Source organism: Xanthomonas floridensis, from assembly GCF_001642575.1.
GTDB classification, from domain to species: Bacteria; Pseudomonadota; Gammaproteobacteria; order Xanthomonadales; family Xanthomonadaceae; genus Xanthomonas; species Xanthomonas floridensis.
Window position 1 is genome coordinate 1 of the sequence record NZ_LXNG01000003.1, and the last position, 114,703, is coordinate 114,703.

Sequence of the window (114,703 nt, forward strand, 5' to 3'; positions counted from 1 at the left end):
GTGCTTGATCAATCCCAGCAGGCGTTGGTCTTCCTTGGCGCGCTCACTGTCAGGCGAGCGTAACCAGGCGTAATAACCCGCCCGGTTGACGCGCAATACCCGACACATCGCGCATACCCTGAATTCCCTGCGATGGTCTTGCATGAACGCGTACTTTGCCTTTACCCCTTGGCAAAGTACGCGGCGGCCTTTTTTAAGATGTCGCGCTCCTCGGTCACGCGACGCAACTCTGCCTTCAGCCGCCGAACCTCGGCGCTCTGGTCCACCTCGGCGCGATGCACCACGCCAGACTTGCCGAACTTGCACAGCCAGGCGTAGAGGCTGTGCGTCGTGACACCCAGCCGCTCTGCGACCTCTGCCACCTTGAAACCACGATCGATCACTTGCCGGACCGCTTCAATCTTGAACTCATCCGTATACCGCTTGCTGCTCATGGACACCTCCGAATCTGCCATTTTCCACGGCCTTGAGATGTCTAGGAAAGCCTGGGCGTATCATCTGCCTGTCGCATGTCTGGTTCACTTGGCGATTCAGCGAAGGCGTTTGAGTGTCACTCGGTCGAACGAGCTCGCATTGCACATCGGGTTATGAGTTTGCCAAGCGCATTTACGCATCGCGCGCCGGCGCTACCGTTACCGCTTCATCATCCCCATCCACATCCGCCTTGACGTCGGCTTCGAACAGGTTCATCAGGTCGGCGCGGGCGTCGCGTGAGGTCTGGATCACCTTGGCCTCGTCGTCGTAGACCAGATGCTGGCGGCGGAGCAGATCTTCGTCGTGCTGGCGGAAGCGCTTGACGTGTTCGCGCGCGTCCGCTTCGCCAAGTCCCAGCGAGGTCAATACCCGCCCGCTCAGTTCCAGGCTGGAGGCAAAGACCTCGCGGAACGGTTCTGCACCCAAGTCCATCAGTTTCCAGGCGTGCTGGCGGTTGCGCGCGCGCGCCAGCACGGTGGCCTGCGGGTACAGGCGGCGGATCAGCCGCACGGTCTTGATGTTGGTGTCCGGGTCGTCCACCGCGATCACGAACACCTTGATGCGGTCGGCGCCAGCAGCGCGCAGCAGTTCCGGGCGGGTGGGGTCGCCGTAATACAACTGGCTGCCGAAGCGACGCAGGTCCTCGACGGTGTCGGGGTTGTGTTCCAGCGCCACGAACGGTACGTGCCGCGCCGTGAGCAGGCGTGCAACCACCTGGCCGAAGCGGCCCATGCCGGCGACCAGCACCTTGGGCGTCTGCGTATCGATGGTGTCGAACGGGCGTTCGGACTTGGGCTCGTGCAAACGCAGTGGTCCGTTGAGGATGCGTTGCATGCCAAGCAGCAACAGCGGCGTCAGTGCCATCGAGACGCCGACAATGGCCACCAGACGGTCGTGATTGGCAGCTTCCAGCAGCCCGACGCGGTCGGCCTCGTTGAACACCACGAACGCGAACTCGCCGCCCAGCCACAACACGCTGCCCAGCATCAGGCTGCTGCGTAGCGGCAGCCTGGCCACGCTGCCGATGCCGACCAGCAGCGAGAATTTCACCACCAGCAGGATCGCCACGCCAGCGGCGATCAATCCCGGCTCGGCAGCCACGCGATTGAGGTCGATGCCCATGCCCACCGAGATGAAGAACAGGCCCAGCAGCAGGCCTTCGAACGGCTCGATCTGCGATTCCAGCTCGTGGCGAAATTCCGAATCGGCCAGCAGCACGCCGGCGATGAAGGCGCCCAGGCTTGCGCTCAGGCCCGCCTCCTGCATGATCCACGCAGTGCCCAGCACCACCAGTAGCGCGCTGGCGGTGAACACCTCGGGCATGCGCGTGCGCGCCACCACGTTGAACAGATGGCGCAGCACGAAGCGCCCGCACAGGATCACCAGTGCCAGGGCAGCGACTGCCTTGGCCACATCCGGCCAGGCCAGGGTGGCGTTCTTGCTGCCGCCCAGCAGCGGAATGGCCGCCAGCAGCGGGATGGCGATCAGGTCCTGAAACAGCAGGATGGCGAAGGCCAGCCGGCCGTAGTCACTGTTCAGTGCCTTGCGTTCGGCCAGCAGCTGCAGGCCCACCGCGGTGGACGACAACGCCAGTGCCACGCCGACGATCAGTGCGCTCTTCCAGCCGAGTTGGCCCAGCATCAACAGGCCACCCAGAATCACCGCGGTCACCAGCACCTGGCTGGCACCGGCACCGAACACCGAATGGCGCATCACCTTCAGCCGGGCTGGCGACAATTCCAGGCCGATCACGAACAGCAGCATCACCACGCCGATCTCGGCTGCACCGCTTATGCGCTCGGCGTCCTGCACCACGCCCACGCCATCCGGGCCCAGCACCACGCCGGCGACCAGATAGGCCAGCACCGCGCCCAGGCCGAAGCGCTTGAACACCGGCACGGCCACGATCGCCGCCAGCATCAGGACCAAGGCCAGTTCGAGGCCGCCGCTATGCATGTTGCACTCTCCGTTGAGGTGCGCATTATGCCGCGCGAGGCGGCCGGCCGGCTTGCACGCCTGTGCCGCCGCCGGCATGCGATGCGCCTGGTATGCAAGGTCGACGCGTTGCGGCGGCAGGCAGTGGCCAGCGCATGTCGATGGCAAGCGCGAGAGTCTGCCGGCGTCGCGCTAGACGCGCCGCGCCCGGGCCGGGCTCAGCGGCTCTTGAGCAGGAAGCGACGGTCCAGTGGCTGCAGCGGACGCGCGTTGAACGGATACACCCGCTCGAATGCGTTGATCTGTTCCCTGGACACCTGCACCGGCTGACTCACTACCACCCAGTCCACCGTTTCGCTGCATGGCGGAGTGGTCAGCGAGCCCTCGTAGCGATAGAAACTGCGTGGAGTGCCAGGCGGCAGAAAATCGCTGGCACGCACGGAGGCATTGGCCACCTTCCGGGGCTGATCCTTGTCGCTCGGCATCGCATCGAGCACGCGCTGGAAGGCCGGATTGGCCTTGCCAGTCTCGAAGAAGATCGCCAGCACGCCGAGCGTTCCATCCGGGCCCTGGTGCACGATATGCGCTTCCATCGGGAAACGCCGGCCGTTCAACAGGTGTTCGCTCGGATGATGGAAGTGCAACTGCAGCGCGTCGTACTGCTTGCCGCCGACCAGCATCTTGCCGCCGCCGTGCAGATCCAGCTGGATGGAGTGGCCGGTATTGCGCACCACCAGCGGCACTGCGGTGTAGTCCAGGCGCAGGCTGCCCAGCGAGGCGTCGATCGCGTCCTTCAGATCGATGGGGCTGTTCTGCTGCCCATTGCCGCACAACGCATTTTCCTTGGCGAGTTCCGCCCAGTGCTCGGCACCTTCCGGCCCGGTATAGCCCCATTCGTGGCCCTGGTTCGGAGCGGTCTCGTGCGCGTGCACCGGCGTGGCATCAGGCAACGCGGTCTGTGCCATCCCCAGCGTGCCCCAGCCAGCGGCCACACACAGGCACAGCGGGCTGACGCGGTGTAACAACACTGACGTGAAAGACGGCATGGCGGATTCCTGGCAAGCGAAGCAGCGGCGGGGACGGATGGCCGATGTCGTCCCGCAACGCTGCGCGAGATCGACCCTGCCGGGAAGCGAACTGTACCGTCTGCGCTGCGCCAAGGCAGCGGTTTGCGACAGCCGGTTGGCTGCAGCCGATCAGCGCGTGCGTCTGCATGCCGGGAGCAGCGGCTGATGGCAAGGCGGCAACCCCGCGCTGCATGCGCTGGATCGGCAGCACGTCGCGGCGCAGCGATGCCCGTGTGCGGCGACGTGTGTCCCGGCCGAACGCCGCCGACAGATCGACAAGCGTGTGGCAATGCCGGCCGTAGGCTACACAGATCTGCGGCCATACGCTCACTGAAGCGGGCCGCACGTGAGGCATTGACCAAGCCAGCTCAGGCGCGCAGACTGCGCCGCGCCGCCACCCGGATCACCGGTCGGTGCGCACCTTTCGGAGCCTTTACCCATGTCCAGCGACAGTCACCCTAGACCCGGGTCGATGACCCGGCTGGCGCGCGCCTGAGGCTCAGGTTCGCCGGCTGTCATCGACGACGGTCGTCACCAGGCGAACCACCATGTACAACGAAACCCTGCGCCTTGCCCAAGGCGTCGATGCACTGACCGCACCCCTGGCCGAGCTCAACACGGCCGATGCGGTGGAATATCTCAACACCCTCGACCGCGAAGACGCCGCGCAGGTCATGGCCGCGTTGCCGCCGCCGCGTGCGGTGAAGTTGCTCGAACAACCCGAGCTGCGCGATGCCAGCGCGCTGGTGGCGTTGCTGCCGGCCGAGCAGGCCGCCTCGCTGCTCGGGCAGATGGCCGACGACCGCGCCACCGACATCTTCCACGGCCTGGATGCCGACCAGCGGCAGCCGCTGCTATGGCTGCTCAGCGCCGAGGCGCGGCTGTCGATCCAGGCGCTGATGCGCTACCCGCCCAATACCGCTGGCGCGTTGATGACCACCGAGTTCGTCGCCGTGCCATCCGACTGGACGGTGGGGCGCACCCTGCAGCACATCCGCGAAGTGGAGCGCAGCCGCGAGACCGTCTACGCGATCTATCTGCTCGACCCGCAGACCCGCGTGCTGCAGCAGGTGGTCACCATGCGCCGGCTGATCACCGGCGCTGCGGATGCGCCGATCCTGGAGGTGGCGCAGGTCAATCCGCCGATCACCGTGGACCCGGCGCTGGACCAGGAAGAAGTGGCGCGCCTGATCCGCCGGCATGACCTGCTCGCGATCCCGGTGGTGGATCGGCACGGCCATGTGCTGGGCATTGTCACCGTGGACGATGTGCTGGATGCCTTGATCGCCGAATCCACCGAAGACGTGCACAAGTTCGGCGGCATGGAAGCGCTGGACAAGCCGTACATGCACATTGGCTTCGGCCAGATGATCAAGAAGCGTGCGGGCTGGTTGAGCGTGCTGTTTTTAGGCGAAATGCTCACCGCCAGCGCGATGCAGCACTTCGAGGACGAGCTGTCCAAGGCCGTGGTGCTCACCTTGTTCATCCCGTTGATCATGAGCTCGGGCGGCAACTCCGGCTCGCAGGCCACCTCGCTACTGATCCGCTCGCTGGCGTTGCGTGAGCTGCGCCTGCGCGACTGGTGGAAGGTGGCGCTCCGCGAGCTGCCCACCGGCATCACCCTGGGCGCGATCCTGGGCGTGCTGGCGATCGTGCGCATCGCGATCTGGCAGACCGCCGGGCTATACGATTACGGCCCGCATTGGCAGATGGTGGCGCTGACCATCGGCGCGGCCCTGGTGGGCATCGTCACCTTCGGCTCGCTGTCCGGCTCGATGCTGCCGTTCGTGCTGCAACGCTTCGGCTTCGACCCGGCCAGCGCTTCGGCGCCATTCGTGGCCACCTTGGTGGACGTCACCGGGCTGGTGATCTATTTCAGCATCGCCGCGCTGATCCTGAGCGGCACGCTGTTGTAGCGTGCATGCGCCATGCCGGAGTGATTGCAGATGGATGCAGTGTGCCTGCATCCATTACCCCATGCCCTCGCACGCCAGTGCGTGTACCGTAGCGTGATGGCAGCGTTCTCCCCCGCACGATGAGTACCTATCACCTGCAGCAGGTGTTTCGCCCCGGCACCGTAGCGGTGGTGGGCGGCAGTCCGCGCGAGCGCTCGGCCGGGCGGGCGGTGGTGCGCAATCTGCGCGCGGCTGGATTTCCCGGGCAGATCGGCTGGGTGAGCCCGCGCTATAGCGAGATCGATGGCGTGCGTACGGTGGCGCGGTTGACCGATCTGCCGTGGGTGCCGGACCTGGTGGTGATCACCGCGCCGGCGCGCATCGTGCCGCGCATCGTCTCCATCGCCGCGCGCCGCGGGGTGGCCGCAGCGATCATCCTCACCGCAGGCTTGGGCCGTGGCCCCGGCTCGCCGGCCGCGCGCATGGAAGCGGCCGCGCGGGCCAAGGGCATGCGCATCCTCGGCCCGCACTGCCTGGGAGTGATCGCTCCGCATGCGCGACTCAATGCCAGCATCGCCGCGCATTGCCCACAGGCCGGCGATCTGGCGCTGATCTCCGAATCCAGCGCCATTGCCGCCGCGCTGGTGGAGTGGGGCGTGGCGCGTTCGGTGGGGTTCTCGGCGGTGGTGTCGCTGGGCGATACGCTGGACGTGGATTTCGGCGATCTGCTGGATTACTTCGCCACCGACTACCGCACCCGCGCGATCCTGCTCTACGTCGAACGCATTGGCGATGCGCGCAAGTTCATGTCGGCCGCGCGTGCCGCCGCGCGCGCCAAGCCGGTGGTGGTGGTCAAGTCCGGGCGCCACTTCCGCATCAACCCCAACGCCGACACCCACGCGCAGGCGCTGGCCGGCTCGGATGCGGTGTATGGCGCCGCCTTCGCGCGTGCCGGGTTGTTGCGGGTGGGCGCGCTGGACGAATTGTTTGCCGCCGCCGAAACGCTGGGCCGGCTGGGCAGTTTTCCGGGCCGGCGGCTGGCCATCCTGAGCAATGGCGGCGGGGTCGGGCAGCTGGCGGTGGATCAACTGGTGCTGCGCGGCGGCACCCTGGCCGAGTTGTCGGCCAAGACCCTGGAGCGGCTGGATCAGTCGCTGCCGGAAGGCTGGTCGCGCAGCAATCCGGTGGACATCATCGTCGACGCCGACGGTGCGCGCTATGCGGCGGCGATCGAAGCCTTGCTGGACGATCCGGAGAACGACGCGCTGCTGGTGGTCAACGTGCCCACCGCGTTCACATCCTCGGCCGATGCGGCCAAGGCGCTGACCCGCGCATTGGACCAACGCAATCGCTATCAGCGCGACAAACCGGTGTTTGCGGTGTGGCTGGGCCAGGACGATGCGGCGATCGCCGCGCTCAATGCCGCGCGCGTGCCTACGTACGCCACCGAATCGGATGCGGTGCGCGGCTTCACCCACCTGGTGCGCTACCGCGAGGCGCAGGCGGCGTTGATGGAAACCCCGCCCAGCCTGCCGGAAGATTTCGTGGTGGATGCCGGCGTGGCACGCACGCTGGTGGAAGAGGCGCTGGCCGCCGGCCGGCGCTGGCTGGATCCGGTGGCCACCAACCGGTTGCTGAGCGCCTACGGCATCCCGGTGGTGCCGCTGCAGGTGGCCGCCACCGCCAACGAGGCCGCGTTGCTGGCTGACCCGTTATTGGCCGTCGGCCGCACGGTCACCTTGAAGGTGTTGTCCAGCGAGATCGCACACAAGTCCGATGTGGACGGTGTGCGCCTGAACCTGTCCAGCGTGGCGGCGGTGCGCGAAGCGGCCACCGGCATCCTGGCGCGCGCGCGCGCAGCGCACCCCACAGCGCTGATCGAAGGGGTGATCGTGCAACCCACCGTGTTGCGGCCCAAGGCGCGCGAACTGATCGCCGGCATCGCCGACGACCCGGTGTTCGGCCCGGCCATCGTGTTCGGGCGCGGCGGCACCGCGGTGGAGGTCATCAACGACCGCGAACTCGCGCTGCCACCGCTGGACCTGCGCCTGGCCCACGAGCTGATCGGCCGCACCCGCGTCTCGCGCATCCTCAAGGCCTACCGCGACGTGCCGGCCGCCGACGAGCGCGCGGTGGCGCTGGTGCTGGTCAAGCTGGCGCAGCTCACGGCTGACATCCCCGAAATCACCGAGCTGGACATCAACCCGCTGCTGGCCGACCGCGACGGCGTGATTGCGCTGGACGCCCGCGTGGCGGTGGCGCCGCTGCGCAGGCTGCACAAGGGCCGCGGTCATCCGCGCTTTGCGATCTTTCCGTACCCCAAGGAATGGGAGCGCCAGATCGGCCTGGGCGATGGCACCCATGCGCTGGTGCGCCCGGTGCGCCCGGAGGACGATGCGCTGTTCCGCGCGTTCTTTGCGCGCATTACCGACGAAGACCTGCGCCTGCGCTTCTTCCAGTCGGTCAAGCATTTCAGCCACGAATTCATCGCCCGCCTGACCCAGCTGGACTACGCCCGCTCGATCGCACTGGTGGCCATCGACCCCAGGACCGGCGACATGCTCGGCGCGGTGCGCCTGCATGCAGACGCGGATTACGAACGCGGCGAATACGGCATCCTGATCCGCTCCGACCTCAAGGGCCACGGCATCGGCTGGCAGCTGATGCGCATCATGATCGAGTACGCGCGCTGGCTGGGCCTGAAAGTGATCGAAGGCCAGGTGCTGCGCGAGAACCGCACCATGCTGGCGATGTGCCAGAGCCTGGGCTTTGGGGTACGTCCGGATCCGGAGGATGCGAGCCTGATGGCGGTGACGCTGCCGGTGGACGGTTAGGACGGCGGCACCGCCGCCAGGCATGGGCACGCCTGGCCGCTTCGGTTGGCGCGCGCCGGGCAAGGCGGCGCGCAGCAGGGTTGTGATGGTTTACCTGCGTCGTTGCGCCTGGTCACCGGCCGCGACCTTGGCGCGGATCTGCTGCTGCACTACCTCGCCGGCTCCGGCGCCGGCGAGGCATGCACCGCGCAGACGCCGTGCATGCGCCAACAAGCGTCGCTGCCACACCTGCGGTCCACCAACCACGCTACACCGGGCGCAAGCGCGCCGGGCCTTGCTGGTGCTGGGCTGGGATTGGCCGTAGACTCTCGGCACAAGGAGCCTGCCCACAGGTGGTTCCGACTTCACGGATGATGTCATGTCGATGGCGATGACCGATCGGTGCCTTGCACCCTTGCAGTTGTGCGACGCCCATGCGGGCGCGAGGTCATCCAATGGTGTATCGCCCCGTCAGATCCGGCCGCTCCACCATGGCATACGATGACGTGGGGACTCCTTCCTCTCTTTCCTGGTCTCGTTTCAGAGCGCGCTCGTGTCGCCTGCGCCGCAGCAACGTGACCGTCTGTTTTCGCCTCAGCACTGTCGGGAGTTTCAATGTTTCGTGATTTCAGAATGTCGTTCGTGGTCACCGCGCTCTGTCTGGGCGCGGCGGCGTGGTGGGGCCACAACTCGAGCATGGGGGTGTGGCAGGCCTTGTGGCTGTGCACGGTCCTGAGCGTGCTCGAAGTTTCGCTGTCCTTCGACAATGCGGTGGTCAACGCCGGTGTGCTCAAGCACATGAACGAATTCTGGCGGAAGCTGTTCCTGACCGTCGGCATCCTGATCGCCGTGTTCGGCATGCGCCTGGTGTTCCCGATCGTGATCGTGTCGGTGGCGACCGGCATGGGCCTGATGCCGGTGATCGATCTGGCGCTGAACGAGCCGGATAAATACAGCCAGGTGCTGACCGACCACTACCCCTCGATTGCGGCCTTCGGCGGCATGTTCCTGCTGCTGGTGTTTCTCAACTTCCTGTTCGATCGCGAGCGCGAGCTGCATTGGTTGGGCCCGGTGGAGCGCCTGGTCGGCAAGCTGGGCAAGGCCGATGCGATGTCGGTCATCGTCGCGGTGGCGGTGTTGCTGGGCACCAAGCTGTTCCTGCCGCAGGACATCTTCCAGAGCGTGCTGTTCGCGGGCCTGGGCGGCATCCTGCTGTACCTGCTGGTCGATAGCGTGGATGCACTGTTCGAGTCGGAAGAGGACGAGGGCGGGGTCAGCGTTGCCAAGCGTTCGGGCGTGGCCGCGTTCCTGTACCTGGAAGTGCTGGATGCCTCCTTCTCGTTCGACGGTGTGATCGGCGCGTTCGCCATCACCCGCGACGTGGTGATCATCATGCTCGGCCTGGCGATCGGCGCGATGTTCGTGCGCTCGATGACGGTCTACCTGGTGCACAAGGGCACGCTGGACGAATTCGTGTTCCTGGAGCACGGCGCGCATTACGCCATCGGCGTGCTGGCGATCATCATGCTCATCGGCACCGTGCACCACGTGCCGGAAGTGCTGACCGGACTGATCGGCGTGGCCTTCATCGCGGCATCGGTGTGGTCCTCGATTCGTTACCGCAAGCAGCACCCGGCCGGCGAAAGCGCCTGAGAGGCGCTGACGGAACCACTGCGTAGCGGCCAGGCGGGTGCGGCCGGTGTTGGGTGCGGCATGGATCACGCGGACATTGCGGTTCCAGGCGCGCCCACCACGCCCACCTGACGGCTGCTCGCGAGGTTGTGTCAGCCGCTCCACGCCGCCGGCCGTTTCCTGTGTTCGGCAGGCGGCGGCGCGGTTGCGACCCGCTGCACGCCGGCCCGCCGCGCCCCGCTTGTTGGCAGGAGCGCGCGTGGCACGTGGGATGGGTCGCGCGCTCGGCGCTGCGGTCGGACGGCTCGAATCGGTCCCTTTCTTTGGCAGTTTTCTTAATCAGGTGAAGTCATGCGTCGTTTGCCCGTCTACCTGCTTCTCGATACTTCCGGTTCCATGCGCGGCGAGCCGATCGCAGCGGTCAACGTGGGCCTGCGCGCCCTGGTGACCTCGTTGCGGCAGGATCCGTCGGCATTGGAGAGTGTGCACATCTGTCTGATGACCTTCGATGCGGACGTGAAGACGATTCTGCCGCTGACCCCGTTGGACCAGCTGCAGCTGCCGGAGATCACCACGCCCGATTCGGGCCCCACCATGCTGGGCAAGGCGTTGCAGCACGTGTGCGAGCGCGTGGATCTGGAAGTGCGTCGTTCCAGCGAAGACGCCAAGGGCGACTGGGCGCCGCTGCTGTTCGTGATGACCGATGGCAGCCCCACCGATCTGCAGGTGTTCGAGGAGCAGATCCCGGAGCTGCGCAAGCGCAACTTCGCCAACATCATCGCCTGCGCGGCCGGCCCCAAGGCCAAGTCGACCTATCTGTCGATGTTCACCGCCAACGTGTTTGCGCTGGATACGCTGGACAGCGCCTCGTTCACCAGTTTCTTCAAGTGGGTGTCGGCGGCCGTCAGCGGCGGCAGCCGTAGCCAGGGCACTCCGGAAGGCACGGCGTTGCCGCCGCCGCCGAGCGAAATCCAGCTGGTGCTGTAACCCGTCGCCACCACCGAGTAAGCCGCTGTCTTCGTCCTGGAGTGTGAGATGCGCCGCCTTCCGATCTATTTCCTGCTCGATGTCTCCGAGTCGATGATCGGGGAAAACCTGTATCGACTGGAGGAAGGGCTGGCCCATATCGTGGCGACGCTGCGGACCGACCCGCACGCGCTGGAAACGGCCTGGATTTCCGTCATCGCCTTTGCCGGAAAAGTGCGGCGGCTGCTGCCGCTGACCGAGCTGACCAGCGTGGTGGTGCCCAGCCTGCCGGCGGGCGGCGGCACCTCGCTTGGTCGGGCAATGAACTACCTGATGGACGAGGTGGATGCCTCGGTGCACCGCAATAGCGCCGAGCGCAAGGGCGACTGGAAACCGATCGCGTTCCTGATCACCGATGGCAAGCCCACCGACGATATCGCCCCGGCGCTGTCGCGCTGGCAGCAGCATTATGCAAAGCGCGTGTCGCTGGTGGCGGTGTCGATCGGGCGCAATGCCGACCTGGGCGTGCTCAACCAGTTCACCGATGCCGACAAGGTGCTGACCCTGGATGACAGCAGCGACGGCGCGTTCCAGCGCTTCATCGCCTGGGTCACGCAGTCGGTGCAGGCGCGCAGCCGCAGCGTGGGCGATGTGTCCAAGGAAGAGCAGCTGCCGGACGCCGATGTATCGATCCTGAAAAAGCTCAACCTGGATAAGCCGCTCGAACGCGTGGACGAGTCCAACGCGTATTTCGTGTCCAAGTGTCAGCGCAGCGAGTTGCCGTACATCTCGCGCTACGAACCGATGCATCAGTCCTTCGATGTCGGCAGCGCGCAACTCAGTGCAACCACCTACCGGCTGGTGGGGTGCTACCCGGTCAGGAACGATTATTTCGAGATGTCGTCGGAAGCGCCGAACTTCGCCACGGTGGAGTCGGACCAGATCTTCGGCACGCCCAGTTGCCCGCACTGCGGCAACCGGGTCGGATTTGCGATGTGTTCCTGCGGCAACACCTTCTGCGTTCCTGGCGAAGGGGAGCAGACCTGCCCGTGGTGCAAGAAGCGCGCCTACTTCGGCTGTTTTGCCGATGGCGAGTCGGTGGAAATTTCGCGTGCGCGAGGCTGATTGATGCCGCCACTGCCCCCACCGGCGCCGCCTGCGCAGGCGCAGGCCCACACCGCCCTGGCCGAGCTGCTCGGCAACTATCTGCGGCAGCACGGCGTCGTACTGGAGCCGGCCCGGCTCCGGCACCTGCTGCAGGAAGCGCCGGTGCTGGAATTGCTGCATTGGCTCGATGCCACCGCATCGCGCCTGGCGCCGGCACTGGGCGAGGCAGCGGCATCCTCGCCGGAGCCGGGTGCTGTGCCAGGCGCGACGGCGGCACCCATTGCACGCGACGCGGCAGCAATGGCGCCAATCGCATCCCGTCCAGCCGACGCAGTGCCCGTAGAGCCCGCGGCATCCAGTCCAGGCGACGCGGTATTGGTGGAGCAAACGACATCCGGTCCAGGCGACGCGGTATTGGTGGAGCAAACGACATCCGGTCCAGGCGACGCGGTATTGGTGGAGCAAACGACATCCGGTCCAGGCGACGCGGTACCGGTAGAACCAACGACATCCGGTCCAGGCGACGCGGTACCGGTGGAACCACCGACATCCGGTCCAGGCGACGCAGTGCCGGAGGAGCCTCCAGCATCCAGCCCAGCCGACACGCTGCCGGCACCGCCCACAGCATCTGGCGCCGCGGTCGAACATGCCGCAATCACAACGTCCTCGGTTGCGACCGATGCCACGCTGTTTGTAGCGCCGGCGTCGAGCGCGCCCGCAACGGCGCTGCGCTGGCGTTTTGCCAATGCCACGGCAGGGAGCGCCTATGTCGGGCAGGCTGCGCCCGTCAGTGATCCGCAACGTCCGGCGCAGCTGTACCGTTTGATGGCCGTGGAAGGGTTGCAGGGAAGCGGCCTGGGTTTCGATGCGGCCAGCGGCGTGCTCTCCGGCGTGCCCAGCGCAGCCACCGCGACCGGCGAGGAAATGCATTTTACCGCACGGTTTTTGCCGCTCGATGCGGTGGCCGGCACCACGTTGCAGGCCGGCGTGGCCAGCCTGCTGGTCAATCCCGACCCACGCGCGCTGTGGAAGCAACGCGAGCCCGATGCCGCGTTGGGCCTGCGTAAACCGCATACCGCAACGGCGCATGCACGGATCGACGGTGCCTACGCGATCGCTGCCAGTGTGCGCGGGCGCTCGCATGCCAATACCGGCAGCTTCCGCGAAGACGACGTTGCCATCGCCACCGATCGTGACGCCCGCTGGCTGGTCTGCGCCGTGGCCGATGGCGCCGGCTCGGCGCCGTTGTCGCGACGCGGCTCGGAGTTGCTGACCCGGCACGTCGTCGCCACGCTGGCAGCGCATCTGGAGGGTGTCGAATTCTGGGCGCGCCAGCAGGGGCTGCAGTGGCAGCATCACGCCGACCTGCTGCCGCGGCTGCAACCGCGGTTGCTGGACGCGATGCATGCCAGCCTGGCATCGGCCAGCCAGGCATTGCTGGGCCACGCCAGCCTGCTTGGCGTCGACGAAGGCGCACTGGCCTCGACCCTGATGCTGACGGCGGTGCGTCCCTGCGGCGCGCAGTCGCTGGTGCTGAGTTACTGGATCGGCGATGGCGCGGCGGCGACCTATGACGCCGACTCCGGCGCCCTGCAGGTGCTGGGGCAGGCCGACGCCGGCGAGTACTCCGGGCAGACCCGGTTCTTTCTTTCCGATGCATTGGCCGGCGATACGCAGGCGGCCGTGCACGCGCGCATGCGCTGTGTATGGCTGCCTGCCGGTGCCAAGGTGATCCTGATGAGCGATGGCGTGTCCGACCCCAAGTTCGGCACCGAGCGCGCCTTGCAGGATCCGGCGCACTGGCAGCAGTGGTGGCAGACCGACATCGCGCCGCCGCTAGCGGCCGTGCAGGACATCGCGGCCCTGCCGGAGGCGCTGGTGGCGTATCTGGGCTTCTGGTACCCGGGCGAGCACGACGATCGCACCTTGCTGATACTCCAGACCGAGCGCGCACCATGACCGCTGCCATCATCCGCACCACTGCCCACGATGGCAGCACGGTGGAGTTCTACGATCAGCTGCGTGGCAGCGGCGGGTTGAAGGACTGCTATTTCAGCGTGGATGGCCGCTATGTGGTGCTGTTCTTTCGCCAGCCCCCCGATGCCAATGTGCGCGAACGCATCGCCAATATCGTCGGCCGCTTCCGCGACGGCATCTTCAACCAGGTCGGCGGCGAGTACTGGAGCGGCATGTTCTGCTGGCCGCAACGCACGCTGGAATGGAACGGCCGCTTTGGCCTGGTCGCGCCGATGTATGCGCGGCACTTCTTTTTCGAACATGGCTCGCGCAATGGCGACGTGCTGCAGATCGCCGGGCGCGAGAAGGAGGGCAAATGGTTCGCCTCTGCCAATAACCGCAGCAAGTACCTGGATCCGCGCGAGCTGGGTAACTGGGCCAGCCATCTGCGCATCTGCCTGTTGATCGCGCGTGCCGTCCGCCGCTTGCATATGGCTGGCCTGGCGCATTCGGACCTGTCCTACAAGAACGTGCTGGTCGACCCGGTCGGCGGCAATGCCTGCATCATCGATATCGATGGACTGGTGGTGCCAGGAAAATATCCGCCGGATGTGGTGGGCACACCGGACTTCATCGCGCCGGAGGTCGTGGCCACCGCCGGCCTGCCCAAGCACGATCCGCAGCGGCGACTGCCGTCGATCCAGACCGACCTGCATGCGCTGGCCACGCTGATCTACATGTATCTGCTGTACCGCCATCCGCTGCGCGGCGGGAAGGTGCACGACGCCGATGCCACGCGCGATGAAGAACTGGCAATGGGCGAGCGCGCGCTGTTCGTGGAAGATCCGCACGATGCATCCAATCGGGTGCGGCTGAGCGATGTGCGCAGCAGCGAGCTGCCCTGGGCCGATGCCGCCACGCGCCCGTATACCCTGACCGGACCCTACCTGGCACCGCTGTTCCTGCGCGCGTTCACCACCGGCCTGCGCGATCCGCAGCAACGCCCGCAGGCCTCGGAATGGGAAGACGCGCTGGTGCGCACCGTCGATCTGCTGCAGCCCTGCAGCAACGCCCGCTGCGAGCAGGGGTGGTACGTCTTCGACAACACCTCGCGGCCGCGCTGCCCGTTCTGCGCAACGCCGTATCCCAATGCGTTGCCGGTGCTGGACCTGTATTTCTCCACGCACACGCCGGGCCAGTTTCGGCCGGAAAATCATCGCCTGGTGGTCTACACCGGGCAGTCGCTGTTTCCCTGGCACGTCAATCGCCATGTCGCACCCAACGAGAAGCTGGCCGTCGAGCAGCGGCGACGGGTGGGCTACTTCGTGTTGCACGAGGGCCATTGGTATCTGGTCAACGAGGCGATGCCCGAGCTCTACGACGCCACCGCCGGCGCACTGGTGCCGATCGGTGAAAAAGTCGAGCTGAGCCAGGGGCGGCAGCTGTTGCTGTCGCGTGCGGAGGGCGGGCGTCTTGTGCATGTGCAGCTGGTGTTGCCCGATGCAGCGAGCGGCGCCGTTGCGGTTGACTAGACCTGCGTGGCAGGTCACTCTTTCGACCTGCTGATCGCAGGCCGGTTGCGCCAATGCTGCCGTGCAGCGCAGATGGGCCGAGCCAGGGACAGGGGCAGTGACGACTTTACAGATCGGACAAAACATAGCCCTGGAGGGCGACCGCCTCGACGCACAGATCACGCTGACGGGTGTGCCTTCCGGCATGGATCTGGATGTCAGTGCCTTCGTGCTGGGCGCCCAGGGCCAGGTCCTGGATGACAGCGCATTCGTGTTCTATGGGCAGCCCAGCTTTCAGGCCGGCGCGGTCACTGTCGATGCCAATGCGCGGCGGGTCGGCATGCAGTTGTCTGCGTTGCCGGCGCAGGTCGAGCGCGTGGCTGTTGCGATCACCATCGATCAGGGCATGCGCCGGGCGCAGCGCTTCGGGCAGCTGCAGCAGCTGACGTTGGCCGTGACCGCCGGCAACCAGACCTGCAGCTTCGCTCCGCCGCTGGTCGGCATGGCGGAGACTGCGTTGATCCTTGCCGAGGTCTACCGGCGCAACGGGCAGTGGAAGCTGCGCGCGGTGGGGCAGGGATTTACCGGCGGGCTCGGCCCGCTGGCCAAGCATTTCGGCGTGGCTGTGGATGACGATCCGGACGCGACCACGGCCGCGCCGCCGGCGCCGCCTGCACTCCCTGCCGTCCCGCCGCCACCAGTTCCTGCACCGCCGCCGCCACTGCCCGCTGCACCGCCACCGGCGCCGTCGGTGAACCTGTCCAAGATCGTCCTGGAAAAGTCCAAGCCGGTCGCGCTGGAGAAGGCCTCCGGCAAGTTCGGCGAGATCGTGGTCAACCTGCGCTGGAGTCGCGGTGGCGGGATGTTCTCGCGCGCCATCGATCTGGACCTGGGCGCCATGGTGGAACTGCAGGACGGCAACAAGACCGTCGTCCAGGCGCTTGGGGGGAACTTCGGCAGCCTGGCGCAGATGCCGTACGTCAGGCTGATGGGCGACGATCGCAGCGGTAGCTCCGGTCAGGGCGAATTCCTGCACCTCAATGGCGACGAGTGGTCACGGATCAAGCGCGTGCTGATCTTCGCCTTCATCTACGAGGGCGTTCCCAACTGGTCTAATGCCAATGGCGTGGTGACCATTCGCACGCCGGGCCAGCCCGAACTGGAGGCCCGCCTGGACAGCCCGAACAATCGCGACGGCATGTGCGCCATCGCCATGCTGGAAAACAGCAACGGCGCCATTCGTGCAACCAAGCAGGTGGACTATTTCACCGGGCACGACACCATGGACATGCGGTTCGGCTTTGGATTCGAGTGGAGAGCCGCCCGCAAATAGCCTGCGTGCCGTGTCCAGCGGGCGCTGCCATGCGCCTGCAGACGATCAATCGCGTTTCCCGGGAACTGCAAGGTTCCGATTCTTACCCCGCAACAATCTAAGGAGTGCAGTATGGGCGTCAGTCTTTCCAAGGGCGGTAATGTCAATCTCAGCAAGGAAGCACCTGGCCTGAGCGAGGTCGTTGTGGGTCTGGGTTGGGATCCGCGTGCCACCGACGGCAGCGAATTCGACCTGGATGCCAGCGCGTTCCTGCTCAAGCCGGACGGCAAGGTGCCGGACGACAGCAGCTTCATCTTCTACAACAACAAGACCTCCGCAGACGGTTCGGTCGTGCACCAGGGCGACAACCGCTCCGGCGCCGGCGAAGGCGACGACGAGCAGATCGCCGTGTCGCTCAATGGCGTGCCTGCCGCGGTCGACAAGCTGTCGTTCGCCGTCACCATCCACGAGGCCGAAGGCCGTCGCCAGTCGTTCGGCATGGTGGGCAACGCGTACATCCGCGTCGTCAACAAGGCCGACAACAAGGAACTGGCGCGCTACGACCTGACCGAAGACGGCTCCACCGAAACGGCGATGATCTTCGGCGAGCTGTACCGCAACGGTGCCGACTGGAAGTTCCGCGCCGTCGGCCAGGGCTTCAAGGGTGGCCTGGGCCCGCTTGCCGCCAACTACGGCGTCAACATCGGCTGATGCCGGCACGGCCGCTGCCTGCGTGCAGCGGCCATGAAGCGTGATCAACAGTGGCCGCCCGAATGCAGATTCGTGCGGCCACCTTCACACCGGGCCCGGCCTGGTGATGACTCAAGGAGAGTGTGGATGAGCGTTAGTTTGAGCAAGGGACAGCGGATCTCGCTGAGCAAGGAAGCCGGCACACAGTTGACCAAGGTGGTCATGGGCCTGGGGTGGGACGCCAAGAAGACCAAGGGCTTCTTCGGATTCGGCCAGCGCGACCAGTCGATCGACCTGGACGCCTCGTGCCTGATGTTCAACGATGCCAATCAGCTGGTGGACCAGATCTGGTTCCAGCAACTGAACTCGCGCGACGGCAGCATTCGGCACACCGGCGACAACCGGACCGGCGACGGCGATGGCGACGACGAGCAGATCGTTGTGCAGCTGGACAAGATTCCCACCGGCATCAAGAGCCTGGTGTTCATCGTCAACAGCTTCACCGGCCAGAGCTTCGCGGAAATTGAAAACGCGTTCTGCCGCCTGGTCGATGCCAACGGCAACAAGGAAGTCGCACGCTACAACCTGTCGTGCCAGGGCAACCACACCGCCCAGCTGATGGCCAAGCTGTATCGCCACGAGAACGACTGGAAGTTGCACGCCATTGGCGAATCCTGCTCCGGCCGTACGTTCCACGACATGCTGCCGGTCATCAACGGCCAGCTGTAATCCCTCAGGACGGCCGCCGCGACTGCGGCGCCGTCCTTCTTGGAGCGGTAGACAAACGTCGCGAGCGGTCATCAGGTGGGTGCGAGTGGCGCGCCCAGATCCGGCATGTACGCCTGGTACATGCCGATTCCGGGAGCCGACCGCGCCCGCCCGGCGGTGAGCGCCGTCGGTTTGTCAGCTGCCTGGTCGGCGCCATGCGTGGGGCCGTGCTTCAACTTCGAGTATCCGTATGTCACTTCCCCACGCGCGCGTCTGGTTCAACCGGCACTACGCGACCATTGCCCGCATCATCGATCATCTGCGTGGCGAAGCCGAGCCGTTGCCAATCTGGACATGCGTCTCGCATCGCCAGGAAAACTTCCGCGGTTTTGCCCGTGCCGACCATGCCCTGCTCGAACCTGCGGGCCTGAGCCCGGAGGCGTACCTGCAGTGGTGCTACCAGGTGGTGCAACAGCTGCAGATCACCCATCTGGTGCCCGGCTACGAGCAGAGCCTGCTTACCAGCCACCGCGCCGAGTTCGCGGCGCTGGGCTGCCAGATCGTGCACGCCGCGCCGGCCGACATCCTTCCCAATCTGCATCACAAGCAATGGGTCTATGCGGCGGTCGATGGACTGGTGCCGCTGCCGGACTATCGCTACGTCACCACGCTGCAACAGGCGGTGGAGGCGATCGCGCAGCTGGGCGTCGACGGCGCGGTCTGCGTCAAGCCCACCGTGTCGGTGTACGGCAAGGGCTTCTATCGGCTGGTGGACGGTATCGAGCCAAGCACCTATGCCTGCAGCCCGCAGGAATGGATCGGCCGGATGGAACGCCTGCCCGAGTTCGAGCCGCATCTGGTCATGCGCTATCTGCCTGGCGTGGAGTACAGCGTAGACATCGCTGCGCGCGATGGCGACGTGCTGGCCTGCGTGGTGCGCCAGAAGGATCCCAACAGCAAGGTGCAGCAGCTGTCCATGCGCGCGGACCTGGTGGGCTATGCCACGGCGATGGTGAAGCGCTTCGGTGCCAACGGGCTGATCAACGTACAGTTCAAGGACGACATCGATGGCGCGCCGATGTTGCTGGAGATCAATCCGCGTGCGGCCGGCGGGATCGGCATGAGCTGCATGTCCGGGATCAATCTTCCGCATGTCGCGTATCGCGCCTGCATCTTTCCCGAGCTGCCGGTGCAGGTTCCGACACCGCGGCTGGGCATTCGCGTCACCGAGATTTCGCTGGCGGTGGAGCTGCCGGACGCGCAGCCCTTGCCTGGCACGGTGCTGCCGCAGGTTGCGGTGGACGCATGAGCACCTTGCAGGTGAGCTTGCCCACCGGCACCTTGCACTGTTCCGGCCAGCCGGGCAATACGCGCGCGCTGACCGATCTTTGCGGTTTCGGCGCGCGGCGCAATCCCAAGCGCGGCTTCGTGTTCGTCTCCAAGGTGCTGGGCAAGCACTGGCCCGCCTCCCCGGCGACGATGGCGCAGCTGCAGGCGGAGCTGGCGGCGCAGATTCCGGTGCCGGCCGGCGAGATGGTCCTGTTCGTGGCATTGGCCGAAACCGCCACCGGGCTGGGCCACGGCGTGTTCGAAGCGTTCCTGCAACGCGCCGGCAGCCAGGCGATGTTGCTGCAGACCACGCGCTATCCGCTCGACGGCGCGCAGGTGCTGCGCTTCGAGGAAGAACACAGCCATGCCACCCAGCAGTTTCTCTATCTGCCCGAGGCCCCCGAGCTCCGCGCAGCGCTGGAGCGGGTGAGCACGGTGGTGATGGTGGATGACGAGGCGACCTCCGGCCGGACTTTTTTGAATCTGGCGATCGCCTTGCGCAGCGTCTGCCCACGCCTGCGTGCGCTGCACCCGGTGGTGCTGACCGATTTTTCCGAAGGCCGGGTACAGGCGCTGCTGTCGGCGCTGCCGGGCATCGACGAGGTTGCGCCGCTGTCGCTGTGGTCGGGCGCACACCGGTTCGAGCGTGACCCGGCTGCGGCGCTGGTGCCTGCCCCGGTGGCCTACGCCCCGGTGGCCTGTCGCCGCCAGCATGTGTCCGCCTTTACCGCGCGGCTGGGGCTTGGCGCTGCCATCGCGCTACCCGATGCGCTGGTGCAGGCCTGCCACGCGGCGCTGGATGGCCGGCCGGTGCTGGTGATCGGTACCGGCGAATGCATGTATCCGGCACAACGGTTGGCGCAGGCGCTGGAGGCGCTGGGTCATGCGGTGGCGGTGCAATCGACCACGCGTTCGCCGCTGATGCAGGCCGGTGCCATCGAAGACATCGCCCTGGTCGAAGACGTCTATGGCGAGGGTATCCCCAATTATCTGTACAACCTGACGCGTTCTGCCGGTGCGGTGCGGGTGGTGGTGCACGAAAGTCGCGAGCGCGCCTGCGTGGACCGGTTGCTGCAGCAGCTGCAGGCGATCGAAGTGGATCTTGCGCAGCAGCGGGTTGCCGCGCCGATGCAGGCGGTGGCCTAGATGTATCAGGTGGCCCTGGTCGATCTGGACGACACCTTGTTCTCGTCGCGGCGCAAGCAGAAACAGGCGCAGGCGCTGCAGCCGGCAGCATTGTCGATCGATGGTGGCGTGGTGAGCTATACCTCGCCGCGTCAGCGTGCGTTCGCGCAGTGGTTGCAGCACGCCGACCTGGTGGTCCCGGTCACCGCGCGCACGCTGGAGACCTTTGCGCGCGTGCTGCTGCCGTTCAACGGGCCGGCGATCGTGGCCCACGGTGCCACCATCGTCGATGCGCAGCGGCAGGTCGATCCGGTGTGGGCGGCCACGGTCCACGCCCGCATGCAGACCGAGTTGCCGGCGTTGCAGCAACTGCAGCAGGCCCTGTCGGCGCAGTTCGGCGCTGCGCTGGACGTCAGCATCGCCGGCGCACCGCAGCAGCCGGCCTATCTGGTGGCGCGCGAGCCATCGCGCGACGAACAGGCGGTACGAAAGATTTCTGATGAGGTCATCGCACCGTGGGTGGCGCAGCATCCCGGGTATACCCATCACGTCAACGGCCGCAATCTGGCGGTGCTGCCGCCATGCGTGGACAAGCGGCTGGCGGTGGCGTACCTGCTGGAATCGCTGCGGCGCCAGCATGGTGAGTTGTTCGTGGTCGGTGCCGGCGACAGCATCACCGATCTGCCGTTCCTGTCGCTATGCGATCTGGCGATCCTGCCCACCGGCTCGCAGGCCTGGGCACAGGTGCATGCACGCGCCCACGAGTCCTGCGCATGACCTCGGCCGGATTCTCGGGCAGTTATGCGCCGGGCGATGTGACCTTTCTGCTGACGCAGATCCAGGTCGCGCCGATGCAGGATCTGCAGGAAAAAGAGCGGCTGATCCAGGCGGGCCAGGCGCATTATTCGGAAATGCTGACGCCGGAGCAGCTGCCGGCCCCGGAATATCTGGCGTTGTTCCGCAGCGCAGTGGCGCGCCACATGCCGACGATGGCGCGCGACCTGCTGCAGTTGGCCAGCGTGGTGCGGCAGCGGCATGCGCGGCCGGTGCTGGTGTCGTTGGCGCGCGCCGGCACGCCGGTCGGGGTGGCGTTGCGGCAGGTCTTGGCCAGCCGCTGGGGCATGCAGGTGCCGCACTACGCGATCTCGATCCTGCGTGGCCGCGGGATCGATACGGTGGCGCTGGCGCATCTTTGCGCGCAATACGATCCGGCATCGCTGGTCTTTGTCGATGGCTGGACCGGCAAGGGCGCGATCACCGCCGAGCTGCGCGCCTCGGTTGCCGCGTTCAACCAGGCGCAGGGCACGCAGGTCTCACCGGATTTGTTCGTGCTGGTGGATCTTGCCGGCTGCAGCGCCGGGCATGGCTCCGTCGAGGACTATCTGATTCCGTCGGCCATCCTCAATGCGACCGTGTCGGGCTTGGTCAGCCGCACCGTGCTCAATGCCAGCATCGCCCCGGACCAGTTCCACGGCTGCGTGTTCTACCAGGACCTGCGCGCGGGCGATATGTCGCAGTGGTTCGTGGCGCAATTGCTGGAGGCGGCCGCCGCGCTGCCCGCGCCCATGCACGCCGACCCGCACACCCAGCGCAGCCAACGCGCTGCCGCCGCACAGCGTTGCAGCGACAGCCTGCAGCAGTTGCGCGACACATTCGCGGTGCGCGACACCCATTGCCTGAAAGTCGGAATCGGCGAGACCACCCGGGCGATGCTGCGCCGCGCGCCGCGCGCGCTCTGCCTGCAGCGGCCCGACGATGCCGATACCGCTCATCTGCGGTGGCTGGCGCAGACCCGCGGTATTGACGTACACATTCTCTCCAGCCTGCCATTGAAGGCAGCCGCGGTCATCAAGGATCTACGACATGTCTGAAGCCTATCGGTTGGGCGCCTCGCTCTACGTGCCTGCGACCAACGACAACCTCTCCGAGGTGCTCTCCGGACGCCAGTTTCCGCAGGCGCGCTCGTTGATTGCCTGCACCGAGGATGCGGTGTCTTCCACCGACCTGCCGCATGCGATGAGCCATATCCGGCGCACCCTGCCGACCCTGCCGCCGCGATCGCACGGCCCGCTGCGCTTCATCCGCCCGCGCAATGCCGAAGTGCTGGGGCAGCTGCTGGCCATGCACGACATCGACCGCGTGCACGGCTTCGTGCTGCCCAAGATCGACACCGACACGCTGGCCGCCTACGAGCGGCAGCTGGCCGACCACGATTTCTGCATCATGCCGACCCTGGAGACCCCGCAGGCGCTGGACCCGCTGGGCCAGCGCGAGATCCGCGCCTGCCTGCAGGGCAGCCCGCTGAGCTCGCGGGTGCTGGCGGTGCGCATCGGCGGCAATGACCTGCTGAGCATGCTGGCGATGAAGCGGGTGCGCGGCACCACGATCTACGACACCCCGGTGGGCCTGGTCATCCAGCAGCTGGTGCTGGCGTTCCGGCCGTACGGGTTTCAGCTCACCGCGCCGGTCTATGACTTCTTCGACGATCCACAGACCTTGCGGCGCGAGCTGGCCATCGACACCGCGATGGGGCTGGTGGGCAAGACCGCCATCCATCCGATGCAGATCCCGGTGATCGAGGAAGGGCTGCGGGTCAGCGACGAAGACCTGCGTGCCGCGCGCGAAGTGCTCGGCGCCACCACGGCGGTGTTCAAGTCCAACGGCGGCATGGTCGAGAAGGCCGTCCACACGCGTTGGGCGCAGGCCATCATCGCGCGCCAGGCGATCGTGGCCCTGTAAGGCTGGCTGGCCGGTGCCGGCCGGCAGGGTGGGCCGATCGCGAACCTAGCCCGGGCCCGGGCAACCGGGTGAATCCCGGCCGGCCACGGCCGGCGCTGGAGTGTGACCGCGCACGAGCAATGCACGTGCGCCAGTCACCCCAACCGAACCCAACTGAGTGGCAGAAATGCCGGTTTGGGCCTTGACTGCGCAGTCCAGTTGGACGGGTTCGCACCCTGGCGACGACCGTTCGTCAGACAGTGCTTTATGCCACAAGGGTTTGCGGGTTTTTCCCACATTTGGTGTTGACCCCTCCCGGGTACCCCACTATCTTGGGGCGGTCGGTGGTTGGTTGCCCAAGGCGGCCGGACCAGTGGGAGCATTGAATGCGGCAGGGCCGTGGTCGAAACCGCCTCCCCGCCGCGGCCGTACGTCTGATTACAGCCATCCAGGCCGGTCCTGGAGCGGGCGCGTGGTCTCGTCGCGCCGCTGTTGCTTCGCCACCGACCACCACGCGACAGCACACCGCGCGGTGGCGGCCGTGGAATCTCCGGTAAGGAGATGGCTGGTGTTGTCGATGCCGCCGCAGACGCCTGTCTTGCGTGCCGCTCGCCTTGCACCGTCATCGCTGTCCAGGGAGTCCGGATCCGGTCGCAGCCCGTCCCCGAGCGGGTTCGTGTGCCTACGCATGGAGGACGCATGACCACCAACGACACCCTTGCCGCGATCGCCACCGGTACCGCAACACCCACCAGCGTTCCTGCCAGTGTCAGCGCGCCCGGTTGCGGCGCGCCGGAATTGACCGACCCGTCAGACATCGTGCCGCCTCCCCGCCAAGCCATTGCAATGCACGCACAGACCATCGAAGAACAAACCGTCTCCACCTGGATCACCAAGGAAGCGGGCAATCGCAGGATTCCGTTCGAGGCGCAGCGCCTGGAGCGCGCCATCGACCAGATCCATGCCGAGTTCCCGCAGCTGGACGTGGCCGACTACAAGCGCTCGGTGTTCGGGTTCGTCGAGCGCAAGGACAGCGTCAACGCCGACGACCTGGTCGACCACCTGATCCGCGAGGCCGAAGCCCGCGTCGATCTGACCACCCCGGAGTGGGAGCACTTTGCCGCGCGCCTGTACCTGCGCCGCCTGTACAAGCGTGCCAGCCGCAACCGCTTTTACGACGCCAGTCAGAAGTACGGCTCGTTCGTCGGCCTGCAGGAAAGCCTGGCCGACCGCAATGTCTATTCCAACGACATCCTGCGCCGCTATTCCAAGGACGAGCTGATCGAAGCCGGCAAGATGATCGAGCCCGAGCGCGACAAGCTGTTCGCCTACAACGGCCTGTACCTGCTGGCCACCCGTTACCTCGCCACCGACAGCTCGCGCGGCGTGTTCGAGCTGCCGCAGGAGCGTTGGCTGACGATTGCGCTGTACCTGATGCAGGACGAGATCGGCACCGGCAAGGGCAGCCGCGAGCGCCGCATGCAGCTGGTGGGCGAGGCCTACTGGGCCCTGTCCAACCTGTACATGACCGTGGCGACCCCGACGCTGGCCAATGCCGGCAAGGTCGGCGGTCAGCTGTCGAGCTGCTTCATCGACACCGTCGACGACAGCCTGCAGGGCATCTACGACTCCAACACCGACGTGGCGCGCGTGTCCAAGCATGGCGGCGGCGTGGGTGCGTACCTGGGCTACGTGCGTTCGTCCGGTTCGGCGATACGCGGCGTGTCCAATTCCTCCGGCGGCGTGGTGCCGTGGATCAAGCAGCTCAACAACACTGCGGTGTCGGTGGATCAGCTGGGCCAGCGCAAGGGCGCCATCGCGGTGTACCTGGACATCTTCCACCGCGACATCGAGTCGTTCCTGGATCTGCGCCTGAACAACGGCGACCAGCGCCTGCGCGCGCACGACGTGTTCACCTCGGTGTGCATCCCCGACCTGTTCATGGAAGCGGTCGAGCGTCGCGGCGACTGGTACCTGTTCGATCCGCATGAAGTGAAGCGGATCAAGGGCTGGTACCTGCAGGATTTCTACGACGAGAAGAAGGGCGACGCCAACAGCAGCTTCCGTCGCAAGTACGAAGAAGTCGTGGCCGACGAGCGCATCACCCGCAAGACGGTCAAGGCGATCGAGATCTTCAAGCGCATCATGGTCAGCCAGCTGGAAACCGGCAACCCGTTCATGTTCTACCGCGATGAAGTCAATCGCAAGAACCCGAACAAGCACGAGGGCATGGTCTATTCGTCCAACCTGTGCACCGAGATCCTGCAGAACATGAGCCCGACGCGGATGATGCAGGAGATCATCAGCGGCAATCAGATCGTCACCACCAAGAAGGCCGGCGACTTCGTCGTGTGCAACCTGTCCTCGATCAACCTGGGCCGCGCGATCATCGCGCAGGACGACCAGGCCGATCTGCTGGGCGCCGACGTGCTGGAGCGGTTGATCCCGATCCAGGTGCGCATGCTCGACAACGTGATCGATCTCAATCAGTTGCCGGTGCCGCAGGCCACCATCACCAACCAGAAGTACCGCGCGATTGGTCTTGGCACCTTCGGTTGGCATCATCTGCTCGCGCAGAAGGCCATCCACTGGAATGCCAAGGAAGCCGAGGACTACAGCGACGAGCTGTATGAGCGCATCAACTACCTGACCATCCAGGCGAGCATGGAGCTGGCCAAGGAAAAGGGCACCTACAGCGTGTTCCGCGGCAGCGACTGGCACAACGGCGAGTACTTCCGTGCGCGCGACTACAACAGCCCGCAGTGGCTGGAGCTGTCGGCGCAGGTGTCGGTCAATGGCGTGCGCAATGCCTGGATGCTGGCCGTGGCGCCGAACATGAGTACCGCGCAGATCGCCGGTTCCACCGCCTCGATCGACCCGATCTACAGCGCGTTCTATTACGAAGAGAAGAAGGACTTCCGTCGTCCGGTCGCCGCTCCCGGTCTGTCGCTGGAAACCTGGCCGTACTACGAAAAGGGCGCCTACAAGGTCGACCAGTTCGCCAGCGTGCGCCAGAACGCGCGTCGTCAGCGCCACGTGGACCAGTCGATCAGCTTCAACTTCTACGTGCCCAGCACCATCCGTGCGAGCACGCTGTTGGACCTGCACATGACCGCCTGGCGCGAAGGCCTGAAGACCACGTACTACGTGCGCTCCAATGACATCGACATCAGTGAGTGCGAGTGGTGTTCGAGCTAAAGCGCATGCGGTAGCTAAGCGCATTCGCGCTTTCGCTTCCACAGTTCGCGTTGCGAACTGTGGACCCTGCTTCATCAGCTCCCACACCCCGCGCCTTCGGCGCGCCCCCTGACTCAGGGGGCTTTTCTCCAGAACGATTGCTGCCGCCGCCCCCGCGTCACACGCGGGCGGCTGCCCGGAACACGAGTAGAGACCCATGTCCGCAACACCGCTTGAACGCATCAAGATCCTGGAACCGCGTCATCCCAATCGCTCCACCGCCATCATCAATGGCGAGACCTCCGGCATCCTCAACTGGAACGACATCCCGTACCCGTCCTTCTATCGGGCGTACAAGGAACTGTCGACCAACTTCTGGATCCCCGACGAAGTGGACATGAAGGGCGATGCGCGCCAGTACAACGAGCTGTCGGCGCGCGAAAAGAACGCCTACGATTCGATCATCGGCTTGCTGGCCACGCTGGATTCGCCGCAGACGCGCTTCATCTACAACGTCGCCGAATACATCACCGACCCGGCCGCGCATGCCAATGCCGCCATCATCGGCCAGCAGGAAGTGATCCATAACGAGAGCTACAGCTACGTGCTGGCCTCGATCACCGGCCTGGCCGACCAGAACCGCGTGTTCGAAATCGCGCGCACCCACCCGACCATCATCAAGCGCAATGCGCCGATCATGGGCGCCTACGAAGATTTCATGCGCGACAAGACGGCCGAAACGCTGATCCGCGCGCTGATCCAGTCTTCGATCCTGGAAGGCATCAACTTCTATTCCGGCTTTGCGTACTTCTACAATCTGGTCCGCCAGAACCGCATGACCGGCACCGGCAAGATCATCAGCTTCATCAACCGCGACGAGCTGGCCCACTCCAAGTTCATCAGCGAGCTGATTCGCGCCATCATCGGCGAGAACCAGGCGCTGCAGGGCGACCAGCTCACCGACTACGTGCACAAGGCCTTCGAGCACGCGATCGACCTGGAAACCGTGTGGACCGCCGAAGTGCTGGACGGCATCGACGGCATCGACGTCGACGAGATGATCCGCTACGTGAAGTACCGCGCCAACAAGATGGCCGGCATGCTCGGCATCGAGAAGCTGTACGAAGGCGCCAACGACAACGTGATGCCGTGGATCAAGGCCTACGCCGACAATTTCACCGAGACCAAGACCGACTTCTTCGAGATGCGGAATGCCTCGTACAAGAAGACCAACTCGGATAACGGCTTCGACGATCTGTGAGGAGCCGGGATTAGGTATTCGGGATTTGGGATTCGTCGCAGCCGCATCGATGCGCTTTACGAATCATCAAGATCCGGGATTGGAGAATGGGTAGGCGGGATTTGCAACAGCAATTTGATGTGCTTTGGCGAATCTCCACTTCGACTCTCCAATCCCTGCTTTAGACGAATCCCTAATCACGACTCCCAAATCCCCGCCCCATGAACATCCTGCTGGCCCTGGCATCGTTGAGCGGCAACACGCGTGATGTGGCGCGCAGTGTCGCGCTGCACTGTGAGGCGGCCGGGCACACGGTGACCTGGCTGGAGACCGATGTGCAGCGGCTGGAACAGGTGCCGCATGCGCCGGGGCAGTACGACCTGTTCCTGTTTGGCAGCTGGACCGACAACGGCGGGCGTACGCCGTCGGAGATGAAACGTTTTATCGTCGAGTTGGTTGAAACGCTGGGCAAGCCACCGCAGGTGGCCGTGTTCGGCACCGGGGAAACCCAGTGGGGCGAGGAGTATTTCTGCGGTGCGGTGCATCGTATGGCGCGCTTCTTCGACAGCCCGTTCCCCCGTTTGACAATCGAACAGATGCCCCACGGCCAGCGCGATGCGCAGGCCATCGCCGCCTGGACCGAGACGGTCCTGGCCCAATGCAAGAACGATCCCAATGCAGACCATTACCGTCACGTCGCCTGAGCACTACACCCAGACCCTGGCTGCGCATCCGCGCGCGCTGGTGGATTTCTACAAGGACAACTGCCCAGGCTGCCGCATGCTCGACATGTCGCTGGACAAGTTCGCCAATAGCGAGGCCGCCAATGGCGTAGCCTTGTTGAAGGTCAAGCTGGAAGTGGTGGGCGAAGACTTTTTCCGCGAGCTGGGCCTGCGGCAGACGCCGACCCTGGCGTTGTTCAAGGATGGCGCCGAAGTGACGCGTCTGCCGGGCTTCCAGTCGCCGGCGCAGGTGGAAGCGGCGGTCCGCAGCGGGCTGTGATGGTGACGGGCGCTCGGTCGATGCTAGGCGCCCGGTGAATACCACGGTCACCATCGTCGCCTGGAGCTTCCTGCTGGCGGGGCTGGGGTTGTTGACCGGTGCGGCGCTGTTGCCGGATCAGGCGCGCTGGATCCTGTTGCTGCTGGGCGTGGCGTTCGGCGGCGTGGGGGGCGGCATCCTCGGCTATCGCGGATGGCATGCGCGGCGTGCTGCGTGGTTGCGCCGGCATGCCACGGTGGTGGAAGCGCGCTTCGTGTGCATCGAACGCAATGCGTCTTTGCAGGTCAACAGTGTGCACCCGTTTCGTATCCTGGCCCAGCGCCACGACCGCACCCACAACACCTTGGCCGAGTATCGCAGCGATAACCTGTGGACCGATCCGCAGCCGTTCCTGGTCGATGGGCAGCAGCTGCGCATCTTTGTCGATCCGCAGCGCCCGGCGCGCTACCACATGGACTTGAGTTTCCTGCCGACACTGCGCAGCTGATCTGGCTGGCTTTCCTTCCATCTTCCGGTGCTGCCCTCATGACCAACTCCACTCCCGTTGCACCGACCGAAGCCCGCATGGCCGAGATCGTGTTTCCCAACCACACCAATCACCTGGGCACCTTGTTCGGTGGACAGGCACTGGCATGGATGGACAAGGCCGCGTTTCTGGCCGCCTCGCGCTATGCGCGCCGGACGGTGGTGACCGCACGTTCGGACCAGGTGGATTTCAAGCTGCCGATCCGCCAGGGCCAGATGGTGGAAACCATCGCGCGGGTGGTGTCGGTGGGGCGCAGCTCGATCAAGGTGGAAGTGGAACTGATCGCCGAAGACCTGCTCAGCGGCGCGCGCGAGCTGTGCACGCGCGGGCAGTTCGTGATGATCGCGCTGGATGCCGATGGCAAGCCCACGGCAGTGCCGGCGTTGCCCGCGCAAGCGTAAGCTGCCGACGCCACACGGCGCGCCGTGCGCGTTGATCGCGGCGCCTGGGTGTCATCGCAGGATCCGGCGTTCACGCTCATGCCCGCGCTGTCTCTGAGGCCTGCACTGTCTGGAGCGGAGCGCAGGCCATATCGTTTGTCGTATCGCCGCGCGTTGGATGTTCGCGCATTGAAAGGGATGTCATGCCATGCCGAACGCTGGTCTGCTGCGTCGAGGCTCGCTAGTGCTGATGCTGTTGATGCCAGGTGCCTGTCGCCTCCCTCCGCTGGATGGCGGCGGGCAGGTTGAAGCGGCGATGGACACCGATCGCGTGCTGATCGCGCGCGTGCAGGGCGACGCCTACACCAGCCCACTGCTCGGACAGGACGTGGTCATCGAGGGGATCGTGACGCGCAGCCTGGCCGGCGACCAGGACGACTTGGTGCAGGAAGTTGGCGAGGCGCTGGGCGAAGGCAATCGCGGCAAGGTCGTGGGATGGTTCGTGCAGGACGAAGGCGATGGCCTGACCGCCACTTCGGACGCGGTCTTCGTATTGGATCAGGGATACGACACCGGATTGGGCATGCCGGGCGAGACCGAATACACCACCCGGCTTGGCGCGCGCGTACGTAGCGGTGATCGGGTCAAGGTTCGCGGCGTGGTGACCGAGCTTGCGCAGGACATCGCGGCCGAGCAGCTGCGTAGCAGTGGGCACCCGGTTGGCCGCGGCGATCCCGCCGGCCATATCACCGCGATCCGCGCCAGCTGGATCACGCTGCTGTCGCAGCGTGAGCGCCGCCCGGCGATCGTGCTGGTCGACACCGTGCCGACGCGCAGCACCGAGGAAGCCACCGAAGCCATGCGTCTGGCGGCGCCGCAACGCGTTGCGGCAGGACAGACGCAGCACTAAGGACGGGGACGTCGGGCTGACAAGCACCTGGCAAGCCGTCGTCAGGTGGATATGGACGGCGGGGTTCAAACCCAGAGTAAAGGTGGTAGATGCCGATTCCGGGCACTGGCTGCACCTGGCTGGCGACTATGCATCAGGGCTGTCAGCCACCGCTGCACGCGTGGGCCCGCGGGCACTTCTGGAGCGCCCGTCAGCAAGAGCGCAGCGCGATTTGTGATTGGCTGCCTGACGATTCCAGATTCCAGATTCCAGATTCCAGATTCCCGATTCCCGATTCCCGATTCCCGATTCCCGATTCCCGATTCGCGTCAGGGCGGCAGGCTGTGTGCGTGCGCGTTGCGCAAACCGTGCCCGGCACAGACAGCCGGCGAGGCGACGTCGATACGCGCGGCTTGCCTTATTCCTCGACCTCGCGGTCCTCGCGCTTGGTTTCCGCCATCGCCTCGGGTTCCAGCTCCTCGGCGCTGCGATTGAGTTTGACGAACACCCCCCAGGCGATCAGCAGCAGCGCTGCGCACAGGCCAACCGCGGCGGCATACGGCAGCTTGGCCGGGTCGTCGTGCATCAGCTCGAAGATCGATACCAGCGTCTCGATCGCCAGCGCGATCACGATCACCACGAAGAACCGCGACAGGTAACGCCGCACGCGGGTGGGGCCACTGACCTTGACGTCGCGCAGGATCTCTTCTTCGAAGATGGTCTGGCCCAGCTCCAGCGTCACCAAGGCCACGGTAAGCAGGCCGATGGCCTCCAGCACCACATTGAAGCGGTCGCGTACCACCATGTCGCCGCCGGGAGTGAATCCGTGCCACAACTCCAGCCCGGCCATCGCGACCAGCCCCGCCGCGCACAGCACGAAGAACGCCAGGATCACGAAGTGACCGGCACGGAACAGGTGGCTGAGCAGCTTCATGATGATGACGGCGATGGAGGGATGCAGAGCATCGTGTGCGTGGCGTCGCGGCGGTGCGAAGGCTACGGCGAGCACACGCGCCCTCATCCTGCGCTTCGCGCCACCTTCTCCCGCACGCGGGAGAAGAGGTCTGCGGGGAGCAAGCGACGGAGTGGCCGGGGGGCTGTGGCGGTGCGCAGGCGACGCCAAGCACACGCGCCCTCATCCGGCGCTTCGCGGCACCTTCTCCCGCACGCGGGAGAAGAGGTCTGCGGGGAGCAAACGGCGGAGTGACGGGGGGCTGTGGCGGTGCGCAGGCAACGCCAAGCACACGCGCCCTCATCCGGCGCTTCGCGCCACCTTCTCCCGCATGCGGGAGAAGACATTTGCGAGGAGCAAACGGCGGAGTGGTCGGAGGTTGCTGTGGTGGTGCGCAGGCGACGCCAAGCAAGTGTGCCCTCATCCGGCGCTTCGCGCCACCTTCTCCCGCATGCGGGAGAAGAGGTCTGCGAGGAGCAAACGGCGGAGTGGTCGGAGGTTGCTGTGGTGGTGCGCAGGCGACGCCAAGCACACGCGCCCTCATCCGGCGCTTCGCGCCACCTTCTCCCGCATGCGGGAGAAGAGGTCTGCGGGGAGCAAGCGGCGGAGTGGCCGGGGGGCTGTGGCGGTGCGCAGGCGACGCCAAGCAAGTGCGCCCTCATCCGGCGCTTCGCGCCACCTTCTCCCGCATGCGGGAGAAGGGGCCTGCCGGAGCTAGGCGGTGGAATGGCAAGAAGCCCGACGCGGCGGCGCGAAGGCTACGGCGAGCACACGCGCCCTCATCCGGTGCTTCGCACCACCTTCTCCCGCACGCGGGAGAAGGATCTGCCGGGGCCAGGCGGCGTAGGAGTACGCAGGCCATTCGGCCAGTCATGCAGCGGTAGCGACCACTCCCTTCTCCCGCTTGCGGGGGAAGGTGCCCGAAGGGCGGATGGGGGCGAGGCATGCGTCGCATGCGCACAGCCGCCCGCCATTCCCATCAGCTATGCCGCAACACCTGATACGCCTGCAGGTGCACGTTGGCGGCCATCAGCAGCGGCGCGTTGCGCCCGGTCTCGCGCACGCGCGCCAGCATGTCGCCGACGATTTGCGCCGCTTCCACGTCCTGCCCGGCTTCCAGGTCGCGCAGCATCGAGGCCTTGAGCGGCGAATCGACCTGTAGCAGCGTTTGCAATGCTTTTGCACGCGCGGGTTCGGGAATCGGCTGGCCGGCCGCATCGGCCGCCCACAGGCATTCGTTGTACAGGCCGTTGATCAGCGCACGGCCGTCGTCGGTAGCCACGATCGCCCCGACCGGTGCGCGCATCAGGCAGGTAGCCGCGGCCAACGCGGTGAGGAAGCTGTACTTGATCCATTGTTCCTGCGCGATCTGCGTGCTGGCCACATGGTCGATGCCCGCCTGCGTGCAGGCGGCGGCAAATGCCTGCACGCGTGACGACTCTGCGCTGCCATCGCGCTCGCCGAAGGTGATCGCCGCCGGCTTGCCCAGATGCAGGATCTCCCCATGCTCGCCCTTGGTCGCGCTGATGAAGCACAGCCCGCCCAGTACCCGTGCTGTACCGAAGCGCTCATCCAGCGCCGCGTAATGGCGCAGCCCGTTGAGGATGGGCAACACCGTGGTGTGCTCGCCGACCGCCGGTGCAATCGCCTCAATGGCGCTGTCCAGGTCGTAGGCCTTGCAGCTGAGCATCACCAGATCGAACGGCTGCTGCGCCACCAGGGCCGGCAAATCCTGCGCGGTGACATGCGCCACCGGCAGATCCGCATCGCCCAGCGGGCTGCGGATGCGCAGGCCGTCGGCCTGCAGCTGCGCCGCACGCACCTCGCGCACCAGGAAGGTGACGTCCACGCCGGCCTGTGCCAGCCGCCCGCCGAAGTAACCGCCGGTGCCACCGGCGCCGAGAATGAGCATGCGCATAAAGTGATCTGTCCTCAGTCAATCTGGTCTCACCCTTCCCCCGCAGGCGAGGGAAGGTGCCCGAAGGGCGGACGGGGGTTAGCGCGTCCGCCAGCCACCGGCGTCCCAATGAAATCCGCGCCTGGCGTCAGCTCCGCAGCCCGACACCGCGCCGCAGCAGCCACAGCGCCAGTGCGCTGAGTACGGCGACAAAGCCCAGCATCAGTGCGTAGGCCACCCAGATCGGCACGTCGGAGCTGCCGAGCAGGCCGTAGCGGAAGGCGTTGACCATGTAGAAGATCGGGTTGGCGTGGGTGGCCGCTTCGGCCCACGGCGGCAACAATTTCACCGAATAGAACACGCCGCCCAGGTAGGTCAGCGGGGTCAGGATGAAGGTCGGCACGATCGCCACGTCGTCGAACTTCTTGGCGTAGACCGCGTTGACGAAGCCGGCCAGCGAAAAGATGGTTGCGCCCAGCAGCACCGTGGTCAGCGTGACGATCGGATGCGGGATGCGCACCGGGGTGAAGAACATCGCGATGATCAGCACGATCGCGCCCACCATCACGCCGCGCAGCACCGCGCCGGACACATAGCCCCACAGGATCACCCAGTTGGGCATCGGGCTGACCAGCAGCTCTTCCACATGACGACCGAACTTGGCGCCGAAGAAGCTGGAGGAGATGTTGCCGTAGCTGTTCTGGATCACGCTCATCATCACCAGGCCCGGCACGATGAACTGCATGTAGCTGTAGCCACCCATGTCGCCCACGCGCGAGCCGATCAGTCCGCCGAAGATCAAAAAGTACAGCGTCATGGTGATGGCCGGCGGCACCAGGGTCTGGCCCCAGATGCGCAGGATGCGCTGCACTTCGCGGCGCACGATGGTGCCCAGCGCAATCCAGTTGCGCTGGCGGGGTGTTGCGGGCGTGGCGGACATCGACGGCTCCGAGGGACTCATGGGTGACCTGCCGGGCGCGCGGGCGCCGCTGCAGCAGGAGCCGGATCAGCGAGGGTCTCGCCGGGCCCGGTCAGGCGAACGAACAATTCTTCCAGCCGGTTGCTCTTGGTGCGCATCGAGCGCACCCGGATGCCGGCATCGCCCAGAGTGGCGAACACGCGGTTGAGGTCCATTGCGCGCGGCATGTCCAGATCCAGCGTGTGGCCGTCGATGGCGGTGAGCGTGGTGCCTTCGATCGCCGGCAGCTGGGCAGGCAGTTCACCGTCGATATCGAACAGGAAGCCTTCCACGTCGAGCTTGGCCAGCAGTTCGCGCATCGGCCCCTGGGTGACGATCTGGCCGTGGTTGATGATGGCCAGGTTGCGGCACAGGTGCTCGGCTTCTTCCAGGTAATGCGTGGTCAGGATGATGGTGGTGCCGGCGGCGTTGATGTCCTTGAGCACGCGCCACATGTCGCGGCGAATCTCGATATCCACGCCGGCGGTGGGTTCGTCCAGGATCAGCAGGCGCGGCTGGGTCATCATGGCGCGGGCGATCATCAACCGCCGCTTCATGCCGCCGGACAGCGTGCGGCTCATCACCTGGGCTTTTTCCCACAGATGCGCGCGGCGCAGCTCCACCTCGGCCAGGGCCTCGGCCTCGCTGCGCGGCATGCCGTAGAAACCGGCGTAGTTGACCAGGATGTCGAAGGGCTTTTCGAACAGGTTGAAGTTGATTTCCTGCGGCACCAGGCCGATCAGGCGCATCGCCTCGCTGCGATGGGCGACCAGGTCGGTGCCGAACACTTCCACCTGCCCGCCGGAGAGGTTCACCAGCGAGCTGATGACGCCGATCAGGGTGGATTTGCCCGCGCCGTTGGGGCCGAGCAGGGCGAAGAAGTCGCCGGGCACCACGTCCAGCGACACGCCCTTGAGCGCCTGGGTGCCGTTGTCGTAGGTCTTGCGCAGGTCGCACACGCGCAGGGCGGGCGTACCGAGAGAGGGTGAATTCAAGATGGTCCTTCGCGCCAGGGTGCCGGCGCAGCGAGTTGCAGCCCGTTATTATAGAAGGCCGTGGGGGCTTGCCCCGATCACAGACTGTCCCAAATACGTTCGTGCCCGTTCAATTCCCCCTCAAGCTTGTCGACCGGCGCATGCTTGCGCCCACCGTGGCCCACTGCCAGTTCGTGCGTGATGACGGACAGCCGCTGGATTTCCAGCCCGGGCAGTTCATCCAGATCCATTTCGCCGCTGCCGATGGCACGCCAACCAAGCGCAGCTATTCGCTGGCGACCATCCACGACCACGCGCTGGGACCGGGCGAGGCGGTGGACATCGCGGTGAGCTTCGTGCCCGGCGGCTCGGCCACGGCCTTGTTCGAAGGCCTGGAGATCGGCGACCAGTTGCAGGCCAGCGGGCCGTATGGCCGCTTCTGCCTGCAGGCGGGCGACCATAACCGGCGCTATCTGCTGATCGCCACCGGCACCGGCGTCACCCCGTACCGCTCGATGCTGCCGTTGCTGGCCGAGGCCATCGCCACCCGCGGTGTGCAGGTGGTGTTGCTGCAGGGCGCGCGTACCCCGGCCGAGCTGCTGTACGGCGAGGATTTCCGCGCGTTTGCCGATGCACACCCGCAGTTCCGCTATGTGCCGTGCTTCTCGCGCGAGTTGCCTGCCCAGCCGCATGCCGATGTGCGCCACGGCTATGTGCAACAGCATCTGGCCGAGTTCGCGCCGGCGGCCGATGGCGATATCGCCTACCTGTGCGGCAACCCTGACATGGTGGATACCTGTGCCGAGGCATTGAAGGCCGCCGGCCTGCCCAATGCGCAGATCCGTCGCGAAAAATACGTCAGTTCGACGGCGCCCAAGGCCTGATCAGGCGGCAGGCGCCGTGCGATGACCTCGGCGCCTCCCGATGGAGGTGCTGCCTGCCAGGCGGTGGCGTCCACGCTGTCGCTGCGCTACACCGGTGCCGCCGGGCGCTGCACTTCCACGGTGATGTGCACCAGCTCTTCGTGGATCTGCAAGGCGGTGCGCACCGCGTCTGCGTCGAGCTGTGCCGGGCTTACCAGGCTCACGACGCAGGCATAACGGTCGCTGCCGACGCGCCAGACATGCAGGTCGGCGATGGCGATGGGGTGCGGAAATTCGGCGATGACCTGCCTGATGTCCGTCACTACCGGCGCATCCATTTCTGCATCCAGCAGCACGCGGCCGGTACTGCGCAGCAGCCCCCAGGCCCACACAGTGACCAACACCGCGCCGACGATGCCCATGAGCGGGTCCAGCCAGGTCACGCCCCAGTGCATGCCGGCAACCAGCGCGACGATGGCCAGCACCGAGGTCGCGGCATCGGCCATCACGTGCAGGTACGCGGCACGCAGATTGAGATCGCTGTGCGCATCGTGGTGATGACCATGACCATGACCATGACCATGAAGTTCGTGGGTGTGCGCATGGCCGTGGCCGTCATGCCCGTGCGCGTGGCCATGCCCATGCGAGTCGCGTAGCCACCATGCGCATACCAGGTTCACCAGCAAGCCGATCACCGCAATGACGGTGGCTTCCTGGTACTGGATTGGCTGCGGCGAGAACAGCCGCTCCACCGACTGGAACGCCATCAGCCCGGCCACGCCCAAGAGCAGCAGCGCGCTGGTGTAGCCGCCCAGTACTTCCACCTTCCAGGTGCCGAAGGTGAAGCGCGCATCGGTGGCATGCCGGCGCGCAAAGCGGTAGGCGAACAAGGCCAGACCCAGTGCCAGCGCGTGCGAGCTCATGTGCCAGCCATCGGCAAGCAGGGCCATGGAGTTGAGGGTCCAGCCGCCGCCGATCTCCACGACCATCATGATCACGGTCAGGATCACCGCCTTGCGGGTGCTGTGCTCGGCGAGCGGGTTGGCGCTGGCAAACGTATGCGACTGCGCGCAGTGGGGCGCGGGGTGCGTGATCGACATCGGAAGAGGCTCTGGGTACGATACCCCCCAAGGGTATCTTAGATACCCCCATGGGGTATATGACGATGGCACATCTCAATCAGGACAAATCCAAACTGCTCGCACGCGTGCGCAGGATTCGCGGGCAGGTCGAAGGGCTGGAAAAAGCCCTGGCCCAGGACGTGGAGTGCACGGCGTTGCTGACTCAGGTGGCGGCGTTTCGTGGCGCTGCGCAGGGCTTGATGGTCGAGCTGCTCAGCGAGCACTTGAAGCACCACGTCGCGGCACCGGAGGCGCTGGGCGAGCGCGAACTGGCGGTCGACGACATCACCGCCATTCTCAAGACCTATCTCAAGTAAGAGCTGTCATCAAAACGACTGCGCTCACTGTCGGATAGGCGCGGCCGCTCCCGGAATCGGCATGTGCCACTCGTGCACTGCGGCTCCTACGCGCCGTTTGCACCCGCTGGTCACTGCGCGCTACGTTTTGTTTGCCGCTTCAAGTCCTGCACATCGGGTCGATGCGACCACGCCGATTCGCTTTTCACCTTGTGCGCTGCGCGGACTGAGCGACAGCCCAGCGCGCCGAACCTTGATGATGTCGTGCCTGCCGTGTCCTGCGGCGATGCGCGCGACGTGCCGCAACGCACGCGTGACGCATCCGATGTCGCGAACGATGCACGGTCGGGACATCGCGCCGAACTGCGCGCATCGTTGCGCGCACGGAATCCACCCACAACGCCTCGCCTGATTGCAGGCGCAACGGCGTGCCGGGCGCTCAGCGCGCCGATGGCTCCAGCGTCACCAGCACCACATCGTTGCTGCGCATCGGCACGCTCACCTCGGCCACGCCATCGGCGCCTACCCGCACGCGCCTGTCCTGCTCGGGCGTGTCGCGCGTGGCCTGCTGCAGCTGCGCCAGCTGCTTCGGGGCTAATGCCTTGGGCATGCCCATATCGATGTACAGCGACAGCGGGTCGTTGCGCCGGTAGCCGGTCTTGCGCACCTGCAGGCGATACTCGCCGGCCGGCACCTGGGTCATGCGCAGCCGCAGTGGTGCGCTGTCGGTGGCTGCCACCAGCTTGGTATAGAACGGCGTATTGCTCACCGTCTGCACCGGCTGCTGCCAATCCCACACCAGCGCGGCAATGCGCTTTCCATCCACTGCGGCCAGTGCATGCGCATCGGACAGCGCAATGGCGCGGCCCTGCAGCGCATTCAAGTACTTGTAGGCAAACCAGGCCGGCTTGCGGATGCCTTCGCGATTCATCAACCCGAACCCGCCATGGAACGGCGTCGGCGGCGGGCCGGGTTCCTCGAACAGATCGGTGTAGGTCCAGTAGCTCATGCCCTGCACCAGGCCTTGCACCTGCTTGAGCTTGGTCAGGATGTAGGGCGCGTTGATGTAACTGTCATGGACATAATCGCGCGGCGTGTAGCTGCTGCTCCACTCGGTGAAGTACAGCGGCAGTTGTGGATACGGCGAGGCCTGGATCTGTGCATGCACGCGGCGCACATCGCCGACGATGGCCTCCGGCGATGCGGACAGTTTGACGTCCTGCTTGCCGTCCTCATCGAGAAAGCCGCCCTCCACGCCATAGGTATGGGTGGTGACGAAATCGATCGGCAGCGTGTGCTTTGCCACGAATGCCAGCAGCTCCGGTACCCAGTCCGCACCGGCGGTGGACGGGCCGCCGACGCGCAGCTGCGGATCGATTGCCTTGATGGTGCGCGCGGTGTTCGCGTACAGATCGAAATAGGCCTGCTGGTCGGCGTTCTCCCAGAAGTCCTTCAGGTTCGGCTCGTTCCACACCTCGAAATACCACTGCCGTACTTCATCGGCACCGTAGCGGTCACGGATGTGCCGGACATACGCATCGATCAGCTGCGTCCACTTGGCCGGATCCGGATGCGAGGTGTTGCCCTTCCAATAGAACAACGTCTGTTCGGAGGTCTTCATCGCATTCGGTGTGAAGCCCAGTTCGACGAACGGGCGAATGCGCTTGGCCAGCAGCGCATCGTAGAGCTGGTCCAGCTTGGTCCAGTCGTAGACGAGCTTGCCATCGACCTCCTTCACCGTGCCGAGCGTGTCGTGAAAGACGTCATGGAAGCGGATGTAGCGAAACCCCAGCTCCTGCACCGCGGGCACCAGATGCGCCTGGGTATCGGGGCGGATCAGCGTGCCTGGGAAATCCGAGCCGACCGACAGATCATAGAAACGATCCACCGGCTTGTCGGCAGTGGAGAGATCCAGATCGATCGTGCGCGGTGAAGCGTCACGTGCCAGGGCCGGCAACGCCATGCCGCAGGCCAGTGTCATCGCAAGCAAGGTGTGCAACCGCATCGTCTCTCCTGGTAGTGGGTGCAGCGACCAGAGCGGTCTGCATGCGCGTCGAGCGCACATACCTGCCGTGTGGTTGCCGCGCGAGGTGGTCAAGAGTAGCGGAATCCGTGTGCGTGCCATCGGGCGCTTACGCGCTTTTCAAGCGCGGCGACCAACGCGGTAGCGCCCGTCGGCAGACGTCTTGCCGGCCTGTGGGGTGAAGTACCGTGCCGTCGATGCGGATGCCATGCACCGCAAGCGCCACTTGGCGTCACACGCTTGCCGCATGTCCTGGGGCCGCAAGGCGTCGGCGTTGCTCCCCACCACTTCGGTACACCCGAAGCAGATGTAAAGGACGCTTGACATGGTCGGCAGCGGCGCGCACTCTGGGTGTCAAGGGGACTTGACACGGGGTGCGGGGTGAACAACGACCGGAACCGATCGTCTGCCTGCGCGCACTATTGCAGCGCAGCGATGCTGCGGCCCCGCGTGGGCGCGGCCGTGCAACAGCTGCCCTCGCAGCGCAGGGCGGCCAGTGTGTTGGGAGATACACGATGAGCGCGAAAACGGTGGCGGTTCGTGCGCTGCAGGTCATCAGTGTCGTGCTGATCCTGCTGGGGTCTATGCGGCGTTGGTTGCCGTGGCAGATCAGCGACTACACCCAGGGTCTGCTGATCGGCTGCGGCATCAGCGGTTTGCTGGTGGCCCTGATGCTGTACGTGGGGCGCGGCAGTCTGCGCGACAGCGCGCCGCCTGCGCTGGTACGCCGCTACCGCAAGGAGTTTGCGCCACCGATGCTGGGCTATGTCGTGGTGATGCTGTGCTGGAGGCACTTGCTGGCCAGCGTGGAGACCAACGCGATGCGAGTGCTGATTGCGTTGCTGCCCGCGCTGCTGTTGATGCTGGTGATCCGCGCGGTGGCGCGCTTCGTGCGCGATTCGGACGAAATGCAACGCCGCATCGAGTTGGAGTCGATTGCCATTGCCGCCGGCCTGGTCAGCATGACCTACATGACCGCCGGTTTCCTGCAATCGGCGCAATTGATCGCGGTGCCTGCAGCGGCCGCGATGATCTGGGTGTTTCCGGCGCTATGCATGACCTATGGGTTTACCAAGGCCATCAATGCGCGCCGTTATCAATGAACAGCCGCGTGCGTGCGTTGCGCGAGTCCAATGGCTGGTCGCAAGGCGAACTGGCCGAACAGCTGGGCGTCTCGCGGCAGACCATCAACGCGCTGGAAACCGGCAAGTACGATCCCAGCCTGCCATTGGCGTTCCGTATCGCGCGCCTGTTTGGCGAGCCGATCGAGCAGGTGTTTCTGTATGAAGAAGGTCAGTAGCTGCAGCGGTCACACGTGGCCGGCAGCACCGTCAGGAAACAGGCACTAGGAGAGGTGGAATGGAAAAACAACTGACGCTGGCCGCAGCGGTGCTGGCCGCGATGCTGGCTGCCGGATGCCAGCGCGCGCAAGCGCCCGCGGGTGGCCATACCGATGCATCCGCACCCGGCACGACGCAACCGCGCAGCGCGACCACGCCGACTGCCAACGGCAATCAGTACGGCAGCCTGCAGTTCGTACCGTGCACGCTCAGCTCCGGCAGCGCTGCGGGCAACATCGAGGCGCAATGCGCGCAATTGCAGGTCGCGGAAAATCCGGCTGCGCCGAAGGGGCGGCAGATCGCGCTGAAGATCGCCTGGCTGGAAAGCGATGCCGGTGGTGGTACGACGCAGGACCCGGTGTTCTTCATTGCCGGTGGGCCAGGGCAATCGGCAACCGAGGTATCGGCGATCGCTGCGGCCGCATTGCGTGAAGTGCGCAAGACGCGCGACATCATTCTGGTCGATCAACGCGGTACCGGCGGCTCGCATCCATTGCGCTGCGACCACCCCGATGGCACGCCGCTGCAGGCGGAGATCTCCTCCAACCCGGAGGCGATGCTGGCCTACGTGCGCCAGTGCGCGCTGGCGCTGAGCGCGTATGCCGATCCACGCTACTACACCACTGCAGAAGCGATCGGCGATCTGGATGCGGTCAGGGCGGCGCTGGGTGTGCCGCAGATCGATCTGGTCGGCGTGTCCTACGGCACGCGCGTTGCGCAGCACTACGCCAGGCGCTATCCCTCGCATACGCGGGCGATCGTGCTCGATGGCGTGGCCCCCAGCGACCTGGTCATCAGTGGCGAGTTCGCACGAACCTTTGAAGACGCACTCACGCTGCAGGCCGAGCAGTGCCGTGCCAATCCGGCATGCCACGCGCGTTTTCCCACCGATGTGCGTGCGCAGCTGCGTAGCATCATGGAGCGGCTGCGCAAGGCGTCGCCGGAAGTGGACTATCGCGATCTGCGGACCAATGCGGTCAAGCGCGATCGGGTGACGGCCGATGCGGTGATCGGCTTGGCGTTCATGTTCTCCTATGCGCCACAAAGCGCGGCGTTGCTGCCGCTGGTGCTGGATGAAGCGGCCGCCGGGCGCTACGCGCCGTTGATGGCGCTGTCGCACATGGACATGCAGATCAACCAGCCGATGCAATGGTCGGTGGTGTGCGCAGAAGACGCGGATCGCTATCGTCCGAGCCCGGCGCACCAGGGGCTGTTGCTGGGCGAGGAAGTGCCGCGCAGCGTGTTTGCCGCCTGCCCGGTGTGGCCTACCGGCAAGCGCGCCGCCGACTTCACCGCGCCCCTGCGCTCGCAGGTGCCGGCGCTGTTGCTGTCCGGCCAACTGGATCCGGTGACGCCGCCACGCTATGCCGAGGTGGTGCTCAAGGGCTTGCCGAACGGTCGGCATCTGGTGGCGCCCGGCCAGGGCCACAGCGTCATGGCACTGGGCTGCATGCCCAAGCTGATGGCCCAGTTCCTGGAAAGCACCGACGCGCGCGCGCTGGACACGCGCTGCGTGGCCGATCTTTCCGCCGTCCCCGCCTTCACCTCGTTCAACGGATGGGAACCATGAGCCGCATCGACCACGCCACGGAGGCGCACGCATGATCGTCGTCGAGAATCTGCACAAGTCGTTCAAGACCAAGACCGGCGTGGTGAAGGCGGTCGACGGGGTCAGTTTCAGCGCCGCCGATGGCCAGATCACCGGCCTGCTCGGGCCTAACGGTGCCGGCAAGACCACCACCTTGCGCATGTTGTACACGCTGATGTCGCCTGACCAGGGGCGCGTCACCGTCGATGGCGTGGATGCCGCGCTCGACCCGGTGACCGTACGCCGCGCGCTGGGCGTGCTGCCGGATGCGCGCGGCGTGTACAAGCGGCTGACCGCACGCGAGAACATCGCCTACTTCGGTGAGCTGCATGGCATGACGCGTGCGCAGATCGCGCAGCGCACACAGCTGCTGGCCGGTGCGCTGGACATGGGCGACATCCTCGACCGCCAGACCGAAGGCTTCAGCCAGGGCCAGCGCACCAAGACCGCGATTGCGCGGGCGCTGGTGCACGACCCGCGCAACGTGATCCTGGACGAGCCCACCAACGGCCTGGACGTGATGACCACGCGCGCCATGCGGGGCTTCCTGCAGCAACTGCGTGCCGAAGGGCGCTGCGTGATCTTCTCCAGCCACATCATGCAGGAGGTGGCGGCGCTGTGCGATCGCATCGTCATCGTCGCCAAGGGCACGGTGGTGGCATCCGGCAGCGCCGACGAGCTGCGTGCCGCCACCGGGGAAGACAATCTCGAAGACGCCTTCGTCAAGGCGATTGGATCGGAAGAGGGACTGCACGCATGAGCAAGACATCCCCGTTGGCCACCTTGTGGACGGTGTTGCGCAAGGAACTGCGCGATATCTCGCGCGACCGCCGCACCCTGGCATTGGCGTTGCTGCTGTCGCCGTTGCTGTATCCGATCCTGATCCTCGGCATGGGCGCGTTGAGCGAAAGCCGCGTGCGCACACAGATCGACAAGCCGCTGGACATTCCCACGCTTGGTCGCGAGCACGCTCCCAATCTGGTGCGTTTTCTGGCCGCGCAGGGGCTCAACGCCGTCGCGCCGCCGGCCGACATGACTGCGGCCATTCGCAACCAGGATGTGGATGTGGCGCTGCGCATCAGCGACAGCTATGCGCAGGACTGGCGCGAAGGGCGTCCGGCGCTGGTGGAGATCATCAAGGACAGCACCCGCCGCGAGGCCGACGTACCGAGCATGCGCCTGCAGGCGGCATTGAGTGCCTACAGCCAGCAGGTGGGTGCATTGCGCCTGCTGGCGCGTGGCCTCGACGCGCAGGTGGGCAGGCCGCTGGAAGTGGCTGCGCAGGACCTGGCCACCGCCGATGCCAAGCGCGGCCAGGTGATGGCGATGCTGTTGCCGGTGCTGCTGGTGATCACCTCGTTCCTGGGTGGCGCCTCGCTGATCCTGGACGCCACTGCCGGCGAACGCGAACGCCAGTCGCTGGAGCCATTGCTGGCCACACCTGCACCGCGCGGTGCGATCGTCAGCGGCAAGATCGCCGCCGCCTGCGTGATCGGGATGGTCTCGTTGCTGCTCACCTTGCTGGCCTTCAAGTTGAGTGCGCAGCTGTCCACGTCCAACCTGGGGCGCCAGCTCAACGTGGGCGTTGTCCCGATGCTGCAGATGCTCTTCATCCTGGTGCCGATGCTGTTTGTCGGTACCTCGTTGCTGACCTATCTGGCAGCGGCTGCCAAAAGCATGAAGGAAGCGCAGGCGCACATGACCTGGTTGCTGCTGCTGCCGATGCTGCCTGGTTATGCGTTGATGGCGTATCCGCTGAAGACCCAGCTCTGGCACTTCGCGGTGCCGTTCCTGGCGCAGAACCAGATGCTGCTCAAGGTGATCCGCCACGAGACCATCACTGCGCAGACCTGGGCGGTGTATCTGCTGGCCGGCTTCGGCGTGGCCGGCCTGTTGTGGTATGCCGCCGTGCGCCGGTATCACCAGGAGCGGTTGGCGATTTCTGGGTGAGTTTTTTCGAGCCTCTGGCTGTTTGCTGCAACGCTGTGCGGCACCGCACCCGCATCCCAACCCCCGCTCAGCGCCCCTGCCCACGCTTGCGGCGCGGGCGCTCGAAGGCAAGCGCGCCAGCGGCGCGCAAGCTGTGCCTTCTCGCCCCGCAGGAAGGAGGGCTTTTATCCTTTTCCCATTGGGAGAAGGTGGCGCGTAGCGCCGGATGAGGGTGCGGGGTCGCGTGCAGGGTCAGCAGTACATGCAGCCACCGCTGTTCTTAGGTGCACACCCATCTGAGCATGTCGGTGCACCAGCCTCCACGCTCCACCACCGCCACAATGCAAAAGCCCGCATCGCTGCGGGCTTTTGCGTTTCCTATGTCATCACTAACCCAGCCATCAACCGCCCGGGTTGAACGACAGCGTGCGGCGGGTGGTCACCGGCGCGGCCACCGGTTCGAAGCGCCAGCGCTTGACGGCATTGAGCGCTTCGCGGTCGAACACGCGCGGCGGGTTGGCGCGCAGCACGCGCGAGGCGGTGATCGAACCGTCGGTGCCGACGGTGATCTCCACCAGTACTTCACCGGAGGTACCGGCGCGCAGCGCTTCGGGTGGGTAACGCGGTGCCGGGGTGCTGATCGGGCGCAGCGATTGCGCCGCCGGTGCAGCGGCCGCGGCCGCCGGTGTGGGGCGCGGTGCGGCGGGCGTCGGCGTTGCCGGTTCGGCAGGCCGTTTGGCTGCGGCCTGGCGCTCGGCTTCGGCCGCCTGCTGGCGTGCGGCTTCCTGCTGGGCGGCAATCTGCTGGGCAGCGGCAGCTTCGCGCGATTGCTGTTCGGCCAGGCGCTTCTGCTCGGCGGCCTGCTTGGCCTTGTCCTCGACCAGCTTCTTGGCCTGCTCGGCATCCTGCTCGGAGCGGCTGGCAGCGGTCTTCATGCCGGTTTCCAGGCCGCTCTTCAGGCGCGGCAGTGCCGGCGCCTTGGGGTCGACCTTTTCGATCAGCGCAATCAACCGCTGCGCCTCGGGGAATTCTTCGCGGCTGATGCCCTGTTCGGCGGCGATCAGGGTGTACGGCAGCAGGTCGGTCAGTGCGCTGTTGACGGTGGCGTCCTGCGGCTGCTTCTCGCGCAGCGCCAGGTAGTACTCCACCGCGTTGTCGCCGGCCGGGGCGTACATGCGGTTGTCCTGCAGCGCCTTGGTGGCCGATTCGCGCAACTGGTCGGTGGCCATCGACTGCACCTGCGGCGACACCGCAGTGGCCGGCGTCGGCGCCTGCGTGGTCGGCGTGGTGCCGGCAGCTGGCGTGGTGGTGGCGGCCTTGTCTTCCTGCTTGGAGCAGGCAGCCAAGCCAACCAGCAAAATGACCGGCGCGATCCGGCGTGCCATACGGCCCTGTGTCAGATCCAACATGCGTCCCCCTTACCCCGAGTGCGAAAGATACGTTGCGGCGAGCGCCGGCCATTGTTCCCGCAATGGACGGCAATGCCGCAATCTAGCATTGCTGGGGCGGTGTAAGCCAAGGGTTGCGCATGCCGGATGCGAAATTCAGCGTGCCGGGGGCGCCAGTGCGGCGTCGGCCGGCACCCGGGCGGGCGGGTCGGGCAGCGGGGCGGCCGGGCAATGGTGTCGCAAAAAGTCCGCATGCGGCGGCAACCTGGCCACGGTGGCGTCCACGCGCTGGCGGATGCCCTCCAGAAAATGGCGCAGCTCCGCATCGCCCATCAGGTCAGCCACCGGGTGGTGCTGGCGGGGCGTGATGCCCTGGCCCAGCATCACCTGCACCCACGAATTCTCCGCGAACAATTCGTTGGCGCGATGGAACACCCGCCCGCTCTCCTGGAACAGCGCGATCCGGTGACGCAGCGAGTCGGGGATATCCATGGCGGCGCAGTCGCGCCAGAACGGCGTGTCGCGGCGATCGGTGGCGTGGTAGTGCAGGATCACGAAATCGCGGATGTGGGCGATCTCATCGGCGGCCTGGCGGTTGTATTCGGCGATGTCCACCGTATGGATGACCTGCGGAAAGGTCTGCAGCAGGCGCACGATGCCGCGCTGGATCAGGTGGATATTGGTGGACTCGATCGGCTCCAGGAAGCCGCTGGCCAGCCCCAACGCCACGCAGTTCTTTTCCCACACGCGGTGGCGCTGGTTGGGGGTAAAGCGCAGCGCCCGCGGTTCGGTCAGTGCGCGTCCCTGCAGGTTGCGCTCCAGCACCGCCCGGGCGCTGTCCTGGTCGGTATAACGGCTGGAATACACGATGCCGTTGCCCACGCGGTGCTGCAGCGGAATGCGCCACATCCAGCCCGACTGGTCGGCACGTGCCCGCGTATAGGTCACCGGCGGGCCCACCGACTCGGTCTGCACCGCCAGCGCGCTGTCGGCGAACAGCCACTGCGACCAATCCTCGCTACCCACGCCCAGCGTCTTGCCGATCAGCAAGCCGGCAAAGCCGGTGCAGTCGATGAACAGATCGCCTTCCACGCGGGTACCGTTCTGCAGGGTCAGGGCGGTGAGGAAGCCGCTCTCCGGGTCGGTCTCGACCTGGCCGATGCGCCCCTCGATGCGCTGCACGCCGAAGCCTTCGCTGAAGCGGCGCAGGAAGCGCGCATACAGGCCGGCATCCAGGTGGTAGGCGTAGTTCATGGCGCCGCTGGGCAGGTGTGCAAACCGCCCTTCCTGGGTGGCGCGCAGTTCCAGGCAGTAGTCGCCGAAGTCGCGCGCCACCCCACGTTGCTGGCCCTTCAGCCAGAAGTGGTGGAAGCCTGCGCTCCAGTGATCGGTGCCGGTATGGCCGAAGGAGTGGATGTAGTGCCTGTCCACATCGCGCCAGTGCTCGAAGGCGATGCCGAGCTTGAAGGTGGCCTGGGTGGCGGCCATGAAGGCGGCCTCGTCGATCTCCAGCAGGCGATGGAAGGTGACCAGGCTGGGGATGGTGGCTTCGCCCACGCCCACGGTGCCGATCTCGTCCGACTCCACCAGGGTGATCTGCAGCTGCCGGCCCAGCAGCTTGGACAAGGCCGCGGCAGCCATCCAGCCGGCGGTGCCGCCACCGGCGATGACCACGCGCCGCACCGGGCGCTGGCGTGGATCGGAAGCGGGGGCAGGGTCCATCGGCAATCCTCAGCGATTCAAACGTTGCAGCAGCCGTGCGCGCAGGCTGCGGGCACGGGTGTCGTCCATCGGCGCGAGCACGCCGCGTGCGGCCTCGGGCACGTGTGCGGCGGTGTGCGCATCCGGCTCGAACACGTAATGGCGGAACACTTCCTGCCAGGTGGCGCGCTGCTCGGGCGGCAGGTCGCGCACGGTGAGCAGCGCCAGCATCAGCGCGTTCATCGGCGAATCCATGTAGGCCGGGCTTTGCCGCCACCAGAAATTCACCAGCACGTTGAAGCCGTCCAGCGCCTCGACGTGATGCCACCACATGCTGGGAATGAACAGCGCATCGCCCGGCTCCAGTTCGGCCACCACCGCGTGCTCCAGCGCCTGGGCATAGCGCGGAAAGCGCTGTAGATCCGGCGCGGCGATGTCCACCAGGCTGATCGGCTGCCCGGCCGGGGTGAGGTCCAGCGGGCCGATGTAGAGATTGGCCAGCTGGTCCGGCGGAAACAGGGTGAAGCGGCGGCGGCCGGCGACCACGCAGGCCAGGTTGTCCGGCAGGTCCTGGTGCGCGGCGATGCGGGTACGGTTGCCGATCCAGATGCTGCCCAGCGGCTCGGCCTGCGGTAGCGCGATCGGGTTGGCCGCACGCAGGCCGGGCAGGTAGGTGTCCAGCGTGGTGGAGCCGACATAGATCGCCGGTGGCCGGGCGTTGTCCAGGTCGCGCAGCAGCGTGTCCAGCACCACGCCCAGCGGCACGCGCTCGGGGCGGAAATTGAATCCGCTCAGGTCCGCGTTGTAGAAGAAGCGCCCGCCGATCTCCGGCGGCCCGACTTGCGCCACCACCGCCTCGCCACGATCGAAGCCGCGCAGGTACGCGGCGGCCGCCTGCGCGGATTGCGCACCGGCGCGGGCCAGCGGCCAGTCGCGCACCAGCCCGCGCAGCACCAGCGGCGTGGTCGAGCGCAGCAGCGCCGGATCCAGCTGCTGCGCATCCAGGCCATGGCGTTCGTCGATGGCGCGCGGCTCAGCCGGCATGGCGGCGGTTGAGGCGTTCGAGCAGGTGACGGAATTGCGCGATCGAGGCCACCGCCATGTACAGCGGTTCCAGGTCGCCGTGGCGATGCAGGTCCAGCAACGCGGTATTGCCGAGCCCACGCAGGCGTTCTTCGTGCACGGTGTGCAGGCCGGCCAGGCGGCATTCCAGGCCATTGTCCAGGGTGGCTTCGAACACGAACGGTTCCAGCAGTTCGTAACGCAGCAGGCGTTCGACAAAGGCATCGCTGGCCGCCAGCCCATCGTGCAGCGTGCGCAGCAATTGGCTGATGTGATACAGAAAATCGGTGGTGCCGCCGTGTTCGCGGAACAGCAGCTCGCCTTCCTGGGTGCTGATGCGCGGGCTGTCCAGATCCACGTGCACCATCGGCCCTTCCGGTTGCTGGCCGATCAGGAACGGTTGGCGCTGGATCGCCAGCGGAATATACGGTGCATCCCAGCGCGCGCCGTCCAGGAACAGGTTTTCGCCCAGACGCAGGCCCAGCAAGGCCAGTGGCTGAAACCGCCCGCTGTCGCTGCGGTGGAACACGATCGGGTACTGGCCCTGCAGCTGGCGGAATTCCTGCGGAAACGTCGCCGCCGACATCACGTCGTCGCCATAGGCGGCGCCGCGGGCGGTGATCACGCGCAGATCGCGGTGATCGAGATTGTTCAACAACACGGCATTGGTCATGGGGGTCGCTATATCACGCGGGGGCGCGTGGCCCATGCTTGGACATTTCGCCATCGCGCGGCAAGTGCCGGATGCGCCGCATCCGGGCACTGCACGTGAGGGTTGCAGCAGCGTCCCGGCAGCGTTGCCGCCGGGACGCCTGGACAGGCCTCAGATCACCAGAACTTGTAGCGCAGGCCCAGCATGTAGCGCGGGCCGGTCTGGGTGGCATACACGATCTGGTTCGGATGCCGGCCGTGCTGACGCTGCACTTCGTCGGTGAGGTTGATCGCCTCCAGGCTCAGCGACAGGTTCTCGTTCCACTGGTAGCCGATGCTCAGGTCCAGCTGGCCATAGGCTTCGGTGTAGACCGGGTTGGGCTGGCCACTGCCGTCAAAACGCGCAGCCAGGAACTCGTCGCGCCAGTTGTAGGCCGCACGCACCTGCCACTTGTCCTTGTCGTAGAAGCCGACAAAGTTGGCCGAGTCGCTCAGGCCTTCCAGCGCGAACTGCTCGCCGATCACCGCATTGTTGTAGGTCAGCCCGGAGTCGACCTTGGTGTAGTTGGCCGACACGCCGAAGCCACTGGTGCCGAACATGTGCTGCAGATTGAATTCCCAACCGTCCAGCGAGGCCGAGCGCTGGTTGGCCGGCGCGGTGATGGCGAAGTTGGCCACCGGGTCGCCCGGCTGCCCGCTGATCACGCCGGTGGCGTTGCCGTTGGCATCGTCCGCGCCCCGCACCACGCCGGGCGCGCCGCCGCGGTTGCGGAAGATGTAGTTGCGGATACAGGTCAGGTCGGCCGAGGCGCAGCCGTTGCCCAGCGCCTCGTTCCAGTACGCACCGCCCACCGGGGTATTCAGGCCCAGCGAGGTGTCGTTGCGCGTGGTCACGCCGATGTAGTTGTCGATGTTCTTGCGGAAGAAGCCCACCGAGGCGTAGCTGGCATCGCTGTAGTACCACTCCAGCGAGACATCGATGTTGTGCGAGAGCAGCGGCTTCAGGCCGGGGTTGCCTTCCTGTCCGGTGCCGCCTTCCAGGCGCGCGATCTGGTTGAGCGTCTGCCCGCCCTGGATGTCGCCCCAGCCGGGACGGCCGATGGTTTCGCCATAGCTGCCGCGCAGCACCAGGTCTTCGGTGAGCTTGAAGCTCAGGTCCAGGCTGGGCAGCCAGTATTCGTACTTGCCACTGGCGCCGGAAAACGCCGAGTCGGCCAGGCGGATCGGCAACTCGTTGTTGGCGACCCAGTCGATGCCCACCGCCACCGGCACCAGCGCCTGCGCGTCCACCTTGGTTTCTTCGTAACGCACGCCCGCGGCCAGGCTGATCGGCACGCGCAGATCGTCCCAGCTATTGTTCCACTGCAGGTAGGCGTTCTTGGATTTTTCGGTCACGCGGCGGTCGGTGGTGAACACCGGCGAGATGCGGTACAGCGCGTCATCGCCGGCAGCTTGCGCGGCCGCCTGGCGTGCACGCTCGAAGTCGAACAGGAACAACTGGTTGAACTGCGCCGGATTGCCGCTGCCATCGATCGCATCGAAGTACTGCGCGAACGAGCTCGGAATCCACAAGTCATCCGGATAATCGGCCGCGGTGCCGTTGCCGCCCCAGGTATCGCGCTGCACGTTGGAGAACGCCGAACGGTTCTTGACCTCGGTGCTGCCGATACCGAACTTCAACTGCGAATAATTTTCGAAGGTGAAGTCGCCGTTGACCTGGGCCTGGTCGATCTCCGACTTCATGTAGCTGTTGCGGAAGGCCGAGCCGGTGACCAGCGTACGCGAGGGATCCAGCCCGTTCAGCCCGAAGCCCAGCTGCTGCTGCAGCACCGGGAAATCCTTGCTGAAATCCACCACCGAGGTGCCGCGATAGAACCCGGACACGCCCAGCGAATTGCTCGACCCGTACGGGCTGTCCGCGCCGGCTTCGGCGGTGGAGCGGTGGATGTCGAAGTTGAGCTTGAACTGATCGTTCACCGCCCAATCCACGTTGAAGCCCAGCGACTTGTTCTGGTTACGCGTGGCCGCCTTGGAGCCGGCGGTGGCCAGGTCGCTGGTGGCCGGATTGACGATTTCCGAATAGGTGATCGGGCCGGCGACCGGCCCATTGGTCCAGGCGCTGGCCGACGGGCCGTAGTTGAACCACACCGACATTTCGTTGCGCTGCTGCTGGATCTTGTTTTCCGAGTAGGTGTAATCCAGCGTGGTGGTGATGTTGTCCAGCGGCTTGTACTGCAGCACCAGCTGGCCGTTGGTGCGCTGGCGTTCGACGCCGACCACGCGGTAGTTGAGGTTCTGCGGCACCGAGTAGATATCGTTCGGGCCGGGGCGGTTGACGATGTTCTCCGAGCCCGGCGTACCCGGCTGCGGAATGGTGCCGTAGGCGGTGGAATCGCCACGGAACGAGCGCCAGCCGTTGGGCACGCCGACCTGGCTGTAGCCGAAGTCGCGTTCCTGGTAGCTGCCGCTCAGCGACACGCCAAAGCGGCCATCGTCCGAGGTGGTGCTGAAGATGCCGGAGATTTCCGGCGTCAGCGAATCGCCCTGCAGGCGGCCGGGCAGGTTCTCGTTGGACGCATCGTGCACGCCCTTCAAACCCACATTGGCATGCATGCCCGGGTTGTCCAGCGGGCGGGCGGTCTTGATGTTGATGGTGGCACCGATGCCGCCGGTGGGCGTGCTGGCGCGGCTGGTCTTGAACACCTCGATGCCGGAGATCGACTCGGACGCCAGATTGGCGAAGTCGAACGCGCGCGAGTTGGAGGCGTTGGATTCCTCGATGCTGGCACCCGGCATCTGCCGGCCGTTCAACAGCACCAGGTTGAAGTCCGGGCCGACGCCGCGCACGGTGACGCGCGAGCCTTCGCCCAGCGAGCGGTCGATCGACACGCCGCTGATGCGCTGCAGCGATTCGGCCAGGTTGGTATCGGGGAACTTGCCGATGTCCTCGGCCACGATGCCGTCGACGATGCCCTGCGCATCGCGCTTGACGTTCATCGACGAGGTGAGGCTGCCGCGGATACCGCTGACCTGGACGGTATCGAGGGTGGCAGGGTCGGCCTGGCTGGAGCCGGGGACGGTCGAGGCCGACTGCGGCGCCGGCGCGGTCTGCGCGGCCAGCGGAGTCGACAGGGCAAACAGCAGGGCAGACGTCAAGCGCCGCGTGCGCGGCAGGGTGCGTAGCTCTCTCACGATGATTCCATCCCCAAGTAAAGAAAAAACCAGCCCCGGATGGGACAGGCAAAGGTCAGTGGTGCAATCGCGCATTTGTTAGCGCTGGCTTAACGAAGTCAATTTGCAGTGCAGCATCGGCCGCGAGCCAATGGCGTCACACATCGTTCCACTGTGGGCGGTTTGCAGCGCATCCATGTACAAGCGCTTGGCCGTACCATCGGTCTCTGATGGCGACCTGCACTCACAGTGGTGAACAAAAGGACTGCGCCGCGGCCAGGCGGGCGCGGCCGGACATCGGAATCGGCATGTATCACGCGTACACGTCGGCTCCTCCGCGCCGTCCGCACCCACCTGACGCTTGCTCGCTACGTTTTGTGCGCCACTTTTACATCGGTTGTCACTGACGTCGCGAGCGCAGTTGTTTGATTGCGCGAAAGGCTCGCGGATTCGGCAGGTGCGTGGGATGCCTTGCCGGCTCACCTGCCTGCACGCCGAAGGCGGCCTTAGCTGATTGTGTCTGCCGTTACACCCCTATCTCGAACTGGAGCGCACGATGATCGATCTGTACTACTGGCCCACACCCAACGGCCACAAAGTCACCTTGTTCCTGGAAGAAGCCGGGCTGGACTACACCCTCAAGCCGGTCAACATCGGCAAGGGCGAGCAGTTCGAGCCGGCGTTCCTGCAGATTTCGCCCAACAACAAGATGCCGGCCATCGTCGACCATGCGCCGGCCGATGGCGGCGCGCCGCAGAGTGTGTTCGAGTCGGGTGCGATCCTGCTGTATCTGGCCGAGAAGACCGGCCGCTTCCTGCCACGCGATGCCCGCGGCCGCATGGCTGCACTGGAATGGCTGTTCTGGCAGATGGGCGGGCTTGGCCCGATGAGTGGCCAGATGGGCCACTTCAACGTCTACGCGCCCGAAAAGATTCCTTACGCCATCGACCGCTACAACGCCGAAGTCCGCCGCCTGCATGGCGTGCTCGACAAGCGTCTGGCCGATCATGCGTACCTGGCCGGCCACGATTACAGTATTGCCGACATGGCCAGCTATCCCTGGCTGGACGTCTATGGCGACCTCAAGCCTGACTTCGCAGCATTTCCCAATCTGCACCGCTGGTACGCCGCCATCGCCGCCCGCCCGGCCACCCAACGCGCGTACGCGCTCAAGGAGAAGGTCAACCCCAACGCAGGCAAGCCACTCAGCGACGAAGAGCGCAAGCACCTGTTCGGCAAGCGCTGAGGCAGCGTCGCAGGAGCGGTGCGCAACAGTACACACGGCGAAAGCGGCCGCTGTTGCGACTGCACAGCAAGCAGCAACAGCAAGTAGCGGCAAGCAACAGCAAGCTGCGGCAAGCAACAGCAAGCAGCAAGCAGCAAGCAGCAAGAGCATCACCACTCGCAGTGTTGGTTGCAGTGGCAGTAGCAGTAGCGGTTAGCGAGCGCAGTAACCGCACATAACATCATCGCGGCGGCTCAAGCCCCTCTCCCTCACGGAGAGGGGTTGGGGTGAGGGTACGCAAGTAGCGCCAGACCTACCGCGCCCTGCAATCATGCTTCGCATGAAAAAATGCGCATGCAGCATCCGCAGCGTGCCCATTGCAACCAGCTCGCGCGCACTTCTATCCGCCCAAACCAGAGCGACCACCGCCTCAGTACACCCCTGCATCACCCGCACACAACCACGCGGGCAGCTCTGATCGCGCATGCACCACCGCCACCCTTCTCAAACACGCCACGCGCCCGCATCCTGTGCGCTGTCTTCCGACAGGATCTTCGATGCGCGCACTATTCGCCGCCCTTGCCCTCATGCCTAGAGCGGCTGACAACCCTACTGCGCAGCCGCCAGACGAGCGCGGCCGGTGCTCGGAATCCTCATGTACAACTCGTACACTGCGGTTTCTACGCGCCGTCCGCACTCACCTGACGACTGCTCGCTACGTTTTTTTAGCCGCTCTTATCACCGCTCCCATGGCCCACGCCGAAAAACTGACCCTGGAGGCCATCACCGGCCCATTGCCGCTGTCCGGCCCGACGTTGATGAAGCCCAAGGTGGCCCCGGACGGTGCGCGCGTGAGCTTCCTGCGCGGCAAGGACAGCGACCGCAACCAGCTGGACCTGTGGGAATACGACATCGCCAGCGGCCAGACCCGCCTGCTGGTGGATTCCAAGGTGGTACTGCCCGGCACCGAGACCTTGAGCGATGTCGAAAAAGCCCGGCGCGAACGCCAGCGTATCGCCGCCTACGCCGGCATCGTCGATTACCAATGGGCGCCGGATGCGCATGCGCTGCTGTTCCCGCTCGGCGGCGAGCTGTATCTATACGACCTGCGCAAGACCGGCGCGGCGGCCGTGCGCCAGCTCACCCATGGCGAAGGCTTTGCCACCGATGCCAAGCTGTCGCCCAAGGGCGGTTTCGTCAGTTTCGTGCGCGCGCGCAACCTGTGGGTGATCGACCTGGCCAGCGGCAAGCAGGTGCAGCTGACCGGCGACGGCAGCGACACCATCGGCAACGGCGTGGCCGAGTTCGTCGCCGACGAGGAGATGGACCGCCATACCGGCTACTGGTGGGCGCCGGACGACTCGGCGATCGCCTTCGCGCGCATCGACGAATCCCGCGTGCCGGTGCAAAAGCGCCCGGAAGTCTATGCCGATCACACCGAGGTGGTGGAGCAGCGCTATCCGCAGGCCGGCCAGCCCAACGTGGCCGTGCAGCTGGGCGTGATCGCCCCGCGCGCCGGTTCCGCAGCGAGGTGGATCGACCTGGGCAAGAACCCGGACATCTATCTGGCAAGGGTGGACTGGCGCGACGCGCAGCGGCTGACGTTCCAGCGCCAGTCGCGCGATCAGAAAACCCTTGAGCTGATCGAAACCACGCTGGCCAACGGCGCGCAGCGCACCCTCATCACCGAAACCTCGCCCACCTGGGTGCCGCTCACCAACGACCTGCGGTTTCTCAAGGACGGGCGCTTCATCTGGAACTCCGAGCGCAGCGGCTACGAGCACCTGTATGTGGCATCGGAAGACGGGCGCACGCTCACGCCGCTGACGTCCGGCCCCTGGGTGGTCGATGCGCTGCTCGCCGTCGATGAGCAAGCCGGGCAGGTATATTTTTCCGCCAGCAAGGAATCGCCGACCCAGACCCACATCTATGCCGTGCCGCTGGGCGGCGGTGCGATACAGAAGCGTTCCGCCGTCCACGGCACACATGCAGCCAGCTTCGCCAGCAATGCCAGCGTGTATGTCGACACCTGGTCCAATACCACCACCCCGCCGCAGATCGAACTGTTCCGTGCCAATGGCGAAAAAATCGCCACGCTGCTGAACAACGATCTGGACGACCCGCAGCATCCCTACGCCAGGTACCGCGACGCCCAACGCCCGATCGAATTCGGTACGCTCGGCGCTGCCGACGGCAAGACACCGCTGCAGTACCGGCTGACCAAGCCGGACAACTTCGACCCGGCCAGGCGCTACCCGGTCATCGTTTACGTGTATGGCGGCCCGGCGGCGCAGACGGTACTCGATGCCTGGCCCAGCCGTGGCGATGCCTTGTTCGATCAATATCTTGCACAGCGTGGCTACGTGGTGTTTTCGCTGGACAACCGCGGCACCCCGCGACGCGGCCGCGACTTCGGTGGCGCGTTGTACGGCAAGCAGGGCACGGTGGAAGTAGACGACCAGTTGCAAGGCGTGGCCTGGCTCAAGCAGCAACCCTGGGTCGATGCCAAGCGCATCGGCGTGCAGGGCTGGTCCAACGGCGGCTACATGACGCTGATGCTGCTTGCCAAGCACAGCGACGCCTATGCCTGCGGCGTGGCCGGTGCACCGGTCACCGATTGGGGCCTCTACGACACGCACTACACCGAGCGCTATATGGACCTGCCGGCAGGCAATGCCGCCGGCTATCGCGATGCGCGTGTCGCCACCCACCTGGACGGCCTGCACGCCAGGTTGCTGTTGATCCACGGCATGGCCGACGACAATGTGCTGTTCACCAACTCCACCGCGCTGATGAGCGCGCTGCAGCAGCGCGGCACCGCATTCGAGCTGATGACCTATCCCGGTGCGAAACACGGTTTGTCCGGCAGCACGGCGCTGCACCGTTACAAGACTGCCGAGGCGTTCCTGGCGCGCTGCCTGGCGCCCTGAGCGCACGGCCTTGCGTCTCTCTCTCTGAGTCGAGCATCCATCTGTCCACTCCGCCGCCGCTGCCATCCACCCAGGCCGTACCGCCGTCGCCACCGGTCCGGCGCGGCTGGTGGTCGCGGCACTGGAAGTGGGCGCTCCCGCTGCTGGCGCTGCTGCTCATCGCGATCCTGGCCGCCAGTTTGGCCGCGTTCGTTGTCGGTATTGCGCGCGTCACCAAATCGGCCGAGCCCTACCGCGTTGGCCTGGCGGCAGCGCAACAGGACGTCCGGGTCATCGCCGCGCTCGGTGCGCCGATCGAGGATGGGGTCATCCCCAGTGGCAGCATCTCCATCAACGGTGGCAGCGGCAACGCCAACTTCAGCGTGTCGCTGCATGGAGCACGCGGCAACGGCACCCTGTACATCGAGGCCGAACGCCACGCCGGCCGGTGGCATTACACGACGCTGGAGGTTGTACCGGACGCCAGCGCTGCGATCGCGCTGCTGGAGAACCAGGAGGCGGGCACGGGCGCGGCGCGCAGCAGCGATGCGGAGCCAGGCCAAGGCGGCGAAGCGTCTGGCGAGGCAGAGCCCGGCGCCGAGCGCAACCGCTAATCGCGCGCGCCACGCAGCTGTGGTCAGGCTGCAGCAGTTCGGTAGTGCGATGGGTCGCCGATGGTCTCCTGCAAACCAGGACGCCGCGCGGGATCGCTGCTGCGCCCGGCTGCGCATCGCAACGGTCCGCGGCGTTCGCACCAATTGCACGCCCATGGACCGACGATGACCTTCGGCAGGTTGTCGGCGCTGCGCGCTCCGCGTACGGTCGCGCATCGCCCTGTTGGAATCCTCCCGATGAAGCCTCTCGTGATTGCCGTCGCCCTGGCGCTCGGCACCTGTCTGCCGCTGCAGGCAAAGACCAGCACCAGCACCGCCAGCGCACCGGCTGCGCCTGTCTGGGTGCAGACCAGCAACGGCTATGCGCAGATCCTGCTGAACGCGCAGGCGCCGTTCCAGCCCGAATATGCCAGCTTCTTCGGCGTGCCCGGCTATGACGATCAGGTCGTGGACCTGGGTCCGGACAACGCCGCGCGCTACCGCGATGCCATGCGCAAGGCGCGTGCCGCTCTGCAGGCCAAGCTGGCCACCGAGCGCGATGCCAACGTGCGCCAGGACCTGCAGATCATGATCGACGCCGCCGAGCAGAACATCGAAGGCAGCGAGCTCAACGAGCGCTATCTGCTGCCCTGGAGCGACGCCCCGGAGGCGGTCTTCAGTGGCCTCAACGGTCTGCTCTCCGACCAGACCGTGCCCGAGCGCCGCGCCAAGGCGCTGGACCGCCTCAAGCGTTACGTCGGCCTGGTGCCGGGCAGCACGCCCACCACCACGCTGGCGCGCCAGCGCTACGAGGAAAAGCTGAGCAACACCGCGTTGCTGCAGCCCACCCAGCGCGAAGTGGAACAGGCGCTGGCCAATGTGGACACCTACGTCGCAGGCATCGGCGAGCTGTTCGCCAAGTACAAGATCGCCGGCGCCGACGAGGCGCTCAAGGCCATGTCCACCCAGCTCAAGGACTACGCCAACTGGACCCGCACCACCGTGCTGCCCAAGGCGCGCAAGGACACCCGCCTGCCGGAACCGCTGTACGCGTACCAACTCAAGCAGGTGGGCATCGATATCGCCCCGCAGCAGCTGATCCAGCGCGCGCAGCTGGAGTTCATGGAGACCCGCTCGGCCATGCGCCAGCTGGCCCCGCTGGTGGCCAAGGCCAAGGGCGTGCAAGGCGAGGATTATGTGCAGGTGATCCGCGCGCTCAAGGGCAACACCATCGCCGACGACCAGCTGGAAACCCACTACCGCGGCGTGATCGATCAGATCGACCCGATCATCCGCAAGCAGCGCATCGTCGATGTGCCCAACCGCCCGATGCAGATGCGCCTGGGCAGTGCCGCCGAAAGCGCTGCGCAACCGGCCCCGCACTTCCTGCCGGCGCCGTTGATCGGCAATACCGGCCAGCAGGGCCAATTCGTGTTGCCGCTGGGTAACCCGACCGCCGATGGCGCCAAGAAGGAGCAGTACGACGACTTCAACTTCGGCTCGGCCGCCTGGACGCTCAGCGCGCATGAAGGCCGCCCCGGTCACGAGCTGCAGTTCACCGCCATGGTCGAGCGCGGCGTGTCGCTGGCGCGCAGCATGTTCGCGTTCAACTCGGTCAACGTCGAGGGCTGGGCGCTGTATGCCGAAGCCGAAATGGTGCCGTACGAACCGCTGGACGGCCAGCTCATCGCCTTGCAGTTCCGCCTGCTGCGCGCTGCCCGCGCCATGCTCGACCCGATGCTCAACCTGGGCCTGATCGACCGCGAACGCGCGCGCCAGGTGCTGGAGGACGATGTCGGCCTGTCGCCGGCGATGACTCGCCAGGAACTGGACCGCTACACCGTCCGCGCCCCCGGCCAGGCCGGCAGCTACTTCTACGGCTACACCCGCATCCTCGAACTGCGCATGCGCACCGAACTGGCACTCGGCAAGACGTTCGATCGCCTGGCCTTCAACAACTTCCTGCTCGACCAAGGCCTGCTGCCGCCTGATCAATTAGCCAAGGCAGTGGAGACGCAGTTCATCCCGGCGCAGCAGCGCAAGCGCTGATCGGCGCATTGCCGTAAAAAGGGTGCGTGGGTGCCGGGACCGGCACCTGTCGCCCTGTTGGAGTGCGCGCCACTCAGTGCATTGCAAGAGGTGCAAGTTGACTCAATGTGCCGGAGCCGGCTCCGGCGCGCTGACGCAAATGCTGATCGACACAATCCGGTAGCACGGTGCGATAGCACGGTGAGAGGGTACCGGGGTCGGCACCCATCGCCTTCTTGGAGTGCGCGGCAGTCACTGCATCGCGCCAGCTCCAGGCTGATTCAACGTGCCGGAGCCGGAGCCGGAGCTGGCGCCGGGCGTTGTTCTGCACCCGCCGGCACCCAGATCGCCATGCCGGCCGCGCGTTTTTGCGTGGTCGGGATGCCGATCCCCAGGCCGCCACCGACGCGGCCGCCGTAGCTGCCACCACCCACCGACAGCCCGCCGCCCGAGCGTTCCGAGCCGACGCCGACGATCACCACGCCATTGGCGCCCAGCTTGGCCGCTTCGCGCTTGAGCCGTTGCACGGCGGCGTCGGTCTGGCCCTGGGTGCCAAAGCCGGCGGCGCTGGTGGATTCGAGCTGGGCGATCTCCACCGAGCCAACCGGCGCATGCGAATACACCTGCACCTGGGCCGGATCGATTGGTGCGCGGGCCTGGCCCAGCATCACCTTGGAGCTGCTGGCACACCCGGCCAGCAAGGTGGCGGCCACCGCTGCGAGCGCAGCGTGCCGGAACAGCGACTGCAGTTTCATATCTGGCCCCCCGTAGGTCGTGATGGCGATGATCCGGTGCCTGGACTGAATCGCACCGGACTTTGCCGCACCCTAGAGCGTGGGATGTGCGTTGGGGGTGAGTGTCCGGGACATGATGGAGCGCAGTGGCGCTACAGCTGCACACGGGGTCCGGCGGCATGGCCGGGCTTGGCCGGCCACGCAGTTGCCTACTGCGTTGCGTTGCGTTGCGTTGCGTGGTGTGGGCTGGGCTGGGCGATCGGCGCCATGGTGCAAGGCATCGCCGGCCGGCGCGCTGCCGCACAAATGCAGCTGAAGCCCAGCGCGTACCGTGCAGCGGCAGGAATGCTGCCAGCCGACACGGTGTCGCCAGCCAGGGGGCGCGACGCGCGCGGTCGCACACAGGTGGGTCGCCAAACTGCCATTGGTCACGGTGACCACCCGCCCACGGCGTCTTGCCGGGGACAGGGCTAAGCTCGAGCCTTCTTTGAACAACGAGGTGGCACGTGGGATTGATCAGCCTGCTCTGGGGCATCGTGGCATTGCTGTGGATGGTGCTGGCCTTCATCCCGTTGTTGGGGTGGGGTAACTGGTTCCTGATCCCGTTCGCGGCCGTCGGTGCGCTGATTGCCGCGATCGCGCTGCTGTTTACATCGGCCGGTAACCGCGGCCGGGCCAAGACCGGGTTGCTGCTCAACGGCCTGGTGATCGTGGTCGGGGTGATCCGGCTGAGCCTGGGAGGCGGGGTGATTTGAGGGCGCATTCTGCGCAGGTCCGGGTCGATCCGCGGGGCTGTGTTCATCTGCAGCGCACCTGACGGCGTGCATGCGGGTGGCAGCAGCACCGACGTCATGTCGGACCGTTCCCGCCGCTGCACCAGCGTCGCTCCTTGCCGACGCCACCCCAAATTCCACGACCTTCGATCACCGACCTTGGGCCGACGTCGCCTCAGGCGCGGCCTGTAGCCCCAATCGCGCGCGGCCGTTGCAGCGCTGCGACACTGCGTCGCAGCGCGTCCCGCCTGGAAACGCAGGCGTAAACTGATGCGCTGTCTAAAGGAGCCTTGTCATGGCCCATCCGCACTATCGCCCCCGCCGCATGCGCCACGACGCGTTTTCGCGTCGGTTGATGCGCGAAAACACGCTGACCACCGATGACCTGATCTGGCCAGTGTTCGTGCATGAGCTACCCGGCCGCGCGCCGATCGCCTCGATGCCGGGCGTGGAGCGCCTGTCGCTGGACGAACTGCTGCGTGAGGCGGAAAGCGCGTTGGAGCTGGGCATCCCGGTGATCGATCTGTTCCCGGTCATCGATCCGGCCGGCAAGAGTCTGGACGCCGCCGAAGCCTGGAATCCGGACGGCCTGGCGCAACGCGCGGTGCGTGCGCTGAAGTCGCGCTTTCCGGAGCTGGGCATCATGACCGACGTGGCGCTGGACCCGTACACCACGCACGGCCAGGACGGGTTGATCGACGACAAGGGCTACGTGCTCAACGAGATCACTGTCGAGGCGCTGGTGAAGCAATCGTTGTCGCATGCGCAGGCCGGCGTGGACATCATTTCACCGTCGGACATGATGGACGGCCGTATCGGGGCGATCCGTCGCGCGCTGGATGCCGACGACCATCTCAACGTACGCATCATGGCGTATTCGGCCAAGTATGCCTCGGCGTTCTACGGCCCGTTCCGCGATGCGGTGGGCAGCGCCGGCAATCTGGGCAAGGCCGACAAGACCACCTACCAGATGGACCCGGCCAACGGCGACGAGGCCATGCGCGAGATCGCGCTGGACCTGGAAGAAGGCGCGGACATGGTGATGGTCAAGCCGGGCATGCCCTACCTGGATGTGGTGCGGCGGGTGAAGGAAGAATTCCGCGTGCCGACCTTTGCGTACCAGGTCAGCGGCGAGTACGCGATGCTCAAGGCGGCAGCGGCCAATGGCTGGCTGGATGAGCGCACGTGCGTGCTCGAGGCCCTGATGGCCTTCAAGCGCGCCGGTGCCGATGGCGTGCTGACCTATTTCGCGCCGCACGTGGCGCGCTGGTTGCGCGAAACGCGCTGAGCGCAAAGCCTGCGGCCGCCTCGCCGCAGGCGCCGCTGCGTGCCGACAGCGATCTGGCACAGCTGGCGCTGCTCCGTGCCGGATGCGGCATCGGCATCTGCTTCTGCCAGGCGGCGCTCGCGCAACGGGCGCCGCGCTTGCTGCCGGTGTTGCCGCGGCAGGTTGGCGTTGCCCTGGACGTCTGGGTCACGATGCGTCAGGACCTGCGCGCCAGTGCCGCCTGCAGCGCCGTGTTCGCGGCCCTGGCGGAAGGATTGGCCGCGCATTGCGCCGTGCCAGACGCTGGCATCGGCACCACCTGGCAGCGGCGGTGTGCGCGCGCCCTGCATGCACACGCCGCTGCGATTGCCGATTGCCGTCTGCGTGCCAGGTCCACCAGGTTGCTGCGCGTGCAGCGGCCTGCTGCGTACCAGCGTGGAAGTTACGGCAACACCAACGCAATCGCTTGCGACTTCATGGCTGCGCTGATCGACGGGAACGGGTCCACGTTGGTCATCACGATCAAATCGTCGATGGACACCACGTCGCAGTTGATGCTGCTGTCGTTGGCACACAGATAGGCGCCGGCACCCACGCCCGGTTCGTAGATCGCTTTCCACACATAGGCCGGAACGGCAACCTGGTCGGTACCGATGGTCTGTGCGGTGCCGCTGTCGAAGGCCGGGCCGGTCACCACGTACAGCTCGCCCTGCTGCTTGGCCAGCTGGCGTACCTGCGCTTCGATATGTGCCCATTCGCCGGTGTTGAGCGTGTGGTTCTGCGGCACGACATTGGCCATGGAAAAGGTTTCCTTCTCCGAGCTTTCGGTGGATGCGTCGCCGGCCGGGGTCATGTGCCCGCGATCGAAGCCGGTATTGGTGTAATCGCTGCTCTTGGAGCGATCCGCTGCCGGAAGGCCGGTTTCTTCATGGAAGGAGCCGACCCGGCCGATCGCGTCGGCGCCGGCCACCTGCTGGTCGGTCAGATGCTCGGCCGAATACACCGGGTCCTTGGTCACGCCCGATGCCAGCAACGCGTACTCGGTGTGGCACACCTCGGTGGTGCGCGTGGTGGCGCTGTGCACGCCCGGCGGCGTGCCGTTGGCGTACAGCGAAGGGCAGTTGGTAGCGGCCAGCGCCGCGGAGGTGCTGAACAACGCTGCCAGAACCAGGCAGCCACGCGCTAAGAAGGACATCGGACAACTCGCTTGCCAGTGGGGGAGCGAAGAAAGTGGTAAGGCATGGTGTCCATTCGATGACCGCGAGATGTGCATCAGCTGACCGCTGGCGAGATGCCTACCGCAATGGGCGAGCGCGCTGTTTGGTGCGCTGCACCGCATGAGACGCATTCTCATCTACAATGCCGTCACGTCATTCAGTCTTTCCCCGTCTTGATCAAAACGCTGCTGTTTCAACTGCACTGGCTGCTTGGCATTACTGCCGGCCTGGTGCTGTCGGTGATGGGAGCGACCGGCGCGTTGATGTCATTCGAGGACGAGGTTGTGCGGTTGGCCAATCCGGCCATCGCGCAGCTGGCACAGCGGCATGCGGCCGGCGAGCAGGCATTGCCGGTGGACGTGCTGCTGCAGCGGCTCGACGTGGACCGGCAGGCTCCCGGCACGGGGCCGGCGGTCACGCGCATGCTGATCGATCCCACCGGTACGCGGCCGTCCAACGCGCGTCTGGCCGGCAAGGGCAGCGCACGGGTGTACTTCGACCCCTACACCGGGCAGCGCGTGGCGGCGCCACGGCTCAGTGATGCATTTGCCTTCATCGAAGACCTGCACCGGCATCTCGCTGCCGGCAAGCGTGGCCAGGCGGTCACCGGCGCCTGCACGCTGATCCTGCTGTTTTTCTGTGCCTCGGGCGTGTACCTGCGTTGGCCGCGGCGTTGGTGGAGCCCGCGCACCTGGCTGGCGGTGGAATGGCGGCGGCAGGGGCGCAGCTTTCTGTGGAGCCTGCACGCGGTGTTCGGCACCTGGTGCCTGCTGGTCTATTTGCTGGTGGCCCTGACCGGGCTGACCTGGTCCTATCCCTGGTATCGCGATGGCATGGCGGCGTTGCTGGGCGCCGAACCTGCGCCGCACGCCGAGCAACGCTCGCATGCCAGGGCCACAGTGGATTTCGCGCGGGTGCAGCGCACCCTCGGCAGCATTCCCGCCACCCGCCACGCGGCGTTGGATGTGCGCATTCCCGCGCGTGCAGGGCAACCGTTGATCGCGCGGTTCCTGCCTGACGATCCCGATCACGACCGTGCCTTCGACACGCTGGAAATCGATCCCGCCAGCGGCGCCTTGCTGACGCGCCGGGACTACGCGCAACTGGCGCGCGGGCAGCAGTGGATGGTCAGCATGTTTCCGTTGCACACCGGCAGTTTCTTCGGCCTGCCGGGGCGCATCGTGGTGATGCTGGCCAGCCTGGGCATGTCGGTGTTCTTCATCAGCGGCTGGATGCTGTATCTGGATCGGCGGCGCAAGAAGCGTGCGCTGCGTGCGGCGCGTGTGGTGCTGCAAAGCGCGCCGCCGGCCTCGCGGGCCGAGCCGTGGTTGATCGCCTTCGCCAGCCAGAGCGGTTTTGCCGAACGGCTGGCGTGGCAGGCGGCCGGACATCTGCAGGCGGCCGGCCTGCCGGTGCAGGTGCGCCCGCTCGGGCAGGTGGATGCGCAGCAACTGCAGGCCACCCGGCATGCGTTGTTCGTGATCAGCACCTTTGGTGACGGCGAGCCGCCGGATGCGGCGCGTGGCGTCGAGCGCGAGTTGCTGCGCCAGCGCATTGCATTGCCGCAGCTGGCCTATGCGGTGCTGGCGTTGGGCGACCGCCAGTACGCGCAGTTCTGCGGGTTTTCGCGGCGGGTCGAACAGTGGGTGCAGGCGCAGGGCGCGCGCGCGCTGTTCCCGGCGGTGGAAATGGACAACACCGATCCGCAGGCGCTGGCGCAATGGCATGCGCAGCTGGAACAGATCGCCGGTACGCCGCTGACTGCGGTAGCGCTGGCGCGGCCGCGGCGAACGTCCTGGGTACTGGCATCGCGCACGCATCTGAATCCGGGCAGCACCGGCGCGCCGATCTGGCGCATCGACCTGCAGCCGCCGGCCGATGCGCAGTGGCAGGCCGGCGACATCCTGGAAGTGCAGCCCGCGCATGCCGACGCGCAGGTGCGTGCCTGCCTGGCGGCGTGGGGGTTGCCAGCAGAGGCATCGGTGCACGTGGAAGCGCAGCTGCTGCCGTTGCATCGCGCCGCCGCCGAGCGCGTGTTGCCCGAAGCGCCGGCCACCGGCCCGGTGCCACGCCCGGACCCGCAAACCTGGCTGGATGGCTGCGACTGGTTGCCCACCCGCGACTATTCGCTGGCCAGCGTGCCGGCCGATGGCCTGGCGACGGCGGTGGTGCGGTTGACCACTGGCGCCGATGGCCGCCCGGGGCTGGGCTCGGGCTGGCTGATCCATCACGCACCGATCGGTGCGCCGGTGCATGCGCGGCTACGCACCAATCCCGGCTTCCATCGGGTGGAGGCCGCCCCGATGGTGTTGATCGGCAACGGAACCGGCATTGCGGGCCTGCGGGCTTTGTTGCGCGAGGCCGAATTGGCCGGCCTGCACGGGCACTGGCTGCTGTTTGGCGAACGCCAGGCCGCCCACGACCGGCTGTTTGCCGATGAGCTGCAGGCCTGGCAGGCCAGCGGCCATCTGCAACAGCTGGACCAGGTGTTCTCGCGCGACCAGGCGCACAAGCGCTATGTACAGCATCGTCTGCACGAGGCCGGCGACGCGTTGCGCCATTGGATCGATCGCGGTGCGGTGCTGTACGTCTGCGGCAGCCTGGACAGCATGGCGCGTGCGGTGGACGCCACGCTGCGCGACATTCTGGGCCAGGCGCGGGTGGAATCGCTGACCGCCGCCGGTCGTTACCGCCGCGATGTCTATTGATCCCAGGTCACGGTGGCTGATGGCTGCAGCACGACGCGTTTCCAGGGCAGGGGTGCGGGGTCAGCAAATGCGATCCGCGCCTTGATGTGAGCGTGAAAAGGTAAGGTGAGGCTGCGTTGTTTCGCGACAGTCCTGCGTGCGCAACAGGTTGGCTGTGAGCGCGCTCCCGGTACGTTCCAGAACCGGCCGTCGCGCCAGGCAGGTTGGCGCCACGGCGCTGGCGCCCGGCGCAGTGCATCTTCGCGAGCAGGGGATCTACCAACGGCCGCCCGGTCGATGGCGGGCGCAATGCCACCACCGGCTTGCCTGCCGACCACGGTCGCGTTGCGCCATGTCGCCGTTGCGCGCGGTGATGCCTGCAGGTGGCGCCAATGGGGTGCGCGGCGCGGCGACGTGTCGCCTTGTCCGCGCCGTCCAGGCTCCGGCGTGTGGTGCCTGGTGCGCCGTGCGGGTGCCGGCCGCTGCCCGCACGCTCAGCGGCAGCCGGCCTCTCCAGCCACCGTCGGTGCCTTCATCCGGTAGATGTCCAGTTGCCCGGCACGCGGTGCACGCGCACTGCCGGTCACCAGCAGCTCGCCCGGCTTGGCCGCATCCACCACTGCACCGAAGGTGTGTTCCTGCGGCCCGTTGAACGACAGCGGCAGTGGCTGGCCCGTGCCGTAGTGGCCGCCCTTGCAGGCCGCCAGCAGCAGCTGGCTGGGGCCGCCGGCCGCGCCGCGCGCCCATACCAGGCCGCGGCCATCGGCAAGCCAGGCCGCATCGGATTCGTCGGCAGCGGTGTTGATGTCGCCCAAGGGCGTGGAGGCGGTGAAGGCCTGCCCGTCCCAGCGCGCCACGAACAGGTCCATGCCACCGGCGCCGCCATGCCCGTCGCTGGCGAACAGCAGGCGCGTACCGTCCAGCGACAGCGTGGGCGCGCGTTCGTGACCCGCGCTGTTGATCGCCGCGCCCAGCGACTGCACCGCACCGAGGCGGCCCTGCGCATCCACCGGCACCCGGTACAGATCGCTGCCGCCGGCCCCGCCGGGCCGCGACGAGGCGAACAGCAGCCAGCGTCCATCGGCACTGAACACCGGCGTGCTCTCGTCCTGGGCGGTGTTGATCGCCAGCGGCTGCGGGTCCTGCCAGCGCCCGCCGCGCAGCTGCGCCTGCCACAGGTCCCAGCCGCCGGCTCCACCGGCGCGGTCGCTGGCCCAGACGATGCGTTGCCCGTCCGGGCTGAGCGTGGCGCGCGCCTCGTTGGCCGGCGTGGAGACCACGCCCATGCCTTCGATGCCGAATTCGGCCAGCCCCGACGCAGACGGCGCGAAGAGTAAACTCGCCGCCAGCGCCGGCAGCGTCCATCGAACTAGCATGCGGTGTTCCTGCCTCATCTTGCGCACAGTCTAGTCAACCAGAGAGCGTTACATGCCCGTATCCCGTTATGCCGTGTTCGGTCACCCCGTTGCCCATTCGCTGTCGCCGGCCATCCATGCCGACTTCGGGAAGCAGACCGGCATCGCGCTGGACTACACCGCCATCGATGCGCCGCCGGAAGACTTCGCCGCCGCGCTGCAGCGCTTCGCCGACGAAGGCGGCAAGGGGGCCAACGTCACCCTGCCATTGAAGGAGGCCGCCTGTGCGCTGTCCAGCAGCCTGAGCGCGCGCGCGCGCCTGGCCGGCGCGGTCAATACGCTGGTGCGCAACGACGGCCAGTGGCAGGGCGACAACACCGACGGCGCCGGCCTGGTGCGCGATCTCACCGAGCGCCACGGCCTGGATCTGCGCGGCCGCCGCGTGCTGCTGCTCGGCGCCGGTGGCGCTGCGCGTGGCGTGGCACCGGCGCTGCTGGAGGCCGGCATCACCGAGATGGTGGTGGTGAACCGCTCGCCCGAACGCGCCGATGCCTTGTGCGATGCGCTGGGCGAACCGGCGCGGGTGATGTCGCGTTACATCGAAGACCTGCGCGAGCTGGGCGACTTCGAGTTGATCGTCAATGCCACCGCGGCCGGGCGCGACCGCGATGCCGGCGCCTTTGCATTGCCGCTGGGCCTGGTCAACAGCCTGACCGCCGCGGTCGATCTGAACTACGGCGCCACCGCCATCGCGTTCCTGGCCTGGGCGCGCGCGGCGCAGTGCCGTTACGCCATCGACGGGCTGGGGATGCTGGTGGAACAGGCGGCCGAGAGCTTCGCGCTGTGGCATGGCGTGCGTCCGGAGACCGACCCGGTCTACGCCGCGCTGCGCGCCCGCGAGGCGGTGCTGGTCAGCGCCGACTGAGCCGGCCGCCATGACGCTTACCGACATCCTGCTCAGCCTGATCACCAGCCTGTTGTCGCGCGTCCCGATGCTGATCGCCGTGCTGCTGGGCCTGGTGCTGCTGTGGCGCGCCCCGCAGGGCCCGCTGCGACGGGCAGGGTTGGTTGGGCTGTGGCTGCTGCTGGGCTGCGTGCTGTCTGAAGTCGCGTTCCAGGCCATCCCGATGCTGCTGCTGGAGCAGGGCAACGTGCGCCAGATCGGCATGGTGATGGGCATCAGCCGCTTTGTGCTGACGGCGGTGCAGGCGGTGGGCATCGGCCTGCTGGTGTGGACGCTGGCGCGCAGCCTGCAGGGGCCGGCGAAGGATGCCGGCCCGCGCGGGTGATCCCGCTCAAGGCCCTGGCGCTGGTCGTGGTGGGGCTGGTGTGTGCGGGGCAGGGGGGCTGGACGCTGCTGCATTCGCAGGCGCTGGCCACGGTCAATCGTGCCGGCATGCTGTACGCACGGTTCGGACCGAGCGGCGTCGGTGTCGGCATGCTGCTGATGGGAGTGGCGATGCTTGCCATTGGCGCGCTGTGGGCATGGCATGCGTGGCCGCGCTCCCGGCGCGGCGGCTGACCGCAGGCAGGCAGCGGCACGCAGGCCCGGGCCGCTACACCATCGCATCGCAGCGGCGAATGGCGTGCATCGCTGCGACAGCCGGCATGCACGACCGGCGCCGCGTGGTCTTCAGCGATACGACGCATCAGGCGGCAGGCAGCGCCCTGCCTTGCCACGCGCAAGACCATTGCGTTCAGCCGCGGGGCGCGGCGGTCGCAGTCACTGCGCCGGTCCGTGCGAAAATGGCGCGATGAGTGATCTTGCCCCTCCGGCCGCGCCGTCTGCGCCCGTTCCCACCCAGCGCGTGCTGACCGACCCGATCAAGGCCGGCATCCGCGATGCCTACGCCAAGCTGCAGGCCAATACGCCCGGTTTTGCCACCCGCCGCGCGCAGAGCCAGATGATCGGCCTGGTCTCGCGTGCGCTGGCCACCTCCGGCGGCATCGGCATCGCCGAGGCACCCACCGGCGTGGGCAAGAGCCTGGGTTACCTCACTGCCGGCGTGCCGATCGCCCTGGCCACCAAGAAGAAGCTGGTGATCAGTACCGGCACGGTGGCACTGCAGTCGCAGCTGGTGGAACGCGACATCCCGGCCTTCCTCAAGGCCACCGGGCTGGAAGCCACCGTGGCGCTGGCCAAGGGCCGCACCCGCTACCTGTGCACGCGCAACGCTGCCGAGCTGGAAGGCGACACCAGCCAGAACGCCATGTTCGAAGACGAGCAGGCGCTGTACGACCGCCCGCTGAGCCCGGTCGATGCGGATCTGGCCAAGCGGCTGGCCAAGGCCTATGCCGCACGCACCTGGAACGGCGACCTGGACGATGCCCCCGAGCAGGTCTCGGTGCCGCTGCGTATGCGCATCACCACCCCGGCCTCCGGCTGTGCGGGGCGCCGCTGCAGTTATGCCGCGCAATGCCCGGTGCTCAAGGCGCGTACCGATGTGCGCGAAGCGCAGATCGTGGTGACCAACCACGCCCTGCTGCTGTCCTCGTTGTCGCTGGGCGATGCCGAAAACGGGCAGCCGCTGATCGCCCCGCCGTCGGACATGCTGCTGGTGCTCGACGAAGGCCACCACATCGCCGGCGTGGCGATCGACCAGGGCGCAGCCAACCTGCCGCTGGACGAGATGGCCAAGCGCACCGGCCGCATGCAGATCCTCATCGCCGCCGCGTACCGCGCGGTGGACAAGGACAGGATCGGCAACCTGCTGCCCAACGAAGCCATCGACGTGGCGGCGCGGGTGTCCAAGCTGCTCAAGGCCTTCCATGCCGAAGTCGAGCGCGTGTGGAAACCCGAGCCCGGCGAGCGCGACCCGTTGTGGCGCGCCGCCAACGGCAAGTTGCCGCCGCAGTGGGGCCCGGCCATCGAAGAACTGGGCGAAGAAACCCGCGCACTGTTCAACTGGGTGCATGCCGCCCATGGCGCGGTGGCCAAGGGCAAGCAGGACGATGCCGCACGCGAGCGCCTGCAACGCAACCTGGGCCTGGCGCTGGAAATGGCCGAGCAGCAGCACAATCTGTGGAGCGGCTGGCGGCGCGAAGACAAGGAAGGCCAGCCGCCGATGGCGCGCTGGATCACCCTCTCGCGCGATGGCGATCTGATCTGCCATTGCTCGCCGGTGTCGGCTGCACAGGTGTTGCGCACGATGATCTGGAACGAGGTGGATTCGGTGGTGATGACCTCGGCCACACTCACCGGCGGCGGCGATTTCCAGTCCTTCGCCATCGACAATGGGCTGCCCGATCACGCCGAAATGGCCTCGCTGGCCTCGCCGTTCGACCTGCCCAATCAGGCCGAGCTGATCGTGCCCAATTTCCCGGTCACCCCGGACGATCGCGAAGGGCATCCCAAGGAAGTGGCCAAATATCTGGTGCGCGAACTGGATTGGAACGCCAAGGGCAGTATCGTGCTGTTCACCTCGCGCTGGAAGATGGAAAAGGTCGCCGACCTGATGCCGCTGGCGCAACGCAACCGCGTGCTGGTGCAGGGCGAGGGCAACAAGTCGCAGCTGATCACCGAACATCTGCGCCGCATCGCCGCTGGCGAGGGCTCTGTGTTGTTCGGGCTCAATTCCTTCGGCGAAGGTCTGGATCTGCCCGGCGAGGCCTGCACCACGGTGGTCATCACCCAGGTGCCGTTTGCCGTGCCGACCGATCCGCAGACCTCCACCTTGAGCGAGTGGCTGGAAAGCCGCGGCCACAATGCGTTCAACCTGATCGCCATTCCGCATGCGCTGCGCACGCTGACGCAGTTCGCCGGCCGTTTGATCCGCAGCTCCAGCGACCATGGCCGGGTCATCATCCTCGACTCGCGCCTGCTGACGCGTCGCTACGGCAAGCGCATCATCGATGCGTTGCCGCCGTTCAAGCGGGTGATCGGGCGCTGATAGCGGTCATTGCGCGTGCTGTGTAGCGACAGAGCGCACAGTGGGGGAACAAGTTACCCGCTGCGCGCGCATCACTAATGCACTGCTGTAGCACCGCACCTGCCCGCCCAACTCACTGGACCGCCAAGGGGGGCCGTGAGCACTCGCTTTTATGCCTTGGCACTGTTCCTCCCGATCTTGGCGCATGCAGGCAATGGCATGTCCACGGTGCCGGACCGCTTTGATGGTCAGTGGACTGGCAGCGCCGAGTCTTGTAGGTCGGACGCAGACGAGTTGACGCTGCGCATTGCGGCCGGGCATATCACCTACTGGGAGAGTGACGGCCCAATCAGGGCGGTTGTGGTTCGGGGAGATGCGGAGATTGCGTTGATCGTCCAGCTCTTGGGTGAGGGCAATACGTGGCTGTCCACTCCACAGTTCACGCTGTCCCCAGGCGGGATGCAGTTGACGGACACGGTGACCGTGCCAGGGAAGACATTGGTTCCTTACAAGTCCCCAGATGCCGTGCGCACGCGGCTTGGGACTGTTTAGGAGCTGCCTGCTTCATGAGCTGGCTGAAGTGAGGCAGTGAATAACTCCAGGCAACAGCCTTGCGTCGCAGCATCCGTGCATCGTCGTCGGCAGTTATGTCATGCAATGCGAACACTGATAACGCCGCGCCGCCCCGGAGAGCGTTGTGATCTGCAACACGCTGCCACATCGAAAGCGATGCATATCACGCAACGCAGTCATCATCATGTTCGCCTATCGTAGCGATCAGAACTAACGACTTCTCACGCTACGGCCTGCTGGCCATGATTCAGCTCCCTCAACACGAGCTGACGCCATGCGCCCTGGATCCCTCATGGTGCTAGCCCTGCTAGCCCCCACGCTGATCGCCCCGCCGGTCTTTGCCCAATCCGTTCTGACCCGCGACAACGGCGCCAAGGTGGGCGACAACCAGAATTCGCAGACCGCGGGCGCCACCGGCCCGACCTTGCTGCAGGACGTGCAGCTGATCCAGAAACTGCAGCGTTTCGATCGCGAGCGTATTCCCGAGCGTGTGGTGCATGCGCGCGGCACCGGCGTCAAAGGCGAATTCACCGCCACCGCCGATCTGTCCAACCTGACCAAGGCCAAGGTGTTCAGCGCCGGCGAGAAGACTCCGGTGTTCGTGCGCTTTTCATCGGTGGTGCACGGCAATCATTCGCCGGAAACGCTGCGCGACCCGCATGGTTTCGCGACCAAGTTCTATACCAGCGAAGGCAACTGGGATCTGGTCGGCAACAACTTCCCGACCTTCTTCATCCGCGATGCGATCAAGTTCCCCGACATGGTCCATGCGTTCAAGCCGGACCCGCGCACCAACCTGGACGACGACTCGCGTCGCTTCGATTTCTTCTCGCACGTGCCAGAAAGCACCCGCACGCTGACCCTGTTGTACTCCAATGAAGGCACGCCCGCCGGCTACCGCTTCATGGACGGCAATGGCGTGCACGCCTACAAGCTGGTCAACGCGCAGGGCGAGGTACATTACGTCAAGTTCCATTGGAAGACGCTGCAGGGCATCAAGAACCTCGATCCCAAGCAGGTTGCCGCGGTCCAGTCCAAGGACTACAGCCACCTGACCAACGATCTGGTCGGTGCGATCAAGAAGGGCGATTTCCCGAAGTGGGACCTGTACGTGCAGGTGCTCAAGCCCGAAGACCTGGCCAAGTTCGATTTCGACCCGCTCGATGCCACCAAGATCTGGCCGGATGTGCCGGAGCAGAAGGTCGGCCAGATGGTGTTGAACAAGAACGTCGACAACTTCTTCCAGGAAACCGAGCAGGTCGCGATGGCGCCGGCCAACCTGGTGCCGGGTATCGAGCCGTCTGAAGATCGTCTGTTGCAGGGCCGTATCTTCTCCTATGCCGACACCCAGCTGTATCGCATCGGTGCCAACGGGCTGAGCCTGCCGGTCAACCGCCCGCGCGTGGCCGTCAATAACGGCAACCAGGATGGCGAAGGCAATAACGGCCACACCACCAGCGGCGTGAACTACGAGCCGAGCCGCCTGGAGCCGCGTCCGCAGGACACCGCCGCACGCTACAGCGAATTGCCGCTGTCGGGCACCACGCAGCAGGCCAAGATCACCCGCGAGCAGAACTTCAAGCAGGCCGGTGAGTTGTACCGCTCCTACAGCAAGAAGGATCGTGCCGATCTGGTGCAGAGCTTCGGCGAGTCGCTGGCCACCACCGATACCGAGAGCAAGCACCTGGTGCTGTCGTTCCTGTACAAGGCCGACCCCGAGTACGGCACTGGCGTGACCCGCGTTGCCAAGGGCGACCTGGCGCGCGTCAAGCAGCTGGCCTCCAGCCTGCAGGATTGATCCATCCGACGGCATCGCGGCCATGCCGCGGTGCCGTCCCCGTTTTGGGAGAGCGATATGCGCACCCTGCTGTTGGTCATGCTGAGCGCCCTGTGCGCGCCAGCCATCGCTGCCTCGCCGTCTGCCACGCCCGCAGCGCCCACGTCATCCACGTCAAGCCCAGAGCAGATCAAGCGGCAGCTGCGCGAGTACTTCTTCGATGCCGCGCGCGAAGGGCGCCAGGACATGCTGGCCGAATTCATCCGCTCGCACTACGACCTCAACACCCGCGACGAGAAAGGCTATACCGCGTTGATCCTGGCGGCCTACCACGGCCAGCGCCCGGCGGTGGAACAGTTGCTCAGCGCCGGCGCCGACCCCTGCGCGCAGGACAAGCGCGGCAACACCGCCCTGATGGGTGCCATCTTCAAGGGCGAGCTGGCGATCGCCAGGCGCCTGATGCAGGCCGATTGCGCGCCCGACCAGCGCAACAACGCCGGCCAGACTGCGGCCATGTATGCCGCACTGTTCCAGCGCACCGACGTGCTCAAGGATCTGGCCGCCAAGGGCGCGGATCTCAGCCTCAAGGACGGGCAGGGCAACGACGTGACCAAGCTGCAACGCGGCGAGTTCGCCACCGCCCCGGCACGCTGAGCCGGCACCACCGCAGCTATCGTACGGGCATGCGTGTCTCGGCACTGGCTCTCCCGCGCAAGTTGCAGGCAACGCCGCGCCGCATCCCGGGACCATGTATCGATCGTTTGCCGGATGTCGCTCCCCCGACAAGGTCTAAAACGCACGGGAGCTGGCTGCATCGAGCCGAAGCGACAACGCATCCAGCGTGGACAGCCCGCATCGGCAGGCGCCTGCCGCGCTCAAGCAACAGCTTCTGCCGTGGCGGCATCGTTTGGGCGACAGCGCTACCCCCGACGCGCACAGGGATTTTGCAGTGCAACATCGCCTGTTTTAGCACTGTCGGTTTTCCGCCGCGCCTGCGTTGGAACTCTGGCGAATGTGGTGATTCCGCTGCTTGCAAGTCAGGGAGTTTCTGACGCGAAAAGCCTTGTGCGCCAAGGCTTTGACAGAAAACTGAGCGTGCGCTGACTTGTGTTGAGTCGGCCGAAAAAAAGCGCAGAAAACAGTTCAAGAACGGGCCGGGAACGCCGATGCTTCAGCCATCGCAGCCTGGAACCCCCGCCATGAAGATCGATCCCTCCATCCCTTTCCTGATGTCGCTGCTGGCCATGGTGCTGTGCACCGCAACCGCCGTCGTCGCGCTGGTGTTCGGCCAGGTGCACGTGCTGGCAACCTCGTGGAGCTTCTACGCGGTGATGGGGACCTCGCTGATCGTGCTGGCTGCCTCGTACCACGCCCTCGGCAAGCCGCTGAGCGCCGAAGAGCGTGTGGGTTTCCGTAATCCGTAATTGCACCTGGGTCCGGGGAGTGGGTGCGCAACGCGCCTATCCGGGCACCGGACGAAAGAAGCTGCGTTCGTAACTGATGATGCAACGCGTTCGCTCCGCATAGGCGAACGCCGCCAGGCACTGCGCATCCTGCAGCGATGCCTCCCGATAGCGCGCGTACTCGGCGAGCGAGGGAAACGAAAACAGCGCCAGGGCGATGGTGTTCGCCCCTTCCGAGGGCAGGAAGTAGCGTGATGCTGGCCGCCGAAGCGCGTCACCAGCGGAATCCACAAGCCGGCGTAATGTTCGAATTCGGCCAACTGATACGGGCCGATCACATAGCGCAGCGAACAGGTGATCCTCCATCGCCTTCGGCGAACGGGGCGCCCCGCATGCCATGCCGCACTGCCGCAGATTCATCGACGCCCGTGTAAGCTATTGATCCTGCTTTGCATTCCAATGGCTGCCTGCCGCGGCCGACCGTCAATGACCGCTGCTTCCGATCGTTACGCCGCCTCCCTGCGTCTGTCCGTCGCCCCGATGATGGATTGGACCGACCGCCACTGCCGGGTGTTTCACCGCCTGCTGGCGCCGTCGGCCCGCCTGTATACCGAAATGGTGCATGCCAATGCGGTGATCCATGGCGATCGCGCCCGGCTGATCGGTTTCGATCCGGTGGAGCACCCGCTGGCGCTGCAGCTTGGTGGCAGCGAGCCGGCTCTGCTGGCGCAGGCTGCCGCCATCGCCCAGGACTGGGGCTACGACGAGATCAACCTCAATTGCGGCTGCCCGTCCGACCGGGTGCAGGCCGGCCGCTTCGGTGCCTGCCTCATGCGCGAGCCGGCACTGGTGGCCGACTGCGTCGCGGCCATGCGCGCTGCCACCGATCTGCCGATCACGGTCAAATGCCGGCTCGGCGTGGACGACGATGACGACTACGCGGTGTTCGCCAGCTTTGTCGACCAGGTGGTCGCCGCCGGTGCGGCGATGGTGGTGGTGCACGCCCGCAATGCCTGGCTCAAGGGCCTGTCGCCGAAGGAAAACCGCGAGGTTCCGCCGCTGCGCTACGACTGGGCCTATCGGCTCAAGCGCGAGCGCCCCGGGCTGCCGGTGGTGCTCAATGGCGGCATTGCGGCCGTCGACGCTGCCCTGGCGCACCTGCAGCAGACCGACGGCGTCATGCTCGGGCGCGCCGCTTATCACGACCCTTACTTGCTGCATCAGCTGGATGCGGCCTTGCATCAGCGTCCGCCGCAGTCGCGTGAGTCGCTGCTGCGTGCGCTGCAACCCTACGTGGACTCCCAATTGGCGCAGGGCCTGGCGTTGAAGCACATCACCCGGCACGTGCTGGGGCTGTTCCATGGCCAGCCCGGCGGGCGGGCCTTCCGCCAGGTGTTGAGCGAGGGCGCACATCGCCCCGGAGCCGGCTGGGAGCTGGTTGAGCAGGCCCTGCAGCGCACCGATAGCCGGCCCTGGCGCGTCGTGGCCTGAGTGGCCCGGCACTTGCATTAGCTGAACGGGTGGCCCGGATGTTTCCGGTTTGAACAGTTTTCCCGGCTTGCCCAGGTGGTGGGACCGCCTGTCGATAAGGGGGACACCTCGTGTCGATATTCATTTCACTGAATGGCGTTAACACGAAGCTAAAAAGTTCAGATCGGATTCACCCCCCAAAATCAAGAATTTGGCTCAATTTCGGGTTCCAGCTGCAGTGTGATGCGCGGCCGGTTTCACGAATTTTGAATGTTCCTGAACAACCCGCTAGGATCCAGTTGTGACCCATCCCCTCAGCCGCGCTCGCTCTGTTGTCCTGGTTGCCCTCTGGGCTGCCATGGCTGCGCCGTCGGCGTGGAGTCAGGGCTACCCGCCGATGGGGCAGGGCGGGCGCGAGGCGATGCCGGCATCGGCGCGCGGTGGCAGCCGCACCCTGTCGGACACGATCCGCCACGTACAACGGTCCACCGGTGGACAGATCCTGGGTGCAGAGCGCGTGCCGTTCGACGGCGGCAACCTCAATCGGGTCAAGTACATGAAGGACGGTCGCGTGCACACCGTGTACGAACCGGAGCAGACCCAGGCTGCGCCACCGCGCAACCCGGCTGCGCCCGATGTGCCACCACGCGACGATAACCACTGAACGTAGATAGTCCCACGTTCAGTCTCATAAATTCCCCGGCCGCCGGCCGATAACGTAACTAGGGAGAGTGCATGCGTATTCTTTTGGTCGAAGACGAAGCTCCGCTGCGCGAGACCCTTGCCGCGCGCCTGAAGCGTGAAGGCTTTGCTGTCGACGCTGCACAAGACGGCGAAGAAGGCCTCTACATGGGCCGCGAAGTGCCGTTCGACGTCGGCATCATCGATCTGGGCCTGCCCAAGATGTCGGGCATGGAACTGATCAAGGCGCTGCGCGACGAAGGCAAGAAATTCCCGGTGCTGATCCTGACCGCGCGTTCCAGCTGGCAGGACAAGGTCGAAGGCCTCAAGCAGGGTGCCGACGATTACCTGGTCAAGCCGTTCCATGTCGAGGAGCTGCTGGCGCGCGTCAACGCGTTGCTGCGTCGTGCGGCTGGCTGGAGCAAGCCGACGCTGGAATGCGGCCCGGTGGCGCTGGATCTGGCGGCACAAACGGTCAGCGTCAACGGTGCCAATGTCGATCTGACCAGCTACGAGTACAAGGTGCTGGAATACCTGATGATGCACGCCGGCGAACTGGTCTCCAAGGCCGACCTCACCGAGCACATTTATCAGCAGGATTTCGACCGGGACTCCAATGTACTGGAAGTGTTCATCGGCCGCCTGCGCAAGAAGCTCGACCCCGATGGTGAGCTGAAGCCGATCGAGACCGTACGCGGCCGCGGCTACCGCTTCGCCATCCCGCGTACCGAAGGCTGAGGTCGCACGTCGGCAAGCAGGACGATTTCGTGCCGGGGCGCTCCAAATGGTACAAACGCTGGCGCCCGCGCTCCTTGCAGGCGCGCCAGCTGCTGGCCGCCAGCCTTAGCCTGGTGGCATTTCTTGCGCTGGCCGGGTACGCGCTGGATGTAGCGTTTGCCGACACCGCCGAGCGCAACCTGCGCGAGCGGTTGAAGAATTACGCCTCCGCCTACGCGGCCAATATCGATTTCGTTCGCGACGGCTCGCTGTATATCGGCGGACAGCCGCCAGACCCGCGTTTCGATGTGCCCGGTGGCGGGCTATACGTTGAAGTCGTGCGGCCGGATGAAAGCTGGACCTCGATGTCGGCCGAAGGGCCGAATATTCCGCATGGCCGCATGCTCGAGCCGCGGCAGGAAGAGTTCATCGGCCCGCTGGAGATGACCCAGATCGACGGCAGCGTGGGCCAGTTGTATCGCTATGGCCTGGGCGTGAGCTATGTCGAGCGTGAGCACGGCGGCGAGATTCCTTACACCATCTACGTGATGGAAGACGCCCGCTCGATGGGCGCGCAGCTGCGGGTATTCCGTGGCGCTGTGTGGTTTTACCTGGGCAGTGCCGGCGTGGTGCTGCTGGTCCTGCAGGCCTTCATCCTGCAGTGGAGCCTGCGCCCGCTGCGGCGGGTCATCAACGAGTTGACCAAGGTGCAGCGCGGCGAGATCCAGCGCATGAGCGAACAGCATCCGCGCGAACTGGAGCCGTTGACCGACAGCATCAATGCCTTCATCGAGAGCGAGCGCGATAATCTGGAGCGCCAACGCAATACGCTGGCCGACCTGGCGCATAGCCTCAAGACGCCGATCGCGGTGCTGCGCACCCAACTGGACAGTGGTGCCTCCGAGCGCGATCTACACGAAGAAATGGACGTGCAGCTGCGTCGCATGAACGACCTGGTGTCGTATCAGCTGGCGCGCGCGGCCTCCAGCGGCCACAAGCTGTTTGCCGCGCCGCTGCCGATCGAGCCGACCGCCGAAGAAATCGTCCGCGGGTTGGAGAAGGTGTATTCGGTCAAGGGCGTGCTGTGCGAGTTCGATATCTCGCCGGAGGCGCGTTTCCATGGCGAGCCGGGTGATCTGCAGGAACTGCTCGGCAACCTGCTGGAGAACGGCTTCAAGTGGGCGCGCAGCCGCGTGCTGCTGACCGCCCAGCCTGGGCCCACCACCGGGAGCCGGCGTGCCGGCCTGATCCTGTCGGTGGAAGACGATGGCCCCGGCATCGCGCCGGAAGATGTCGCCAAGATCCTGCAGCGTGGCGTGCGGGGCGATGAGCGCGTGCAGGGCCACGGCATCGGCATGTCGATCGTGCAGGATTTGATCAAGGCCTACCGCGGCGAGCTGCAGGTGGTGCGTTCGCAGGAACTGGGCGGTGCCCGCTTCGATGTGACCCTGCCGCCGGGACTGTGACGCCCAGCCCGGGGCGATGAACTCTTCGGCAATGGCAGCGAAGGCTCCGACAACCGTTTAACGCCTTGTGCGTTGGCTTGACCATACTGGTCCGGTTGCAGGACGTCGCGATGGAGAGCCGCATGGTCAAGCGTGTTGTACAGGCACCTGGCGTGGACACGCGCTGCGCTGGCATGCGCCGCCGAGCCTGGTGCATCCCGTTGCTGGTTGCCGGGTGTGCCTGCGCCATCGTCGGCCACGCCGCCGACACGCCGCTGACGGCAACGCAGACGCGTTGGCTGCAGCGCGCCACCTACGGTGTGGACGGCGAGAGCGCAATCCAGTTGCGGCGGCTCGGCCCCAAGCGCTACGCCACGCTGTTGCTGCAGCCCAGCGACGATGCCGTGTTGCCGGCACCCATCCGCGCGCAGCTGCAGCAGTTCGATGCGCTGCATACGCCCCTGGTGACCCTGCTGACCCAGTACGAGGCCGACAAGATCCGCCTGCAGGGCATGCCCGATGGCGACGAAAAGGCCGCCTTGCGCAAGGACTGGCAGGCACGTGGCGGGCAGATGCTCACCCAGGCGCGTCAGGCCCAGCTGTTGCGGGCGGTGTACGCGCCGGATCAACTGCGCGAACAACTGGTGTGGTTCTGGCTCAATCACTTCAGCGTGTATGCCGACAAGGGCCGGGTGAAGTGGATGGCGGCCGATTACATGGAGAACGCGATCGGCCCCAACGCCACCGGCAAGTTTGCCGATCTGGTGATGGCCACGCTGGAAAGCCCGGCGATGCTGGAGTACCTGGACAATGCCAAGAACGCCAAGGGCAAGGTCAACGAGAACTACGCGCGCGAGCTGATGGAGCTGCACACGCTCGGCGCGCATGGCGGCTACAGCCAGCAGGATGTGCAGCAGCTGGCCTTGATCCTCACCGGCGCTGGCCTGGTGCCGATCAAGGCAGAGGGCGCGCCGCCGCTGCCGGCGACCAAGCCCGGCCAGCCGCCGGTGGTGCGCAAGGGACTGTTCGAATTCAATCCGGCGCGCCATCAGCCCGGCGACAAGCGGCTGCTGGGCCAGCGCATTGCCGGTGGTGGGCTGGATGAGATCGAACAGGCCGTGCACCTGCTGGTGCGCCAACCGGCCTGCGCGCATTTCGTGTCGCAGCGCCTGGCCGAGTATTTCGTCAGCGACACGCCACCGGCTGCGTTGGTTGCGCGCATGGCCAGCACGTTCCAGCGCAGCGATGGCGATATCGCCAAGGTCATGCAGACCATGCTGGCGTCTGCGGAATTTGCACAGGCGCAGCCGCGCAAGTTCAAGGACCCGAACCGCTTCGTGGTGTCGGCGATGCGGCTGGCCTACGAGGACCAGCCGGTGATCAATGCCGCCCCGATGGCCAGCTGGGTGCAGCAACTGGGCGAGCCGTTGTTCGGCCGCATCACCCCGGATGGGTGGTCGCTGCAATCGCAGGCCTGGACCAGCTCCGGGCAACTGGCACGCCGGTTCGAGGTGGCGCGCTCGCTGGGCAGTGGGCCCAAGCAATTGTTCCGGCGCGAGGGCGATACCGACACGCCGATTCCCCCACTGACGCAGATCGAGACGCGCGCGTCGTATCGCTGGTTGGCACCGTCGTTGTCGGCGGGGACGCAGCAGGCGCTGGAGCAGGCGCGCTCGCCAGCGGAGTGGAACGGCTTCCTGTTGTCGTCGCCGGATTTCAACTATCGCTGAGTCACCGCATGCGGTGTGTCATCGCCGCAGGAGAACCTTCATGCAACGTCGCCACTTTCTGCTTGCCTCTGCTGCCGCCGCGAGCCTGCCGTGGACCGGTCGCCTGTTTGCCGCCCCGCGCGACAGTGCGCGCTTGCTGGTGGTGTTCCTGCGTGGCGGCTACGACAGCAATAACCTGCTGGTGCCGCATGCCAGCGATTTCTATTACCAGTCGCGGCCCACGCTGGCGATTGCGCGGCCGGATCCCGCAAATCCCGATAGCGCCATCGTGCTCGATACGCAGTGGGGCCTGAATCCGGTGATGCGCGATGCGCTGCTGCCGCTGTGGCAACGCCGGCAACTGGCGTTCGTGCCGTTCGCCGGCACCGACGACACCTCGCGCAGCCATTTCGAGACCCAGGACGATATCGAATCCGGCCAGGCCGGCAAGCACCGCGATTACCGTTCCGGTTTCATGGCACGCCTGTCGGGCGTGCTCAGTGGCGTACCGGCGATTGCCTTCACCGATTCGCTGCCGCTGACCTTTCAAGGTGGCGGCGATCTGCCCAACGTGTCGTTGAGGGGCATCGGCAAGGGCGGACTGGACGCGCGGCAGGCGCAGATCCTGTCGCAGATGTACGACAGCACGCCGCTGGCGGCTGCGGCGCGTGACGGCTTGGCCTTGCGCCAGCAGGTCACCGCACAGCTGCGCGAGGAGATGGAGCAGGCCGGGCGTGGCGCCGCCAGTGCGCGCACGTTTGCCGATGAAACCCGGCGCATGGCGACCTTGATGCGCGAGCGGTATCGCCTGGGTTTCGTCGATGTCGGCGGCTGGGATACGCATGCCAACCAGGGCAGTGTCGCAGGCGGCCTGGCCAACAATTTGCGCAACCTGGGCGAAGGGTTGGCCGCGTACGCCGATGCCCTGGGCCCGGCCTGGAACGACACCGTGGTGGTGGTGATTTCCGAATTCGGCCGCACCTTCCGCGAGAATGGCAGCAAGGGCACCGACCATGGCCATGGCACTACCTACTGGGTGTTGGGCGGCGGCGTGCACGGCGGGCGCATCGCGGGCGAACAGGTTGCCGTGGAACAGGCGCAGCTGCTGCAGAATCGCGATTATCCGGTGCTGACCAATTACCGCAGCCTGTTCGGCGGCGTGCTGCAGCGGCTGTGGGGGCTCTCGCCGGCGCAGCTGGAACGTGTGTTCCCGGGCGCAACGCCACGGGATCTTGGCTTGGTGTAGGGCGCGCCGATCGCCGCTGGCAGGACCGTTGGGTGCGCAGGGCAGCGTTGAAATCGGCATGTATCGCGCACCGCAGCGGCTCCGGGCCGTGCGCATGATCTGGCGGCCATGTGCTGTCGATCAGCCGCTCCCGATGCGCGCCAGAACGCTGCTGTTTTCAGGCCAACGCAGCACCGCTGGCCTCAGGTGCCAAGTGCTGGCGCGTCCGCTTCCGCGCACCGATGTTGTGCAAGGTTGCGGACAACTCGCTGTTGTGCGATGACTCGCCATGACACGCGAGTGCATGCGTGCGTGCGGGTGTCGAAGCGCCCGGCTGCACTATCTGCGTACCCGGCAATGGTCAGGCGCGGAACTGCCGCAGCCATGCACAGCCACCGCTGCAGCACTCTCAACGCGCTGGCGGTGACGCAAACGGCGATGGCCCATACACGCCGACCAGATGGGCGGCCACGGCCGGCATCAGGCGTTCCAGCACCTGCGGCGCGGAGAAGTGGTATTCGCTGACGACCGCGAAGAATTCCTCCGGCGCTTCGGCAGCGTACGGGTCGATCTCGGTGTCTTCGCCGGCATCCACACGTTGGCAGAACGCATCGAAGGCCTGCTGGAAATCGCGTGCCCAACGGCGCTGCACCTCGCGTGGCAGTGGCGGCGTGCCATCGAGCGCGCCATCCAGGGCATCGAGCTTGTGCGCCATCTCATGCACGATCACGTTGAACCCGGCGCACGGATCGTGCAGGTCTGCCTGCACGTCGGCCCAGCTGACGATCAGCGGGCCCTGTTCCCAGGCCTCGCCGATCAAGGCGTCGTCCCAGGCATGCATCACGCCGGCCGCATCCATGTGGGTGCGCTGGACGCGGAAGGCATCGGGATAGACGATCAGCTGCGACCAGCCACGCCACCCGGCGGCCCCGAACTCCAGCAGCGGCAGGCAGCAGGTAGCTGCCAGCAAGACCTGATCCCGGGGCTGCAGCTGCAGGCCATCGACCGGCGAAATGGTTTTCTGATGCAGGAACTGCGCGGACAGTGCACGCAGGCGTTGCCGACGCAGCGAGTCCAGTGCGGCCACCCAGGCGCACTCGGTACAGACCAGATGCCACAACGCGTCGGGAATCTCCAGCGGCGGCCGGCGCAGCCAGCGCATCACCCACTGGATCAGCGGAACATGCCCGGCAGGAAGCTGTGCCAGCGCGGCATCATGCGCATGCGCGGAAACAGGCCGTCGCCGTCGCTGCCACCACCGCCGGTGGCAGGTGCGGGCTTGTGCTGTGGCGGCGTGCGTGCCGGTGCGGCCGGTTCGCCGTTGGGAGTCCTGCCACGTGCGGCAGAGTTGGAGCTGACGCAGCTGTCATGATCGCCGTCGGTCAACTGGTCCGATGCCAGGGCGGCAAGCGGAGCCAACAACAGAAGCAGGCAAACCGTGAGTCGGCGCATCGTCCACATCCAGGGCAAGCGGCGTGAGTCCCCGATCATAACGCGGTTTTCACTCCCTCACACAAGCCGCGCTGGGCGGCCGGGAAGCCATGGCGCATACTTTCGCGTATCGATTTGGGAACCGTTGCCGTGGATGACCGCGCGTTGCTGGCCAAACTTGCGAGCGGCCGGCTGTCCGGCGACGCGCTGGCGCGTGATGCGGGCTTGACCCGCGCCGCGGTGTGGAAGCGCATTCAAAATTTGCGCGCCGCAGGCGTGGCGATCGAAGGACGCGCTGGCGATGGCTACCGGCTGGCTGCACCGCTGGACCTGCTGGACGCCGCCCGCATCCGTGCCGCCATGACCGCTGACGCCGCCGCCGGGCTGGCGGCGCTGGAGGTGGCCTGGACGCTGGAATCCACCAATACCAGCCTGCTGGCGCGTCCGGCACCGGAGCGCGGCGTGGAGGTGTTGCTGGCCGAGCGCCAGACCGGCGGCCGCGGTCGCCGCGGCCGGCAGTGGACTTCGCCGCTGGGCGCGCATATCTACCTGTCGGCCTCGCGCCGGTTCAGCGGCGGGCTGGGGCAGCTGGCCGGGTTGAGCCTGGCGGTTGGCGTGGCGGTCGCCGAGGCTTTGCGCAGCTGCGGGTTCGCCGATGTCGGCCTGAAGTGGCCCAACGATCTGCTGGCGCGCGAGCGCAAGCTGGGCGGGCTGCTGATCGAAGGCGGCGGGGAGATGGCGGGCAACGCGCGCGCCGTGATCGGCCTGGGTTTGAACGTGCATATGCCGCCAGCGGCCGCGGCCACCATCGACCAACCGTGGGTGGATCTGGATACCCTGGCCGGCCGCGCAGTGACGCGCGATACCGTGGTGGCCGCGGTGCTGTCGGCGTTGTTGCCTGCGCTGGACCTGTTCGAAGCACAGGGGCTGGCTGCATTCCTGACCCGTTATGCGGCGCTGGATGTGTTGCGCGGCCGCACAGTGCAGGTGGAAGAAGCCGGCAGCCCGCATCGCGGCGTCGCCCTCGGCCTGGCCGCCGACGGCGCCTTGCGGGTGCAGGTGGGCGAGACCGAACGGCTATTCCATTCCGGAGAAGTCAGCGTGAGACCTGCATGAGCGAGTGGTTGTTCGATCTGGGGAATTCGCGGTTCAAATACGCACCGCTGCACGGCAACCGCGCAGGCGAGGTGCAGGCCTGGGCACATGGCGCCGAAGCGATGGATGCGGCTGCGTTGGCGGCGCTGCCGTCCGGGCGGGTTGCCTACGTGGCCAGCGTGGCGGCGCCGGCATTGACGCAGCGCATGATCGGCTGCCTGCAGGAGCGTTTCGCGCAGGTGCGCATCGCACGTACCGTGTCCGATTGCGCCGGCATCCGCATCGCCTACGCCGACCCCAGCCGGTTTGGCGTGGATCGGTTTCTGGCCTTGCTGGGTGCGCGGGGCGATGCACCGGTGCTGGTGGCCGGGGTGGGCACGGCCCTGACCATCGATGTGCTCGGTGCCGACGGCCAGCACCACGGTGGGCGCATCGCCGCCTCGCCCACCACCATGCGCGAGGCGCTACATGCGCGCGCGGTGCAGCTGCCTGCCAGCGGCGGCGACTATGTGGAGCTGGCCAACGATACCGACGATGCCTTGACCTCCGGCTGCGACGGCGCCGCGGTGGCGTTGATCGAGCGCAGCCTGCATCACGCACACCGCAGCCTGGGCGTGCCGGTGCGACTGCTGGTGCATGGCGGTGGCGCGCCGCCGTTGCTGCCGTTGTTGCCCGATGCCACTTTCCGCGCTGCACTGGTGCTGGACGGGCTGGCGACCTGGGCGGCCGATTCGTCCTGCGCTTAGAATCCAGGCATGTACGTACGCGCGCTCATCGTTGTGCTGATCGTCCTCAATGCCGGAGTGGCGTTGTGGTGGGCGATGCAGCCGCCGCCGGCACTGCCGGCCGCACCGCCGCAGCCAACCGGCGTGGCGCGGCTGGAGGTGCTGCCGATGCTGGCGACCGGGGCGTCGCGGCCGTCGCTGGCCTCCGCAGCGCAACCGGAGGCTGGCGCGATGCCGGCTTCCAGCACGCCGGCATCTGCGACGGCAGCGGGTGCAGATGCAGTCAATACTGCCAACACTGCCAACACTGCCAACCCAGGCGCCGGGACGGCGTCCCCACCGGCAGGGAAGCCGGCGCCGCCCGTGCGTGATGCCTCGTCGATCGACCCAGCCACCGCCGCGGCAACCCGGGCGCCGACGGTTCCAGCACCATCGGCTGCGCCCGAGCGCTGCGCCAGTCTCGGGGCGTACACGGCACGCAGTGACGCCGATGCCGCGCTGACGCGGCTGCGGGGGCAGGTGAGTCGTGCCAGCGTGCGCGAAGACACCGACGCCGGGGTCAGCACCTTCCGGGTGATGTTGCCCAACGTGGGCGACCGCGCGGCGGCGCAGGCGCTGGTCAAGCGTATTGCGTCCGCCGGCATCGGCGACTATTACGTGATCGCCCAAGGCGAGAGCAATACCGTTGCACTGGGGCAGTACCAGAGCCGCGAGCGCGCCGAGCGGCGCCAGGCGAGCCTGGTGAGCGCGGGGTTTCCGGCGCAGCTGGTGCCCAGTGGCAGCGGTCAGTCGCGTTGGTGGATCGATGTGCGCAGCACGGTGGCGGCCGCGACGTTGCAGGGCGCCGCAGGTGCAACGCGCCAGCGGTCGCTAGATTGCGCCGCGCTGCGCTAGAATGCGCACCGGCGCGCAACGCGCCTGCCTTTGCCGGCATAGCTCAGTTGGTAGAGCAACCGCCTTGTAAGCGGTAGGTCCCCAGTTCGAATCCGGGTGCCGGCACCATCTTGCAGACTGTTCCTGGCTATTTACGATCCGCTGCGTTTTTCGCGGTGTGCAGCGTTTGTCTTGCTTGAAGCGAGCGTTCTGCGCGCGGCAGCACCATGCGCTTCGTCCAGGCGGTGAGGTCGCCAGTTTCAGGCTACGCGCGCCACCACGGTCGAGCGGCGGTGACGCTGCGTGCGTGCTCAGGCCGGCCGGCCCCCCGAGAGCAACTGCAGCGCGGCAGTTGCGGCGTCGGCGTGCGCATTGTTGCGCAGGCGTTCGGCTGCTGCGGCGACGACAAGTGCCAATGCCTGGCGCAGCACGCTGTCGGCATCGGCGCTGGCGTCCACCACGTGTTTGCCCGGCAACTGCAGGCCGTTGAAGATTGCGCGGCAGCGTTCCAGATTGTCCTGGGTTTCGAAATGGTTGGGCGCATCGCCGCGGGCGCGGATGCGCGACAGGCCGGTCGGCGGCGGCAGGTCGAGCAGTAGCAGGACGTCCGGGCGCGGCGCGAAGGCGTTGCGCTCCAGCAGCGCGTCCAGCGGCAATCCGGCGGCGCCCTGGTAGGCGACCATGGAAGGAAAGTAGCGGTCCAGGATCACGATGTCGCCGCGGGCCAGCGCGGGAGCGATCAGGGTCTGCACATGTTCGTGGCGATCGCGGATCAGCAGGTCGGCTTCTTCGTCGGCGCTCAGGCGGCCGGTCGCGGCGGATTGGCGCAGCTGCGTGCCCCACGGGCCGTTGGTCGGTTCCTTGCTGAGCACCACGCGCGCGCCGGCCGTCTGCAAGGTGGTTGCCAGGCTGCGCGCCAGCGTGGTCTTGCCGGCGCCGTCGATGCCTTCGATCGCGATCAATAGCCCGCCGGGCTTCAGTTCGATTGTCATCGCGCTACTTTATCTGATCGGGGCAACAGACCAGTAGCCAGCAGCGTATCGGCGCCCATCGTGCTGCGACTGAGTGACGGCAGCCATGCCGTGGTCGAGTGCGGTGGCCTGGTCGCGCCGGCCTGCGCACGACCGCGACGATGTGCGGACAACCATCTTGCACCGCGTGCTGCCGGAAACGCGCGACGGCGCACCGCGGCGCCTGCGCCAGACACGGGACAGATGGCAATCAAGCGCAGGCCAGGCAGATGCCGACACCGGCGCGTTGCAACGCTGCTATTGCCTATCTGGTATCACGGGTATGTCTTGTGTGCTGTCGGGAACGTCCCGATGCCGGTGCTTCTGTGCACTGGGCATACTGAATAAGTCAGACGCAGCGCTCATTCGTACCACGACTGAGTCGCGTTTCTGGCTTCAAGGAAGATGGACGCGTCGCCGCCACCCTAGAGGCGGCATCCCCCGCGTGACGCCCTTTCAGGCCCGTCGTGACCGGATTCCTTGTTTATCGTTGTTTATCGATCTGCGTCCACCGTGTCCACTGCGCAGCCCGTGCGGCCGATCAGGTCGCCGAGGTATAGCGGTAGGACAGCAACGACTTCACCAGGAATGTGATCTGGGTGGCCGAGCGCGCATCCACACGCATCACCGGAATACGGAAACCTTCGGCGACCAGGCCGTCGCGAAACGGCGGCAGCAGGAAGTCTTCGACCTCGTCGGTCATGGTGATGCCCACTGCCAGGCTGGCGTCGGGCGCGATCTGCGCAAATTCGCGGAGCAGCGCCAGGGTGGCTTCGGGCATCTGCGGATCGCGCGCATTGGCCAGCACGATCACTCCCAGCGCGCCGTCGCAGACCAGCGGCCACATGAAATCCAGGTACTTCTGCCCTGGCACGCCGTAGACGTGCAGCAGTTCGCCGTCTTCCAGTTCGATCGAGCTGTAGTCCAGCGCGACCGTGGTGTAGGTCTTGTCGCCGTAGGCATCCTGGCTGAGCGGCATCTCGGTGCTGACCGGCTCCACATCGGAGATGGCGCGCACGGCGGTGGTCTTGCCGGCGCCCATGCCGCCCACGAACACCAGTTTGTTGGCTGGAAGACTCATGACTGCGCCTGGAAAAGAGAGAGGCCAAACCGGCGTGCGACCCAGGAAAAGAACCGGGAATTGCTGCTGCTGTCCGGACGAGGCGGCATTGACGGCACGGGAATCTCCGCAGTCTGGGCAAGGCCGCTGGCGAGTGCGGCGGCGAACAGGCATTCCACCGTCTGCAGCGGGAGCTTGCAAGCAGTGGCCAGCGCCTGCGGGCGCCATGGGCGCGCATGCAGGTGGGCGATGGCGAGCAACTGCGCCGGCGAACTGGTCTGCGCGCTCAATTCCGGCCACTGGCGCAGCTGCAGCGCGTGGCTGGGCTCCACCGCCGGCAGGGCGGGGCGCAGATGCTCGGGCAGGGCGAAATACAGTGCTTCGAACGAGACGCGCTGCGGCAACGAAGTGTGGATATCGTCGGCCGTGCGCTGCCAGCCCGAGCGGTCCAGCGCAGCGATCAGCTCATCCAGCGTGACGCCGGCCGGCAGATGCAGGCAGTGTTGGGCCGGATCCACGCGCACCTGCAGCCCCGCGTTGCGCACCACCACCACGCCGGTACCGAATTCACCGCGGCAATGGCGCAGCAGCAAGGCCGGCTCGGCCACCGGAGTGGCATGTGGCGACGACAGCAGCAGGCGCATCTGTTCGTTGAGCTCGCGCACGGTGGCGCCATGCTTGAGCCAGGCGCCGGCCACCGGTGTGCGCGAGACCACCAGCACGCGCACCGGCTGGCCCTGCAGCGCCTGCCATGCAGCCAGGCCGTCGGCGGTTTCCAGGCCCAGCACCACCACGTCGGCCGCGTGCTGCGGCCACTCGCCCAGCTGCACGTCGATGCGCTCGGCGAGCAGCAGCGAGCACGCCAGTTTCAGGCGCGTGGTGTGCAGCAGGTCCAGGCCGGCCGTGGCGACCCGCATGGCGTGAATGGGTGTGGTCATGAGAGGGCGCCGTCTGGGCGCAGTGACGCGACAACGCCTGCCGGCTTGCACCGGCAGGCAGGGTCGGCGACGCAGGTGCGCCGCCGGACAGGCATCAACCGAAATCCAGGGTCTTTTCGAACGCCTTGAGCTCGTGACGGGCCATCGCCAGATTGGCCTTGGCGCGGTCCAGTACCACGTACAGGAACAGCGTGCCGTTGCTTTCCAGCGGACGCAGCAGGTGGTACTGGCGCGACAGCGTGATCAGGATGTCTTCGATGGTGTCGTTCAGGCCGAGCTGCTCGGCGATGCGGCGCTTGGCACGGACCACTTCGGTATTGCCGGCTGCGGCCAGTTCCAGGTTGAGTTCGGTGCCGCCGGTCATGCCCAGCGCCATGCCGCTATCGCTGTCGACCAGCGCGGCGCCGACGAAACCGGCGAGCGAATGCAGTTGTTCCAGATTGAGTTTTGACATCGGTGGTCCCCTTCCAAACAGTGAGAAAAATCGGTGCGCTCGTGCAAGCACGAACGATGCCAACGGCATCAGCCAGCCGGTCGTGCCAGCGCAGTGGCCAGGCGGCCGGCGCAATCGCGCGCGTTGAACAGCAGTGCGGCGGCATTGAGGTCGGCGCTGCCCACGGCGGTCAGTGTCAGTGGCTTGTCGGCGCGGATGCGGATCAGCACCAGCTGCCCGCCGCGGGTGCTGATGGTGGCGTAGTCGGCTTCGCTGAGGCCCGATTCGCGCGCCAGGGTCTCGCCCAGGGTCAGGAACGAATTGGCCATTGCCGCAAGCCGGCGGCCATCCACATCAAGGCTGGATTGCTCGGTGATGGCGCGGCCGTCGGCGGTGGACAGCATCAACAGGGCAATGCCCGGCTCGCGCTCGATGGTCTGGGCGAACTCGCGCCCGATACGCTGCAAATCGTACAGATGCGACGCCCGCGCGACTTCGCCCACGGCAGCCTTGACGACCTGGTTGACGGCGTTATGCGGCATGAAACTCCCCCTGTTGCTGATGGCCCGAGCGCGTACGTGATGCGTGTCCTGCGCTGGCCGGCGCACCATACCATCCAGGTATTAGTGCGCAGTCACACCAGCCTCAGGTGTTTCACTGGGCGGTCAGACAAGCAGAATCTGCAAAGTCCAGCGCGCCACGAACTGCCGTGGCACGTCACAGTAGCGGCGCGTTGAGGCAGATCTAAACCCATCGGTTGTGAGGCCAGGCGCGATGCAAGCCACATGCCGTGCTGCGCTGCCGCGCGTCACTGCGCGGACGCGCCACTAGACTGCACGGCTTTATCGATGCTGGAGCAATGCATGGCAACGCAGTACGTGCCGGTTTCCCTGATTGGCGTTCCCACCGACATCGGTGCCGGCCACCGCGGCGCACGGATGGGCCCGGAGGCGCTGCGCATCGCCGGGTTGCAGGAGGCGCTGGCCGGGCGCGGCGTGGAGGTGCGTGATCTGGGCAACCTGGATGGTCCACGCAATCCGTGGCAGCAGCCGCAGGCCGGTTATCGGCACCTGGACGAGGTGGTGGCCTGGAACCAGGCCCTGATGGATGCCAGCTACGCCGAGCTGCAGGCCGGCCGCATGCCGGTCATGCTGGGCGGCGACCATTGCCTGGGGATCGGCTCGATCACCGCAGTGGCCAAGTACTGCCGCGAGCAGGGCCGCCCGCTGCGGGTGCTGTGGCTGGATGCGCATTCGGACTTCAATACCAGCGAGGTGACTCCCTCGGGCAACGTGCACGGCATGCCGGTGGCCTGCCTGTGCGGGCTGGGCCCGCAGGCGCTGACCCACCTGGGTGGCAGCGCACCGGCGGTGTTGCCCGAGCAGGTGCGCCAGATCGGCATCCGCTCGGTGGACCCGGAGGAGAAGCGGCTGATCAAGCAGCACCGCATCGACGTCTACGACATGCGCTACATCGACGAAGCCGGCATGAAGCGCACCATGGAAGCGGCGCTGCAGGGCATGAGCGCCGACACCCATCTGCATGTGAGCTTCGATGTGGATTTTCTCGACCCCAGCATTGCGCCAGGGGTGGGCACCACGGTGCCGGGCGGCCCGAACTACCGCGAGGCGCAGCTGGTGATGGAGATGATTGCCGACACCGGCCGTCTGGGCTCGCTGGATATCGTCGAGCTCAATCCGGTGCTGGACAACCGCAATGCCACCGCCGAGCTGGCGGTGGATCTGGTCGAGAGCCTGTTCGGCAAGTCGACCCTGATGCGAGATTGATCCAGTGCTGAACGCGGCACGCTGCCGTTCACATCAAATCCACGTCCGCGCAGTCAGATTTGGCGCCAAGCGAGGTGCGATCGCACCGGGCGCAGACCGAGGAAGACCTATGAAGCGACTGCTGACACTGATGGTGCTGGGCCTGTTTTCGGCCGGCGTGATGACGGGCTGCAACACCGTGGCCGGCGCCGGCAAGGACATGCAGGGCGCGGGCGACAAGGTCGAGAAGACGGCCGAAAAATGCAGCGACGGTAAGTGCTGATTCGCCACCGTTGCGTGGTGCTTGTTCGATTTGATTGATCTGCGGCAACGCGCCGCTTACCCATGAAGGAGTCTGTTATGAAGCGTGCAATTGTGCTGCTGGTGCTGTCGGTGTTTTCGGTCGGTATGCTGTCGGGCTGCAACACCGTCGCAGGTGCCGGCAAGGACGTGCAGGGCGCTGGCGAGAAGGTGGAAGACGCCGCGCGCAAGTGATCCACTTGCTGCAACGGTGAACAAAGACGGGCCGAAAGGCCCGTTTTTTTGTGGGTGCTCGCCCCCGCGATGCTGCGTATGCCTTAGCGGCAAGTAAAACGTGGCGAGCAGTGATCAGCTGTGGACGCCGCGCAAGACCCGGCATGTATGCGTGGTTCCTGCACATTCCAGATCGGCGGTATCCACCTGACGGCAGTCCAGTGGTTTGTCAGCTTCGCGATCTGGAAGTGCTGATGCACGGCAGCCATTCATCACGGTGAGCATGGGCTAGACATCTCTTGACCTGTGCGCAACGCTGCCGGCCCCACTCTGGCTACACGGTCAATCGCGACCGCATGCAGCGGAGAACCGCAATGAACAAAGACATCATTTCCGGCAAGTGGACCCAGCTCAAGGGCCAGATGCAGGCCAAGTGGGGCGATCTCACTGACGATGACTTCAAGGTTGCAGAAGGTAACGCCGAATATCTGCAGGGCAAGTTGCAGGAGCGCTACGGCTGGGACCGCGACCGCGCCCAGACCGAGGTGCGCGCCTTCGAAAAGTCGCTGCACGACGACCGCTGAGGCAACTCGCCCGCTCGCCTTCGGGTTGAGCAGGTCGTCCGGAAGGCGGGCCGCATGCGGCCCGCTTTTTTTGTGGGCAACGGCAGCGCCGGGAAGACGGATGAGGCGGCGCAGAGGCGTTAAACTTGCCGGCTGATTCCCTGGCCTTTGCAGATGACCACTCGCGTTCTTACCGGCATCACCACCTCCGGCACACCGCACCTGGGCAACTACGTCGGTGCGATCCGCCCCGCCATCCAGGCCAGCGCTGCCGCCGATGCGGAGAGCTTCTACTTCCTGGCCGATCTGCACAGCCTGATCAAGGCGCAGGATCCGGCGCGGACGCAGCGCTCCACCCTGGAAATCGCCGCCAGCTGGCTGGCCTGCGGGCTGGACCCGGACAAGGCGTGGTTCTACCGCCAGTCCGATGTGCCCGAGACCACCGAGTTGATGTGGCTGCTGACCTGCGTGGCCGGCAAGGGCATCCTCAACCGCGCGCATGCCTACAAGGCGGCGGTGGACAAGAACCGCGCCGACGGCGAGGACGACGACGCCGGCGTGACCGCCGGCTTGTTCATGTATCCGGTGCTGATGGCGGCCGATATCCTGATCTTCAACGCACACAAGGTGCCGGTGGGGCGCGACCAGATCCAGCACATCGAAATGGCGCGCGATTTCGCGCAGCGCTTCAACCATGTGTACGGTCGCGACTTCTTTACGCTACCCGATGCGGTGATCGACGAGCAGGTGGCCACCTTGCCGGGCCTGGATGGCCGCAAGATGAGCAAGAGCTACGGCAATACCATCGCGCTGTTCGCCCCGCGCGAGGAGCTGCGCAAGCTGGTGTTCTCCATCCTGACCGATTCGCGCGCGCCAGGTGAGCCCAAGGACACCCAGGGTTCGGCGCTGTTTCAGTTGTACCAGGCCTTCGCCACGCCGGCGGAGACCACGGCCTTCGCGCAGGCGTTTGCCGAAGGGATCGGTTGGGGCGACGCCAAGCAGCAGCTGTTCGAGCGCATCGATCGCGAGATTGCCCCGCTGCGCACGCGCTACGAGGCACTGATGGCCGAACCGGCCAGGATCGAAGCGATACTGCGCGCCGGCGGTGCACGCCTGCGCGCGCGCTACGCCACGCCGCTGCTGGCCCAGCTGCGCGACGCGGTGGGCTTGCGCGACCTGTCCGATCAGGCGGGCCCGGCGGCGGTGCAGGCTGGCGAAAAAATCGCCTTGCCGGTGTTCAAGCAATACCGTGAAAGCGACGGGCAGTTCTATTTCAAGTTGAACGATGGTGCCGGCGCCCTGCTGCTGCAAAGCGATGGCTTTGCCTCGCCACGCGATGCCGGGCAGTTGATCGCGCGTTTGAAGCAGGCCGTGCAGGCCAGCGATCTGCAGTTGCCGGGTGTGCATGCCCAGGCCGATGCCGATGTGATTCTTGCCGCGGTGCAGGCGCTGCGCGAGGTCTGATCGCAGCGGCAAGGCGGGCCGGCTGGATGCGCATGGCCAGTGCATCGCGTGTCGTGCAGGAGGCTGAGCGATGCGTGTACCCGGCGCTCGATCGTGTTGGATACATCGTTATCGCTTGCCCGAAACCTCCGGCGCCGCGTGAGCGGTGACTGTGATCTGTGCCGCAGCTGCGAAGTGATTGACTGCGCCGCTGCGGTGCTCGACTTGAGCCCACGACCCCGGACCACCACACTGTTCCAGGGAGCCCACCGGTACGCCGCTGCCGCGGCGCACGTCCCGGTGCGTGTAGCGCAGTCCGGAGAACGCCACCGCCGGTGCGCCAATGGCGGCACGGCGCGGCAGAGCGCAGCACGGCGCGCCGATGGTGGTACGGTCGTGGCGTCACTCGTCGTGCAGCTACGGAGTCGCAATGACAGCACCGGTTGATTCCAGCATCCATCCCATCGATACCGGCTTTGGCGGGCCGCAGTTCGATGCGGCGTACCTGATCGTGGAGGCGCAGCGCGGCGCCTTCATCGATTGCGGAACCTCGTTGTCGGTGCCGCGCCTGCTTGCTGCCGTGCAGGCGGCCGGGCTGACGCCGACGCAGGTGGACTGGTTGATCCTGACCCATGTGCATCTGGATCACGCTGGCGGTGCCGGCGCCTTGCTGCAGCACCTGCCCAATGCGCGGGTGCTGGTGCATCCGCGCGGTGCGCCGCACATGATCGACCCGACCCGCCTGATCGCCGGTGCCACTGCGGTGTATGGGCAGGACGAAATGGCGCGCAGCTATGGCCAGATCGTGCCGGTTCCAGCCGAACGGGTGGTAGAGGCCGTCGACGGGCAGGCGGTGCTGCTCGGCGAGCGCGCGCTGTGCACGGTCGATACGCCCGGACATGCGCGGCACCACCTGTGCGTGTGGGATGCGCGCAGCCGCAGCTGGTTCACCGGCGATACCTTCGGCCTGTCGTATCGCCAGCTCGATAGCGCGCAAGGGGCCTTCATCCTGCCGACGTCCTCGCCGGTGCAGTTCGAACCGGAGGCGATGCTGCACTCGATCGCGCGGCTGATGGAGGCCGCGCCGCAGGCGATGTATCTCACCCACTATGGCCGGGTCGAATCGCCCGGCCCGTTGGCGCAGGCGCTGGTGCAGCAGATCCACGCGATGACCGAGATTGCGCTGGGCTGCGCGGCACACCCAGATCGCCACCGCTGCATGGTGGCGGCGCTGACCGCGCTGTACCTGGAGCGTGCCCGGCAGCACGGTTGCCGGCTGGACGATGCGGCCGTGGCACGGCTGCTGGCCACCGATATCGAACTCAACGCGCAGGGTTTGGGTTGCTGGCTGGATCGTCCGGTGCGTTGAGGGCGGCCGGATCGGGACTGGCGCGGCGAGGGTGGGGGACGCCGTCGATGCAGGGTTGTCGCTCGGCATGCGCTGTCCACGTGCAGCAGATCGCCGTGCATACGATGAAGCGTGTTCGCCACGCATGCTGTCAGCATTGTGCACCGCAGATTGCTCCTGCAATGTGGTTTGCCGCCTTGCCGCCTTGCCGCCTTGCCGCCTTGCCGCCTGGCGTGGGCATGCACACCGCACACGCACTTGGGTCAGTGCAGTGGAGTGCGAGGGGACGGCGCACGCCGTAGCGCGATGGCCATAACGACCTGCAGATGCATGAGTGCGCCGGAGACGCCTATCGTCGCGTCTGAAAGCCGCGCCCGGTCTGCCTTGCCAGCTCCCGCCGCGATGCCGTCGCACAGCTACGCGTCTCAGCTCAACCGAATGCAGGTGCCCGGTGAAACGATGCGGCAGGCGATGGCGACAAGGCATCTGCCGGATGCAGCAGCGATGCTGCATGCTGCGGTAAGCCAGGCCAATTACAGGCACTGGGCAGGCAGCACGCAGCTGCGAGTTGTCAGGAAGAGAACATGGTGGACGCGGCATGTTCCACTTCCGACTCCCGATCACTGCCGACTACGCGCTGTGCGGTGGGTTGGATCACCGCGATTGGCTGCGCGCTTGTAAACTGTCTGTCATCCATCCGTTGCAAGGCCTCACCGTGAATCCGATGCGCATCCTGTTGTTGTCCGCTTGCCTGTTCGTGGGAGGCGTGGCGCAGGCCGCCAACGATCTGCCCGGTGGCGGCATCGATGCCGAGGCGTTGTCGCGGCACGTGCGCCTGCTGGCATCGGACGAATTCGAGGGCCGTGCGCCGGCCAGTGCCGGCGAGCAGCGCACCGTCGATTACCTGGTCGAACAATTCAAGGCGGCGGGTCTGCAGCCCGGTGGCGAGCAGGGCAGCTGGACGCAGGCGGTGCCGCTGGTGCGTGCGCAGGTGGAGGGACCGGTGCAGGCGACCCTGCGCGTGGGCGGCAAGACCCAGACCCTGGTCAACGGCACCGATGTGACTTTGCAGAGCCTGCGTCCGCAGGCTGCAGTGGCGCTGAAGAATGCGCCGCTGGTGTTCGTGGGCTACGGAATCAGCGCGCCGGAGCGGCAGTGGGACGATTACAAGGGCGTGGATCTGCGCGGCAAGATCGCGGTGGTGCTGATCAACGATGCCGACTTCGAGAGCGCGCAGCCGGGTGCATTCGATGGCAAGGCGGTGACCTATTACGGCCGCTGGACCTACAAGTACGAAGAAGCCGCGCGGCGTGGCGCGGCCGGCGTGCTGATCGTGCACGAGACCGCGCCTGCAGCGTACGGCTGGGCCACGGTACAGAGTTCGGGCCTGTCGCCGCTGTTCGATATCGAACGCAGCGACGCCGATGCCCGCGCGCAGCATGTGCAGGTGCGTGGCTGGATGCAGCGCACACTGGCACAGTCGCTGTTCAAGCAGGCCGGGCTGGACTTCGAGCAGGCCAAGGCGCGCGCGCAGCAGCGCGACTTCGCGCCGGTGGCGCTGGGCGATGCGCGCCTGTCGGTGGACTTCAAGCTCAAGCGCGAACGCGTGGTCACCCATAACGTGGTGGCCAAACTCACCGGCAGCCAACACCCGGACGAGACGCTGATCTTCTCCGCGCACTGGGATGCGTTCGGGATCGGCAAGGCCGACGCCTCCGGCGACACTGTGCGCCGTGGCGCGGTGGACAACGCCACCGGCGTGGCCAGCGTGCTGGAACTGGCGCGCGTGTTCGCCGCCGGCCCCAAGCCGCAGCGCACGCTGTATTTCATTGCACTGACCGCCGAAGAAAAGGGCTTGCTCGGTGCCAACTACTACGCCGCGCATCCGCTGGCGCCGTTGGACAAGACCGTGGCGGTACTCAACATGGAGATGTTCAGCCCCGACGGCCCCACCCGCGACATCGCCTCATGGGGGCGTGGACGGGTGTCGCTGGAAGGGGATCTGGAGCAGGCCGCCAAGGCGCGCGGGCGCACGTATTCGCCGGATCCGAATCTGGAAGCGGGCTTCTTCTACCGCGCCGACCATTTCGCCTTCGCGCGCATGGGCGTGCCGGCCATCACCGCCGGCCCCGGCCTGGACATGCGCGAGGGCGGCGTCACCAAGGGCAAGGCGCTGCGCGAGAAGTATTTCGCCGACTGCTATCACCAGCCCTGCGATCGCTGGACCCCGCAGTGGGATGCCACCGGACATGCGGCCGACACCACGCTGGTCTACGACGTCGGCGTGGCGCTGGCCAATGGCCGGCAGTGGCCGAGCTGGCAGGACGGCTCGGAATTCAAGGCCATCCGCGCCAGGAGCGATGCCGCGCGCAAGTAAGGCCTGACGGGTGCAACGCCCGGCGCGGTTTTACCGGCCCGGGCATTGCATGGTCATCGCTGGCCGTGCGCTCCGCCTGCAACGGCCCGGGCGCGGTGCGTCGGCTGCGGTTTTACGTTTTGCGTTTGCCGCATGGATAGCGCTTGCGCAGCGCCTCGACGATCAGCCCGGGAGCCGCCTCGTCCAGGCGCGCATCGGGGAGCGCGGTAAGATCGGCGATGATCACCTGCAGGTCCGGCAGCTCAGCCTGGCCCGCAGGCATGCACCATTGCGTGCGATAGCTGGTGCTGGCCACGCCGAGCACATAGGCGCCGGCGCGACTGGCCGACACCATGACCTTGAGTTCGGGCTGGTTCGGCGCGTCGATCTCCGGCGCCAGCGAGCCGTCCAGCCCGGCTTCGATCAATTTACGTCCACTGAGCTCCCACGGCTCGAGCGTACGTGCCGCTGCACTGGTGGAGAGGACGATGAGGGCGGCCATGGCCAGCCAGGGACGGCGATGCTGCACCTGCGCTCCGGAACGAGGGATGAGGTGCACCATAACGCGCAAGGCGGCCCAGAGCATGCATGCAACGACTTAATAAAGCAGCTCACAAAACTGGTGTGCTCACCGCCAGGCGGGTGCGGCCGGTGCTGGGCGCGGCATGGACCACTCGTACACTCCGGATCTGAGCGCTGTCCACATCCACCTGACGACGGCTCGCGCTTTTGGTCGCCATTCTTAGAGCGACCAGCGCAACGCGTGCGCGACCAGCCGCCACGCGCGGCCGGTGTCCGGCATCGGCATGGACGGCGCATAGGTTGCACTCCCTGTGCAGGGTCCACATCGCACCTTGCACCGGCGCTTGTGGCGCAGCCAAACAGATGCGGCCGTCGTCCATCATCACGCCAGCGCTGCCGTGATGGTGCTGCATGTCGTCCTTGCGCCTGGTACGTGCTTGTCTCGCGGCCTCAGCCGTCTTTTGGCTTGGGCGGGTGCTCTAGAATGCAGGCTTCCGCTGCACTTGGCTCTGTTCCGATGTCTTCCTCTCACGACGCTGCCGCGCCCGCGCGCAGCGGGTTGGTCGTTATTGCGTTGTTGCTGGTCTACGTGGTCTGGGGCTCGACCTATCTGGCGATCCGGTTCGCGTTGGAAGGCGGGGCGCAGCCGCTGACGATGGTGTCCGGTTCGCGCTTCATCATTGCCGGCAGCGTGCTCTACGGCGTGCTGCGCTGGCGGGGTGTGGCGGCGCCCACGCGTGCGCAATGGAAGAACGTGGCCTTGATGGGCGCTGCGTTGCTGCTGTTGGGCAACGGCATGGTGGTGCTGGCCGAGCGCAGCGTGTCCTCGGGCCTGGCGGCCACCGCGGTGGCCTCGGTGCCGTTGTGGATGGCGCTATTCGGCGCGTTGCGCGGGCAGCACGCCAGCGGCGGCGAATGGCTGGGCATCGTGATCGGATTTTTGGGCGTGGTGTGGCTCAATGCCGGCAGCAGCCTGACTGCAACGCCGGGAGGATTGGTGTTGCTGCTGATCGCACCGGTCGGCTGGGCATTCGGCTCGGTGTGGTCGCGTGGCCGCGATCTGCCGTCGCCCTTCATGACCGCCGCCGGGCAGATGCTCTGCGGTGGGGTATTGCTGGTGAGCACCGGTCTGCTGATCGGCGAGCGCCCGCACGCCTGGCCAACGCCGCACGGGCTGATGGCAGTGGCGTACCTGTGCGTGTTCGGATCGATCGTGGCGTTCACTGCGTACGTGTGGCTGCTGCACCACGTGCGCCCGGCGCTGGCCGGCAGCTATGCCTACGTCAATCCGGTGATTGCGGTGGCGCTGGGGGCGTGGCTGGGACATGAGCGCTTCACCGCGCACGACATCGGCGCGATGGCAGTGATTCTGGGCGGCGTGCTGGTGGTCACCCTGGCCAGGGCGCGGCGATGAGCGCGCCCGTGCCGGTGTCGGCGGTGGAGGCGCGGCGCGGTCTGTTGATGACCGCCGCGAGCTTTGTGATCTGGGGCCTGGTGCCGCTGTACTGGCACCTGCTCAAGGTGGTGCCGTCGCTGCAGATCATTGCGCACCGCATCGTGTGGAGCGCGGTACTGGTGGTGGCGGGGTTGGTAGCGACCTCGGGCCTGCGTTGGTGGCGCACGATTGCTGCACAGCCGCGCGCGTTGTGGATGCTGGCCGCCAGCAGCGTGGCGATCGCCTTCAACTGGGGCCTGTATATCTGGGCCATCAACGCCGGGCATGTGATCGAAGCCAGCCTGGGCTACTTCATCAATCCATTGCTGAGCGTGTTGCTGGGCGTGCTGGTGCTGAAAGAGCGCCTGCGCGGCATCCAGTGGCTGGCGGTGGCGTGCGCTGCGGTCGGCGTGCTGTGGCTGACCATCGATGCGGGGGCACCGCCGTGGATTGCGCTGGGGCTGGCGGTCTCGTTCGGCCTCTACGGGTTGCTGCGCAAGCTGGTGGCAGTGGACCCGGTGGCCGGCCTGGGCGTGGAAAGCGTATACCTGTTCGTGCCGGCACTGCTGGTTGCCGCATGGGGCGAGCAGGGCCATGGCGGCGCGTTCTTCAGCGGCTGGGAGTTGCGCACCGATCTGTTGCTGATCTTCGGTGGCGTGGTGACGGCAGTGCCGCTGATTGGGTTTGCATACGGCGTGCGGCGCATTCCGCTGTCGCTGGTGGGCATCCTGCAGTACATCGGGCCGAGCCTGCAGTTGTTGCTGGGCGTGTGGTTCTTCCATGAGCCGTTCGACCAGGGGCGCGCGATCGGGTTCGCTGCGATCTGGGTCGGGCTGCTGCTGTTCGTCGGCGACAGCGTGCTGCGTGCGCGGCCGCCGAGCAGGGCGCGCTGACAGGTGGTCGCGCCAGTTGTACAGCGCGGCAAGCGGTGGTGGGCGATCACGCGCGCAGGGCGACGGCAGCCTCTGACGCAGCCATCAGACGGGCGCGTCCGGTGCTCGAAGCCACCGCGTGCGCTCCGGTTCTGAGAACGCCCTCCACACCTACCTGACGAGGGCTCGCCAACGCGTGTACGTCGCTCCTAGCTACGTGGCACCGTCATCGGCGTTGCGACCGCCAGCGTGGAGGCCGGCAATGGTTGCGGCGCTGGGCAGTGGCCGGGATCCTGCCTGGTCTGGGCCAGCCACTGATCGATCGGCCCACCGAGCAGGTCCAGCCGCAGCGGCAGGCTCAGATGCGTTTCGCCGGACAGTTCCAGGTAATGCGCACGCGGGCTTGCCAATGCCAGTGCGCGGCCATGCGCCACTGGAATGTGCTGGTCGGCATCGCCATGCAGGAGCAGCACGCAGCTGCGCGTGTGCGCCAGTGCCTGCACCACATCGACGTGGTCCAGATCCAGTTTGAGCTGGGCATCGGCGGCGGCGATCACCGCATCGATGTTTTGGTCGGCGTAGCGCCAGCGCGCATAGGCCGCCACCGCCTGCCCACGCCAGCCGCTGGGCTGGCTGGCCAGCAGATGCGGCACCATGTCGCGGATGCCGCGGCCGGCATTGGCAAAGGATTCCATTGCCACCACGCCGGCAACGCGCGGGCCAAGCTTGTCGGCGGTAAACAGCGCCGTGGCCGCACCATAGGAAATGCCGAACAGGTACAGCGGCCCCTGGATTTCGCCACGCGGCTGCAACGCGTTAAGCACATCGATCACATCATCGGACTCGCGCGTGCCGTAGCCCGACGGCCCGCCGCCGGAATGGCCGTGGTTGCGCAGATCGATGGTGATCACCCGGTAGCCGGCCTGCGCCAGCTGCAGCGACCAGGGCAGCAGCGAATCGCCGTCCATCATCCAGCCGTGCAGCAGCACGATGGTGCCGCGCGGCGCAGGCGGCGTGGCGGTGGGCACGGAGAAGCTGAAGTCCACATCCAGCGCGTGCGCCGGATCTTGGCGCTGGCCCAGATAGCGGTAATGCATGGCGTACTGGCCGGGATCGATCGCACGCCAGAAGATCGGCACCTGATCGCGCGTCACCACATGGCCACTGCGGTTGGGCACCGTGGCGATGGTGGCGGCGATGCGCTCTTCGTCCAGCAACGGCGACACGCCGCCGGGCGCGACCAGGCGCTCGCTGAGCGAGGTGGAGGACGAAGAACAGCCGGCCAGCCACAGGCAGGCGCAGGCCAGCAGAAGCAGGCGCGTCATGGCGGTACATCAATGGAGCAAATGGCCGGGCAGGCTACGGCCTGCCGGCCCGCGCATCTACCGCACTGCGGTGACAAAACGATGACAGCCTGCACTACGTTCAGCCGCAGCAGCGCGCCTGCTCCGCCTTGGCTGTCACGAATCCCCACTCCCGATTCCCGGCGGGCCAAGGCGCGCGCTACACCTCACGCAAGGCAGTGGTGATCGGCAACCGCGCCGCCCGCAGGGCCGGAAACAGCCCGCCCACCAAGCCGATGCCCAGCGCCCATTTCAGCCCGCTCCACAGCAGCTCCGGCGACACCTTGAACTGGAACACCACCTGGCTGAAGTTGTTGCCCAGCGTGGAGACCGTGTAGCCATTGAACACCGCCCAGGCGATCAACCCGCCCAGCAGCCCCCCCAGCAGCGCCAGCAACATGGTTTCCAGCATCAGCGCCATGATCACCGGCGTGCCGCGAAAGCCGATCGCGCGCATCGTGGCGATCTCGCGCGCACGCGTGGCGACCGCCGCATACATGGTGTTGAGCGCACCAAATACCGCGCCCACTGCCATGATCGCGCCAATCACCGTGCCCAGGATGCTGATCAATTTGTTCAAGCCACCGCCTTGCTTGCCGTAGTACGCGCGGGTGGTTTCCACATCCAGCTTGAGCCGCGGGTCGGCGGCCATGGCGGCCTTGAACTGGGTAAAGCCAGCCTTGCCGGTGGTGCGCACATTGATCGACTGGTAGGCGCTGCGGTTGTAGGTGGTGGCCAGCGTCTGCGCATCGGTCCACAGCTCCGAATCGTGCGCATCGCCGGAGGCGAACACGCCGACCACGGTCCACTGCTGGCTGCCCAGCGTGAGCGTCTTGCCCAGCTCCAGCCCGCGGAACTGGTTCAACGCGCCCTTGCCGACCACCAGTTCGCGCAGGCCGGGGGTGAAGCGGCGCCCCTGGGCGATCTTGACCTTCTGGTGCACCGCCCAGGCCTGCTCGCCCACGCCACGCAACTGCGCGTTGACGTCGGTGCCATCGGCGCGCGAGGCGATGTTGACCACCTGCGACAACTCCGGCGACACCTGCGGGCGTCCGTTGGCATCGCTGGCGATGCCGGGCAGGCTGCTGATCAGTGGCACCAGGTCGCGGGTAATCACCGAATTGGTCTCCGCCTGCGAGCCGCCGCGCAACACGATCGCGGTGGTGTCATCGCCGGTACTGTTGAGCGTGGCCTGGAAACCCTCGCCCATTGCCAGCATCGCCACCAGCACGCCAACCACGCCGGCGATGCCGACCACGATCACCGAGGTGGAACCCCAGCGTTGCGGCAGGCTGGCGATGCCGATGCGCGCGGCCGCCAGCGACAGGCGGCCGCTGCGCGTGGCCACCAGCCACAGCGCCAGGGCGACCGCGATCGCCAGCACGCCGATCCACGGCAACGCAATCCAGATTCCCAGCCCTACCGCCAGCACTATCACCGACAGCAGGTTTGCAGCACGGTTCTTCCATTTGCTTTGCATCTGTGTGCTCCTGTCAGCGGCCGGCGAGGGCATCGACGATCTTCAAGCGCTGCGCGCGTAATGCCGGCAGCACACCCACCACGAAGCCGATGCCGACCATCAGGGCCAGTGCAACCAGCCAGGTCTGCAGCGGCACGCTCTGCGTGGGCATCAGGCCGCCGCTGCGCGCGGATACCGCCGGAATCACCAGCGCGGCCAGGCCCATGCCGATCAAGCCGCCCAGGCCGATCAGCAACACCGATTCGATCATCACCAGGCTGAGCACCGTGCGGTCCTGGAAGCCCAGCGTCTTGAGCGTGGCCAGTTCCGGAATGCGCTCGCGCACCGCTTGGGCCATGGTGTTGCCGGTCAGCAGCAACAAGGTGAAGAACACCGCGGCCATGATCGAGGTGACGATCAGGCCGATGTCGGCGAACTGCTTGACGAAAGCCTGCTGGAACGCCGATTCGGTCTGCGATTTGGTTTCGTGATCGGAGTTGGCCGAGAGCGCATCGATGGCCTGCGCCACGCGCGAGGCCTGGTCGGGATTGCTCAGGGTCACCGTCATCCAGCTCACCTGGTTCTTGATGTAGTCGTTGGATTCATCGAAATATTTCCAGTTCATCATCAACTGGCGTTCCTGGTTGGCCGCCACCGTGCGGTCCTTCATGCGGAAGATGCCGACCAGCTGCAACGGCCAGTCGTTGCTGCCGCTGCGCGGGAAGATGGTGGCCTGCAGCGGAATCGTGTCGCCGATCTTCCAGCCGAACTCCTTGGCCAGGGTTTCGCCCACCACCGCGCCGGTGCGTGTGGTCTGAAAGGCCTTGAGCTGGTCCTTGGGCAATTGGTACTCGCTGTAGACGTCGAAGAAGTTCGGCGCCACCGAGAAATTGGGGAAGAAATTCTTCGGGTCGCGGTAGATACCGCCGAACCACATGGCCGAGGTCACATCGCGCACGCCCGGCACGCTGCGCACCTGTGCTTCCAGGCGGATCGGCAGCGACTGGGTGATCGATAGCCGCGAGGCCACCACCAACCGGTCCACGCCACTGACGCTGCCGCCGGAGGTGAACGCCACGCGCACCGAATCGAGCATGCCGAATAACAGGAACGCCGCCACCACCGACAACAACGTCAACAAGGTGCGCGTCTTGCTGCGGAACAGCTGCGCCCACACCAGCGAGAGATACTTCATGGCAGCGCTCCTTCAGAGCACGAGTGGCGCGTCGGCCAGCTCGCCCTTGTCCAGATGGATGGTGTGGGTGGCGTACTCAGCGGCCTTGGGGTCGTGGGTCACCATCACGATGGTCTTGCCGTGTTCGCGATTGAGTTCCTGCAGCAGGCGCAGGATTTCCTCTGCGTTCTGGCGGTCCAGATCGCCGGTGGGTTCATCGCAAATCAGGAAGGTCGGGTCGGACACGATGGCGCGCGCGATCGCCACGCGCTGCTGCTGGCCGCCGGACAGTTCGCTGGGCTTGTGGCTGCGGCGTTCCTGCAGGCCGACCAGGGTCAATGCGATCTCGGCATTGCGCTTGCGCTGCGCGGTATTGAGCGAGGTCAGCAGCAGCGGCAGTTCCACATTCTTCTGCGCGGTGAGCATCGGCATCAGGTTGTAGAACTGGAAGACGAAGCCGACGTGATGGCTGCGCCAGGTGGCGAGCTGTCCGCCGCTCATGCGGTCGATGCGCTCGCCCTCGATCTCGATCTCGCCGCCGCTGGGGCTGTCCAGGCCGCCGATCAGATTGAGCAAGGTGGTCTTGCCGGAGCCGGACGGCCCCATCAGCGCGACGAAATCGCCGCTGGCAATGTCCAGATCGATGCCGTGCAGCACCTGCACCTGCTCGGGGCCGCGTTGGTAGGTCTTGGTGATGTTGCGCAAGCTGACAAGAGCGGTCATGGCGAGTCCTGGCGATGCAAGGGAAGAGGGAAGCGAAGGGCGGCACGGCGACTGCACAAGCGGTGGGGCGGATGACGCTGCTGTGGCAGCGATGCAACAGGGCGCTGAACAAAACTGGCGTGCGTGTGATCGGGATATCCGGATTCAACAACTGGTTGCGTCGGCAATCGACTGCGCAGCACCCGTTACGGATGCAGTCATTGCACAAGTGTCCTGGGCTTGCCCGGAGCGATAGCAGCGTTGCGCCTGTACACCCGCACGATCACCCGTCCAGCCCACTGCGGTTCTGGTGCGACAACGTGGCATGCCTGTACAGCAGTAACGACAACACGGATTGCGCCGTGGCCGCAGCGTCTGCGCGCTGCGGCCACGCATGGTCATTCGGTCGCGTCAGGCTCCGCTTCGGCCACCGTGTCGCCATGCTTCAAGGCCTGCGGCGGGTTGAGCACCACGCTGTCGCCCGCATTCAAACCGGTGACCACCTGCCGGTCCTGGTCCATCACCATGCCGGTGGTGACGACCCTGGCGGCCACGGTGTTGCGTTCACCGACCACGAAGGCCAGCGTGGCGCCATCGCGTTCGACCAGGGCAGCGGCCGGCACGCGCACGCCCTGCGGCCTGGACGCCTGCTGCGGTGTGGCCTGCTCCAGGAAACTCACCCGCACGCCCATTTCCGGCACGATGCGCGCGTCCTTGACCTTGAAGGCCACCCGCACTTTCACCGTGGCCTTGCCGCGATCGGCGGTGGGAATGATGGCGATCACCTCACCGGGAATCTTCCAGTCCGGGTAGGCGTTGAGTACCGCTTCCACCGGCATCTTCGGTTGCACGCGGCCGATGTAGGACTCGCCGACTTCCACTTCGATCTCCAGCGAGTCCATATCCACGATGGTGCCGATCCCGGTGCGGGTGAAACCACCGCCGGCCGACAATGGCGAGACGATTTCGCCCGGCTGCGCGGCCTTGGCGGTGACCACGCCGGCGAATGGCGCACGCACCACGTTGAAGTCCGAACGGATGCCGGCAATGGCCAGTTGGTCCGATGCCACCTGCACGTTGCGTTGTGCATTCTGCAACTGCGCACGCAAGGCATCGCGTTGCCCGGTGGCCTGCTCGTACTGCGAGCGCGAGACCAGCTGCGCGCCGACCAGCGACTGCAGGCGCGTGGCATCGGCATTGGCCACCGCCAGCTGCGCCTGCATGTTGTCGACCTGGCTGCGCGCGGCCGACAGTTGCGAGGCCGACAGCGTGCGCTGCGCATCGGCATCCAGCGGGTCGAGCGTGGCCATCACCTGGCCTTGCTCGACGCGCATGCCTTCTTCGATCATCACCTCGCGCACCTTGCCGGTGACCTGGGCCGACACCGTGGCCATGCGCCGGGCAACCACATAACCGGACGCATCCAGCACCGAGGCGCTGTTGCTACCGGCACTGATCGCCACCACCGGCGCGGTCTGCACCTTGATCACCGGAGTGCGGGTGAACCACCACGCCGCGGCTGCCAACACCAGCACAACGACGATGACGACGATGATCCAGCCGCTGCGGCGTGCGGGCGGTGGCGCGGCAGGGCGCTGGCGGTCGATGCGAAGTTGCTTAAGCAGATCGGCGGATGTGTTCATCGAGAACCAGGACAGAAGGCTGCGCAGAATGTGACCGCCTGCAAAACGCGCCGCAAGCTGCCGGAAGTCACCAACCCCAACGCGGCGACAAACGGTAGGGCGATCGGTGCAGTGGCAATGCCGCGCAGCATGCGGCCCGCGCGCAGCACTCACCAGTGACAGCTGTCACCCGCAGGCCATGACAGGCGCGACTGTGCGCCAGCGGTGCAGACGCGCAGGCTGGCGCCACCGAACAACCGTTGGACCTCGCATGCGCCAGCACCGCTCCAATGGAATGCAGTCCTGCAGGCAGCGCTGCAGCGCGCTACGCGAGGGCTTTGCGTGAGCAGGCGCGCGCATGAGGCCGCTGATCCGGTTCACTCTGCAACGCCGCGTGCCCAGGCGGACCCGGCAGTGGCAGAATCCGCTGAACGACAAGGATCCACTCCGATGCATGCAAGGCTCCCGGCCTGGCTTCGTCCGGCCGCAAATTCGCAGGTGGCCGCGCGCCTGGCGCACGGCCAGTCGCCGTGGATGGACTGCGTGCACCTGCTGTGGTCGGCCTGGGTGTTCGTGGTGCCGGTGTTCTCCCCGCGTGGCTATGACAGCACCTGGCTGTTGTGCACGGTGGTGTCGTATCCGCTGTTCCTGCTGCTGTATGCGCGCATGTTGCTGGCGCCGCGCGACACGCTGTACCGCTATGCCTGGGCGATGGGGGCGCTCAGCGCCGCGCTGCTGCCGGTGTACGCCTCGGGCATCAGCTACTTCGTGTTTGCCTGCCTGAGCGTGCGCCCTTCCACGCGGCATGCGCTGTGGCGGCATTTCGCCATCCTGCTGCTGATGAACGCGCTGTACCTGGCCTGGGCGCGCTGGCTCGGAATGGCCTGGCAGGGGTTGGTATGGTTTCCGGTGTCGGTGTTGGGCATGTCCGTTGTGATGGCGGTCTACAGCATCAACGAGCGCAAGGACGCGTTGCTGCGCCTGTCGCAGGACGAAGTGCGCCGGCTGGCGGCCACCGCCGAGCGCGAGCGTATCGGCCGCGATCTGCACGACCTGCTCGGCCACACCTTGTCGCTGGTGGCGCTCAAATCCGATCTGGCCGCGCGCCTGATCGAGCGCGACCCGCAGGCGGCGCGCGGCGAGATCGCTGCAGTGGCGCAGATCTCGCGCGATGCGTTGGCGCAGGTGCGCCGCGCTGTCACCGGCATTCGCGCCGCCGGCCTGGTGGCCGAGCTGGCCTCGGCAAAGGTGCTGCTGGACATGGACGGCATCGTGCTGGAACACGCGCTGGACGCGCTGCCTCTGCCGCCCGAGCACGAGACCGCTCTGGCGTTGGTGGTGCGCGAGGCAGCCACCAACGTGCAACGCCACGCCCAGGCCAGACGGGTCCGGGTGAGCCTGCGCGCGCACGACGGCCGGGCGGTGCTGGAGATCACCGATGATGGACGCGGCGGGGTGATCGTGCCCGGCAATGGCCTGGATGGCATGCGTGCGCGCCTGCAGGCCCTGGGTGGCAGGTTGGAAGTGGACGCGCTGCCACGCGGCATGCGCCTGCGCGCCAGCGTGCCGTTGCCGCACTCCATGCCGGCCCACCCACCATTGCCGCTGCCCGTGGTGCCGCAGCCGCGCTGAGCGCTCACCGGCCCGGCCGCTGCACGTCGCCGGCCCGCGCTGTTATCGTGCGCAACCGTTGCACAACTGCGAGCGCGAGCGATGATCCGGGTGTTGTTGGCCGAAGACCAGGCCTTGCTGCGCGGCGCGCTGGTGGCCCTGCTCGGGCTGGAAGACGATATCGACGTGGTCGGCAGCGCCGGCGACGGCGAGAGCGCCTGGCGCGAGCTGCAACGGCTGCAGCCGGATGTGCTGGTCACCGATATCGAAATGCCCGGGCTGAGCGGCCTGGAGCTGGCCCAGCGCATCCAGCGCCAGGCGCTGCCGGTGCGGGTCATGATCGTCACCACCTTTGCGCGCCCCGGGTTTTTGCGGCGCGCGCTGGATGCCGGAGTGGCCGGTTATCTGCTCAAGGACGCGCCGGCCGAACAACTGGTCAGCGCCTTGCGCCAGGTGCATCGCGGCGGCCGGGTCATCGACCCGCAGCTGGCGCTGGATGCGTGGGTGGAAGCGGACCCGTTGAGCGAGCGCGAACGAACGGTGTTGCGCCTGGCCGGCGAAGGCCGCTCGGCCAGCGAGATCGCCCAGCAGCTGCAGTTGTCGCACGGCACCGTGCGCAACTACCTGTCCGAATGCATCGGCAAGCTGGGCGTGGCCAACCGCATCGAAGCGTATCGGCTGGCGCGGCAGAAGGGCTGGCTGTAAACAGCGCAGCCGGCGCAGCACCCGGCACCATCCGCGTGGCATGGATCGCAGGCACTGGAACTCGAAGGACGATTGCATCTGCGACAAGCGTTGTTGTGAGCAACCTGGCCTCGCAGCGAGCGCATCAGCGCAGCGATCTTGCGATGCCTGCCTTGTCCTTGCCACATCGCGTTGCATGCTTCATGACGAACGCGATGGCGCTGGCGTTGTAGACGGGCTACGCCAACACCGCGCAGCTATTCCAAAACACGCACGAAGGCATGCCATCGCCGCGCAGGTACACTGCCGGCCGACCTGGTCATTGCGAGCGCACTGCATGAAATCTCTGTGGCTGTTGGGCCTGCTGCTGGCCTGCGCATTCAATGCGTCCGCCGAGCAATTCAAGATCTTGGTCGCCGCCATTCCCAACCAGTATCACCACGACTATATCCCTGTCGCCAAGCCGCAGTTCGAAGCGATGGCGCGCAAGCATTATGTCGAGATGGTGTGGGCATGGAATGCCAAGGCCTTCGATGGCGATCTTTCGCAGTACGCGGCCATCGTGCTGCTCAATACACCGGCCACCGACCTGGATCCGGCCCAGCGCGCCAACTTCCAGGCTTATGTGCGCAACGGCGGCGGCGTGGTCGCGGTGCACAAGGCATTTGCGATCAAGCGCGGCGACTGGGAGTGGTACGACCATTTGATCGGCCGCTCGTTCCGCACCCACCCCTACCTGCAGACCGCGATGGTCGACGTGGTGGACGCCAACTTCCCGGCCACCGCCGGCCTGCCCAAGCGCTGGGTGTGGAGCGACGAGTGGTACGAGTACGACCCGCCCTACAGCGATGACCTGGTCACGCTGTTGGCGGTGGACGAAACCAGCTACGACCCCACGCTGATCTGGCCGGGCCAGGTCGCCAAGGGCATGGGCAAGCACCATCCGGTAGCGTGGTACCACCACTTCGAGGGCGGCCGCGTCTTCGCCACTGCGCTGGGCCACCAGGCCGAGGCCTACAACGACCCGCGCTATCTCGAACATCTGTATGGCGGGATTTACTGGGCCGCTACCGGCAAGGGCATCGAAGCGCCTGCATCAGCGGCCAAAGCAAATCGCCGACGTTAAACACTGGCCCCTCTTCCTCTGGGAGAGCAACTGTCTTGATCAACTGGCATCGCCAAGAACTAAGGGGTTGGGGTGAGGATACGGGGCGAAGCCACCTGGGAATGAGCATCGCGGAGGCTTCGCCCGCACCCTCATCCGCCCCCTGCGGAGCACCTTCTCCCCCATAAAGCAGGACAATGTCCCGGCGGGAGAAGGAACAAGCACCCAACCCAGCTCCACCGCATCAACGCGCCGACCGCTCCCCACGCGCCATGCTGGAAAACACGCCATCGCGGCGCACCCAGGCATGGAACAGTGCCGCGCTCAGATGCCCCAGCACGGTGGCGAACAGCAGATACGCCAGCCAGCCATGCGCGCTACGCAGCCAGGCATACAGCGCCGGATCGTGCGGGGCGATCGGCGGCAGGTGGGCGCCTGGCCACAGCACGATCGGGTAGCCACCGGCCGACAGCATCGCCCAGCCGATCAGCGGCATGCCCAGCATCAACGCATACAACAGCCAATGCGAGGCGATCGCCGCAGCCTTCTGCCAGGCGGGCAACTCCGCAGGCAGTGCCGGCGGGCGATGGCGCAGGCGGTTGATCAGGCGCAGCACGGCCAGGACCAGGATCGCGATACCCAGTGGGCGATGCAGGTCGATCAACCACGGCCGTTGCGTCACCGAGGCGACCATGCCCACGCCGACGAACAGCATGGTCAGGATCATCGCGGCCATCAGCCAATGCAGTACGCGCGCGGGAAGGTTGAAATGGGTCGGACGGCTCATTGATGTGCTCCCTGGCCGGTGGCGGCACTGCCCTTGCCGCTGGCAATCTCGCGCTCGCGACGGTTGAAAGATTGCGAATACACCGACGAGCGCGCGGCCAGGATCGGGTCGTTGGAGGCGGCAAGGCCCTTTGGCAGGATCAGCGGATCGTAGTTCAGATCGCGGCACGGCCCGCTGGCCTGCGGTTGCGCATGATCCAGGGTCAGCGTGCCGGCCACGATCTGCTTGCGGCTCTCCGGCCACGGCTGCGAGGGATCATCCACCGCGTCGCCGGGTTCGGCCACGGTCAGCACCATGTCCCAGCGCAACGGCCCATGCGCCAGCCGCGCATCCAGGTCGGTGGCGAGAAAATCACCATCGGCCTGCTTGCGTTGCTCGGCGCTCAATTCCTTGAACGGCGTATGCGGGCGCATCGACCAGCGGATGTAGCGCTCGCGCCCGTCGGCTGCAATTGCGCGGAAGGCGTTGACGCCGTTGTACTGCGTATTGGCCCAGCTATCGGACCAGGGCGCGGTCTTGGCCCACTCCTGGAACTTGGCTGCCTCCGGATATTGCTTGCCGAACGCCGCCAGTTTTTCCGGATCCGGTTTGCCGGTGGCCGGGTCGGGTTTGGAGGCCACGTTCAAGGCCTGGAAACCGGCCGGGGTGGCCACCACGAAGAACGGAAAGCTGTTCATGGCCGTGCGCCACTCCTGCCCGTCGTCGCTGCGCAGCAGCAGCGCCATGCTGCGCACGCGCGCCTGCCCATCGGCGCCATGCGGGTCGCCACCGCCGATCGACATGCGTCCCAGCACCGGCGTGCTGGTCTGGCCGAAGACCCGCGCCGACGACAGCCAGCTCGCCTTGCCGCTGGACTGGAACTGCCCGCTCACGCACACGCCCTTGGTATGCGCGCGCCGGAAGCCCGGATGCGGCGGGCCGCTGGATTCGATGGTATCGGTCATGCGCGCGGCGGTGAGCCGGTCGCCGCCGATCCAGCCGGCGGTCCAGGCAAAGGCGATGGCGATCCCACCGGCGATGGCAGCAATGCCCAGCAATGGCAGCACCGGGCGGCGCGTGTGTCTGGGGGAGGGAGGTGGCAACGTCATGGCTGGCTCCGAGTGGATGGATGGAGTGAGACGGCGCGTAGACCCATCTATTCCACGACCGTGCATGCGGTGCGAGACGTTCGCTGCAGGCAGGGAATAATCCTCCTCCCGGCGCGTCCATATCGTGATGCCACTGCCACCACTGCCCATGCATGAGCTCGACGACACCCAGCTGCAGGCGGTGCTGCCCCCGTTGCGGCGTTTTGCGCGTTCGCTCGCCGGCGACCCGGCCGCTGCCGACGATCTCGTGCAGGCCACCCTGGAGCGCGCACTGCGCCGCTGGCGCACCCGCCATACCACCGATGCCTTGCAGCCCTGGCTGTTCGCCATCCTGTACCGCCAGTTTCTGGACGGAAAGCGGCGTGCCGCGCGCTGGCAGCGCGTGCTTGGCCTGTTCTCGGCGCAACAGGAAAGCCAGTCCGCCTCCGCCGAGCGGGTGCATGCCGGCAGGACATTGCTCGCCAGCCTAGGCCAGTTGCCGCCGGAACAACGCGCACTGCTGTTGCTGGTCAGCGTGGAAGGTTTCAGTTACCGCGAGGTGGCCGATACCCTGGGCATCCCGATCGGCACGGTGATGTCGCGTCTGTCGCGGGCCCGCGACCGCCTGCGGCTGCTCAATGAAGGTGCTACGGCGCCAAAGGCCGTCTTGCCGGAACCGGCGTTGAGGATCCTGAAATGACGCGCCCGACGCCCACCGAGCACGATCTGCATGCCTACGTCGATGGTCGCCTGGACGCCGATGCACGCGTCTGGGTATCGGCCTGGTTGCAGGCGCATCCCGACACCGCCGCACGCGTGGCCGGCTGGAAGCGCGACGCCGAGGCATTGCGCGCGGCCTATGCAGGTCCGCAGCCGGTTGAGTCCATTGCCTTGGTGACACCGGCAGCCGTGCGTCGCCGCCTGCAGCAGCGACGCCGCACCATCGCCGGCGTGGCAGCCAGCTGCGTTCTGGCCCTGGGTCTGGGCACCGGGCTGGGCTGGCAGCTGCGTGAGCGCCAATTGGCCAGCCAGCGTGTTCCGATGGCCGATGCCGTGGCCGCGTATCGCCTGTTTGCCGATGCCGATGCCAATGCCGGCGCGCATCAGGGCGTGGCATTGGGCGTGCGGCGCCGCAGCGAGCTGGAGCCCTGGTTGCGCACGCATTTCGGCCGCGCCGGCGTCGTGCCGGATCTGCGTGCGCAGGGCTATACGCTGCGTGGGGGGCAGTTGCTCTCCACACCGGAAGGCGCGGCCGCGATGCTGGTGTATAGCGATGCCGACGGCGCGCGCATTGGCCTGTATCTGCGTCCACGCAGCGGGCCGATGCCGACCGGCGAACGTCGCGATGGCCGGCTGTTGGCGCAGTACTGGGCTGAAGGCGAGACCGCATTTGCCCTGGTCGGCCCGGCCACGCAGACACGCATGCGCACGATTGCGCCGTTGTTGCGCTCGCCGGGGTAATGGCTGGTGGGAACGCCTGCAACATAGCCAGCGACCAGCACGTAGTCAGTCGCCGCCCAAGCGGGTCTTGCTGCCGATGTCCGGATCAAGGCGGCAGTAAGGGAACGGAATGTGCCGGCTCAAAGGCAATGCATCGAATCATGCCGTCTTTCAGCATCACCCAAGAGCCCGCGTCGTACCACGCTTGAACGTTTGCCCTCTGGAAACCGCAACGCAGTGCGCCGGGCCGCCCTTGAGATAGGTAGTCGGGTTGCTGACAAGCAGTTGTTGCGTGATGGCAGGGCACCAGAATGATCAACCAGCCTTCCGCCATTTTCGCCAGGCAGGCGCAGGTTTTCTCGCCACGCGTTCGAACGCGGCGTCTCGCATGCAGGAGACGTCGCTATCGTCAGTGCGAAACAGGCACGCTTGTTTCCCGGCCTGTGCCGCTCAGCCGCCGTAGCGTTGCTGCAGCATCGTAAACGCCGAGCGCAGCGCCAGCGCTTCGCCGCCGGCGGGGCGGCCCGGGCGGTCGCTGTCGTTCCAGGCGTAGACGTCCAGATGCGCCCATGGCTGGCCTGGTGCCACGAAGCGCTCCAGATACAGGGCCGCGGTCGCCGCGCCGGCCATGCGCGAGCCCGCATTGGCCATGTCGGCCACATGGCTGTTGAGATAGCGCAGGTAAGGCCGCCACAACGGCATGCGCCAGACCGGGTCGCGGGTGTGCTCGCCGGCGCTGATCCAGGCCTGTGCCAGCGCATCGTCGTTGGCGAACAACGCCGGCAGATCCGGGCCCAGCGCGATGCGCGCCGCGCCGGTGAGCGTGGCGAAATCCAGGATCAGATCGGGCTTTTGCTCGGTGGCGTAGCTCAGTGCATCGCACAGCACCAGACGGCCTTCGGCATCGGTGTTGTCCACTTCCACGGTGACGCCGGCGCGGGTGGTGAGCACCTCGCCGGGGCGAAAGGCATTCGGGCCTACGGCGTTTTCCACTGCGGCAATCAGCAGGGTGAGCCGAACCGGCAATTGCTGCGCCATCACCAGCCCGGCCAGTGCCAGCGCATGCGCTGCACCGCCCATGTCTTTTTTCATGTTGCGCATGCCATCGGCGGGCTTGAGATCCAGCCCGCCGGTGTCGAAGCACACGCCCTTGCCGACCAGCACCAGATGCGGATGCGCGGCGTCGCCCCACTGCAGCTGGATCAGTCGCGGCGCACGATGCGAGGCGCGGCCGACGGCGTGGATGGTGGGAAAGTTCTGCGCCAGCAGCGCATCGCCAACGATCGCCTCCACCTGCGCGCCGTGGGCCTGTGCCACTGCACGGGTGGCCGCTTCCAGATGC

100 protein-coding genes, 1 tRNA gene, 6 other RNA genes and 2 pseudogenes (1 of these 109 cut by a window edge) are annotated in these 114,703 nt (G+C 66.4%); 74 read left to right on the plus strand and 35 right to left on the minus strand.

Annotated features, from left to right (window positions below; translation table 11 throughout):
- The 3 genes and pseudogenes from A7D17_RS22390 to A7D17_RS02165 all read right to left on the minus strand — a co-directional run.
- Positions 1-434 (minus strand): annotated as a pseudogene (locus tag A7D17_RS22390) (transposase); the annotation flags it as partial.
- 172 nt (positions 435-606) lie between these two features.
- Positions 607-2,430 (minus strand): monovalent cation:proton antiporter-2 (CPA2) family protein, encoded by a 1,824-nt coding sequence (locus A7D17_RS02160; protein ID WP_064507710.1) that lies wholly within the window; start codon positions 2,428-2,430, stop codon positions 607-609.
- Between the two features lie 197 nt (positions 2,431-2,627).
- Positions 2,628-3,455, minus strand: a complete 828-nt coding sequence (locus A7D17_RS02165) for a carbonic anhydrase (RefSeq protein ID WP_064507598.1) — start codon at positions 3,453-3,455, stop codon at positions 2,628-2,630.
- Positions 3,456-4,024: 569 nt separating this feature from the next.
- On the opposite strand from A7D17_RS02165, the gene mgtE reads away from it, so the two are divergent.
- The 11 genes from mgtE to A7D17_RS02220 all read left to right on the plus strand — a co-directional run bounded on the left by mgtE (position 4,025) and on the right by A7D17_RS02220 (position 18,087).
- On the plus strand, positions 4,025-5,392 hold the full coding sequence (mgtE, locus tag A7D17_RS02170; RefSeq protein ID WP_064507599.1) for a magnesium transporter: 1,368 nt from the start codon (positions 4,025-4,027) through the stop codon (positions 5,390-5,392).
- A gap of 119 nt (positions 5,393-5,511) precedes the next feature.
- Entirely contained in the window at positions 5,512-8,205 is a 2,694-nt protein-coding gene (locus A7D17_RS02175) for a bifunctional acetate--CoA ligase family protein/GNAT family N-acetyltransferase (protein ID WP_064507600.1), read from the plus strand.
- Between the two features lie 594 nt (positions 8,206-8,799).
- On the plus strand, positions 8,800-9,837 hold the full coding sequence (locus A7D17_RS02180; protein WP_064507601.1) for a DUF475 domain-containing protein: 1,038 nt from the start codon (positions 8,800-8,802) through the stop codon (positions 9,835-9,837).
- Between the two features lie 60 nt (positions 9,838-9,897).
- Positions 9,898-9,974, plus strand: a non-coding RNA gene (locus A7D17_RS02185) — sX9 sRNA.
- Between the two features lie 193 nt (positions 9,975-10,167).
- A complete protein-coding gene (locus A7D17_RS02190) occupies positions 10,168-10,803 on the plus strand; it encodes a vWA domain-containing protein (RefSeq protein ID WP_064507602.1) in 636 nt (211 codons plus the stop codon).
- Between the two features lie 48 nt (positions 10,804-10,851).
- Entirely contained in the window at positions 10,852-11,907 is a 1,056-nt protein-coding gene (locus A7D17_RS02195) for a TerY-C metal binding domain-containing protein (protein ID WP_064507603.1), read from the plus strand.
- Between the two features lie 3 nt (positions 11,908-11,910).
- Positions 11,911-13,848: a protein phosphatase 2C domain-containing protein gene (locus A7D17_RS02200; RefSeq protein ID WP_153041878.1), complete on the plus strand. Its 1,938-nt coding sequence runs from the start codon at positions 11,911-11,913 to the stop codon at positions 13,846-13,848.
- Positions 13,845-15,377 (plus strand): helix-hairpin-helix domain-containing protein, encoded by a 1,533-nt coding sequence (locus A7D17_RS02205; RefSeq protein ID WP_064507605.1) that lies wholly within the window; start codon positions 13,845-13,847, stop codon positions 15,375-15,377. Before A7D17_RS02200 ends, A7D17_RS02205 begins: the two co-directional genes overlap by 4 nt.
- 97 nt (positions 15,378-15,474) lie before the next feature.
- The gene (locus A7D17_RS02210) at positions 15,475-16,689 is read left to right on the plus strand and encodes a TerD family protein (protein WP_064507606.1); all 1,215 of its coding nucleotides are present in this window, start codon (positions 15,475-15,477) and stop codon (positions 16,687-16,689) included.
- Between the two features lie 111 nt (positions 16,690-16,800).
- Positions 16,801-17,379: a TerD family protein gene (locus A7D17_RS02215; protein ID WP_064507607.1), complete on the plus strand. Its 579-nt coding sequence runs from the start codon at positions 16,801-16,803 to the stop codon at positions 17,377-17,379.
- A gap of 126 nt (positions 17,380-17,505) precedes the next feature.
- Positions 17,506-18,087 carry a TerD family protein gene (locus A7D17_RS02220; RefSeq protein WP_064507711.1) on the plus strand — a complete coding sequence of 194 codons (582 nt, stop codon included), beginning with the start codon at positions 17,506-17,508 and terminating at the stop codon, positions 18,085-18,087.
- Positions 18,088-18,133: 46 nt separating this feature from the next.
- Here the strand turns inward: A7D17_RS02220 and A7D17_RS02225 are convergent.
- Positions 18,134-18,209, minus strand: a non-coding RNA gene (locus A7D17_RS02225) — sX9 sRNA.
- Positions 18,210-18,316: 107 nt separating this feature from the next.
- On the opposite strand from A7D17_RS02225, the gene A7D17_RS02230 reads away from it, so the two are divergent.
- The 12 genes from A7D17_RS02230 to A7D17_RS02285 all read left to right on the plus strand — a co-directional run bounded on the left by A7D17_RS02230 (position 18,317) and on the right by A7D17_RS02285 (position 30,473).
- Complete coding sequence (locus A7D17_RS02230; protein ID WP_064507608.1) at positions 18,317-19,375, plus strand: ATP-grasp domain-containing protein; 1,059 nt, start codon at positions 18,317-18,319, stop codon at positions 19,373-19,375.
- Positions 19,372-20,541, plus strand: coding sequence for a phosphoribosyltransferase domain-containing protein (locus A7D17_RS02235; protein ID WP_064507609.1), 1,170 nt, complete (start codon positions 19,372-19,374; stop codon positions 20,539-20,541). Before A7D17_RS02230 ends, A7D17_RS02235 begins: the two co-directional genes overlap by 4 nt.
- Entirely contained in the window at positions 20,542-21,297 is a 756-nt protein-coding gene (locus tag A7D17_RS02240; protein ID WP_064507610.1) for an HAD family hydrolase, read from the plus strand.
- The gene (locus tag A7D17_RS02245) at positions 21,294-22,391 is read left to right on the plus strand and encodes a cysteine protease StiP domain-containing protein (protein WP_064507611.1); all 1,098 of its coding nucleotides are present in this window, start codon (positions 21,294-21,296) and stop codon (positions 22,389-22,391) included. The genes A7D17_RS02240 and A7D17_RS02245 overlap by 4 nt, the downstream gene beginning before the upstream one ends.
- The gene (locus A7D17_RS02250; protein ID WP_064507612.1) at positions 22,384-23,259 is read left to right on the plus strand and encodes an HpcH/HpaI aldolase/citrate lyase family protein; all 876 of its coding nucleotides are present in this window, start codon (positions 22,384-22,386) and stop codon (positions 23,257-23,259) included. Before A7D17_RS02245 ends, A7D17_RS02250 begins: the two co-directional genes overlap by 8 nt.
- 678 nt (positions 23,260-23,937) lie before the next feature.
- Positions 23,938-26,436 (plus strand): ribonucleoside-diphosphate reductase subunit alpha, encoded by a 2,499-nt coding sequence (locus tag A7D17_RS02255; protein WP_064507613.1) that lies wholly within the window; start codon positions 23,938-23,940, stop codon positions 26,434-26,436.
- Positions 26,437-26,632: 196 nt separating this feature from the next.
- On the plus strand, positions 26,633-27,676 hold the full coding sequence (locus A7D17_RS02260; RefSeq protein ID WP_039521116.1) for a ribonucleotide-diphosphate reductase subunit beta: 1,044 nt from the start codon (positions 26,633-26,635) through the stop codon (positions 27,674-27,676).
- 200 nt (positions 27,677-27,876) lie between these two features.
- Entirely contained in the window at positions 27,877-28,359 is a 483-nt protein-coding gene (locus A7D17_RS02265) for a flavodoxin (protein WP_064507614.1), read from the plus strand.
- Positions 28,331-28,657: a thioredoxin family protein gene (locus tag A7D17_RS02270; protein WP_064507615.1), complete on the plus strand. Its 327-nt coding sequence runs from the start codon at positions 28,331-28,333 to the stop codon at positions 28,655-28,657. Before A7D17_RS02265 ends, A7D17_RS02270 begins: the two co-directional genes overlap by 29 nt.
- 34 nt (positions 28,658-28,691) lie before the next feature.
- Positions 28,692-29,144 (plus strand): hypothetical protein, encoded by a 453-nt coding sequence (locus A7D17_RS02275; protein ID WP_064507616.1) that lies wholly within the window; start codon positions 28,692-28,694, stop codon positions 29,142-29,144.
- Positions 29,145-29,182: 38 nt separating this feature from the next.
- Positions 29,183-29,584 (plus strand): acyl-CoA thioesterase, encoded by a 402-nt coding sequence (locus tag A7D17_RS02280; RefSeq protein ID WP_064507617.1) that lies wholly within the window; start codon positions 29,183-29,185, stop codon positions 29,582-29,584.
- Between the two features lie 187 nt (positions 29,585-29,771).
- The gene (locus A7D17_RS02285; RefSeq protein ID WP_064507618.1) at positions 29,772-30,473 is read left to right on the plus strand and encodes a single stranded DNA-binding domain-containing protein; all 702 of its coding nucleotides are present in this window, start codon (positions 29,772-29,774) and stop codon (positions 30,471-30,473) included.
- A gap of 397 nt (positions 30,474-30,870) precedes the next feature.
- On the opposite strand, the gene A7D17_RS02290 is transcribed toward A7D17_RS02285, so the two are convergent.
- The 4 genes from A7D17_RS02290 to A7D17_RS02305 form a co-directional block, all read right to left on the minus strand.
- The gene (locus A7D17_RS02290; protein ID WP_016903647.1) at positions 30,871-31,386 is read right to left on the minus strand and encodes a hypothetical protein; all 516 of its coding nucleotides are present in this window, start codon (positions 31,384-31,386) and stop codon (positions 30,871-30,873) included.
- A 997-nt stretch (positions 31,387-32,383) separates the two neighbouring features.
- Entirely contained in the window at positions 32,384-33,322 is a 939-nt protein-coding gene (panE, locus tag A7D17_RS02295) for a 2-dehydropantoate 2-reductase (protein WP_064507619.1), read from the minus strand.
- A gap of 127 nt (positions 33,323-33,449) precedes the next feature.
- On the minus strand, positions 33,450-34,262 hold the full coding sequence (locus A7D17_RS02300) for an ABC transporter permease (RefSeq protein ID WP_193395301.1): 813 nt from the start codon (positions 34,260-34,262) through the stop codon (positions 33,450-33,452).
- Positions 34,259-35,254, minus strand: a complete 996-nt coding sequence (locus A7D17_RS02305) for an ABC transporter ATP-binding protein (RefSeq protein WP_064507620.1) — start codon at positions 35,252-35,254, stop codon at positions 34,259-34,261. The genes A7D17_RS02300 and A7D17_RS02305 overlap by 4 nt, the downstream gene beginning before the upstream one ends.
- Before the next feature lie 35 nt (positions 35,255-35,289).
- On the opposite strand from A7D17_RS02305, the gene A7D17_RS02310 reads away from it, so the two are divergent.
- A complete protein-coding gene (locus A7D17_RS02310; protein WP_161946516.1) occupies positions 35,290-36,117 on the plus strand; it encodes an FAD-binding oxidoreductase in 828 nt (275 codons plus the stop codon).
- An 86-nt stretch (positions 36,118-36,203) separates the two neighbouring features.
- On the opposite strand, the gene dmeF is transcribed toward A7D17_RS02310, so the two are convergent.
- Complete coding sequence (gene dmeF, locus A7D17_RS02315; protein WP_064507622.1) at positions 36,204-37,196, minus strand: CDF family Co(II)/Ni(II) efflux transporter DmeF; 993 nt, start codon at positions 37,194-37,196, stop codon at positions 36,204-36,206.
- A 65-nt stretch (positions 37,197-37,261) separates the two neighbouring features.
- Between dmeF and A7D17_RS02320 the strand changes: the two genes are divergently transcribed.
- Together A7D17_RS02320 and A7D17_RS02325 are read left to right on the plus strand one after the other, a co-directional pair.
- Positions 37,262-37,534 (plus strand): metal/formaldehyde-sensitive transcriptional repressor, encoded by a 273-nt coding sequence (locus A7D17_RS02320; protein ID WP_064507713.1) that lies wholly within the window; start codon positions 37,262-37,264, stop codon positions 37,532-37,534.
- Positions 37,535-37,595: 61 nt separating this feature from the next.
- Positions 37,596-37,670, plus strand: a non-coding RNA gene (locus A7D17_RS02325) — sX9 sRNA.
- Between the two features lie 282 nt (positions 37,671-37,952).
- Here A7D17_RS02325 and A7D17_RS02330 read toward each other — a convergent pair.
- The gene (locus tag A7D17_RS02330) at positions 37,953-39,518 is read right to left on the minus strand and encodes a GH39 family glycosyl hydrolase (RefSeq protein ID WP_064507623.1); all 1,566 of its coding nucleotides are present in this window, start codon (positions 39,516-39,518) and stop codon (positions 37,953-37,955) included.
- Between the two features lie 533 nt (positions 39,519-40,051).
- Between A7D17_RS02330 and A7D17_RS02335 the strand changes: the two genes are divergently transcribed.
- From A7D17_RS02335 to A7D17_RS02355, 5 genes are read left to right on the plus strand one after another with little or no spacing between them, the layout of a single operon-like run.
- Complete coding sequence (locus tag A7D17_RS02335; RefSeq protein ID WP_064507624.1) at positions 40,052-40,639, plus strand: hypothetical protein; 588 nt, start codon at positions 40,052-40,054, stop codon at positions 40,637-40,639.
- Positions 40,636-40,836, plus strand: coding sequence for a helix-turn-helix transcriptional regulator (locus A7D17_RS02340; protein ID WP_029221818.1), 201 nt, complete (start codon positions 40,636-40,638; stop codon positions 40,834-40,836). The genes A7D17_RS02335 and A7D17_RS02340 overlap by 4 nt, the downstream gene beginning before the upstream one ends.
- A 59-nt stretch (positions 40,837-40,895) precedes the next feature.
- On the plus strand, positions 40,896-42,446 hold the full coding sequence (locus A7D17_RS02345; RefSeq protein WP_064507625.1) for an alpha/beta hydrolase: 1,551 nt from the start codon (positions 40,896-40,898) through the stop codon (positions 42,444-42,446).
- A gap of 31 nt (positions 42,447-42,477) precedes the next feature.
- Complete coding sequence (locus A7D17_RS02350; RefSeq protein ID WP_064507626.1) at positions 42,478-43,224, plus strand: ABC transporter ATP-binding protein; 747 nt, start codon at positions 42,478-42,480, stop codon at positions 43,222-43,224.
- Positions 43,221-44,414: an ABC transporter permease gene (locus A7D17_RS02355; protein WP_064507627.1), complete on the plus strand. Its 1,194-nt coding sequence runs from the start codon at positions 43,221-43,223 to the stop codon at positions 44,412-44,414. Before A7D17_RS02350 ends, A7D17_RS02355 begins: the two co-directional genes overlap by 4 nt.
- 380 nt (positions 44,415-44,794) lie before the next feature.
- Here the strand turns inward: A7D17_RS02355 and A7D17_RS02360 are convergent, their stop codons facing one another.
- The 5 genes from A7D17_RS02360 to A7D17_RS02380 all read right to left on the minus strand — a co-directional run bounded on the left by A7D17_RS02360 (position 44,795) and on the right by A7D17_RS02380 (position 52,387).
- Entirely contained in the window at positions 44,795-45,802 is a 1,008-nt protein-coding gene (locus tag A7D17_RS02360; protein WP_064507628.1) for an energy transducer TonB, read from the minus strand.
- 135 nt (positions 45,803-45,937) lie between these two features.
- The gene (locus tag A7D17_RS02365; protein WP_064507629.1) at positions 45,938-47,503 is read right to left on the minus strand and encodes a tryptophan halogenase family protein; all 1,566 of its coding nucleotides are present in this window, start codon (positions 47,501-47,503) and stop codon (positions 45,938-45,940) included.
- Between the two features lie 9 nt (positions 47,504-47,512).
- On the minus strand, positions 47,513-48,526 hold the full coding sequence (locus A7D17_RS02370) for a cupin-like domain-containing protein (protein WP_064507630.1): 1,014 nt from the start codon (positions 48,524-48,526) through the stop codon (positions 47,513-47,515).
- Positions 48,516-49,217 carry a SapC family protein gene (locus A7D17_RS02375; RefSeq protein WP_064507631.1) on the minus strand — a complete coding sequence of 234 codons (702 nt, stop codon included), beginning with the start codon at positions 49,215-49,217 and terminating at the stop codon, positions 48,516-48,518. Before A7D17_RS02375 ends, A7D17_RS02370 begins: the two co-directional genes overlap by 11 nt.
- A 155-nt stretch (positions 49,218-49,372) precedes the next feature.
- On the minus strand, positions 49,373-52,387 hold the full coding sequence (locus tag A7D17_RS02380; RefSeq protein ID WP_064507632.1) for a TonB-dependent receptor: 3,015 nt from the start codon (positions 52,385-52,387) through the stop codon (positions 49,373-49,375).
- A gap of 287 nt (positions 52,388-52,674) precedes the next feature.
- Here A7D17_RS02380 and A7D17_RS02385 point away from each other — a divergent pair.
- From A7D17_RS02385 to A7D17_RS02410, 6 genes are all read left to right on the plus strand, one after another.
- A non-coding RNA gene (locus A7D17_RS02385) (sX9 sRNA) lies at positions 52,675-52,750 on the plus strand.
- A gap of 172 nt (positions 52,751-52,922) precedes the next feature.
- A complete protein-coding gene (locus tag A7D17_RS02390) occupies positions 52,923-53,612 on the plus strand; it encodes a glutathione binding-like protein (protein WP_064507633.1) in 690 nt (229 codons plus the stop codon).
- Positions 53,613-54,246: 634 nt separating this feature from the next.
- Positions 54,247-54,322, plus strand: a non-coding RNA gene (locus A7D17_RS02395) — sX9 sRNA.
- An 18-nt stretch (positions 54,323-54,340) separates the two neighbouring features.
- A complete protein-coding gene (locus A7D17_RS02400) occupies positions 54,341-56,521 on the plus strand; it encodes a S9 family peptidase (protein ID WP_064507634.1) in 2,181 nt (726 codons plus the stop codon).
- Between the two features lie 167 nt (positions 56,522-56,688).
- Positions 56,689-57,114 carry a cytochrome c oxidase assembly factor Coa1 family protein gene (locus A7D17_RS02405; protein ID WP_275655075.1) on the plus strand — a complete coding sequence of 142 codons (426 nt, stop codon included), beginning with the start codon at positions 56,689-56,691 and terminating at the stop codon, positions 57,112-57,114.
- Positions 57,115-57,351: 237 nt separating this feature from the next.
- On the plus strand, positions 57,352-59,142 hold the full coding sequence (locus A7D17_RS02410; protein ID WP_064507635.1) for a DUF885 domain-containing protein: 1,791 nt from the start codon (positions 57,352-57,354) through the stop codon (positions 59,140-59,142).
- Positions 59,143-59,402: 260 nt separating this feature from the next.
- On the opposite strand, the gene A7D17_RS02415 is transcribed toward A7D17_RS02410, so the two are convergent.
- Positions 59,403-59,876: a hypothetical protein gene (locus tag A7D17_RS02415; protein ID WP_064507636.1), complete on the minus strand. Its 474-nt coding sequence runs from the start codon at positions 59,874-59,876 to the stop codon at positions 59,403-59,405.
- Positions 59,877-60,367: 491 nt separating this feature from the next.
- Between A7D17_RS02415 and A7D17_RS02420 the strand changes: the two genes are divergently transcribed.
- The 3 genes and pseudogenes from A7D17_RS02420 to A7D17_RS24755 form a co-directional block, all read left to right on the plus strand.
- Positions 60,368-60,610: a hypothetical protein gene (locus tag A7D17_RS02420; RefSeq protein WP_005989387.1), complete on the plus strand. Its 243-nt coding sequence runs from the start codon at positions 60,368-60,370 to the stop codon at positions 60,608-60,610.
- Between the two features lie 313 nt (positions 60,611-60,923).
- On the plus strand, positions 60,924-61,916 hold the full coding sequence (gene hemB / locus A7D17_RS02430) for a porphobilinogen synthase (protein ID WP_064507638.1): 993 nt from the start codon (positions 60,924-60,926) through the stop codon (positions 61,914-61,916).
- Positions 61,917-61,951: 35 nt separating this feature from the next.
- Positions 61,952-62,212: pseudogene (locus A7D17_RS24755) on the plus strand (LysR family transcriptional regulator); the annotation flags it as partial.
- Between the two features lie 125 nt (positions 62,213-62,337).
- Here the strand turns inward: A7D17_RS24755 and A7D17_RS02440 are convergent.
- A complete protein-coding gene (locus A7D17_RS02440) occupies positions 62,338-63,090 on the minus strand; it encodes a DNA/RNA non-specific endonuclease (protein ID WP_064507640.1) in 753 nt (250 codons plus the stop codon).
- A gap of 195 nt (positions 63,091-63,285) precedes the next feature.
- Between A7D17_RS02440 and A7D17_RS02445 the strand changes: the two genes are divergently transcribed.
- Positions 63,286-65,820 carry a PepSY domain-containing protein gene (locus A7D17_RS02445; protein WP_064507641.1) on the plus strand — a complete coding sequence of 845 codons (2,535 nt, stop codon included), beginning with the start codon at positions 63,286-63,288 and terminating at the stop codon, positions 65,818-65,820.
- A 473-nt stretch (positions 65,821-66,293) separates the two neighbouring features.
- Here A7D17_RS02445 and A7D17_RS02450 read toward each other — a convergent pair whose 3' ends face one another.
- Entirely contained in the window at positions 66,294-67,175 is an 882-nt protein-coding gene (locus A7D17_RS02450; protein ID WP_064507715.1) for a TolB family protein, read from the minus strand.
- Between the two features lie 52 nt (positions 67,176-67,227).
- Between A7D17_RS02450 and aroE the strand changes: the two genes are divergently transcribed.
- The 8 genes from aroE to A7D17_RS02490 all read left to right on the plus strand — a co-directional run bounded on the left by aroE (position 67,228) and on the right by A7D17_RS02490 (position 74,797).
- On the plus strand, positions 67,228-68,079 hold the full coding sequence (gene aroE / locus A7D17_RS02455; protein ID WP_064507642.1) for a shikimate dehydrogenase: 852 nt from the start codon (positions 67,228-67,230) through the stop codon (positions 68,077-68,079).
- Between the two features lie 10 nt (positions 68,080-68,089).
- The gene (locus A7D17_RS02460) at positions 68,090-68,443 is read left to right on the plus strand and encodes a hypothetical protein (RefSeq protein ID WP_064507643.1); all 354 of its coding nucleotides are present in this window, start codon (positions 68,090-68,092) and stop codon (positions 68,441-68,443) included.
- Positions 68,440-68,676, plus strand: a complete 237-nt coding sequence (locus A7D17_RS02465) for a hypothetical protein (protein WP_064507644.1) — start codon at positions 68,440-68,442, stop codon at positions 68,674-68,676. Before A7D17_RS02460 ends, A7D17_RS02465 begins: the two co-directional genes overlap by 4 nt.
- 232 nt (positions 68,677-68,908) lie before the next feature.
- On the plus strand, positions 68,909-71,044 hold the full coding sequence (gene dinG / locus A7D17_RS02470) for an ATP-dependent DNA helicase DinG (protein ID WP_064507645.1): 2,136 nt from the start codon (positions 68,909-68,911) through the stop codon (positions 71,042-71,044).
- Positions 71,045-71,179: 135 nt separating this feature from the next.
- The gene (locus tag A7D17_RS02475; protein WP_064507646.1) at positions 71,180-71,575 is read left to right on the plus strand and encodes a hypothetical protein; all 396 of its coding nucleotides are present in this window, start codon (positions 71,180-71,182) and stop codon (positions 71,573-71,575) included.
- Between the two features lie 313 nt (positions 71,576-71,888).
- Positions 71,889-73,394: a catalase KatB gene (katB, locus tag A7D17_RS02480; RefSeq protein ID WP_193395302.1), complete on the plus strand. Its 1,506-nt coding sequence runs from the start codon at positions 71,889-71,891 to the stop codon at positions 73,392-73,394.
- A gap of 57 nt (positions 73,395-73,451) precedes the next feature.
- Positions 73,452-74,027, plus strand: a complete 576-nt coding sequence (locus A7D17_RS02485) for an ankyrin repeat domain-containing protein (protein ID WP_064507648.1) — start codon at positions 73,452-73,454, stop codon at positions 74,025-74,027.
- 545 nt (positions 74,028-74,572) lie between these two features.
- On the plus strand, positions 74,573-74,797 hold the full coding sequence (locus A7D17_RS02490; RefSeq protein ID WP_029221791.1) for a hypothetical protein: 225 nt from the start codon (positions 74,573-74,575) through the stop codon (positions 74,795-74,797).
- Positions 74,798-74,833: 36 nt separating this feature from the next.
- Here the strand turns inward: A7D17_RS02490 and A7D17_RS02495 are convergent, their stop codons facing one another.
- Complete coding sequence (locus A7D17_RS02495; RefSeq protein WP_239692124.1) at positions 74,834-75,196, minus strand: NIPSNAP family protein; 363 nt, start codon at positions 75,194-75,196, stop codon at positions 74,834-74,836.
- 66 nt (positions 75,197-75,262) lie between these two features.
- On the opposite strand from A7D17_RS02495, the gene dusA reads away from it, so the two are divergent.
- The 6 genes from dusA to A7D17_RS02525 all read left to right on the plus strand — a co-directional run bounded on the left by dusA (position 75,263) and on the right by A7D17_RS02525 (position 82,044).
- Positions 75,263-76,267, plus strand: coding sequence for a tRNA dihydrouridine(20/20a) synthase DusA (dusA, locus tag A7D17_RS02500; protein WP_064507649.1), 1,005 nt, complete (start codon positions 75,263-75,265; stop codon positions 76,265-76,267).
- Between the two features lie 337 nt (positions 76,268-76,604).
- Positions 76,605-76,910, plus strand: a complete 306-nt coding sequence (locus A7D17_RS02505) for a hypothetical protein (RefSeq protein ID WP_064507650.1) — start codon at positions 76,605-76,607, stop codon at positions 76,908-76,910.
- A gap of 71 nt (positions 76,911-76,981) precedes the next feature.
- On the plus strand, positions 76,982-77,665 hold the full coding sequence (locus tag A7D17_RS02510; protein WP_002808458.1) for a response regulator transcription factor: 684 nt from the start codon (positions 76,982-76,984) through the stop codon (positions 77,663-77,665).
- A 74-nt stretch (positions 77,666-77,739) separates the two neighbouring features.
- Complete coding sequence (locus A7D17_RS02515) at positions 77,740-79,110, plus strand: ATP-binding protein (protein ID WP_029221788.1); 1,371 nt, start codon at positions 77,740-77,742, stop codon at positions 79,108-79,110.
- A gap of 122 nt (positions 79,111-79,232) precedes the next feature.
- Entirely contained in the window at positions 79,233-80,819 is a 1,587-nt protein-coding gene (locus A7D17_RS02520) for a DUF1800 domain-containing protein (RefSeq protein WP_064507716.1), read from the plus strand.
- Positions 80,820-80,859: 40 nt separating this feature from the next.
- Positions 80,860-82,044 (plus strand): DUF1501 domain-containing protein, encoded by a 1,185-nt coding sequence (locus A7D17_RS02525; protein WP_064507651.1) that lies wholly within the window; start codon positions 80,860-80,862, stop codon positions 82,042-82,044.
- A 388-nt stretch (positions 82,045-82,432) separates the two neighbouring features.
- Here the strand turns inward: A7D17_RS02525 and A7D17_RS02530 are convergent, their stop codons facing one another.
- The gene (locus A7D17_RS02530) at positions 82,433-83,188 is read right to left on the minus strand and encodes a M90 family metallopeptidase (RefSeq protein WP_064507652.1); all 756 of its coding nucleotides are present in this window, start codon (positions 83,186-83,188) and stop codon (positions 82,433-82,435) included.
- A gap of 8 nt (positions 83,189-83,196) precedes the next feature.
- Positions 83,197-83,514, minus strand: coding sequence for a hypothetical protein (locus A7D17_RS02535; protein WP_064507653.1), 318 nt, complete (start codon positions 83,512-83,514; stop codon positions 83,197-83,199).
- Between the two features lie 75 nt (positions 83,515-83,589).
- Between A7D17_RS02535 and birA the strand changes: the two genes are divergently transcribed.
- From birA to A7D17_RS02555, 4 genes are all read left to right on the plus strand, one after another.
- On the plus strand, positions 83,590-84,570 hold the full coding sequence (gene birA / locus A7D17_RS02540; protein ID WP_323209269.1) for a bifunctional biotin--[acetyl-CoA-carboxylase] ligase/biotin operon repressor BirA: 981 nt from the start codon (positions 83,590-83,592) through the stop codon (positions 84,568-84,570).
- Complete coding sequence (locus tag A7D17_RS02545) at positions 84,567-85,295, plus strand: type III pantothenate kinase (protein WP_064507655.1); 729 nt, start codon at positions 84,567-84,569, stop codon at positions 85,293-85,295. The genes birA and A7D17_RS02545 overlap by 4 nt, the downstream gene beginning before the upstream one ends.
- Positions 85,296-85,304: 9 nt before the next feature.
- Positions 85,305-86,168, plus strand: coding sequence for an SPOR domain-containing protein (locus A7D17_RS02550; protein ID WP_064507656.1), 864 nt, complete (start codon positions 85,305-85,307; stop codon positions 86,166-86,168).
- 32 nt (positions 86,169-86,200) lie between these two features.
- A tRNA-Thr gene (locus A7D17_RS02555) sits at positions 86,201-86,276 on the plus strand.
- Positions 86,277-86,458: 182 nt separating this feature from the next.
- Here the strand turns inward: A7D17_RS02555 and tmk are convergent.
- From tmk to A7D17_RS02580, 5 genes are all read right to left on the minus strand, one after another.
- Positions 86,459-87,139 (minus strand): dTMP kinase, encoded by a 681-nt coding sequence (gene tmk / locus A7D17_RS02560; RefSeq protein ID WP_064507657.1) that lies wholly within the window; start codon positions 87,137-87,139, stop codon positions 86,459-86,461.
- Between the two features lie 559 nt (positions 87,140-87,698).
- Positions 87,699-88,238 (minus strand): GTP-binding protein, encoded by a 540-nt coding sequence (locus tag A7D17_RS02565; RefSeq protein ID WP_064507658.1) that lies wholly within the window; start codon positions 88,236-88,238, stop codon positions 87,699-87,701.
- Positions 88,235-89,155, minus strand: a complete 921-nt coding sequence (locus A7D17_RS02570) for a hypothetical protein (RefSeq protein ID WP_064507659.1) — start codon at positions 89,153-89,155, stop codon at positions 88,235-88,237. The genes A7D17_RS02565 and A7D17_RS02570 overlap by 4 nt, the downstream gene beginning before the upstream one ends.
- 94 nt (positions 89,156-89,249) lie before the next feature.
- Complete coding sequence (locus tag A7D17_RS02575) at positions 89,250-89,609, minus strand: roadblock/LC7 domain-containing protein (protein ID WP_064507660.1); 360 nt, start codon at positions 89,607-89,609, stop codon at positions 89,250-89,252.
- Positions 89,610-89,677: 68 nt separating this feature from the next.
- Entirely contained in the window at positions 89,678-90,130 is a 453-nt protein-coding gene (locus A7D17_RS02580) for a roadblock/LC7 domain-containing protein (protein WP_064507661.1), read from the minus strand.
- Positions 90,131-90,451: 321 nt separating this feature from the next.
- Between A7D17_RS02580 and rocF the strand changes: the two genes are divergently transcribed.
- The 7 genes from rocF to A7D17_RS02615 all read left to right on the plus strand — a co-directional run bounded on the left by rocF (position 90,452) and on the right by A7D17_RS02615 (position 97,559).
- A complete protein-coding gene (gene rocF / locus A7D17_RS02585) occupies positions 90,452-91,375 on the plus strand; it encodes an arginase (RefSeq protein WP_064507717.1) in 924 nt (307 codons plus the stop codon).
- A gap of 109 nt (positions 91,376-91,484) precedes the next feature.
- The gene (locus A7D17_RS02590) at positions 91,485-91,637 is read left to right on the plus strand and encodes an entericidin A/B family lipoprotein (protein WP_011348912.1); all 153 of its coding nucleotides are present in this window, start codon (positions 91,485-91,487) and stop codon (positions 91,635-91,637) included.
- 77 nt (positions 91,638-91,714) lie between these two features.
- Complete coding sequence (locus A7D17_RS02595) at positions 91,715-91,849, plus strand: entericidin A/B family lipoprotein (RefSeq protein ID WP_029221527.1); 135 nt, start codon at positions 91,715-91,717, stop codon at positions 91,847-91,849.
- Positions 91,850-92,202: 353 nt separating this feature from the next.
- Complete coding sequence (locus A7D17_RS02600; protein ID WP_029221526.1) at positions 92,203-92,412, plus strand: CsbD family protein; 210 nt, start codon at positions 92,203-92,205, stop codon at positions 92,410-92,412.
- A gap of 153 nt (positions 92,413-92,565) precedes the next feature.
- Complete coding sequence (locus A7D17_RS02605; RefSeq protein ID WP_064507662.1) at positions 92,566-93,855, plus strand: tryptophan--tRNA ligase; 1,290 nt, start codon at positions 92,566-92,568, stop codon at positions 93,853-93,855.
- Between the two features lie 409 nt (positions 93,856-94,264).
- A complete protein-coding gene (locus tag A7D17_RS02610) occupies positions 94,265-95,203 on the plus strand; it encodes an MBL fold metallo-hydrolase (protein ID WP_064507663.1) in 939 nt (312 codons plus the stop codon).
- A 703-nt stretch (positions 95,204-95,906) separates the two neighbouring features.
- On the plus strand, positions 95,907-97,559 hold the full coding sequence (locus A7D17_RS02615) for a M28 family metallopeptidase (protein ID WP_064507718.1): 1,653 nt from the start codon (positions 95,907-95,909) through the stop codon (positions 97,557-97,559).
- A gap of 112 nt (positions 97,560-97,671) precedes the next feature.
- Here the strand turns inward: A7D17_RS02615 and A7D17_RS02620 are convergent, their stop codons facing one another.
- Entirely contained in the window at positions 97,672-98,100 is a 429-nt protein-coding gene (locus A7D17_RS02620; RefSeq protein ID WP_064507664.1) for a Rap1a/Tai family immunity protein, read from the minus strand.
- A gap of 103 nt (positions 98,101-98,203) precedes the next feature.
- On the opposite strand from A7D17_RS02620, the gene A7D17_RS02625 reads away from it, so the two are divergent.
- The 3 genes from A7D17_RS02625 to rarD all read left to right on the plus strand — a co-directional run bounded on the left by A7D17_RS02625 (position 98,204) and on the right by rarD (position 100,388).
- A non-coding RNA gene (locus A7D17_RS02625) (sX9 sRNA) lies at positions 98,204-98,276 on the plus strand.
- Positions 98,277-98,577: 301 nt separating this feature from the next.
- Positions 98,578-99,474, plus strand: coding sequence for a drug/metabolite exporter YedA (yedA, locus tag A7D17_RS02630; RefSeq protein WP_064507665.1), 897 nt, complete (start codon positions 98,578-98,580; stop codon positions 99,472-99,474).
- Positions 99,471-100,388 (plus strand): EamA family transporter RarD, encoded by a 918-nt coding sequence (rarD, locus tag A7D17_RS02635; protein WP_064507666.1) that lies wholly within the window; start codon positions 99,471-99,473, stop codon positions 100,386-100,388. Before yedA ends, rarD begins: the two co-directional genes overlap by 4 nt.
- A gap of 188 nt (positions 100,389-100,576) precedes the next feature.
- Here the strand turns inward: rarD and A7D17_RS02640 are convergent, their stop codons facing one another.
- The 5 genes from A7D17_RS02640 to A7D17_RS02660 all read right to left on the minus strand — a co-directional run bounded on the left by A7D17_RS02640 (position 100,577) and on the right by A7D17_RS02660 (position 106,688).
- On the minus strand, positions 100,577-101,692 hold the full coding sequence (locus tag A7D17_RS02640; RefSeq protein ID WP_064507667.1) for an alpha/beta hydrolase family protein: 1,116 nt from the start codon (positions 101,690-101,692) through the stop codon (positions 100,577-100,579).
- Between the two features lie 178 nt (positions 101,693-101,870).
- A complete protein-coding gene (locus A7D17_RS02645) occupies positions 101,871-103,190 on the minus strand; it encodes an ABC transporter permease (protein ID WP_064507668.1) in 1,320 nt (439 codons plus the stop codon).
- 13 nt (positions 103,191-103,203) lie between these two features.
- The gene (locus tag A7D17_RS02650) at positions 103,204-104,364 is read right to left on the minus strand and encodes an ABC transporter permease (protein WP_064507669.1); all 1,161 of its coding nucleotides are present in this window, start codon (positions 104,362-104,364) and stop codon (positions 103,204-103,206) included.
- A 12-nt stretch (positions 104,365-104,376) separates the two neighbouring features.
- Entirely contained in the window at positions 104,377-105,066 is a 690-nt protein-coding gene (locus A7D17_RS02655; RefSeq protein WP_064507670.1) for an ABC transporter ATP-binding protein, read from the minus strand.
- A 377-nt stretch (positions 105,067-105,443) separates the two neighbouring features.
- Positions 105,444-106,688 (minus strand): efflux RND transporter periplasmic adaptor subunit, encoded by a 1,245-nt coding sequence (locus tag A7D17_RS02660; RefSeq protein ID WP_064507671.1) that lies wholly within the window; start codon positions 106,686-106,688, stop codon positions 105,444-105,446.
- A 429-nt stretch (positions 106,689-107,117) separates the two neighbouring features.
- Here A7D17_RS02660 and A7D17_RS02665 point away from each other — a divergent pair, with 429 nt between their 5' ends.
- From A7D17_RS02665 to A7D17_RS02675, 3 genes are all read left to right on the plus strand, one after another.
- Complete coding sequence (locus A7D17_RS02665; protein ID WP_064507672.1) at positions 107,118-108,299, plus strand: sensor histidine kinase; 1,182 nt, start codon at positions 107,118-107,120, stop codon at positions 108,297-108,299.
- Positions 108,300-108,380: 81 nt separating this feature from the next.
- Complete coding sequence (locus A7D17_RS02670; protein WP_064507673.1) at positions 108,381-108,983, plus strand: response regulator transcription factor; 603 nt, start codon at positions 108,381-108,383, stop codon at positions 108,981-108,983.
- 316 nt (positions 108,984-109,299) lie between these two features.
- Positions 109,300-110,088, plus strand: coding sequence for a ThuA domain-containing protein (locus A7D17_RS02675; protein ID WP_064507674.1), 789 nt, complete (start codon positions 109,300-109,302; stop codon positions 110,086-110,088).
- Positions 110,089-110,311: 223 nt separating this feature from the next.
- Here the strand turns inward: A7D17_RS02675 and A7D17_RS02680 are convergent, their stop codons facing one another.
- A complete protein-coding gene (locus tag A7D17_RS02680) occupies positions 110,312-110,854 on the minus strand; it encodes a cytochrome b (RefSeq protein ID WP_064507675.1) in 543 nt (180 codons plus the stop codon).
- Entirely contained in the window at positions 110,851-111,942 is a 1,092-nt protein-coding gene (locus A7D17_RS02685; RefSeq protein ID WP_064507676.1) for a catalase family peroxidase, read from the minus strand. Before A7D17_RS02685 ends, A7D17_RS02680 begins: the two co-directional genes overlap by 4 nt.
- Before the next feature lie 148 nt (positions 111,943-112,090).
- Between A7D17_RS02685 and A7D17_RS02690 the strand changes: the two genes are divergently transcribed.
- Together A7D17_RS02690 and A7D17_RS02695 are read left to right on the plus strand one after the other, a co-directional pair.
- Positions 112,091-112,621, plus strand: a complete 531-nt coding sequence (locus tag A7D17_RS02690; RefSeq protein ID WP_064507677.1) for an RNA polymerase sigma factor — start codon at positions 112,091-112,093, stop codon at positions 112,619-112,621.
- Positions 112,618-113,382 (plus strand): anti-sigma factor family protein, encoded by a 765-nt coding sequence (locus A7D17_RS02695; RefSeq protein ID WP_064507678.1) that lies wholly within the window; start codon positions 112,618-112,620, stop codon positions 113,380-113,382. Before A7D17_RS02690 ends, A7D17_RS02695 begins: the two co-directional genes overlap by 4 nt.
- 429 nt (positions 113,383-113,811) lie before the next feature.
- On the opposite strand, the gene A7D17_RS02700 is transcribed toward A7D17_RS02695, so the two are convergent.
- On the minus strand, positions 113,812-114,703 hold the 3' portion of the coding sequence (locus tag A7D17_RS02700) for a leucyl aminopeptidase family protein (RefSeq protein ID WP_064507719.1). 479 nt of this gene lie beyond the right edge of the window; the window shows 892 of its 1,371 coding nt (coding positions 480-1,371); its start codon lies beyond the right edge, outside the window; its stop codon occupies positions 113,812-113,814.

Excerpts from the sequence above, each read along its gene's own strand:
- A7D17_RS02160 (WP_064507710.1), bottom strand. The coding sequence starts at position 2,430 with ATGCATAGCGGCGGCCTCGAACTGGCCTTGGTCCTGATGCTGGCGGCG.
- A7D17_RS02165 (WP_064507598.1), bottom strand. The coding sequence starts at position 3,455 with ATGCCGTCTTTCACGTCAGTGTTGTTACACCGCGTCAGCCCGCTGTGC.
- mgtE (WP_064507599.1), top strand. The coding sequence starts at position 4,025 with ATGTACAACGAAACCCTGCGCCTTGCCCAAGGCGTCGATGCACTGACC.
- A7D17_RS02175 (WP_064507600.1), top strand. The coding sequence starts at position 5,512 with ATGAGTACCTATCACCTGCAGCAGGTGTTTCGCCCCGGCACCGTAGCG.
- A7D17_RS02180 (WP_064507601.1), top strand. The coding sequence starts at position 8,800 with ATGTTTCGTGATTTCAGAATGTCGTTCGTGGTCACCGCGCTCTGTCTG.
- A7D17_RS02190 (WP_064507602.1), top strand. The coding sequence starts at position 10,168 with ATGCGTCGTTTGCCCGTCTACCTGCTTCTCGATACTTCCGGTTCCATG.
- A7D17_RS02195 (WP_064507603.1), top strand. The coding sequence starts at position 10,852 with ATGCGCCGCCTTCCGATCTATTTCCTGCTCGATGTCTCCGAGTCGATG.
- A7D17_RS02200 (WP_153041878.1), top strand. The coding sequence starts at position 11,911 with ATGCCGCCACTGCCCCCACCGGCGCCGCCTGCGCAGGCGCAGGCCCAC.
- A7D17_RS02205 (WP_064507605.1), top strand. The coding sequence starts at position 13,845 with ATGACCGCTGCCATCATCCGCACCACTGCCCACGATGGCAGCACGGTG.
- A7D17_RS02215 (WP_064507607.1), top strand. The coding sequence starts at position 16,801 with ATGGGCGTCAGTCTTTCCAAGGGCGGTAATGTCAATCTCAGCAAGGAA.
- A7D17_RS02220 (WP_064507711.1), top strand. The coding sequence starts at position 17,506 with ATGAGCGTTAGTTTGAGCAAGGGACAGCGGATCTCGCTGAGCAAGGAA.
- A7D17_RS02230 (WP_064507608.1), top strand. The coding sequence starts at position 18,317 with ATGTCACTTCCCCACGCGCGCGTCTGGTTCAACCGGCACTACGCGACC.
- A7D17_RS02235 (WP_064507609.1), top strand. The coding sequence starts at position 19,372 with ATGAGCACCTTGCAGGTGAGCTTGCCCACCGGCACCTTGCACTGTTCC.
- A7D17_RS02240 (WP_064507610.1), top strand. The coding sequence starts at position 20,542 with ATGTATCAGGTGGCCCTGGTCGATCTGGACGACACCTTGTTCTCGTCG.
- A7D17_RS02245 (WP_064507611.1), top strand. The coding sequence starts at position 21,294 with ATGACCTCGGCCGGATTCTCGGGCAGTTATGCGCCGGGCGATGTGACC.
- A7D17_RS02250 (WP_064507612.1), top strand. The coding sequence starts at position 22,384 with ATGTCTGAAGCCTATCGGTTGGGCGCCTCGCTCTACGTGCCTGCGACC.
- A7D17_RS02255 (WP_064507613.1), top strand. The coding sequence starts at position 23,938 with ATGACCACCAACGACACCCTTGCCGCGATCGCCACCGGTACCGCAACA.
- A7D17_RS02260 (WP_039521116.1), top strand. The coding sequence starts at position 26,633 with ATGTCCGCAACACCGCTTGAACGCATCAAGATCCTGGAACCGCGTCAT.
- A7D17_RS02265 (WP_064507614.1), top strand. The coding sequence starts at position 27,877 with ATGAACATCCTGCTGGCCCTGGCATCGTTGAGCGGCAACACGCGTGAT.
- A7D17_RS02270 (WP_064507615.1), top strand. The coding sequence starts at position 28,331 with ATGCAGACCATTACCGTCACGTCGCCTGAGCACTACACCCAGACCCTG.
- A7D17_RS02280 (WP_064507617.1), top strand. The coding sequence starts at position 29,183 with ATGACCAACTCCACTCCCGTTGCACCGACCGAAGCCCGCATGGCCGAG.
- A7D17_RS02285 (WP_064507618.1), top strand. The coding sequence starts at position 29,772 with ATGCCGAACGCTGGTCTGCTGCGTCGAGGCTCGCTAGTGCTGATGCTG.
- A7D17_RS02290 (WP_016903647.1), bottom strand. The coding sequence starts at position 31,386 with ATGAAGCTGCTCAGCCACCTGTTCCGTGCCGGTCACTTCGTGATCCTG.
- panE (WP_064507619.1), bottom strand. The coding sequence starts at position 33,322 with ATGCGCATGCTCATTCTCGGCGCCGGTGGCACCGGCGGTTACTTCGGC.
- A7D17_RS02300 (WP_193395301.1), bottom strand. The coding sequence starts at position 34,262 with ATGAGTCCCTCGGAGCCGTCGATGTCCGCCACGCCCGCAACACCCCGC.
- dmeF (WP_064507622.1), bottom strand. The coding sequence starts at position 37,196 with ATGTCGATCACGCACCCCGCGCCCCACTGCGCGCAGTCGCATACGTTT.
- A7D17_RS02320 (WP_064507713.1), top strand. The coding sequence starts at position 37,262 with ATGGCACATCTCAATCAGGACAAATCCAAACTGCTCGCACGCGTGCGC.
- A7D17_RS02330 (WP_064507623.1), bottom strand. The coding sequence starts at position 39,518 with ATGCGGTTGCACACCTTGCTTGCGATGACACTGGCCTGCGGCATGGCG.
- A7D17_RS02335 (WP_064507624.1), top strand. The coding sequence starts at position 40,052 with ATGAGCGCGAAAACGGTGGCGGTTCGTGCGCTGCAGGTCATCAGTGTC.
- A7D17_RS02340 (WP_029221818.1), top strand. The coding sequence starts at position 40,636 with ATGAACAGCCGCGTGCGTGCGTTGCGCGAGTCCAATGGCTGGTCGCAA.
- A7D17_RS02345 (WP_064507625.1), top strand. The coding sequence starts at position 40,896 with ATGGAAAAACAACTGACGCTGGCCGCAGCGGTGCTGGCCGCGATGCTG.
- A7D17_RS02350 (WP_064507626.1), top strand. The coding sequence starts at position 42,478 with ATGATCGTCGTCGAGAATCTGCACAAGTCGTTCAAGACCAAGACCGGC.
- A7D17_RS02355 (WP_064507627.1), top strand. The coding sequence starts at position 43,221 with ATGAGCAAGACATCCCCGTTGGCCACCTTGTGGACGGTGTTGCGCAAG.
- A7D17_RS02360 (WP_064507628.1), bottom strand. The coding sequence starts at position 45,802 with ATGTTGGATCTGACACAGGGCCGTATGGCACGCCGGATCGCGCCGGTC.
- A7D17_RS02365 (WP_064507629.1), bottom strand. The coding sequence starts at position 47,503 with ATGGACCCTGCCCCCGCTTCCGATCCACGCCAGCGCCCGGTGCGGCGC.
- A7D17_RS02370 (WP_064507630.1), bottom strand. The coding sequence starts at position 48,526 with ATGCCGGCTGAGCCGCGCGCCATCGACGAACGCCATGGCCTGGATGCG.
- A7D17_RS02375 (WP_064507631.1), bottom strand. The coding sequence starts at position 49,217 with ATGACCAATGCCGTGTTGTTGAACAATCTCGATCACCGCGATCTGCGC.
- A7D17_RS02390 (WP_064507633.1), top strand. The coding sequence starts at position 52,923 with ATGATCGATCTGTACTACTGGCCCACACCCAACGGCCACAAAGTCACC.
- A7D17_RS02400 (WP_064507634.1), top strand. The coding sequence starts at position 54,341 with ATGGCCCACGCCGAAAAACTGACCCTGGAGGCCATCACCGGCCCATTG.
- A7D17_RS02410 (WP_064507635.1), top strand. The coding sequence starts at position 57,352 with ATGAAGCCTCTCGTGATTGCCGTCGCCCTGGCGCTCGGCACCTGTCTG.
- A7D17_RS02415 (WP_064507636.1), bottom strand. The coding sequence starts at position 59,876 with ATGAAACTGCAGTCGCTGTTCCGGCACGCTGCGCTCGCAGCGGTGGCC.
- hemB (WP_064507638.1), top strand. The coding sequence starts at position 60,924 with ATGGCCCATCCGCACTATCGCCCCCGCCGCATGCGCCACGACGCGTTT.
- A7D17_RS02440 (WP_064507640.1), bottom strand. The coding sequence starts at position 63,090 with ATGTCCTTCTTAGCGCGTGGCTGCCTGGTTCTGGCAGCGTTGTTCAGC.
- A7D17_RS02450 (WP_064507715.1), bottom strand. The coding sequence starts at position 67,175 with ATGCTAGTTCGATGGACGCTGCCGGCGCTGGCGGCGAGTTTACTCTTC.
- aroE (WP_064507642.1), top strand. The coding sequence starts at position 67,228 with ATGCCCGTATCCCGTTATGCCGTGTTCGGTCACCCCGTTGCCCATTCG.
- A7D17_RS02460 (WP_064507643.1), top strand. The coding sequence starts at position 68,090 with ATGACGCTTACCGACATCCTGCTCAGCCTGATCACCAGCCTGTTGTCG.
- dinG (WP_064507645.1), top strand. The coding sequence starts at position 68,909 with ATGAGTGATCTTGCCCCTCCGGCCGCGCCGTCTGCGCCCGTTCCCACC.
- katB (WP_193395302.1), top strand. The coding sequence starts at position 71,889 with ATGGTGCTAGCCCTGCTAGCCCCCACGCTGATCGCCCCGCCGGTCTTT.
- A7D17_RS02485 (WP_064507648.1), top strand. The coding sequence starts at position 73,452 with ATGCGCACCCTGCTGTTGGTCATGCTGAGCGCCCTGTGCGCGCCAGCC.
- A7D17_RS02490 (WP_029221791.1), top strand. The coding sequence starts at position 74,573 with ATGAAGATCGATCCCTCCATCCCTTTCCTGATGTCGCTGCTGGCCATG.
- A7D17_RS02495 (WP_239692124.1), bottom strand. The coding sequence starts at position 75,196 with ATGAATCTGCGGCAGTGCGGCATGGCATGCGGGGCGCCCCGTTCGCCG.
- dusA (WP_064507649.1), top strand. The coding sequence starts at position 75,263 with ATGACCGCTGCTTCCGATCGTTACGCCGCCTCCCTGCGTCTGTCCGTC.
- A7D17_RS02505 (WP_064507650.1), top strand. The coding sequence starts at position 76,605 with ATGGCTGCGCCGTCGGCGTGGAGTCAGGGCTACCCGCCGATGGGGCAG.
- A7D17_RS02510 (WP_002808458.1), top strand. The coding sequence starts at position 76,982 with ATGCGTATTCTTTTGGTCGAAGACGAAGCTCCGCTGCGCGAGACCCTT.
- A7D17_RS02520 (WP_064507716.1), top strand. The coding sequence starts at position 79,233 with ATGGTCAAGCGTGTTGTACAGGCACCTGGCGTGGACACGCGCTGCGCT.
- A7D17_RS02525 (WP_064507651.1), top strand. The coding sequence starts at position 80,860 with ATGCAACGTCGCCACTTTCTGCTTGCCTCTGCTGCCGCCGCGAGCCTG.
- A7D17_RS02535 (WP_064507653.1), bottom strand. The coding sequence starts at position 83,514 with ATGATCGGGGACTCACGCCGCTTGCCCTGGATGTGGACGATGCGCCGA.
- A7D17_RS02545 (WP_064507655.1), top strand. The coding sequence starts at position 84,567 with ATGAGCGAGTGGTTGTTCGATCTGGGGAATTCGCGGTTCAAATACGCA.
- A7D17_RS02550 (WP_064507656.1), top strand. The coding sequence starts at position 85,305 with ATGTACGTACGCGCGCTCATCGTTGTGCTGATCGTCCTCAATGCCGGA.
- tmk (WP_064507657.1), bottom strand. The coding sequence starts at position 87,139 with ATGACAATCGAACTGAAGCCCGGCGGGCTATTGATCGCGATCGAAGGC.
- A7D17_RS02565 (WP_064507658.1), bottom strand. The coding sequence starts at position 88,238 with ATGAGTCTTCCAGCCAACAAACTGGTGTTCGTGGGCGGCATGGGCGCC.
- A7D17_RS02570 (WP_064507659.1), bottom strand. The coding sequence starts at position 89,155 with ATGACCACACCCATTCACGCCATGCGGGTCGCCACGGCCGGCCTGGAC.
- A7D17_RS02575 (WP_064507660.1), bottom strand. The coding sequence starts at position 89,609 with ATGTCAAAACTCAATCTGGAACAACTGCATTCGCTCGCCGGTTTCGTC.
- A7D17_RS02580 (WP_064507661.1), bottom strand. The coding sequence starts at position 90,130 with ATGCCGCATAACGCCGTCAACCAGGTCGTCAAGGCTGCCGTGGGCGAA.
- rocF (WP_064507717.1), top strand. The coding sequence starts at position 90,452 with ATGGCAACGCAGTACGTGCCGGTTTCCCTGATTGGCGTTCCCACCGAC.
- A7D17_RS02590 (WP_011348912.1), top strand. The coding sequence starts at position 91,485 with ATGAAGCGACTGCTGACACTGATGGTGCTGGGCCTGTTTTCGGCCGGC.
- A7D17_RS02595 (WP_029221527.1), top strand. The coding sequence starts at position 91,715 with ATGAAGCGTGCAATTGTGCTGCTGGTGCTGTCGGTGTTTTCGGTCGGT.
- A7D17_RS02600 (WP_029221526.1), top strand. The coding sequence starts at position 92,203 with ATGAACAAAGACATCATTTCCGGCAAGTGGACCCAGCTCAAGGGCCAG.
- A7D17_RS02605 (WP_064507662.1), top strand. The coding sequence starts at position 92,566 with ATGACCACTCGCGTTCTTACCGGCATCACCACCTCCGGCACACCGCAC.
- A7D17_RS02610 (WP_064507663.1), top strand. The coding sequence starts at position 94,265 with ATGACAGCACCGGTTGATTCCAGCATCCATCCCATCGATACCGGCTTT.
- A7D17_RS02615 (WP_064507718.1), top strand. The coding sequence starts at position 95,907 with ATGCGCATCCTGTTGTTGTCCGCTTGCCTGTTCGTGGGAGGCGTGGCG.
- A7D17_RS02620 (WP_064507664.1), bottom strand. The coding sequence starts at position 98,100 with ATGGTGCACCTCATCCCTCGTTCCGGAGCGCAGGTGCAGCATCGCCGT.
- yedA (WP_064507665.1), top strand. The coding sequence starts at position 98,578 with ATGTCTTCCTCTCACGACGCTGCCGCGCCCGCGCGCAGCGGGTTGGTC.
- rarD (WP_064507666.1), top strand. The coding sequence starts at position 99,471 with ATGAGCGCGCCCGTGCCGGTGTCGGCGGTGGAGGCGCGGCGCGGTCTG.
- A7D17_RS02640 (WP_064507667.1), bottom strand. The coding sequence starts at position 101,692 with ATGACGCGCCTGCTTCTGCTGGCCTGCGCCTGCCTGTGGCTGGCCGGC.
- A7D17_RS02645 (WP_064507668.1), bottom strand. The coding sequence starts at position 103,190 with ATGCAAAGCAAATGGAAGAACCGTGCTGCAAACCTGCTGTCGGTGATA.
- A7D17_RS02650 (WP_064507669.1), bottom strand. The coding sequence starts at position 104,364 with ATGAAGTATCTCTCGCTGGTGTGGGCGCAGCTGTTCCGCAGCAAGACG.
- A7D17_RS02655 (WP_064507670.1), bottom strand. The coding sequence starts at position 105,066 with ATGACCGCTCTTGTCAGCTTGCGCAACATCACCAAGACCTACCAACGC.
- A7D17_RS02660 (WP_064507671.1), bottom strand. The coding sequence starts at position 106,688 with ATGAACACATCCGCCGATCTGCTTAAGCAACTTCGCATCGACCGCCAG.
- A7D17_RS02665 (WP_064507672.1), top strand. The coding sequence starts at position 107,118 with ATGCATGCAAGGCTCCCGGCCTGGCTTCGTCCGGCCGCAAATTCGCAG.
- A7D17_RS02670 (WP_064507673.1), top strand. The coding sequence starts at position 108,381 with ATGATCCGGGTGTTGTTGGCCGAAGACCAGGCCTTGCTGCGCGGCGCG.
- A7D17_RS02675 (WP_064507674.1), top strand. The coding sequence starts at position 109,300 with ATGAAATCTCTGTGGCTGTTGGGCCTGCTGCTGGCCTGCGCATTCAAT.
- A7D17_RS02680 (WP_064507675.1), bottom strand. The coding sequence starts at position 110,854 with ATGAGCCGTCCGACCCATTTCAACCTTCCCGCGCGCGTACTGCATTGG.
- A7D17_RS02685 (WP_064507676.1), bottom strand. The coding sequence starts at position 111,942 with ATGACGTTGCCACCTCCCTCCCCCAGACACACGCGCCGCCCGGTGCTG.
- A7D17_RS02690 (WP_064507677.1), top strand. The coding sequence starts at position 112,091 with ATGCATGAGCTCGACGACACCCAGCTGCAGGCGGTGCTGCCCCCGTTG.
- A7D17_RS02695 (WP_064507678.1), top strand. The coding sequence starts at position 112,618 with ATGACGCGCCCGACGCCCACCGAGCACGATCTGCATGCCTACGTCGAT.